Raw genomic sequence first — 115,343 nt, forward strand, 5'->3', positions numbered from 1 at the left:
TTGTCGTTCACGCCGCCATCGACTTCGAGGTCGATCGCGCGGCCGGTCGCGTCGATGCGCTTGCGCAGCCGCGCGAGCTTGTCGAGGGCGGTCTCGATGAAGCTTTGCCCGCCGAAGCCGGGATTGACCGACATGACGAGCACGAGATCGACATCGCCCAGCACGGGATCGACCGCTTCGATCAGCGTGCCGGGATTGATCGACACGCCGGCTTTTTTGCCGAGGCTCTTGATCAATTGAACTGTGCGATGGATATGCGGCCCCGCTTCCGGATGCACCGTCAGGATATCGGCCCCCGCATCGGCGAATTCCTTGATGAAGGGATCGACCGGTGAAATCATCAGATGCACGTCGAGCGGCAATTTGGTGTGCGGGCGGATGGCGCGCACGATCATCGGCCCCAGCGTGATATTGGGCACGAAATGCCCGTCCATCACATCGACATGGATGTAATCCGCACCCGCCGCTTCCATGGCGCGGATTTCCTCGCCCAGTTTCGCGAAATCGGCCGACAGGATCGACGGTGCCAGACGGATTTTCTGCTGCACGAGGGCACCTCTTGTATCTACCAGCCCATGTATCAGCGTGGGCCCACCGGGGCAAGGGATGGTAGGTCGCGGGATTGGCGGGAATGCCGTGGATTTATCGCATGTCAGCGTCGGGGACGATGGCTATAATCCGCCGCCTTCGGACGACCTGGTTTCCGTTAGCGCCTTGTAACGATTGTCGATTTGCCCCCTATGCGTCGTCTTGCGGCCCCTTCTTTGACCGTTCTCGCCCTGGCCTTCGGGCTCTGGGCCGGGACGCCCGACGCCGCGACGGCGCAAGGACGAGCGTCCACCGACAATCTGCCGGTGCTGCTGACTTCCGACGAAATGACGTCCGACGAGGAGCTGGGTGTCGTCACCGCGTCGGGCAATGTCGAGATCGCGCATGGCGGCCGCATCCTGCGTGCCGACACGCTGACCTATAATCGTCGCACGGGCGTGGTCACGGCGTCCGGCAACGTATCGGTCGTCGAGGCGTCGGGCGAAGTCGCGTTCGCCGAATACGTGGAACTGACCAGCGACCTGCGCGACGGCGTGATGCGCAATATCCGCACCATGTTGGCCGATCAAAGCCGCTTCGCGGCCGTCACCGCGCGCCGTGCCGACGGCTCGCGCACCGTGATGCGCCGCGCGACCTACAGTCCGTGCGAGCCTTGCGAGAAGGATCCGACGCGCGCACCGATCTGGCAGCTGCGCGCGAGCCGCATCACCCACGACGCCGCGCAGAAGGAAATCGTCTACGACGACGCGTGGATGGAAATCGCCGGCGTGCCGGTGTTCTACACGCCCTATCTTTCGCATCCCGACGGCACCGAGAAGCGCAAATCGGGCTTTCTGCCGCCGGACGTGTCGACCTCGTCGCGCAACGGCTCGATGCTGGCCACGCCCTATTATTGGACGCTGGGCCCGTCGGCGGATTTGACCGTCACGCCGGTGTTCATCTCCAACGACAATCCGCTGATGGCGGCCGAATATCGCGAGCGGATGCGCAACGGCGAGTTCAGCATGGACGGCTCGTTCCTGCGCACGAAGCGCGAGGGCGAAGGGTTCCCGGATTGGCGCGGCCATATCCGCGCGCAAAGCAAAGTCGATCTCGACGACAATTGGCGCACCGGGTTCGATCTGGCACGCGCATCCGATAAAACCTATATCGAGCGCTATCGCATCCGGCAGCGTTTCCGCTTCCTGGAACAGGATGCGCTAACCAGCCGCGCCTATGTCGAGGGGTTCCGGGATCGCGGCTACGCTGTCGTCGATGCCTTCTCGTTCCAAGGTTTGCGCCCCGAAGACGATCCCGGCCGCACGCCGGTCGTGCTGCCGCAAATGCGCTACAGCTGGTACGGCGAGCCCGGCACGATGGGCGGGCGCTACACGTTCGACGCATCGGCCGCATCGATCTACCGCGACGACGATGTGCGCGCCCAGCGCGGCACGATGCTGGGCGGCTGGGCCTTGCCTTATACGACGCGCACGGGCGAGATCTACACTCTCGCCGCCAATGTGCAGACCGATGTCTTCCACTCGTCGAACGCCTATTACGGCGAGCGTACGTTCCAGCCTAGCGAAACCGGGTTCGCCGCGCGCGCTGTGCCGCAATTGGCTTTGTCGTGGCGGTTGCCGTTGATACGGCGGTTCGAGAACGCGAATCTGATCGTCGAGCCGATCTCGGCGTTGTACGTGGCGCCCAATGCCGGCAGCCAGCGTAATTTGCCCAACGAAGACAGCCGCGGCTTGACGTTCGACGACACCAGCCTGTTCCGTTTGAACCGTTTCTCGGGCTACGACCGATTGGAAACAGGCCAGCGTTTGGTGACCGGCGTCAACACCGAATGGTCCAATAGGCATAGTCAGCGTTTCGGCGTGTTCCTCGGCCAGCAGTATCGGATGAACGATGAAGCCGCGCTGCAAAAGGGCTCGGGCGCCGATACGCGGTTCTCCGATTTCGTCGGCCGGGTATTGGCATCGCCGCATGAATGGGTGAGTTCCAGCTATCGCTTCCAGATCGATAATAAGAACCGTGAGCTACTGCGCTCGATCACCAGCGTTTCGCTGGGACCGCAAGCCCTACGCTACGGGCTATCGCATACGCGCGTCGATCGCTCGATCCAGCCGACAGCGCTGGTGTCGATCAACCAGCTGTCTCATTCGCTGACCACGCGCTTCAATGAGGTGTGGCGCCTGACCGGCCGCGTCGTGCAGTCGCTCGGCCAGGACGACGGCATCCTGCTGGCCGGCGCCACGCTGATCTACGACGACGATTGCTTCTTGTGGGGCGTGGATCTGCAGCGCCGGAATATCGGCCGCGCCGAAATTCCGCCCGATACGGCGATCCTGTTCCGCTTTGGGTTCCGCAATCTGGGCGAGCTCGCCCTGCGCGGGCTCTGACGGGTGGCGTTACGGCTGGGTTCGCCGTGGCGCGCGGAATTCGATGGCGATCTGATTGCGGATGTCGTCGGCGACAAGCTCGAGCACCCGATCACGCGCGTTTTGTTGCGCCGCCAGCGTCGCAAATTCCGAATTCGTGATTTCGTAGTCGGTCGAATAGCTCGAGTTGCCGACGACGACTCGCTTGCCCGCCGCGTCGATCAATTCGTATGAAGCGACGGCGCTGTAGCCCATACGGCTGATCACGTCGTCGCGGCGCAGCGCCAAAACCTGACGCGGCTCGAAAAGACGGATCACCAGCGTATGGGCCTGAGCGCCGCCTTCGCCGCGCGGCGATACGCGATCAAGCAAATAGTTACGCAAGATCTGACCCGAACGCTCGGGGATCGGTTCGATTCGGATCGGCGGTAATGCCGCTGCGGCACCGCGTTGCGCATGCAGCGGCTCAAAACCGCATCCGGCAAGCAGCAAGCCGGCGGCCAGCAGGATCAACGTCGCACGACGATTAAATTCCCGCATCATTCATTCCCGTGGGATTGAGCAATCGAATCAGACGATGAGATTAGCAATTCTCGATAGGCGCTGGTCCGCCCGACGATCAGTCATGATTCGTCAAGTTCGTGCGTTGAACCGAAATCGCCATTAGTGACCGAAACGGTTTGCGCGCCGAAAAGCTTGCGGTATAGCGCGTTCGAACGCAACAGCTCTTCATGCATTCCTTGCCCGGCCAGCGTTCCGGCGTCAAGCACCGTAATCCAATCGGCCCCCTGAATGGTCGACAGCCGGTGCGCGACGACGATCACCGTCACCTCCCCGCGCAACGCCAACAACGTCCGCCCGATCGCCGCCTCGGTCTCCGAATCCAGCGCCGCCGTCGGCTCGTCGAGGATCAGGATCCGCGGACGGGAAAGAAGTGCGCGGGCAAGCGATAATCGCTGGCGCTGCCCGCCCGACAGGCGGGCCCCTCGATCGCCGACATCTTCGTACAGCTTTTTTGGCAGGGCGCGCACAAACGCGTCGGCGCTCGCCGCTTCCAAGGCGGCCCAAATTTCAGCGTCCGACGGCTCGGGCACGAGACCGTAACCAAGATTGTCGCGCACCGTGCCGTGGAAAAGCACCGTCTCCTGCGACACGACGGAGATCGCGCGTTGCCAGGAATCCAGATCGAACTCGCGAAGATCGACGTCGTCCACGAGAATACGGCCGCGCGTCGGATCGTAGAGCCGCGACAGCAGATCGACGGCCGTGGACTTTCCCGCCCCCGATGGGCCGACCAGCGCGTTGATCCGCCCGGCCCGCAGGTCGAACGAAGCCGCCGTCAGCGCGGCCGAGCGTCCGCCGGACCCGCGATAGACGAAATCGACGTCATCGAAGCGCAACCGACGGTCAAGCGCTGCGAACTTTCGCGGACCACTGGGCAACGGCGGGAACGCGCGGGCTTCGCCGATCATCCGTTCGACGGCCATGGCGCCGGGCACGTTGTTCCGCAGCGCGCCGAACGCCTGACCGAAAACGCCGAACTGCGGCAAAATCCGCATCACCACGAGAGAGAAAACAGCGGTTTCGCCAAGCGACAATTGAAAATTGGCGAGACCCAGATACAGCGCGAGGCCGGCGAAGGCGAGACCCAGCGGCATCACTGTCGCGGCCGACAAGGCCTCGGCGCGAGCGGAAAGCACCCGGTTGTCGGCGAGCGATCCGAGCAGCTGGTCGATCCTGCGGATCGCTGTCTCCTCCTGCCGGCGCAGCTTCACCAATCGCGTCGCCGAAAGGATTTCCCCCGATTCGATCGTCGAACGCGATTGGATCGCCGATAGATCGCGGCCCAAGCGGGACATGCGTTTGCCGATCGCGAAATGCACGATCGCCAAGGCACCCGCAATCGGTATCGACAGCACAGCCAGGATCGGCGCGAACGAGGCGAGCAGCACGGCGCCCATAAAGATGATCGACAGACTCGTCGTCATCGTGATGATCGAGGGGGCGAGTTGCGCCGCACGTTTGGATTCGATCACGAGCGTATTGAACAGATCGCCATGATGATGGCGCAGATGGAATCCCATTTGCGCACGGATCATCGCTTCGAGCAGCCCGCCCCGCACCTCCGCGAGCGCGGCAGCCGCGACCTTCGCTTGATGGACTTGGCGGGCATAGTCGATGAACTGGCGCAGAATCATCGGGACGAACACGAAGCTCATCAGAATACCGAGGCCGACCTCGATCCCTAAAGCCTCGAAGCGCGCGATGACTCCGCCGAAGACGGAGCCGGGCGCCCGCAACGCATCCATTCCGTCGGTGAAATAGACGACGATCGGATAGAAAGCGCTGACGCCCGCTCCCTCCAAAAGGGCCGCGACGAATCCTAGGCCGGCACCCAGCGCGAAATTTCGCCGCGACAAGCGCGTACGCTGGATCGCCCCGATAACGTCGCGGATCTTGTCTTTCAATGACGGCCCGGTGCCGCTCATATTTCTCTCTCCCGCGACAAAAACCGCGCGAAGTCCAGATCGAGCGGCGTGTCGATATTGACCGCCGACAGCCAATCGCCCTCGACGTATCCGATTGGCTCCGCCATCAATTCGCCCGCGTCGACGGCGTCCGCCGCGCAGACGTAAACTGCGCTGTCGATTCGTCGGAGGTCGGCCATGTCCTGTCGGCGCGCATGCCGCCGGACGGGATCGCGGATATAGCGCTCGAGATGCCGTCCGGCGACGAAAATATTCTCCGGCTTGCGCTCGAGCGGCACGACGGATACGACGCTTCGACAATCTCCGGCCGCGAAACGCTCCACTGCGGCGGCGACGAGCGCCGTCGTCCGGAACGGGCTTGTCGGCTCCAGCAACACGATCGCGGGCGGGCGCATGCCGTTCGAGCGGGCCCAATCGAGCGCGTGACGCACGACGGGCAAAGTAGGCGCCACGTCGCCGGCAAGCGCGGCCGGCCGCAGAAACGGCACCGAAGCGCCCGCGGCGCGGGCAGCGTCGGCGATCTCGGCGTCGTCGGTGGATACGAGCACGGTCCCGATGCCAGGGACGCCGCGCGCCGAATCGATCGCCCGAACGAGCAGGCTGCGGTCGCCGACGACGCGAAGGTTCTTCCGCGGTACGCCCTTGGAACCGCCGCGGGCCGGAATGATGGCGAGAAGAGGTTCCACGCGGATCAATAAACGATGGGTTTGTCGAGATCGAGCGGCATCGTGGCGAGCGCTTCGGTGATCTTCTCGCCCGCGTTGCCGTCGCCGTAAAGCGTATCGCGCGGATAGCGGCCATGCGCGACTTGGCGGCGCGCCGCCGCAAGGATCGCGCCGCGTTCGGGCGGGGCGTCGGCGACGTTGGCCGCGCGCGCGCGGCCGGTTTGCCGCGATCCGACATTGACGGCCGGGACGCCGAGAAACGCGCCCTCCCGCAAGCCGCTCGACGTGTTTCCGATCAGACAGGCGGCGCCCGTCAACAATGTGGCGTAGGCCTCCATCGGCATGCTTGGCCACACGCGCGCGGGAACCTTCGCCGCCGGGCGCCAGCGGCCGATCTCCGCGACGATCGCGGCGCCGCCCGCGTCCATGTTCGGCAACAGGATCGCGACGGGCAAGCCCAACGCATCGACGGCGGCCAACGTCTCGGCGATTTGCGCCGCCGCCGCATCGTGTTCGCCCACGACGGGATGCTGGGAGACAACAGCATAAGGCGCGCGGAAGTCGATCGCGTCCCCTTCGCCCGGACCCGCGGCGGCGATCGCGCGCGTATCCGACAGGTCGATATCCGCGATGAGGTCGAGACTCGGCGAGCCGACCACCGCGATCCGATCGGCGGGCTCGCCCATCCGACGGATACGCTCGGCCGCGTCGGCGTTCGCGGGCAAATGGAAATGAGCGAGTTTCGTGGTCGCGTGCCGGATCCGCTCATCGATCGAGCCGGAAACCTCGCCGCCCTCCAAATGCGCTATCGGCAACGCAAGGCAGGTGGCGGCGGTCGCGAAAGCGAGTGTCTCGTAACGATCGGCGATCAGAAGAACGGCGTCCGGCTTCGTCGCGGCGCTAAGTGCCGCGAAAGCGCCGATGGCGGCGGCCGAGGAGCGCGCCTGCGCGACCGGCGTGGCACCGTCGTCGACGAGGAAATCCAGCGTGGCCGCGATCGCGAAACCGTCGGCGGTCAAACGCGCGCGGAAATCGCCGAATCGCTCGCGCACGATACCGCCGCCGACGACGATCGACACGTCGAGGTCGGTTCGCCGCGCCGCCGCGCGGAACGTCGACTTCATCTTCGCGTAGTTGCCCCGCGTCGTCAGCGGGATCAGGATGCGGCGCGGGGCGCTCATGCGGCTGCCAATTCTCGCGCGAGCGCGGCGACGCGCGTGCCGTAGCGTGGGCCGTCGAGAACGACGAACTTTGCCGCGTGCCGCTTCAGCGCCGTCGCCGTCGCCGGATCGCGCGCGAAGGCCAACAAGTCGGATGCCATCGCCGGCAACTCGGCTGAGTCGAACGAGGCACGCAGCAGCGGCGGCAGCCAGAATTCCGCGAAATGGGGCAGGTTCCGCCACAGTTGGCCTTGGGCTTCGCCCAGATCGGCGACGTCGCTGGGCAGGAAGGCGAGTCCGGGCTTGCCGCAGATCGCCGCCTCGAGAAGTATGGTGGAGAGCGGCGAGATCACGCCATCGCAAAGCGTCAGCAGCCGCACGGTGACGCGGTAATCCGCCGGCTCGAAACCGATCGCTTCCCCACCGACGGCCCTGGCGTAGAATTCGGCCATATGCGGATCCAGCGTCGTATGGCGCAAATTCAATTGCCGGAAATCCGTTTCCCCGGCGATCAGCGCGCCGCGCCACGGATGCGGCCGATAGATCACGTGGCAGCGCGGCACGCGCCCGTCTGCAATCGCCGCATCCAGCGCGGCAAGATGCGCCGATTCGTTGATGCTCTTGGAAACGCCCGCGTAAAGCAAAATCGGCCGATCCGCCGGCACGCCGAACTCGCGCGCTAGTTCCTCGCGGTTCGCGCGTAGCGGCTCGCGATATACGTCGAACTGCGCCGCGCCGAACTCAAGCACTCGTTCGGGCGGCATGCGCATATAGCGGATCGCATGGTCGCGCGTCTGCGGACCCCAAACGACAAGCCGATCGGGCGTGCCGGTTCCCGTGGCCTTGGTGCTGGGGTTGTCCCAAGAGTTCATCAACAGCACGATTGGAATTCCGAGCCGCGGGCAAATCTGCAACAGCTCGTTGATGAAATAGCCCGTCAGGATCGACGGGTGTATGACGATGTCGGGCGCTTCCTCGCGCACGAAACGTTCGAGTGGCGCGTAGGCGCCCAAACGTCGGAGGTGGCGCCACCGCACGAAGGGATAGACGAAGGGCAGCGACAGCCGCGCGTAACGGCGCACGTTTTTGGGATCGTTGACCGTCGCCATCAGATCGAGCCGGTGCTTGAAGTTCCCGGTACCGCGCTGATTGCGCAGCGCGGTGATCGAGAACATGTCGTGCCAAAGCCCGTAGCGCGCGCGCGGGATCTCGAAGCCGACCGCATCGCGCAGACCCAAGGCCCGCCAGTCGAGATAGATGCCCTTCTTAGACGAGGTCGAATCCTCGTGGAAGACGTAGCGCACGTCGAACGACTCTTCGAGTTCCCGGAACGTCCCCGAGAGCACGAAGTGCCGGACGATCATGTCGAAGTCGACGAAGACGAGCGCCTTCTTCCGGCGCCCGGATCCTCCGCCTTCGTTCACTGCGCCCACTTGATGGTCGGCTGGATGATCTGCCGGTCGACCTTCTCGACGTGACGCCGCACCGATTCGAACATGGCGTCGATGGATTCGTCGGTCAAAAGATGCGGCTTCAGGCCGAGATCGAGAAGCTTCGAATGCTTGGCTTCGTAGAAGTGCGATTCCAGCTCGACGCGGGGATTCGGCAGGTTGCGCACCGTTACGTCGACGCTCGCGCGGCGCGCCGCCGCGACGACCTTGCCGGCCAGATCGTTGACCGAGAATTGCTCCGTAAACTGGTTGAGGACGCGGAACTCGCCGGGCTTGGCGGGATTGTCACAAGCCAGCGTCACGCACTGAATCGTGTCGCGAATGTCGAGGAAGCCGCGCGTCTGGCCGCCTTTGCCGTAGACCGTCAGCGGTTCGCCGATGGCGGCCTGCACGAGGAAGCGGTTGAGCACCGTGCCGAAGATGTGGTCGTAGTGGAACGACGTGCGCAAGACCGGCGCCATCTCGGTTTCCGGCGTACGGATGCCGTACACGACGCCCTGGTTGAGATCGGTCGCCGCGACGCCCCAGATCCGGCAAGCGAACTCAATATTCGCCGAATCATGAACTTTGGAGAGGTGATAGAAGCTGCCGGGCTTCTTGGGATAGAGCACGGTATCCTTGCGGCCCTCGTGCTCGATTGTGATCCAGCCTTCCTCGATGGCGATGTTGGGCGTGCCGTATTCGCCCATCGTGCCGAGCTTAACCAAATGCGCCTTGGGAACGTGCCGGCGCATCGCGAAAAGCAGATTGAGCGTGCCAACGACGTTGTTCACCTGGGTGTAAACGGCCGTTTCGCGGCTGTGCATCGAGTAGGGCGCGGAAGGCTGCTCCCCGTAATGCACGATCGCGTCGGGCTGGAACGTCTCCAGCACCTTGTAAATGAATCGCTGATTGCAGATGTCGCCCACGCGCAGATCGATGTCGCGGCCCGTAAGGCGCTTCCACTCGCGCACGCGGTTCTGGAGCGTCGGGATCGCGAGCAGCGGCTCCACGCCTTCCTCGAGTTCCCAGCGCCGCTTGTCGAAACTGTCCACCACGCAGACCGCGTCGCCGCGATTGGAGAAATGCATGGCCGTCGGCCATCCGAGATAGCCGTCGCCGCCGATGATTAGAACTCGCATGATTATGTCGTCCGTCGTTGACTGGGGTTGATGCGCGAAATCCGGCTGTCAGCCGAACTGGTTGAGGCCGGTCAGCGCCGCTTGGCCGAAGCGCAGTTCGTCGTCGGCCGCCACCGTGGGCGGCACGCCGGCGACCTCGACGGCGCTGCGGAAAAGCCGCCGGATATAAATTTTGGCGAGAATGCGGCTCAGTCCCGCCAACGAGCTGCCGTACACGCCGAGATAGGAGCGGATGATGCCGAGCTGGTCGGGCGTATGCTCGAACCGCAGCAGCACGGGGGCCGGCCGGCGATAGGAGTCGACCGGACCGGGGGTCTTGTCCGCGATGTAGGCGGGGACATCGAACTCGAATACGCGCTCGATGGCGATGTCGCGGTTGTCGAAAATGCCGGCGGCGCGCGCTTCTGCGAAGACGATGAGCTCGCGGCCGAGACGGGACGCGGCGGCCACGCCGGCGGCCGCGAGCGTCGCTTCCAGAGCGCGGGCCGCGACGACGGCCAGATCGCCGATGTTCTCGAGAAGCGCGCGCGAGCGATACTTGAAGATGAGGTTGGAGCCGAACTCGCCCGAGATGAATCTTTCGATGTGCGATTTATCGCGCGTGAAGGCGCGGAAGGCGTCGCGGTCGTCCCACAATTCGCGCCGGGTCTCCTCCAGGAAATCCTCAAACAGCGCGTTCAGCGCCGGATTGGAGCGGTCCTCGTAAATCCGCTCGAGCCAATCGTAAACGCGCACGCCGGAGCTCTTCAGAAGGCGGAGAACCTCCTTGAAGATGCCGTCATTGTAGAAAAGGTTCACGATCAGGTGCATGCGCCGGCATTCGAGATACTGCGCGAAAGTCAGGCTTTCGTTCGATACGCAGATCCGCTCGATCTCGCACGCCACGATCCGCTCGCCGAACAGCTCAAAATGGCCGTAGCAGCGCGGGATCGCGCGGTAGCGCGTCGTCATACCCCAGCGCGCCACGCTTTCCTCGGAGGCGAGATCCGTTCCCGGCAGAAGCATCAACTGATAGAGACAGACGATATTGAAGTCGGCCTCGACGATGCTCTGGATGCTCGCCAAATGCCGCTCAAGCGTGTCGCCGGGCAATCCGAGAATGATCTCCGAATAGCTGTTCGCACCGATCTCGCTGGCGCTCAAGGCCAAATCCATGATCTGCGGCAAGCTGATATTGGCGCGTTTGATATTCTTGAGGACGACATCGTCCATGCTCTGCACGGTGCCCGACAGTCGGATGGCGCCGTTGACCGTCCGCGCCACTTCTAGGACGCGGTCCTTGTTGTTCTTTCCGGTCGCCACCATGATGTACTCGGGATACCGGTAGCGGCTCTGAAGCCCGGCGATGGACCGCGCGATCTCGACGTCCTCCTTGAACATGCCGAAATTCGAATCGGCGATGTGCAGGTCGCTGCGGCCGTTGCGCTCGTCGCGCAGTCGCGCCATGCGCTCGGCAATGTACTCGAGCTCGCGCTCGATCTTCTCCAGCGCCTGCGTCTTGGCGACTTTGTTGTAATAGTCGGTACCCTCGACGCAGAAGGTGCATTGGAACGGACAACCGCGGTTCGTCTGGACGATCGGCAGCATCACGCCGTCGAAGAATTCGTCCATGCGGCCGGCGAGATAGGGCGAAGGAATCTCCGTGAGGTCGCGGATGCGCTGAACGGTCGGCGACGCCTTGAACGTTCCGTCCGGCGCGATCCGGTGTACCGAAGGAACGTCGTCGCGCACGCGCGCGCAATCGAAATCGACCTCCATCAACGCCCGCACGAGTTCGACGAATCCGATTTCGCCTTCCTTGACCACGTAGAAATCGATCTGCGGGTACTTGCGCAGAAAATCGGCCTGCTCGACCGCCGTCGTCGGATAATTCGGCCCGCCGAAAATCGTGACGATGCTGGGCCGATGAAGCTTGATCACACGCGCGAATTCCGCGCTCAGATCCTCATTCCATGCGTAGTTCGAAAAGCCGATCGCGCGCGGCGCCTCGTCGGACTCCAGCGCTGCGATGAGCTTCTCAGGAAATTTGAAGATCCGCGTTTCGATGGCGTCGCCGAGGATCTTTTCCGCGTAGGTCGCGACGCAACCCACCGCCGCGGGCATGATGTCCGAAGCGATCGTCTGCTGGGTATACGTCAGATCGCAAATCCAGATCTTCACCGGAGTGGCGGTCATAGGCGCATCCGCAGGATCGGGGTTTCGGGACATGTCATCCCCACAAAAAACGCCGCCCCGCCGGAGCGCGTCGCCGGGCGAGATCGCGACACGCCCTTCGACGATCGCGGCGCGGCAGGGTTGGACCGGGAGAGACGGGGGCCAGCATGACGCTATGCGCCCGCCTTTTCGAAGAGCCACCAATTCATACTGTCGGCGGCGCCCGCGTGCCGCCAGAAAAATCCGTGGCCCCGCAGGACGAGGTCGGGACACGCCGTCATCCACATATGGCCGAAATCGCGCAAGAACAGCGCGCCGGTAAAGCCATGATATGGAATCTCGCGCGGCCGGTCCGCGAAATACTCGATGCACCCGATGTAGCGCCGCGAGACCCGGTACATCTCCTTACAGACTTTTTCGTGATCGCTGGGATGGATGTGGATCAAAACGCCCGACGTGAACGCAAGGTCCACGCTCGCGTCGGCGAACGGAATGTTCGAGCCGTCGGCCACCTTGACGTTGGCGGCGGGCAGGACGCCGTCGCCGACCATCTGATCGGCCGCCCGTTGGTTCGGCTCGACGGCGTAGAATTCGGCGTCGGTCAATGCGCGCAGTGCGCGCAGATTGAGTCCGATATTGGCGCCGACTTCGAGGATCGATCGCGGAGGGGCGCCCGCGACCGGCGCGAGGAATTGCGACCACTGGCCGCGCAGCGCACGCAGCATCGATTCGGTCGCCCCGTTGCGTTCCCGATAGGCGTCGCCGAATTCGCCGCGCCAAAGATCGAGACGCTTTTCCAGCGAGTCGAGAGCGATTTCAGTCATCCAATAACTCCATCGGCCGGGTGCCGGCTGGTCCATCGGCCGCCGCCGCGACCGCGTCCGGCGCCTTCGCATGCGAAAGGGCAGTCCGAAGCCGCCGCGAGCCTCGATCTCTTGCCACAACTATAGCCAATTTTCACTCCCGATCCATGAGGATGTCGCCAACGATCGGATCGTCCGCGGCGACGGCGCGGCGCAGAGCGCGGCCTAGGATTTCGCCGATCCGCGACGGCGGAATCCCGTCGCCGGGGCGCTTGGCCGCCAGGTCGGCTTGCGTCAGCACGTACCCCGCGGGCAGGTCGCGCACCGCGACCAGCGATTTCGTCGCCCAAGCGGGACCGGCGGCCTCGGATGGCGCCGCCTCTTTTCGGCCGTGGCCCAGCATCGCCGCCATCCGGCGCAAATCGGCGACGAGCGTCGCCAGATTTTCCGGGCCGGCCGACACCTTCCAATCCTGCGCGTTAGGAACGTCGCGCAGGATCGTGATGTGCTTTTCGACGATCGCCGCACCGCGCGCGACCGCGCCGTAGCAGGCGAGCAGATCTTCCGTGTGATCGGAATAGCCGACCGGCCCCGGGAATACTTCGCGCAACCGGTCCATGGCACGCAGATTGATGTCGGCGGCCGGCGCCGGATAACTCGTGACGCAATGCAAGAGCGCCAGCCGATCGCAGCCGCCGCGCGCGCAAGCGGCGACGGCCTCGTTGACATCGGCCTCGCCGTACATCCCGGTCGACACGATCATCGGCTTGCCGAGTTCGGCAAGCCGGGTCAGGAACGCGGGGTTGTTGCGCTCGCCCGAACCGACCTTGATCGCCGGCACGTCGAGCCGGCGCAGCCAATCGATGCGGCTCTCGTCATGCGCTGTCGACATGAACAAGATGCCCTTGGCGCGGCACCGCTCGGCGATCTCCGCCGCTTGGTCGAAGGTCAGATTGCGCGGCCGCAACCGATCGCGCCAAGCCTGGGCGCGTTTGGCATAGAGTTGCTCGACGTCGAAAAACTGCGTCTTGAAGACGTCGGCGCCGGCGGCGACGGACATATCGACGAGTTCGCGCGCGAGCCCCATATCGCCGAAATGCGACACGCCGGCTTCGGCGATGAACAGCGGCGGATGGCCGGCCCCGACGGGCCGCCCGGCGATTTCGAACGCGGCGGGAAAACGGGTCATCGGCTTTGCGCTCCTGGAGCCGCCAATCGCGCGGCGATCGCCGCCGCGACGAAAGCGTGGCCTTCGGGGGAGTAATGGGAACCGGGGTAGTAGAAAAGGCGCGCGGGATCGGGATGCGCGGTGAACGCGCCGTGCAGATCGAGCGCGGCGATACCCGCGCGCGTCAAGGCCGCCATGACCTCGGCGTGGGGCCAATGCCAAGCGCCATCGACGACGTTGAGCGCGTCGCAACTGCGATCCCATGCCGGCAGATAGACAACGAGGAGTTCTCCGCCCCAGGATTCGACTTTCGTGCGCGCCGCGCGCATCACGCGTTCGAAATCGGGGAAGAACATTTGCGCGCGCGTCGGGCAGACAGAAAAGCCCGCGCGCGCCATGATCTGGCGCAGCCGCACGATCTCGCCGAACGGCGGGAAACGGGATTCCGGTCTCGTCTCGGGCTGGGCGAGGGCGGCATCGATCAAGCGATCGGCCGTGGCGCGCAGGAAGGCGGCGATCTCGGGCGCCGCGCCGATCTGGCCGTCGTCCGGCGCGCCAGGTTCCGTCCGCCGGCGCAACGCTTCGAACTCGATCTCGCGCGCCAGATTCGTATGCAGATCGTTACCCTCGAAAAACAGCCAAACCACCTTGCGCGGCGCGAAACGCGCCCCGAATTCCGAGAGCGTCGCGAGCTGATAGAGCGGACCCGTGCCGCCCATGCCGAGATTGACGAGGGACGGATGGGTCGCGCGCAGACGATCGGTCATCCCCTGCCCCTGGGGCACGCACGCGCCTTGCGCGAAACTATCGCCGACCACGACGATATCGGCATCGCTTCGCGACCAGGTTCCGGCGGGATTGTTGAAACCCATTTCGTCCGACCGGAAGATCAGGAAACGCCCGCCTTCGTTGCAATAAACCGTGGTGACGTCCGGGATCGAAGCGAACGGCAGAATCTTCCGGCCGTCGGACAGCGTGAGCGGTCCATTCGCGCGGTCCGCGGCCGCAGGCCCTTCGGCGTAAAGGAAATTCGAGATCGAAAACATCGGCCAAGCGTCGACGCCCGCCTGCCGGAGTTCGGTGACGACATCCATATCCGCGCGGCCATCGAAGCGTTCGCCGCGTGCGTCGGCCGCCGCGCGGCCCGCCTGATAGACGGCCCAGCGCTTCGGCGCGTCGTCGCGGCCGACGACGAAGGCCAGTTCGCTGGCGAGAAGCCCCGCCCCCGCCGAAATCAATGTCGCCACGATCGCGTCGCGCGCGCCGCCGCGGCAAATCGCGGCCAGGCCGAATCCAAGGCCGAACAGCGCGGGCACGCCCACGATGAAGGCGATCTGCACCGCGCTGACGTAAGCGGCCGTCGGCCGGAGCGGCACGCCGATCGCCTGGCGCAGAAACGCCGCGCACATCAAAGCCAGAATCGCGGTTACGAGCGTCTCGGCCCGGCCGCCCGCCGGCCGCACGATGGCCGCCCGCGCGCCAAGGACGACGACGGCGGCGCCGGCGAAGGCGAAAGGTCCGGGGATCGCCGCCGTCAGGCACGCGGCGAGCAAGGCTGCCGGCGAAGCGGCGGCGGCGAGCGCGCGGACGGGCAAGCTGTTCAACCTATCCTCAAAGCTCGACCGGATCGAAGGGCGTTTCGCCCAACGCAGGTTTGCGCGCGCCGAAAAGATGGCTCGTCTGCGGACGGCCCGCCGAATTGATCTTGTCGGACGGGGAGTAGAAATAGATCTTCAGGCCGGACTCGCGCAAAGCCGCGAGAATGTCGCGTCCCGGAACGCGGTCGCCGCCGCCGAAGCGTTCCATCTTCGGGTCGTGAACATGGTTGAACACGAAACGGCCGCCGGGCCGCAGCACGCGCGCGATGCCCTTGACGACCGAGACCGGATCGCCGGAATAGCCGAGCGTGTTGATCATCGTCACCGCGTCGAAGGTCGCGTCGGGATATTCGAGCGCCTCCATGTTCATCACGCGAATTTTCGGATTGGTCGAGAACAGGTCGATCGCGTCGATATTGTCCCATTTGTAGCCGTAGAGTTCGGCGATCCACAATTCGTGGATATTTCGTCCGCCGATCACCAGAAGCTTTTCGTTCGACAGGTCGCGCCACGGCGCGGTCAGCACTTGGTAGAAAGGCTCGACGCGCCGCGTGCGCACCACCAGCTTGCGCTGCACCTGTCCCAGGTTGTGGGTGACCGTCTCATCGACGGCGTCGCGGTTCTTGGCGCCGCCCAAGGCGGGCGCGCCGGTCTGCGCGAGGGCGAGGGTTCGGCGCGCGTCGCGCAGCTGGATGAACGCCGAGACCAAGTCGTGCACGCGCGGCTTCAGCAGCAGCCGCCGGAACAACCCGGTATCCGACGGACACGGGGCCGGGTCGAGCAACGCGCGTTTCGCGTAGCGCAAATAGTTTGCAATCATTCGCTGGGTTCGCTTTAGAAATCGGGGCCGGCGGGATTGCCGGCGACTTTTTCCACGCCCCGGGCCGCGTAGGTTTCGAAGGGGGTCGGCGTCATCGACGGATAGGCGTGCAACAATGCGACCTCGCGGATCTGTCCCGGCTCGGGGTAGCCGCCGCGGTGGATCACGTTATTCGAGAAGCACAGCAGAGTGCCCGGCGGACCGCTCGCCCGCACGACCCGGCTCGTATACTCGGCCGCGATCGTCCGCTCGTAGAAACGGCATTTGACGTCGCGCAGCGCCATACGGTCGGGGTTCGGGCCCAGCGCCTTGGCTTCGGCGTCCAGCGCCTTGGCGGCGCGGCGCTCGGCGCGCATCACCTCAACCGATTGGGGCCACGGCAGCATTTCCGTGCCGCCGTTGTGCGCGCCGATATCGGACAGCGCGAAGATCGCGATGACGCAGGTTCCCGGGCCGCCATCGGCGTGCCAAAGCTGGGAATAGATCGGCGTATCCGCATCGCGGATCGATCGAAAGATCATGCCGTAGAAGATTTTGAAATGCGCCCGGTAGATCGCCCGATACAGCTTGCCCAGATCGCCCGCGAGAAGCTCCCGGACCTCGGGAAAATCGCGATAGGTGTCGCCGCCGTAGAACCGGTCGTCGCGCCACGCCTGGGTGCCGACGGACTCGGCCAGCGTGGCGACGCGCGCGCGCATCGATTGCGCAAGCTCGGTTCCGCGCGCGGGCATGAAGGTGCAGTAACCGTTGGCCCAGTAATCGCGGGCGAGTGCGGCGAATCGCGGCTCGTCGGGTTCGGCCGCCTTGTAGGCTTTGCGGCACGCCTCGAGATAATCCATGTAGCGCTGGCCTTGCTCGTAAGGCAGGCGCGAGCGCGTCCGTTGGATCATGCGCTCCCAACGCCAATTCCGAGCCAATTGTTTCGCGGCGCTCAACATGACCGAGTTCCTTGGTACGGACGGCGGATCGCCGAAGTTTTCGCCTTCGCCATCGACACTTCCGACGGGGACGGTCTACTGCGTTCACGGCGTGAACGTCAAGAGCGGGGACGGGAATCGGCCTTAGGTCAGCCCCGCCGCACGACCAGCGCCCAAAACGCCGGTGCTTCCGACAAACGTTCGGCGTCCGCCGCTACCGCTGCCCGAAACGCGGCCCGGTAACCTTCGGGATCCGCCGCACGCCGATCCGGCCGGCCACGCAAGGCGGGCCAGGTGATCCAGCGCCAATGCAAGGCGATCGCCGCCGGGCCGCCCAAGGCGACCGCCGAAACCCGCGCGTCGCCCGGTTGCAAATCGGCCAAACGGGCAAGGACGCCCGCAGGGTATTGCCGGTAGCCGTGGAAAAGATAAAGCCGCAAGCACGCCGCCGACGGCAAGTAATGGATCTGAAGCGTGGGCCCGGGCGCCGCCGCGCAAGCCCGCGCGACAGCGGTGAAATAGTCGAGATCGGCCGGGATATGCTCGGCCGCCGACTGCGAGAAAAAGAAATTGTCGCCGGGCGCGATCGTGCCTGCGAAATCCTTGCCGTCGAACGCGGCGAAGCTCGCTTGCGGCGCGGGCCGCGCCCAGGATTCCCGTGCGGCGATATCGAAGCCGCGATAACGGATCGCCTGGCCCGACGCCGCCGTCACGAGGGCGCCGGCGCGGCCCGAGCCGCAGCCCATTTCATGCATCCTTATGCCGCCCGCCGCGCGTGCGAATTCGTCCCAATCGAATGCGGCGAGATGGGCTTCGCACAACGCGCGCGACGGCGACGGCGTTCCGGCGACGGCGCCGAGGCCGGCCGGCGCGAAGCGTTCGACCGTCAGCGCGCCGGGCCGATCCAGAATCGCGTTGCGCAGCGCGTTGCCCGCCAAGTAACCAAGCTTGCCCGCGAAGCCGAGGGCCGCGTCGCCGTTCAAGCGCAAGCGTGCGGTCGATCCGGCGCTCATCGCGCGGCCCCCGCGATCTCGGACGGAAGGACTGTCGTGGCCACGCGCGTCAGACGTTGTGCCGCGCGCGATGCCAGCGCCAAGCCGTGCGCACCACCGTGTCGATATCCGAATGCGCGGGCGCGAAGTCGAGTTCGGCGCGCGCGCGCGCGGGATCGGCGACCAAGGCGGGCGGATCGCCGGACCGGCGCGGACCTTTGCGCAGCGGCAGTTTCTTGCCCGTGATCCGCTCGACCGCGTCGACGATCTGCCGGACCGAAAGTCCGCTCCCCGTGCCGAGATTGAACGCGTCGGAAGCGCCGCCGTTTTCCAGCCGCCGCAAGGCCGCGACATGGGCTTGGGCGAGATCGGCGACGTGGATGTAGTCGCGCACGCAGGTGCCGTCGGGCGTGGGCCAGTCCTCGCCGAACACATCCAGATGCGGAATTTGGCCGCTTGCGGCCATCAACGCGCGGGGAATCAAATGCGGTTCGGGATCGTGCAACTCGCCCGTCTCGCCCTCGGGATCGGCGCCGCACGCGTTGAAGTAACGCAACGCCGTCCACGCGAGGCCGTAGGCGCGGCCCGCGTCGGCCAGCACGCGTTCGATCATCAACTTGGAATCGCCGTAAGCGTTGACGGGCGCCGTGGGCGTCGCTTCGGGGATCGGCGTGCGCGCGACGGCGCCGTAGACCGCGCAGGTCGACGAGAATACGAATCGCCCGACCCCGGCCGCGCGCATGGCCTCGAGCAGCGTGAGCGTGCCCGCCACGTTGTTGCGATAGTAGAGATAGGGATCGGCGACGGATTCCGGCACGAACGCATAGGCCGCGAAATGCATCACGGCCGCCGGCTTGTGCTCGGCGAAAGCGGCGTCCAGCGCTTGGCGATCGGCGAGATCGGCGCGCACGAACGGGCCCCATTTCACGAGCTCGGCGTGCCCGCGCGACAGATTGTCGAACGTCACAGGCAGATAACCCGCGCGCGCCAACGCTTTGCACGCATGGCTACCGACATAGCCGGCGCCGCCGGTAACGAGGACGGATTTCATCGATCTACGCTCCGGCCGATCAAATGTGGGTCAACTCCGTGGCGCGGCGAATCTTGAACGGATGGTAAAGGATTTCGCCGGACGCGTACCAATCCCGGATCGTCGCCAGTTCAAGGCGAACCGCCGGCGCGCACGCGGCCAGGCGCGCCGGGATCGCGTGCAGAATCCGGTCACGCGAACATGCGACGTCGTCATCGAGCCGCCAATCGCCTTGCCAGGCCGGATAGCCGAACCGATAGGCCTGCACGATCGCCGCGCGTTCGGGATCGGGGCGCCAATCGCCGTCGCGCCACCAGACGCGCCGGATTCGATCCGCGTAATCCTCGCGCGAGTGGGCGAGGCGCACGAAGGCGTGACGGTGGTACCAGCCGATATCGGGCACGAGCACCGGCTTGCCGAACATCGCGTATTCGAGCGCCGCGCTGCCGTAGAAGGTCACGAGCGCGTCGGCGGCCTGCATGACGCTGCGGCCGTTTTTGCCGTAAGGGCATACGCCGATATTCGGCGCGCGTTGGCCGCCGATCATATCGGACACATAGACGCCGTCGTACCAGCGATCGGCGGGGTGACCCCGGACGATGAAATTGACGTCGGCGGCGCCCGCTGCGGCGCGCAAGGTGACGCCGACCCAGTCGGCGAAATCGCGGAAACGGCTCGAGCCGTAAAGATGCGGGAAGTCGAACCATGTCGACGTGAGGATCGCGACGATCGGTTTCGCGGGGTCCCAGCCGAAATCGCGGCACATCTCCTCGCGCGACCAATCGGTTTGCCCGGGTCCGAAGGCCAGCTGCCCCGCGAACTCGCGCGAATTGCCGCCCAGCCGGGCCATCACCGCCTGCCGGCCCAACACGGCGAGGGATTCGCGCCGCGCGGACGGCATGGCGTCGATTTCCTCCGGTTCGACGGGATCGAAGAACCGGTAAAGATCGGGTTCCGCCTCGACGCGGTGCAGATGCAGGTTTTCGAAGAATCCGTTGGGCACGACCATCGGCACGCCATGCCGGATCAAGGCGCGCGCCAAAACGCCGTAACCGTCCCGCCCCGATTGGGTGTGGCTGAGGACCGCGAAACCCGGGCGCAAGCGGCGGACCAGATCGTCGGCCGAATACGCGGCGGCAAGCCACGTGGCGACGAAGTCCGCGATATCGGGATGGCCGAGATCCACGCGCGCGGTCCGCTGCGCGCGCAGCAGCCCGTCGTAAAGGTCGAAAGCCGGGATACCGAAGGGAAGCTCCGCCCGGAACAAACCGTCGGCGTCGCCCGCGCGCGTCAGAATTTCGCGCGCCTCGACACGCCGGGCGGCGACGGCGGCCGCGTCGGTCAACGGCGCCAACCTGTGCCGGATACCCATCCGGCGCAACGTTCCCGCGAGCCCGAGGGTCGAGAAGCGGCCCGGCAGCGCGTATTGCTCGAGATTCTCGAATCCGAGTGCGGCCCGCAGCAAGCCGAAACGCTGCCAGTAATTCGGGTGCTGGAACGCGGCGTCGACCAAGACGGGACCATCGACCAGCGACGGCCCCATCGTCGGCAGCGCGGCGATCGCGCGCTCGGCGGCGCGCCGCGCGGGCGCGATGCGCAGTTCGCGGGCCGTCGTTTGCAGGCGTCCGTAAGCGGCGAAGGCACCGCGGACGGCGGATTTGACCGCTTCCTTCATCGCGGACCCGACAATAGCGCCAAGGCGGCCTCGGGCGCGTAAGCGGGCCGCCCCAGCAAGCGGGCTTCGTTGCGAACCGCCTCGGACAGGCTGACGACCACGTCCGACGCGGCGAAGGCTTCGGCGGGTGTGCCCGAGCGATCCACCACCGCGCGGGTTCCAATGGCTTCGCATGCCGACTCGTACTTGCCGTCGGGATCGCGCGGGTGCGGACGCACGGCCAAGGCCGATGCTGGCTCTGTAACAGACAGCGCGAGCGCCAGCGCGCGCAGGCAATCCACCTCGTCCTCCGCCTCGACCGCGCGCAACGCCGCAAGCTCCCGGCGCACGACGCCCGCGTACAGCCAAACTCGCGCCTCCGCCGATACACCCCAGCGCCGCCGTTGACGCGCGCGCGCCTCCGGATCGGGCGCGGCGCGCGCCAAGCGCGCCAGATGAAGATCGGGAACGAGTTCGACGCGCAGTCCCGGCAAGCGGCAGGATTCGATTTCCCGCCGGCCGCGCTCGGAAACGGCGAACACCAGATCGGGGCAGCCTTGCGCGTCGCCCAATCGCACGGCGAGGTTGACGTCGTTGTCGCAGATCGCCGCGCACGGCTTTCGTGCCGCGCGCGCCGCGCGCCAAAGCGCGCGCGGAACCGGATCGTCGACGTCGTCGAGCCCGGTGAGCACGGCGGCCGCTTGCGCGAGCGCGGCATCGGCCGGCGCGCCTTCGGTCACGGCGAAGCCCGCGCGCGCGAACGTGTCCAGCGCCGGACCGCGGGCATGAATCCGCGGCGCCGGCGCCCAGTCCGGACCGGCGCCGAACGACCGGCGCAACGGCGCCATTCGCGGATCGGCCGGATCGCGCGTCAGGATTTCGCACGCCGCGACCATCTGATTGGCGGCACCCGGATCGCGGGCGTAGACGAGGATCGGCGTCATTCCTTCTCGTTTCGGCGTTCGTGCGAACGCAACTCCGGCATCGCGTCCCACACCTTGGCGAAGGCGTCGGCGACGTCGTCGAGGTCGCGCCGGGTCATGCCCGGCCGCATCAACTCGTGCGAGATCAAGGTTTCGTAATGCGCGCGTTCGGCGTTCGGACAAAGGCCGCGCGCGTAATCGGGCTCGCCGCCGTAATGCGGGCATTTGAACGGGCACTGGACCGAGCCGTAACCGATCATCTTCTGATAGATCGGCTGCAGATAAAGCGGACGGATATAGCCCTGCCCGATCAATGTGCCTTCGGTCTCGCGCAAGGTCGTGTGCGGAAGCTCCGCCTTCAACGCCCGCACGACCAGATCGCGCGACACGCCCGTGACCGCGCGGTCGTAACCGAGGGCGTGGACGTAATAGGCGTGCGTGGCGCCCTCGGCCACTTTGGGCAGGGAAAGTCCCGGCAGCCCGGCCAGACGGCCTTCGAGATAGGCCACGTTCTCGCGCCGGATGCGCACGAGCTCGGCCGCTTTGGCGAGTTGCAGCCGGCCGATCGCCGCCTCGATCTCGCCGAGCCGGAAGTTGAACCCGATCATGTTGACGAGATCGACGGTGCCCTTCGCTTCGACGACGGCCTCGGCGTGATTGCGGATCAGCGCCACCCGCTCGGCGAATCGCGGATCGTTGGTCGTGACCACGCCGCCTTCGCCGGTATGGACGTGCTTGTGATAGTTGAGGCTGAAGACGCCCATATCGCCGAGGGTTCCCACCGGCCGGCCGCGATACGTGCATTCCGGCGACTGCGCGCAATCCTCGATCACGACCAGCCCGTGATTGCGCGCCAGCGCCATGATCGGGTCCATGTCGGCCGTCTGACCGAAAATATGGACCACGATGATCGCCTTGGTCCGCTTCGTGATCCGCTTTTCGATCGTCGCGGCGCTGATGCAATAGGTCTCGGGATCGATGTCGGCGAAGATGGGAACGGCGTTGAACACCAGCGCCGCGGCGGCGGATGCGCTCATAGTGTAGGGCGATACGATCACCTCGTCGCCGGGCCCCACGCCAGCGGCGCCGACCGCCGCGTAAAGCCCGCTGGTGGCGGAGTTGACCGCGTATGCGTGTTGCGCCGCGTAGCGTTCGGCCCAGGCGGCTTCGAAAGCGCGCACTTCGGGGCCGCCCCAGAAATCGGGATGCCAAGTGCCCAAGAATTTCGACAACACGCCGCTTTCAACCACTTTGGCGGCCGCGCGCGCTTCCTCCGCGCCCATCACGATATAGGGCGGGAACGGCTCCGTGCGCAGCTTGGAGCCGCCGAACTCGGCGAGTTTGGACATCGTTTCAGTTCCTCGAAAGTCCCGCGGCGAGCGCCGCGCAAATGGAGAGCGTCCGTAAGGCGGTCGCGCCGTCGCACGCCACCGGCGCGCCACGCACCGCCGCGTCGATCGTCGCGTCGATCATGCGCGCGAAGGCTTCGTCCTGGCGCGAAGGCCAAGAAACGCCGGCGCCGGGCCGACGATGGCCCGCGAAACCCGGCGTCGGGACCGGTTCGCGTACCGTCACGCGCGAAGCGCCTTCGCGCAGTTCGACGACGGCCGCGTCGAAGACGAGGAGGAGTTCGAACAGATCGAACCGGGTATGGTCGGTCGCGATCAGCCGAAACGGCGCGCCGCACGGCGCGCGCAAAACGCAGTCGGGCGTCGGGTCGCCGGCGTTCGGACCCGCGAATCGGCCCTCCGCCGAAAGCGGCTCGGGCCATCCCACGAGCGCGGCGAACAGATCGATCAAGTGGCTGCCGTTGTTGAACAGGCCCTTGCCGTAAAAGCCGGCGCAAGATTGGAGCGCGCCATACGCGCCCGCGCGGATAAGCGTGGCGAGTTCGACAATGTTGGGATCCCAGCGGCGGAAATGGGCGACCGCCAGCGGCCGCCCCTTGGCGTGATAGTCCGCAACGACCGCGCGCGCTTGTGCGAGATCGGGCGCCAGCGGCTTTTCGCAAAGCACGGCGCGAACGTCCATCGCCAACAAAGCTTGGAGATCGGCGGCGTGCCGTTCGCCGGGCGTGCACACCGATACGACGTCCGCGCGCATACCGGCCGCCGCCATGTCCACAAGGCTGGCGAAGTCCCGGCCGACACCCCAGTGCCGCCGGAACGCCGCGCGCCGTTCGGAATCCGGATCGACGCATGCCACCAGCCGCACGTCGCCGCGCGCCCGGTACGCGCCCGCGTGGGTCCGCGGCGGCCCCGACGAGGCCGTTTCGTCGTAGCCGCCGGCGATCCGGCCACATCCGACGATGACGGCGTCGATCATCGTTTCAGCCATCGATGCTCGACACCGGAGTTGATGGCAAGCCATTCGGGATGGCGGTCGAGCAGCGCCAGGATATCGTCGAGCCCGAAATCCGGTTTGCCGGGATAGAGCGAGTCGTAGATCCGCGCGATCAACTCGAGATCTTCGGGCGTGTCTAGCGTCAGGCGGAGTTTGGGCCGGTGGCGGAACGGCGAAGCGGGAACGTGACGCAACGAATAGATTTGAGGATTCCGATAGATGAAGACGCTGACATGCTCGTGGTCTTCGGGATCGTCGGTCCGGCGCGCGACGTCCGCGAGAACGCGCGTGGAAAAAACCTGGGTATCCATGCCGATCGGATAGCACCGCTCCAATACGTTCGAGCAGTAGTCGATCGGATTTTCGCGGTATGCCGCGATCACCGATTCGATGATGCCCGGATCGATCAGCGGACAATCGCCCGTCGTTTCGACGATCGTTTCGACCGAATTGCGCTGGGCAGCCTCCAGCACGCGGGACAGAACGTCGTTTTCGCTGCCGCGATAGCACGCGATGCCCAGGCGCGCGGCGAGCGCGGCGAGCACGTCGTCGGAATCGTTGACCGTCGTGCACAGGATGATGCCGTCGACGCCGCGCACGCGGCGCAACCGCTCGACCATCAATTCGAGGGTCGGCTTGCCTTGGATCGGCAGCATGACCTTGCCCGGCAACCGGGTGGAGGTCATGCGCGCTTGAATCGTGATGGCGGTTTTCATCGCTCGAACTCCCGGTCGTTCAGCTTCCGGCACGGCCCAGGACGTCCACAAGGGCGGCGACGACCCGATCGACGTCCGAATCGGCCATGCCGACGAACAACGGCAGGCTGAGGCAGCGCGCGTAGAACGCCTCGGCGCCGGGCAGCGACACATCGCCGTAGCGCGCGCGGTAATAAGGTTGCCGGTGCACCGGAATGTAATGGACTTGCGTGCCCACGCCGCGCGCTTTGAGCTCGGCCATCGCGCGGGCGCGATCCAAGTCTACGGCCAGGAAATCGATCGACACGGCATAGAGATGCAGGACCGGCGCGCAGCCTGCCACGTTCGCAAGCGGCCGTACGACGTTGCTCAGCGGCGCGAGCAGCGCGTCATAGCGCGCGGCCAGCGCCCGACGCCGCGCCGAGAAGAAGGGTAGCTTGCGCAACTGGCTTTCGGCGAGCGCGCAATTCAGATCGCTGGCGCGGTAGTTGAACCCCAGCTCCGACAACTCGTGATACCAGGGATTGGCGGTACCGTCGGCGGCGAACCCGGCCGTACGATCGACGAACCGCGCCGGATCGCGTTCGATCCCGTGGCTGCGCAATCTTGCCATGCGCGCGGCCAGATCGGCATCGCGCGTCGTCACCGCGCCGCCTTCGCCCATCGCGATCGTCTTGACCGGATGGAACGAAAACGCGCACAGGCGCGCATGCGCGCCGGAACCGACCGCGAAGGAATGGCCGCCGACATCGTAGACCGTGCCGAGGGCGTGGCACGCATCCTCGACGACGTCGACGCGATGGCGCGCGGCGAAATCCGCCAGACCGGCGGGATCGGCGCACCGGCCGGCATAATGGACCGGGAACGCGGCCTTGACGGCACCCGGCGCACGGGCGAGGGCCGCTTCGAAATGCGCCGGAAACGACAGACCCGTGGCCGGATCGACATCGACGAAAGCGACTTCCGCGCCGACATAGCGCGCGGCGTTGGCCGAAGCCATGAACGTGATGGCCGGCACGAGCGCCGTGTCGCCGGCGCCGAGCCCCAGCGCCAAGGCGGCCAGATGCAACGCGGCCGTGCCGCTGTTGCAGGCGACGGCGTGGGGCGCTTGCACCGCCGCGGCCAAAGCGGCTTCCATTTTTTCGACCGCCGGGCCCGTCGTCAGCCAATCGCCCTTCAACACGGCGGCCACGGCCGCCACGTCGGCGTCGTCGATATACTGCCGGCCGTAGGGAAGAAAGCCCGTCATCACACGGCCGCGATCAGACGCGCCAGCGCCTCGCGATCCAGTCTTTGGGGATTGCCGTCGCTGGCGTAGCGGAACCGATCGACCACGGGACGCGCGCCCGCCTTTTCGTATTCCGCGCGCGCGGGAAAATCGCCCTCCGGCAGGATGACGTAGCGATCGTCGAATTCGAGCGTGTGGCGCGCGTCGTCCTCGGTCACCATGACTTCGTGCAGCTTCTCGCCGGGACGGATCCCGACGTTGCGCGCGCCGACGGACCCGGGCATCGCGCGAACGATCTCGTCGAGCGATGCGCTGGGAATCTTGGGTACGAAAATCTCGCCGCCATGCATCTGTTCGAGCGACTGGATGACGAAGCGCACGCCCTCTTCGAGCGTGATGAGGAACCGCGTCATGCGCGCGTCGGTCACGGGAAGTTCGCGAGCGCCGCCGGCGAGAAGACGCTTGAATAGCGGGATGACCGAACCGCGCGAGCCGACGACGTTGCCGTACCGGACGATCGAGAAAGCCGTGCGTCCGGCAGACAGATGGTTCGCGGCAACGAAGATTTTATCGGAAGCAAGCTTCGAAGCGCCGTATAGGTTGACGGGATTGACCGCCTTGTCGGTCGACAACGCCACGACGCGCTTCACGCCGGTGCGCAGCGCGGCGCGGACCACGTTCTCCGCGCCGTGAATGTTCGTGCGCACGCATTCGAAGGGATTGTATTCGGCCGCCGGAACCTGTTTCAAAGCCGCCGCATGGATCACGTAGTCCACGCCGTGGAACGCCATTTCCAGGCGATCGGCGTCGCGCACGTCGCCGATGAAATAGCGCATACGCGGGTCTTTGCCGATTTCCGCCTGCATCTCGGACTGCTTGAGCTCGTCGCGCGAGAAGACGATCAACCGGGCCGGATCGGCGTGGGCCAGCATATGGGCCACGAAGGCGCGCCCGAACGAGCCGGTGCCCCCCGTAATCAACACGGAGGTTCCGTTGAGTCGGCTCATCGCGGTTTTCATGGTTGATATCCGGCTTCCCGCGTCGACGCTGCGGGTGTTCGAGGAACGGGCATAGGGGTCGCGCAACGCTACCGCCGTTCGGGTGCCGGCGGCGCGCAACGCTCGCTATCGACATCCGAATCCGTAACGCCAACGGATAGTGTTCACGCCATGAACAATTACGTTGGCAGTAAAAGGGGTGTCAAGTAGTATCCCCAAGTTCGGCGGCACGAAGCCACCCTCCCGGTATCATCACAAGTATTTGTGAATCATGGGTAAAGCGTATATCTTGGCGATCGCCGATACCGCCATCGGGCACCCGGCGGCCATTCGGCTGCCGTCCCGTCGGGGCATGTTTCGGCGACTCGCGAGCCGCCGATCGGCATGACCGACCGTCTTCGACTTGCGCTGTTGTTCACCGACGGCAATTTCATCGGCCCGGAGTATTTCGCGGTACTTTCGCGCGCGGGATGGCGCCCGGACATGGTCGTGGCCGTGGGCGCGATGTCCGAGCATTCCCGCACCATCGAGCGCGCCCGCACCGGCGGACTTTGGCGGCCGCCGCCGATTCCCGAGGACGCGGTCGCCGGACGCTTCGCATCGCTCGACGATCCGGAATTCCGGGCGTTTTTGACCGCGGCGCGAATCGACGTCGCCATCCAAGGCGGAATCGGTATTCTGCGTCCCGAAACCATCGCGATCCCGCGCCTGGGCATTCTCAACGCCCATCCGGGGCGCTTGCCCGGCTATCGCGGCCGCAACTGCCCGGAATGGGCGCTCGACAACGGCGAACCGATTTGGATCACCGCCCATTGGATCGATTCCGGCATCGACACAGGTCCGGTGGTTTGCGAAAGCCGCTACGAATTTCCCGCAACATGGACCTACGAACGGATCCGGGCGTCGCTCTACGCCCATTGCGCTCAAACGCTCGCCACGGCGCTGGATCAAATCGCCGGCGCGCTGCGCGAAGGACGGCCGGTCCCCGCCGTCGCGCAACCGCAAATCGGCGCGCGCGCTTGGCCCAAGATGGACGATGAACGGCTCGCGGCGCTGCGTGCGCGCTTGGAACGCGGAGCGGCACGATGAGCCCCCCACGCGTTTTGCTCGTCTGCCGCGATCCTGGCGGCGCCAACCAAACCATCGCCTGCCGGGCGCTTTTGTCGGACAGCGCCCGAAACCCGGCGCAGCGCGAATTGGCGGGCCGTTTGCGCGCGGCGATCGGCCTGCCGGAGAACGCGCGGCCCGACTTCGCCGTCGCCGCCCGCGATCACGCGGCCGCGCGATGGGCTTCGATCGGGGTCCGGACGACGGATGTGGGCGACGGCGGCGCGGCGGCGGCGATCGCCGCGGCGGCGCCCGACGTGGTCGTAACGGGCACGTCGGGCGCGGATAGCGATTTCGAGAAACGCTTTTGGATCGCCGCAACGACCGCGCGCGTGCCGTGCTACGCGCTGTCCACGCATCCGGCCAATCTCGCCGAACGCTTTCGCTTGGCGGACGGCACGCCGGCGTGGCCCACCGCGATCCTCGCCGACACGCCCGCCGCCGTGCGCGAACTCGGCGCGTCGGGCATCCCGGCGGAACGGTTGACGGTGCTGGGCGATCCGCATCTGACGATGCTCGAAACGGCCGCGCCGCCGGACGCCGGCGCGCGCGCGCGGCTGCGCGAAGCCTGGGGCGCGGGACCCCGGGACAGGGTCGTTCTGTTCGTGAGCGAATGCGTCAGCGAGATGGCACGCGCCGCCGGACGGACCGCTCCTTTCGACGAGAACGCTTGCCTTGCGGGATTGCTCGCCGCAATCGCGGCCGGTGCGATCCCCGGCTACGGCGCGGTCGATTCCGGCACCACGATCGTCGTCGTGCGGCCCCATCCGAAGGATTCGCCGGACAAGTACGCGCACCAAGCGGCGCGGCCTGATGCGCGCGTGACGGTTTCGCGCGCGGGTGATGCGCTCGACGCCCTGGGTGCCGCCGATCTGATCGCGGGCATGGAGTCGACGATGTTGTACGAGGCGACGCTGCTGGGCTATTCCGTTGTTTCGCTTTTCCCCGAGGGCGCGTTCTCGCGCTGGCGTTCGCGGAATGCGGTGGTTGGGGCGCAATGATCGACGGCGGCGTATTTCTCGGTAAGGATCCCGCGATCGAGTACGGCTACGATCTCGCCGGCACGCTGGCGCGGCTCGACGCATTCGGCGCGGCGCGCGCCCTGGCGGCCGATTTTTCGGCCGTCTACTACCAATCCGCATTCGGCAACGCGCGGACGCTCGAACTATGCGCCGCGTCGAACGGCCGCTTGATCCCACTGGCCGCGGCTTGTCTGGCCGGGTGGAGCGTTTCGCGCGCCGAGCTCGAGGAACTGCGCGCCGCCGGATTCAAGGCGGTGGGACTTTTTCCGCATATGCAGTCCTGGCGGTGGAGCGACTACGGCGTCGCGAAATTCGCCGAGAAGGCGGCGGAGGCCGGTTTGCCGATTCAAACGGGGGCGATGGACGTCACCGATCTCGGGCATATCGCGCGCGCCGCCGGCCCGACGGGCGCGCGGGTTCTCGTGCGCTGGATGCAAGGCCGGGGCTACAACAACCTTCCGGAGATCGCGGCCGTTGCCGAGGATTTCCCCGAGTTCCTGTTCGATGTGGGCTGCGTGACGCAGACCGGCGGGATCCGCTGGCTTTGCGAGCGTGTCGGTTCTAAGCGCCTTTATATGGCGTCGAACTCGCCGACCTGCCTCGAGGGGGCGACCTATTTCTCGCTTTACACCGCAGATCTCGACGACGCGGACCGCGCGAATATCGAGGGCGCGTCGCTGGCCGCAGCGCTCGGCGTTCAAGCGCCGCCGCGGCGCGCGAGCGCGCATCCGTTCTGGACCGCCCATCGCCGGGCCCCGAAAATCGACACGCATTGGCACACCGGCGCCTGGAACATCATCGAACCGGCGATTTCCCATGCGGCGATCCGCGCCGAGCTCGACGCCTACGGCATCGAGAAGATGGTCACGTCGTCGATTCTCGCGCTCAACCACGACCTTGCAGCCGGCAACGCGGACACGGAACGGCTGGTCGCCGCCGACAAGCGGGTTTACGGGTTGATCGTCGTCAATCCCTGGCGTCCCGCGCAAAGCATCGCCGAGATCGAGCGCCTCGCCGCCAATCCGCGCTTCGTGGCCGTGAAGACGATCCAGGATTTCTACTACGCCGACGGACCGATGCGGATCGACCATCCCGCCTATCGCCCGATACTGGAGGCGGCGCGCCGCTTCGATCTTCCGGTCATGTGCCATCTGCCGGGTCTGGAGAACGTCGCCGACGCGTTCCCCGAAATCCACTTCGTCGCCGCGCACTCGACCTGGCGGTACCGCGAACTCGCCAAGCGGCCGAACATCTATTTCGACATCGCGACCAGCTCGGCGCTGCGGCGCAATTGCGACCTGCGCGATCTGGTCGCGCATGCCGGCCCGGATCGGGTGATCTTCTCGACCGATTCGCAGCTCATGAATCCGGCATGGACGCTCGGCAAGATGGCGAGCGCCGATCTGGATACGGCGCTTCTCGACGGCATTTTCCGGCGCAACGCGCTGCGCGCGTTTCCGCGCCTTTCGAACTAGGTGGAACCGATGTCCGACAGCGCCCCGTTCCTCGAAGGACACGCCGTCTTTTTGCGTCCCTTAACGCCGGAGGACGCGACGCCCGCCTATCTCGGCTGGCTCAACGATCCCGAAGTGCTCCGATTCCGGACGTCGAAATCCTTCCCGACAACGGCCGACTCGATGCGCGCCTATATCGCCTCGATTCCGACGCGCGGCGACCTCGTCCTTGCGATCTGCGCGCGCGAAGGCGGCAAGCATGTAGGAAATATCGCGCTCAACACGATCTTGTGGAGCCACCGCAGCGCCGAGTGTTCGATCATGCTCGGCGATCGGGCATTTTGGGGACGCGGCTTCGGACGCGAGGCGGTCTCGCTGGTGGTCCGACACGGCTTCCGGACGATGGGGTTGCATCGGATCTGGGCCGAATCGCCCAATCCGCGTTTCAACCGCCTCGTCGAGAGCTTGGGCTGGACAAGGGAAGGCCGCAAGCGCGACGCGTTCTTCGTCGACGGCCGATTCGTCGATTTCGAATGCTGGTCGATCCTGTCCGGCGAGGACGCCGCGGAGCGCGAATGATCGGCATCGTCAATTACGGCGTCGGCAATCTCCAATCGGTCCTCAACGCGCTCGATCATCTGGGCGTTCCGGGCCGTATCGTCGGCGATCCGGCGGAGCTGGCCGCCTGCGACAAGGCGATCCTGCCGGGCGTTGGCGCGTTCCGGCGCGCGATGGGCATGCTCGAATCGGCGGGGTTCCGGGCGCCCCTCGACGCGCATGTTTCCGCCGGCAAGCCGCTGCTCGGCATCTGCGTCGGCATGCAGCTACTCGCGGAATTGGGCACCGAGTTCGAGCCTTGCGCGGGTTTGGGCTATATCCGCGGAACGGTCGTGCAGATTCCCGTCGAGCGGACGGATAACCGGCGCCATCTTCGTCTGCCGCATATCGGCTGGAACGACGTGCGCGTCCTGCGCGAGACGCCGCTGAGCGCCGGACTGCCGGTCGAGCGATCGGCCTATTTCGTTCACAGTTTCCACGTCGAAACCGTCGATCCCGAATCCTGCGTCGCGGATACCGATTACGGCGGTCCGGTGACCGCGATGATCGCGCGCGGATCCGTCTTCGGCGTCCAGTTCCATCCCGAGAAAAGCCAGGAACTGGGCTTGCGGATCCTCGGGAATTTCGCGGCGCTGTGACATGCTGAAAACCCGCGTGATCCCGGTTCTGTTTCTGATGAACGGCCTTATCGTGCGCAGCGAGCGCTTCGAGGAGTTCAAGGTCATCGGCAATCCGGTCAACGAATTGGCGCGCTATTCGGAATGGCTCGTCGACGAGCTCGTCTACATCGACATCTCGCGCGAGGACGGGCTGGACATGCGCCGCGACGACCACAAGGTGAAAGGTCAGGGCGACGCCTTGTCGCTGCTGCGCGAAATATCCAAGCACGCGTTTATGCCGCTGACCTTCGGCGGGCGCCTGCGTTCGCTGGCCGATGTCGATCGCACCCTCGCCAACGGCGCGGACAAGGTGGCGATCAATTCGGCGTTGTGGCGCGACCCGGGGCTAACGACGGAGGTCGCCACGAAGTACGGAAGCCAAGCCATGGTCGCGGGCATCGACTTCCGGCGCGGTGCCGACGGCCGCATGATCCTAGCCTTCGATCAAGGCCGCACGCCGGTCGCGCGCGATCCGGTCGATTGGGCGCGCGAGCTCGAATCGCGCGGCGCAGGTGAAATTTTTCTGAACGCCGTCGATCGCGACGGCACGGCCGACGGCTACGACGTGGACGCGATCGCCGCCGTGTCCGCCGCCGTGAACATTCCCGTCATCGCGTGCGGCGGCGTCGGCGCGTTCGAGGATTTCCGCGACGCGATCGACGCGGGCGGCGCCAGCGCGGTCGCCGCCGGCAACATCTTCCATTTCACCGAACACTCCTACAAGCGCGCCAAGCAGACGCTGCGCCGGAGCGGCCACACCGTGCGCTATCCCTACGAGAGCTGACCGCAACCGAGGTTTTCCGACATGAACCAGTCCCTTGAACCCCGCGTCCGCCCCCCGCGGATGCTGTTCTGCAAACGCTGCTGCTATCCGCTCGTGGCGGCGACGCCGCTGACGCTGGACGCCGAGCAGGTGTGCAGCGGCTGCCGGACGCACGAAGAGCAGAAGACGATCGATTGGAGCCGGCGCGAGCGCCTGTTCCGCCAATTGTGCGACGACTATCGCAACAAATCCGGCAAGAACTACGACTGCGTCATTCCGGTCAGCGGCGGAAAGGACAGCTTCTATCAGGTCCACCTGATGAAGAAGTACGGCATGAATCCGCTGCTCGTGACCTACAACGAGAACAACGAAACCGAAGTCGGCAAGAAGAACATCCAGCTGATGAAGGATGTCTTCGCCTGCGACTATTTCAACTTCACGCCCTCGGTCGCCGCGCTCAAGAAGATGAACCGCGTCGGCATGTTCAAGATGGGCGACCCGGACATGCACGTCCATATGGGGATCAATTCGGTCGCGATCCAAGTCGCCGTCCGCTGGAACATCCCGCTGATCATCTGGGGCGAGCACGGGTTCATGAACATGGGCGGCATGCACTCGTACAAGGACATGGTCGAGTACACGGCGCGCTACCGCAAGGAGCACCTGCTGCGCGGCTACGACTGGGACGATTTCGTCGGCCTGGAAGGGCTCGAGGAGAAAGAACTCCTATGGGCGAAATATCCCGAGGATTCCGAAATCGAACGGGTCGGCATCCGCGGCATTTTCATTTCGAATTTCTTTGGATGGAACCAGGCCGAACATACCCGTTTGATGGTCGAGCTCTACGGCTTCAACCTCAATCCCATCCCATTCGACCGGACCTACGCGCGCGATTCGAATCTCAACAACATTCACGACAACGGCGTCCACGACTACATGAAGTACGTGAAGTTCGGCTACGGGCGCGTCGCCGACCATGTCAGCCGAGATATCCGAAACGGCTTGATGACACGCGAGGAAGGCGTCCAGCTCGTGCGCCAGTACGAAGGCGTGATCCCGGGGGACATCGCCCGATGGCTCAACTATGTCGGGATGACGCGCACCGAATTCGAGCTCGTCGCCGACACCTTCCGGGACCCGCGCGTGTGGGTGAAAAACGAATACGGCCAGTGGATCAAGGACAACATCTGGGACCAGAATTGAGCGCGACGCTCATTCCAAATGCTCCCATTTGAGCGCGGTGCCGCGCGCCAGCGGCGCGCGCGCCACCCGGCCGAGCACCGCGGGCAAATGCTTGGGCGCAAGCCCGAAGCCCGGCCGGATCGAGCGCACGTTCTCGGCCGTCAGCGTTTCGCCCGCGGCGACGTCGCGCACGATATAGAGCGAACGGCGGAAAATCGCGTTCCCGCGCTCGCTTTGCTTGCGCCCGTAATCGATCCGGCCCAATGCCTGCCACGCTTCGCGCGCGCTTTTGCACAGCTCGGCCAGTTCGGCCGGCTCGAGCGAGAATCCCGCGTCGGGTCCGCCGTCGGCGCGCGCCAGCGTGAAATGCTTCTCGATGACGCACGCGCCCATCGCCACGGCCGCGACCGACGTCGCCACGCCCAATGTGTGATCCGACAGCCCGATCGGACAGTCGAAAGTCTGCGCCATATGGGGGATGGTGCGCAGATTCGCTTCCTCCGGCGACGACGGGTAGCCGCTCACGCAATGCAGCAGCGTCAGCTCGCCGTTTCCGGCCGCCCGGCACGCATCGACGGCTTGGGAAATCTCGACGAGATCCGCCATTCCGGTCGACATGATCACCGGCTTGCCGGCGCCGGCGATCTTGGCGAGCAGCGGCAGATCGGTGGCCTCGAACGAGGCGATCTTCATCGCGGGCGCGCCCAAAGAAACCAGGAGTTCGACCGCCGTGGGATCGAACGGCGTCGAGAAAACGGTCAAGCCCAGACGCTTGCCCTCCTCGAACAGCCGGGGATGCCAGTCCCACGGCGTGGCAGCCTCGCGGTAGAGCTCGTGGAGACGCCGACCGGACCATGGGCCGCCGCGGATCTCGAACTCCGGTCCGGGCGCGTCGATCGTCATCGTGTCGGCGGTGTAGGTCTGCAGTTTGACCGCGTCGGCGCCCGCGCGCTTGGCGATGCGCACGAGTTCGACGGCGCGATCGAGGCTGCCGTTATGGTTGCCCGACAATTCGGCAATAACGTAAGGCGGATGCGCCGGACCGATCGGACGGCCGGCGATTTCGAAACTCCGGCTCATACGCGGACCTCCCTGAGGATCGAGAATGCTTCCGCCGCCGGATGGCCGCATTGCGCGCCGCGCAGCGCGGCGAGTGCGCGCACCGCTTCGATCGAGCGCGCGTGAGGAAACGGGCGCATCTCCGATTCGTAGGCGGCCAGGGCGGCAAATTTGGCGTCGAGATAAGGGGCCACCGAAACCCAGCGCGCGGGCGCGAAGGGCTCGGCGAGCGCGGTGGGCGACCATTCGGTGCTCGACGGCGTTTCGTAGGCGTAGATCGCGCGCACCGATTGGCCGGGCAGCGGACGGCAAGCGGTCAGCACGGCGACGGCGGCGACGCGGTGATCGACGTTGAGATCGCCCGGATGATGCGTATAGACGACGGCCGGCCGGCACGCCGCGACCGTCCGTTCGACGCATTTCACGACATCGATCAACGGAACGGAATCCATCCGATTGTCCGGAAATCCGCCGAATTCCGGCGGCCGCACACCCAGCGCCGCGGCCGCGTTTTGCGCCACCGCGCGCAAGGCTTCGATATCCGCCGCGCGCGCGCGCGCGTCGCGCGACGGATCGCGCGACGTGATCCCTTCCGCCAGAATGAGGACGTGCACGTCGTCCCCTTCGGCGGCATGGCGCGCCAGCGTGGCACCGCAGCCGAGAACTTCGTCGTCCGGATGCGCGGCGACGACGAGAACGCTGTCCTTCATTCCTTTTCTCCCCGCATGCGCCGGAACACGACGCGCGCCGTCACGCGATCTGCCGCCGTTTCGGCTTCGGAAAATTCCAGCCGCCAGCCGTCGAAATCCAAAAACGCGGGCGGATAGCCTTCCGCGTCGAGCATTCGGATATGGTCGTATAAACCTTCCGCCGTCGCCGCCGCCGGCAGGGCGCTCTGTTGGGGCGTCCGGCGGCGGAACACGACCGGCTCACCGCTTTGCGGTACCGGCGCAGGCTCGCGCGCGACCATCTCCTCGGCCAAATCGTAGACCATTTCAGCCGCGCGCTCGAATATCTCCTGCGCCCGGCCCGAAAGATCGAGCGGCCGTTTCAAATAGACGGGGCCCGCGTCCAGCTCGCGCTCCATGCGCAACGCCGTCAGCATCGTCGAACGATGGCCGCGCGCGATCAGGTTCTGCAGCGGGCTTCCGCCGCGGCCATAGGGCACGTCGGCCATGTGGAAGCAAACGCATTCCCAGTTCCGCCAGATCGCTTCCGGAACCTCCCAGCTCCAATGCGGAAAAAAGACGTAGCGCGGCCGGATGTCGCGCAATAACGCCTCGGTCAGATCCTCGCGCCGCTCGATCAGATGCCAGGCGCCCGGCAGGCGCGGCGTGCGGCGTTCGAAGGCGGACCGGTTCCACGGGTGCCGGGCGGCGACGACGTAACTTTTCATGCGTGCGCTCCCCGCGGCTCGCGAACATAAGATTCCGGACCAACGGGCCGGTAGCCGGCGGCGCTGAACATGCGATGGGACGCTTCGTTCGCCGCCAGAACATGCGCGCGGAGGCGGGCGTTCGGCATCAACTCGTCGAGCAACGCCAGCGCCGTCCGGCCGATTCCCCGGCCCGCACGCGCGGGGTCGATCAGGATCGAGACTTCCCATCCGTCGTCGCGGCGATCGGCGCGCACGATACCGGCCGGCCGCGCATCCGACTCGACGACGTAAAAAACGCCGTCGGGACGCCGCAGGCGGTCCGCGAACCACGCCACATGTTCGTCGCGCGCGGGCGGATTCGGATTGCGGAAATGGCGGCGCACCCGCGGATCGCTCTGCCATCCGAACACGATGTCGCAATCAGCCGGCGTGGCGGGACGCAGATGGACCGGCGCGCCCGCCCGATCCACGGGCGGATCGATCGCGCGGGCCACGCGCATGGCGCCACGGCCGTCGCACAGCGCCCACGCCTTGCCGGCCATCGCGGCATAGCCGGCGGAGTCGTCCAAAAGATCGCCAACCGCGCGCGCGATCCGATCGGGTGCCGCCGTATCCAAATCCCCCGCGACGCGGGCGGCGCCCGCGGCGGCAAGGGCGGCGGCGTTGCGCCGCTGGTTCTCCGCCGTCACGACGACGACGCCGGGAACGCCGAGGCAGCACATCTCCCAGACAGTGCCGCCGCCGGCCGTGACCACGAGGTCGGCGCGCGCGATCGCGGCGGCGAGATCGCTCCACCCGCGCCGCAACTCGACGCCGGGCGGGGCGGGAAAATCGGCGGCGTCCGGGCCGCCGATCGCTTCGACCGTCACGGAGCCGAGCGCGGCGATTTTCGCGGCCACTTCGGCGATTCGCGCGACGGGCGTGGAGGCGCCCAACGTCACCAGCACGCGGCGCCCGGCGCCAGGCGCCCGGCGCGGATCGCGCCGCGCGGCGGCGAAGGCCGGGCGCAGCAAGGCGTAAACCGGGCCGGTCAGCGCGCGCACCGGACCGTAACCGGCCGCATCGATTCCGGGCGCGGGATTGACGATGATATCGCCGCGCAACGGCGCGCCGGGTCCATCGTCGATCCGCACGAGGCGCCCCGCGTCAGGGGCGATCGCCGCGGCGAAAGCATCGCCGAGCTCGTAGTGATCGACGATCGCGGCGTCCGGCGCGCGGCCGCAAGCCGCCAGGGCGGATGCGGCGTGCGTCTCCGGCGGACCTTGGAGTTCGACGATCTCGCGCGCGCCGTCGCCGCCGGGCAGCGCGAAGCCGCCCGCCGCACGCGCGTGAACGCAACGCCAGCCCAATGCCGCGAGGGCGTCGCCCAGTGCGGCGCAGCGCACCAAATGGCCCGCGCCGATGCGCGCGTTCCCGTCAGCGCGGATCAGTGCGACTCGTTCGGTCAAAGGATTCCTTCATGCGGCATACTCGCGCGAGGGGCCGGCCGGCGGAAATTGGGCCATAGCGATTACATAGGCTTTGCGCGTTTCCGCGCCGTTCCGTCCGACGGGCGCCGCGGCGCCACAAAGCCCGGCAAGCCCCGGGCGAGGCAGGGACATTTCTCGGATCGGCTGGACGTTCACGACGTGAACATATAGATTTTCATGCGCCCCGATGTCAAGAAATGTCTGTTTTCCTTTAAGTATTCGCGAGGTTGACGGTGGGTCTCGGCGGAAATTTGATGTGGAACGGCGTGATCGCCGCGCTGGCCCGAAAAGGGCGTCCGCTCGTGCTCGCCAAGCAGCCGAAATTTTCCGACATTCTGGCGCTGCGCGGCCACGATGCGGACGCCGCCCTCGGCGACGACCCTGTTTTTAGAGGTAATCCGCACGTCGCCTTCACCGTCCGGCGGCCCAAATCCGCCTTCGCGAAGCGCCTCGACACTTGGTTTCTGACGGCGCTGGAGAAGTTCGGCGCACGACGCGCGTGGGAACACGCGCTCCATCGCATCGCCCTCTCGCGGCGGGGGCCTTTGGTTCTCTACGTGGATATGGAGATCCACTCCTACGCCGCCGGCCAATCCGGCCCGCCCGGCCGGCGGCGCTTCGACTGGAAACCCGGCGGACACGCGATCGCGACGATGCTGGCGGGATTCGCGCCCGACGAGGAAGCGGCACCGCCGCAAATCTATCTCGACGAGAGCGATCGGACGCGCGCCGAAGCCATGCTGCGCCAAGCGGGCGTCGAAGCGCCTTTTGTCGCCATCGAGCCGGAAACCAACCCGGAGTTTTTCGGGGAACTGCGCGCCTGGCCGTTCGAGCGTTGGCAAACGGTCGCCGACGCGCTGACCGCGGCCGGCGTTCGCGTCGTCCAGCTGGGCCTCGCGGATTCACGGCCGCTGGCCGGCACCGTCGATCTGCGGGGTCGCACCGATTTCCGGACCGCTTGCGCGGTGCTCGCGCGGGCGCGTCTGTTCCTCGGCACCGAAAGCGGGCTCATGCACGCCGCGCGTGCCGTCGGAACCGATGCGACGATCGTTTGGGGCGGCGTGACTTCCCCAGAATTCGCCGCTTATCCGGATTTCCACGATATCGTCTGCCGGCGCGTCGCGTGCGCGCCGTGCGGCAATCAAGGTTGGTGCGACAACGGGCGCATCTGCACGCTGGACATTTCAACCGAAGAGGTCGTCGGCAGGGTCCGCGCGCGGCTTGAACGGAGCATTGCCGCTTGATTCGCCCGGCGCGCGACGCTACACACCCCACACTTGCCGCCGTTACCGGCCGCCCCGGCGCGACGATACCGCATGTTGGACCGGGCGGGTCCTCCGGGCGCTTGCCCCCCGCGAAAGCTGCGCCATGACAGACGATCCGAACCCGACCGGCCGATACTCGACCGCCTCGGGCAAGACATTCGACTTCGTCCCGGGTTTCTACGATTTCCACGTTCGCCATTACGGCCATCGGAAATCGGTTTCCAATGTCGTCGAAACCAGCGTGAACGCCGCCGGCGATCCCGGAGCGATCGACTATGCGACGATCCGCGCCAAATTCAGCCGGGAACGCACGAGCGTGAAGACGCTCGTCGACTACGTTTCACGGGTCGTCCCGACATACCAGTTGCTCGAGGCTTTCGCCGATACGCGGTTCGCGCGGCCGGGCGGACGAGCGCTGGATATCGGCTGCGGCCGCGGCGTGCATTTGCGCCTTCTAAAAGGCTGGGGCTATATCGACGAAGCGGTCGGCATCGACGTTTACGACCATTGCACCGGCTTCGACGAGTCGAGTCTCGATCGAATGCATCGCCGGTTCAAATGGCTGCGCCACGCCGAGGCGATGCAAGATCGAATCGCCGCGAAGCCGCCGTCCGAATGGTCGGAGATCGAATACCTGATCATGAACCGCGTGCCGACGGTGCGTAAGTTTGCGGCCGACTACGGGCACCGGCCGGGTTCCGACATCTATCGCCTGAAGATGCGCCGCCGCCCGTCGATGGACCGGTTCGTCGCCGGAAACGTCTTCGAGTTCGAGGGTCAGTTCGACCTCGTCACCTCCTTCGCTTCGCTCGACTGGTTTCCGGCGGAACGGATATTCGGGAAGGTCGCGGACCTGCTGGCCGACGGCGGGTTTTTCTACGTGTGGGTGACGAATTGGTGGCATGCGATGAACACGACGAACGTGTTCGGGCATTTCCCCTTCGCCGCGCAGCGGATGTCCAAATCCGATTTCGACGCCTACGTTCGCGCGACGATGCCGGAGCACCACGAAACCATCATGAATTCGTATTCCTACTTCGATCCCGGTCACCCCACGCTTGCCGATCTCGTGGATACGGCGGGCGCGCACGGGCTGGTTCCGTTGACGTGGAGACAGAACGTCCTGCCGGATGCCGCCCGGCCGCGCGGCGGCTTATCATCCCTTGGGGTAGCCCAATTCGACCCGGCCGGCTTCTCGTCCGCTTGCGAGGATGCGAAGGCGGTGAAAGCCGGTTTGCGCTCGGTTGATATGCTTCCCTATAGCTATTCGATTTTGTTCCAGAAGACGCGCCGGGATTCGAAACTGGATGCGGGCAAGCTTGCCGCGATATCGGAGTCGATGCATCAGAGGCCGCGTGCGGATTCCGCCGCGGCGAGCATCGTCCGGCGTCTCGGCAGCGCGATCTACAATCGTTTCGGGTAAGCTCCGCCCCGGACGGCGCCTTGCGTCAGCCGCCGTCCGGCTTGCGCGCGACGGCAAGCAACATGTGCGCGACCGCCCGCGCGGGGACGAGCGGCGCCAACACCCGCGCGAGCGGCGGCGCGAATCGGCCCGCACGCCCCAAAGCACGCTGTAGACCGCTGATTTTGCCGATCGGCACGATGCGTTCGACCGCGAAACCCGCGATCGCCAATTCGCGCGCCAGTTCGCGGCGGGTCAGGCGCCATTGATAGAAGCGCATCGGCGCGCCGGGCGGTTCGGTGATGACGGCGCCCGCACCGGCCAGCGCGTGACGCAGATTGTCGAAAGGCACCGAGATCGCGAGCCGCGCGCCGGGCTTCAGCAGCCGATACGCCTCGCGCAAGCAGCCCTGCTGCCCATCCTCGAAATGCTCGAAAACGCCCCACGAGAAATAAAAGTCGAAACTCGCGCCGGGCAGGCCGGTCGCGCGGATGTCGGCGACCCGGAACGAACCCCCGCCGAACAGGCCGTTGAGCTGCGCCACAGTCTCTTCGGCGATGTCGAGTCCGACCGCATCGAACCCGCGCGTGCGCATATGCTGGGTCCACGCGCCGAGACCGCAACCGCCGTCGAGCACGCGCGCGCCCGCGGGCAGCGCATCGAGGACCGGCGCGATCGCCCGATATTCTTCGGCGCGCGTCACGTCCGCGATCGCTTTGGCCGGACCGCCTTCCTCCCGCCAGATCGCCGCCCAATGATCGGCGATAAAGCGGGTCTCGTCCCGCGCTTCGCCGGAGCGGACGGCCATATGGTCCTTGCGCATCGTTCAACTCCTTCCGCGGAACCGCCAGCGCGCACGCCACGCGGCGAAAGCGCCCAACCGTTTGGGCGTCAGATGCCCCGCAGCGCTGGCGGCCACGAGTTCGCGCGCGAATGCGACATAGGCGCCCGCGATGTCGGCGATCGTCGGCACGCGAATCGCGGCGCGGAAGGCGTCATACTCGGCCGCAACGCGCGCGATCAGCGCGGGAATTTCGGTCGCCGTCCGGAACAGAACGCCGCCAGTACCGACCAGTTCGGGATGGCCGCCGTCGGCGCGCGCGATGGCCGGCAAGCCCACCGTCAGCGCCTCGATCAGACTGTTCGAACATGGATCCTTGCGCGAAGCGGTAACGAAAACGTCGTGCGCGGCGAGTTCAACGGCAAGTCCCGAGCTGGGCAGCGGCGGCAATACGCGGATATTCGCGAAGGACACCGGCGCGTTGCCGACGAATGTCATTTCGATTCGCGAGAAATCGAGATTGGTATCGAGCCAAGCGTAGTCGTCGAACCCTTTGTTCGGATTCGCGGACCAGCTGGTCGCGATCAAACGCAGACGCGGTCCGCAAGCGCGCGCGGGGCGCGGCTTGAAAATGGCCGGGTCGGCGGCGTTGCCGATGACAGCTTCGGGCCCGTCCGTCGGCCAGCCGAGTTCGCGGTTCGCGCTACGGCACCATTGTGATTGGAACACCGTCGCGTCGGCGATCAGGGCATTGGCGTCGATCGCCAAGGCGTCGCGCGGATCGTCCGGCTTGTTGTAAAGCCGCATCGGACCATCGACCCGGTGGACGAAAATGGCTTTCGGATTGTCGCGACGCAAAGCGATCGCGGCGCGCGCATTCTGATAGCTGTTGAAGAGAATGACGTCCGCGCTCGTCCCGGTCGGATCGTGGAGCCCGCGGGTTTCGAAGGCGCCTTTGAGCGCGCGCAGGAATTGGTTGCCGCCGCCGGTCGGCGCATCGATGGTCGGGAAAGCGACATGGAAGACGGGATCCGTCATTCCGGCGATCCGCCGAAACGTTCGCGATGGGAAAGGCTTGCGAGCGGCCGGCGCGGAACCATGCAAACGGCGTTCGACTTGCGGCCGATCGCGATGGCCGCGCCGATCACCATGTAGGGCGGCAATCCGAGTGCGCGATAGATTTCGTCCTGACGCGCCATATGCGCGTCCGAGATCAGCGAGACCCAGCACGCGGCAAGGTTGGCGGCTTCGGCCGCCAGCAAGCAATTCTGCGCCGCCGCCGCGACGTCTTGGAACATCACGAGATGCTGCTCGAACGGCTTGTAATGGCGCCGGTCGGTGGCGATCACGATGCCGGTCGGCACCGCACCGGCCCATTGCGCGGCGCCGGCGGCGGCGCCGAAAACCAGATCGAGCGTTTCGCGCCGGCGGATCGTGATGAAGGCGAGCGGTTGGGCGTTGCAGGAAGTCGGCGCATAGGCGCCCGCCTCGACGATCGGTTCGAGCGTCGCGTCGTCCAACGCCTCGGGCGCGAAGCGCCGCGTGGAGCGACGCTGCACCACTATTTTGCGCAACGTCGCCGCGTAGGAGTCCGGCCAAGGTTTGGCTTGCGCCGCGTGCATGAAGCAAACGAAGCCGTCGGGATAGCGCTCGTATTCGTGGGCGAGCTTGCGCAGATAGAAATGGCAGTCGTCTTCCATGCCTTCGGGCGAATCGAGATAGCGCATCAGCGCTGCGTAGCACGCGTCGAGTTCGGGCGTGCGCGCGTATCCGCAGAGCATCGCCTTTTCGAGATAATGCGCGTTCTTGAAATTGATGTGCGAAATTCGCGATACGGGCCCTTCGCCGCGGCGCGCGGCGTGGCGATGTTGGATCCAGGCGTAGCGAAGAAACAAGCGCAATACGACCGTCTTCTCCCAAGTCGAACGCTTGAGATGGCCCAAGGCACGGCGGATCGCTACGAGCGGGTTGAATGACATGTCGGCGTCTCAACGATCCTTGAATAAATCCATCCGGGCGGTGTCGCCGTAGATCGGCATGTCGATCGTCTCGGCGAGCAATATCCCCTTCAGCAGTAGCGCGTTGTATTTCGGATCGACTTCGTTGCGCCGGCCCGACAGGACCGGCTTGCCGTCGCGGCCGACATGGGTCGCGAAACCGGTCGGCGTCGCGTGCCGCTCGACGATCGCGGCGATCAAAGCGTAGGCCGCGCGCGCGAAATCCGCGCGGCCGGCGAGCTGCGCCACCCGCGCGAGGGATACCGCGAAATCCACCTGATGGTCGATATGCGCGGTGTCGCCGTCCGGCACGGAGGGGATGAGTCCGTCCGGGCGGCGCCAGCCGAGCGCGAACGCGGCGATCCGCAAGGCCGCGTCCAGCCAGCGCGGTTCGGGCGCAAGCCGCCAATACGCGTCGCACAGGGCATCGACGAGGATGAACGCGTCGAGCAGCGTCGGCGGCCCCTCGGGTCCGGCCGGCGTCCAAACGCCGCGGACGGCGCCCGCCGATTCCAAACGCGCGCAGGCCGCGTCAAGCCATCGTCCGGCGGCGGCGTGCCAATCCGCCGACCGATCGACGTCCGCCAGCGCGAGCAACGCGAAAAAAGGCGAGGTGTTCGACTTCATCAGACGGGCAAAGGATCCGCTGCGCGTCCAGTCGTAGCGCCAGCGCGCGACGCGGCGCGACAGACCGCGTGCGGGTCCGTGCGGATGACCGGCCGCGCGCCGGCCGGCGAGAAAAGCGAGCCGATCGGCCACCGCGCGCGCCGCGCCGAAGGCGCCGCGATGCGGAAAAAGTCCGTGCCGGCGTACGAAAGGATGCGCCAGCCAAAGCGTCATCGTTCGCGCGCCGGCGGCGATCCATGCCGGATCGGGCCGGTCGCCTTCAAGTGCCGCTTCGATCAACGCGGCCGACCACGGCGCGAAATTCGGCGAGCGGCGCCCATCGGTCAGGTCGACGCATTCGCTCAATCCCAGCCGATCGTCGGCGAAAAGTTCGCGCGCCTTGACGAAAGCGGCGGCGGCGCGGGCGCCCGCCGCGGGATCGCCGGTGGCGCGGTGCACGGCGGCGAGTCCGCCGGCGAACTCGTCGACGCCATACGCGTAGACGACGCCGCCTTCGGCAAGGAGATCGGCGAATGGGTCGGCCGGCAACCGCGCGATCTGATCCAGCAGGAACGGCGCGCCGCCCGCCGCGAGCACGAAAGGTGCGGTATCGTCGAAGTTGTCGAACAAAGAACGGGCGTCGGGCGGATTGTTGCGCGCCATGAGGCCGTCGGAGGTCAGAAATCGGCGGGTCAAACCGTCGAGAACGATCCGCCGCGCTTCAATCAGTCTGAGCTGATCGGGCGGGCCGTTCACGCCGCCACCGGTATATCGAGAACTTGCGCGAACGCCCGCGCCATATGCGTGGAGGTGAATCGCTCCTCCACAAGACGACGCGCGCGCAGCCCCAGCGCTTGGGTCCGCGCGGGATCCATCAGCGCTCCGCGAACGGCCGCCGCGAGTTTGCCCGCATCGCCGGACGGCGCGAGGAAACAGGTTTCACCGTCGCGCAGGCGTTCGACATCCCAAAGTCCGGGGAAATCCGAGATGACCACCGGCCGGGCGCATGCCATCGCCTGCAAACACGCGCTTTGCCCGGAGGGCTGAATGGTCGACTTGATCGGCAACACGACCAGCGAAGCGCCCCGATAGAGTTCGCGGATGGATTCGTCGCTAAGCCCGCCTTTGTGCCAGTTGCCGCGAATGGCTTCGACATTGGCCGGCAAGGGTGGAAGAGGCATCCCGGTCACGATCTTCAATTTCGGCAGATCGTGCGTCCAGGCGTCGATCAGCGTCGCCCAATCGCGCTGCAGATCGTTGCCGATCGCGAAAACATAGGGCTCGCCGGGCCCGGACGGCACGGCGCCCGGCGTCCAAAATCCGATGTCGACGCCGAAAGGAATGCTGCTGATCCGCGTGTGACCGGGCAACCGCGCGCGTAAGAAGGCCGCTTCGGCCGGCGACAACGCGATCAACTCGATCTGCCGGAGGAGATGGCCGAACAACGCTTTCTGGCGAGCGGGCTGCGTATCGGCGAAGATCCCCATCGCCAACGCGACGACCCGCGCGCGCAGCTTGCCCGTCGCTTTCAGAAGGGCGAGCGCATAGGCGAATCCGGTCGTGGTCGCCACGATCGTGTCCGCGACGGCAAGCCGGGCGCGCACGGCCGGATGGAATACGTGCGATGCGATAACGCTCGGAAATCCGGGCAGAGCCGCGGCCAGCGGCCGGCGCGCAAGCCGCCAGAAGGCGCCGACCGGGCGCGTCGCGTCCGCCGCGCCGGCCAACGCGGCGATTTCGTCCGAATCGAGCGTCGCGACGTCAAGGCCGGCGCGCGCCAGACCCGTCGCGCCGTAGAAGAATTCGTCCGGCCCATTCGTCGATTCCAGAATGCCGCGGCGTCCGGCCTTGTAGAGAAAGAGAATCATCCGTCCGCCAGCCGCGCGGCCAGACGTCGGTCGAGTAACGCGAGAGCCACCGGATCGTCGATCGCCTTCTGTTTGCAGGTATCGCAGGGCGATTTTTTGGCGCCCGCGCGCGCGAGCGAGGCGCGCCATTCCGACATCGCTTTGGAGGCGTAGACGTCGAAAATGGAGCGATTGCCCGACACGACATCGACCACGAAGTCCTTATGTTCGGGCACGTCGCTGCGTAAATTGCAGCACGGCATTACGGCGCCGTTGAAATCGATCGTAAGATTCGTGAACACCATCGTGCACGGCGACTTGCGGACATAGCTCCGGTCGATCAGCTTTTCGAGCGTCTGGCCGCGATCGTAGCCGACGCGGTTGAGGTCGGCCGCCTCGGCGTAGACTTCGACGCGCGGATGGGCGATGCGCCAATAGAGCCGGTCGGACGCTTCGACGAGGGGCTTGGCCGTCGTCTTCGCGCGTTTGAGGAGCTTGTCGAGCTGATCGCGCGCGGCCGCGACGTTCCAATCGTAGCCCTTCGGATAGATCGAAATTCGCAGGATCGACAATCCCGCATCCGCAAGGCGATCGAGCAGATCGGCGTCGAGATAGTCGCCGTTGCTGACGATATCGATCTCGGCATTCGGCAAACCCGCGCGGGCGACCGAGACGTAGTCGCAGATCGTCTTGCAGGCCAGCGGCTCGGAATAGCGCGCGAAACGCACGATCCCGTCGTAGCCGATCGCGGCGAGATCGCCGATGGTCCGCCGGTAGACGGCGAAATCCATCGGCGAATGGTCCTTGATCCGCTTGCCGTCGATATTCGGGCAGAACGGGCACAGACGGTTGCAGTAGGCGTGCGGCTCGAACTCGACAAGGCGGACCATGTCTTTGAACAGACGCCGCTTCTCCGCATCGTCGAAGGCGGAGGCATCGGTCGCGTAGCGCGCCTCGACCCGCGCGGCGAAATGGCCCCAAGCGCCGTCGGGATCGGCCATACGGTCGAGTTCCGAACGCATCGTGTTGAGCCGGGTGCGCATCTTCTCGCCAAGCGGCAGCCGCGCGCCGGCGCGGGCAGCGAGGCTCGCGAGCTTTTCGATCGGATTTGATGCGTCGTCTGCCATAGCCTTGGAGCCTTTAGACCCTATGCGCCAGGCGCCGCGACTCGAGGATTGCGGCCCAATAACGCGAATGTAAGGAGGGGCTGCCGATCCGTACCGCTCGGCGTCGACATTCTTAGCTTGTTCACGGCGTGAACGTCAAGGTTTGACGAAGCCAAGTTTCGTAAGCAGTTCGCGTATTTACAGCTATTTCGAGGTGCGACGGCCCCGAATTTCGACTCGGCGTCATTGGCCGCACGGGACTATGCGCCCGGCCACACCCACGGCGGCGGCCGGACCAATAGACAGACCGGGATCGGAGTCGATCGTCGGTGCTCAGCGGACGATCAGCGCCACCTGCTGGTCGCAGAAGCCGACATACTCGTAATCGAAACCGCGCGTGGCGACCGTTTCTTGCCACGCTTTGTGTTCGCCCTGACGCCAGCCGCGATAGCCGAAATATTCGTCGAACACGATGATTGTACCCGGACGGATCCGCTCGGCGATCAGGTTCAGCGCGACGCTGGCGGCGGGGTAAGTGTCGCAATCGATATGCACAAATGCCATCGGCCCGGGAGTGGCGGCGAGAAATCCGGGGATCGTCTTGTCGAACCAGCCTTTCACCAAGGTGACGTTCGATTCGACTTGCGGCAATACGCCGCCGCGATCGAACGTGCCTTGCGGGCAGCCCGCCCCGGCCCAATCCTCCTGTAAACCTTCGAAACTGTCGAAGCCGAAGATCGCGCGGCCGCGCAGACGCCGCGCGAAATGGTTGATCGACGCGCCGTTCCAAACGCCGAACTCCGCGCATAATCCTTCACGGGGCGCTTTCGACAGCGCGAAATCCCAAAGCGCTTCGCGGGTCTTGAAGGTCAGCGCCGACGCCATGCGCGCGGCCGCGTAATCCGCGCTATCCGCGATCGAACGCCAATGCAACTCGGCGATGACGGACGGACCCAATGCCGTGCGCATGTTGACGAACGCGACGAGCGGCACGAGCGTACGATCGAGAATTCTGATCAAGAAAGATTTCATGTCGTTGGCAGGTCTCCGCTTGCGGCTATTGCGTTCTCGTTTGTCACGATCGGCCGGCGCTTGCAATCGTCAGGGGGCGCCCCGCGCCCCTCAGGTTTCGTTCGATCGGTCGCGCCGGTCGAACCAGCGAATGCCGCGAAAGATCGCCGTCGGAAGATTGGCGGCAAGAAATCCGATTGGTGCGTTCGCCGAAAGCCTCAATGCCCGCACGACGAATCCGGCGCGGCCGCGCGAAACAGCGCGGAGCACCAAGGCGCGCAACGTAGCACTCGCCGCCCAGCGCTTCGCGGCGGCATCGCGCGCATATGTCTCCGCCAGCCGCAGGAAAGTGTCGATCGCGCGTGCCGCGTCCGCAATTCGAGGACTGCCGACGATTCGTGATCCGTGAAGCGCATCGAATATTTGGTACAGGATTTCGGGCGTCAATTCCGGCACGCCTTCGTCGCGCTGCCGCTTCCGGCAGAAATCGATCGACATGCGCTGCTGTTCGGCCAGACGCTGAACCGAAATATTCGATCCGTGAACGCGATAGCGCAGCAAGGCCTGCGGCAGATTTGCGGCTTGCGTCACCGGCAAGAGCCGCGTCCATAGCTCGAAATCCTGGTTGGCCTGGAAGCGTTCGTCGAACTCGAGCGCATGTTCGACGAGCACGCTCCGGCGGATCATCGCCGTTGGATGATGGAAGGGATTTCGCGTCAGGCTGACGAACCGGATCGTCGCGTCAGATTCGGGTTGTGGCGAAAAGTCCAATGTCCGGCCGCGGCCGTCCACGATCCAAACGGCGCTGCCCACGATGCCGAGTGCCGGATCCGCGTCGAGGGCGGCGGCCTGACGCGCGAAACGATCCGGCCGGCAGACGTCGTCGCCATCCATGCGCGCGACATACTCGCCTTCGCAGAGCCGCAAACCGACATTGAGCGCGGTCGTCTGCCCCATATTCTGAGGCGCTACGTGCAGCTTGATTCGTGGATCGGCATAGGAACGGACGATCCGCACGCTTTCGTCGCTCGACCCGTCGTCGACGATGACGAACTCGAAGTCGCCATAGGTTTGCGCGAGCACGCTGTCGATCGCTTCGCGCAGATATACCGCACCGTTGTAGACGGCCATCAGGACCGAGATTTTCGGCGGCTTTGACATATCAGCGCGCGATCGCCACGGCCCAGATTTCGCCCCAGCGCAGAATCGTCTCGTCGCGCGTCAAACCCGCCGCCGCGAGTTCGGCGTCGAACTCGATCAACGTGTACTCCGTCTCATGCGTCGAATCCGAGCGCCAGTCGAGACCAAGTTCCTTGCGCAACGGCACGAGCCAATCGCGATCGAAGCAGGGAATACGGATCAAAAATCGCTTGGCGCCGGTTTGCGCCGCGAGACGGCGGAGCAAGGCCGGCCGATCCGGCAGATGTTCGAGAACATTGGACATCGCGACGGTGTCGAAGCCGGCCGGCAACGTGTCCTTCGTCACGTCGCCGACGCGATAGACGACGTTCGGATGCGCATGGCGCGCGCGCGCGATTTCGACGTTCGCGGGAACGATTTCGACGCCTTCGACCGCAGCACCCGCTTGCGCCATCGACAGCGCGAGAAAACCATTGCCCGAGCCCACGTCGAGCACACGTTCGCCCGGCCGCACGCGCGACGCGAAGAACTCGTGATAGGCCATGATGCGATGCTTCGGATTGACGCCGTCGCCGTAGCGCACCGCCGTCGTCGCCGCCATCGTTTCGATCTTCGAATGCGCGTCGAGCAATGCGGACAACGCGGATTTCGCGTCGTCACGCTTCGCGATCGCTTGGGCGAATCCCACCGTCAGATCGCGCAGGATACGGGTCGGCAGAAACCGCGTGGGCCATAGCAACGTCGCCGCGATCGCGTGTCGAAGATTCATGTCGGCCTCGCGGCGAAGGAGAGTACGCGCAGTTCGCGCTCGATCGTCCGGTCGAGCGACACGGTGCGCAGGATTTCATCGCGCGCGTTGCGCCCAAGACGCGCCGCGAGTTCCCGGTCGCCCAAGATGCGATCGATCGCATCCCGGATCGACAAAGCGTCGGTCGCCGTCAACAATCCGGTATCGCCATCGCGCAGAACTTCGCGAATGCCGGGCGCGTCGGCGCCGATGACGGCCAGACCGCAGGACATCGCCTCCAGCAGCGCTTTGGGATGCCCCTCGAACAAGGACGGCAGAACGAAAAGGTCGAGGCCGCGGAAGAATTCCGGCAGGTCGCGATGCGGCATATTGCCCGGCAGCTTCAGATCGGCGCCGAGCCGCGCGCCGAGAGCGGCCATTTCATGGCGCAAACTCCCTTCGCCGATCATCACGAGCTCGACGTCGCGTCCGGCGACGGCCTCGATCAATGCCAACGGGTTTTTTTGCTCCTCGAAGCGGCCGAGAAAGCCGATCCGCTGTTTGGCGCGCGGCGCGGAAGGCCCGGGCGATAGCAGATCGGTGTCAACGTAATTCGGCACGATGTTGACTTGGCTTTGGGGAACGCCGTCGCGTTCGATCGCCAGCTTCGCAATCTCCTCGGTCGAGCCGACGACATGCGCGGCGCCCCGGAATACGGCGCGTTCGGTCGCTATCGCCTCGCGCGTCACCGGATCGTCGGGCCCGCGTTCGCGCGTCGCGAAAAGCGACCACGGATAACCGCAACGCGCGACGAGCTTCGTACGCCAGAATTTCGCGACGCGCAGAATATGGCGCGCACCGCTCATCTGATTGGTTTTGACCAAGCGCGGACCGGGAAAGCGCAAGCCGAATGTCGCCAGCAGGATCGCCATCCAGACGGGCCAGGTCCATTCATGCTTGTTATGCGCGAGGCCGATATCGCCAAGCCGCTCGATATAGGCGGCATCCTCGCCGCGCGACCAAGTGATCAACGTCAGCGCACGCAAATGCGGCAGCAGGCGGCGATAGATCGCGAGCTCGCGATCCAGCATCCCCACGCGATCGAAGATCGCGAGTGTCGACGCGTATTCGAACCACACGATCAAATGCAGCGTTTTCAGACGCGCGAAGTCGGGCGGCGGCAGCGAGTCTTCGGGCAGCATGCTCAAGTGCGGGCCCGGGTCTTGAGCGCGTCGGACATGCCGCGATCGCAATGCTGGCCGGTATGAACCAGGATCTCGCCAAGCACCGCCTTCGCCAAGGCGCGCGACAAGGGTGCGGCCTTGATGAATTGCGGGCGCGCACCCACGACGGTGAGAATCCGCTTCACGCTTATCGGCGCGCGGCGGGGATGGCGCGGCGCAGCGCCGCGACGATGCGGTCTTGCGTGGCTTCGTCCAGATAGGCGTGCATCGGCAGGCTGAGCACTTCGCCCGCCAGACGGTCGGATACCGGCAGACCGTTTCCGGCTACCGGATACTTCGCATAGGCCGTTTGGCGGTGCATCGGCTTGACGTAATAGATCATCGTCGGAATGCCTTCGGCCTTCAATGCGGCGGCGACCTTGTCGCGATCGGCGTTCGGCAAACGAATCGTGTATTGCGCCCAGACCGAGACGAGATCCTTCGGCACGCGCGGGACGATGCACAAATCTTCCAGCGCGGCCGAATAACGCGCGGCTACCTTGTTGCGCGCGTCGATTTCGGCCGGGAACACGGCGAGCTTCTCGAGCAGCACCGCGGCCTGCATCGTATCAAGGCGCGCGTTCAACCCGATACGCACATTGTCGTATTTGTCGCTGCCTTGGCCATGCACGCGCAGCGAACGCAGCACGTCCATCAGCTTGGCGTCGTTGGTGAACACCGCCCCGCCATCGCCGTAGCAACCCAACGGCTTCGCGGGAAAGAACGACGTCGCCGCGAAATCGCCGATGCCGCCGGTCGTGCGGCCCTTATAAGTGCCGCCGAAACCTTGCGCCGTATCGGCGAAGACCCACAGATCGTTCGCCCGCGCGATTTTCTCGATCGCGTCGTAATCGGCCGGCAGGCCGAACAGATCGACGGGAATCACGCCCTTGGGCTTCAAGCCCAAACGCCGCGCCGTGTCGATCCCCGCTTCGAGACTGGCGGGATCCATGTTGAACGTGTCAGGCAGGCAATCGACGAAGATCGGCGTGGCGCCGACCCACGCGACGACCTCGCCGGTCGCGGCGAAGGTGAAGGACGGCACCAGGATCGCGTCGCCCGGGCCCACTTCCTTGGCCATCAGCACGATGCCGAGAGCGTCGGTGCCGTTGGCGCAGCTGAGCACGTATTTGGAACCGCAGAACGCGCCGAGCTCGGCTTCGAGCTCCGCCACTTCCGGGCCCATGATGTATTTTCCGTGGCGGACGACTTTGAGGATCGCCTCTTCCATCCGCGCGCCGATATGCTTGCGCTGGGCTTTGAGATCGATGAAGTCGATGGCGGGCGCGTTGCTCATTTCTCGATTTCCAATTTGTCGGTTCCAACTTCGCGATGTTTTTCGCCGGTGCGGACGATCCAGCCGACGCGCTTGGCGTGTGCCACGACTTCGTTCGCGTCGTTTGGCGAAAAGGCCAGCGGCTTTTCGACCAGCACATGCTTGCCGGCATCCAACGCGGCGCGCGCCAGTGCGGCACGCGGGCCGGCAGGTGTCGCGAGGATCACGCCGTCGATCGATTTGCCGGCGAGGATCGCCTGCCAGCCCGGCGCCTTGGCGCCGGTGTCGGCCGCGAAACGCGCGGCGAGATCGGCATTGGCGTCGTGCACGGCGGCGCGTGCGCCGTGCGGACGTTATTCTTGCCCGAATTTCCTCGGCCGAGCATGGCGATCTTGGGCCGGGTGCCGGGGTTTTTTCCATGCTACCGCAATCCGGGTGAAGCGGGGTTCCGCCACCCCAGTGGCAAGGCGCTTCAACCGCGAAGCGCCGGATTGTGACGGCCGATCAAGCCGCCGCGATCGCGCGCGCAGGCAATTGCGCCCGCACTTCCCGACCCAGAAGATCGAGCAGAACGACGACACGGTCCGCCTCGCCGAGCGCTTGGAATTTTCCGACCAGATCGGCGAATGGGCCCGCCAGCACGCGCACCGCATCGCCCGCGCGCAAGCCCGTCAAAGGATCGGATTCGTCGTGCAGATGGGCGGCCGTTTCGTTCTGCAAGGCTTCGACGATGCCTTCGGGCATCGGCGTGGGGCTGTCGCCGTTTCGCAAAAGATCGGTCACGCCGAACGTGCCCAAGATCGAACGCCACGGTTCGGTCATCATATCGAGCGCGACGAACATGTAGCGGGGGAACAGCGGCCGTTCGACGATCTCCACCTTGCGCGCATGCGCACGTCTGCGCTTATGGCGCGGCAAGAACGTCTCGAAACCTTGGCGGCGCAAATTGTCGGACGCGCGGGTTTCGTCGTTCGGGCGCGTATGGACGACATACCAGCGTTTCATCCAACGGCCTCCACTTTTTGCTGTCGCGCGCGGCGCAGATTGAGGCGCAGCAGACTCGGCGCCAGAACGCGGCCGCGATCGATGTTGAGTGTGGGTGCGGCTTTCTGCGCAGCTTCATAGATGGCGAGCGGATCGCGCAGATCGCAGACCAACAGCGCATCGACTGCGCCGGGAATGGCGTCGAACCCGGCCACCGCCGGCAGACCAAGATACTGGGGCAGCTTATGGGCGGGATCGATGACGCACACGACCTCGACGCTCGATTCGCGCGCCGAGAGCAGCGCCGCCTCGGTCAATTCCGACACGCCGATTAGCGCCACGCGGGTGGCGCCGCGCGCGGCGAGGCCGTTCATGATGTCGCTGAACTGGCGTCGCGCATCGCGGAACAGGTCGAACGAGACCCGCAAATACTCGACCGTCAGCCGGCCTTTTTCGGCCATACCCTGGGGCGTCAGGTAATAGGCGTAGCGGTTGAGCGGCGCATTCGCGATCTTAATCAAGCCTTTACGAACGCAGCGCTTGAGCACCGCGTTCGCGAGGCCCAACGCGATACCAAGATCGCTCGACAGGCCGCGCTGCGTGACGGCTGAATCCTGTTCGACAGCCGACAGCACGCCCAAAACCAGGGCGGCTTCGTCGCGGGTCGGTTTGGTGGCCGGGGTATCCGTCATCGGTCCCTGAAAGTTCGCCCGGAGGCGAAATCATTTGCCATCCGATGGCCCCATCTATACCTTGTTCACGAGATGAACGTCAAGTTTGTTCAAGGCATGAACATTACGATGAATCATCGTATTAGCGGTCGTGCGAGGGTCAGTCTATGTGCGGAATTGTGGGGCTTGTCGATCGCCGGGCGCAGCTTGGCGAAACGGCGCTGACCCACACCGTGCGCATGATGAACAATACGCTGCTGCATCGCGGACCCGATGGCGGCGAGGTATGGGTAGCGCCCGAATCCGGCGTGGGGTTTGGCCATCGCCGCTTGGCGATCGTCGATCTTTCGCCCACCGGCGTCCAGCCGATGGCGTCGGGCGACGGGCGTTTCGTCGTCACTTATAACGGCGAGATCTTCAATTACCTCGAGCTGCGCGCCGAACTGCTCGCGATGGGCGTCAAGTTCCGCGGCGAATCGGATACCGAAGTTCTGCTCGAAGGCTTCGTGCGTTGGGGCATCGCCGAAACGATCGCCAAGGCCGTGGGCATGTTCGCGATCGCGCTTTGGGACAAACGCGAGAAGTCGCTCTGGCTCATCCGCGACCGGCTGGGCGTGAAGCCGCTTTACTACGCGCATTACGGCCAGAGACTCATCTTCGGCTCCGAACTTAAAGCTTTGTGCGCCGTTTCCGATTGGCAGCCTGGCCTCGATCGCGACGCGCTGACCGGTTTCATGCGCCACGGCTACGTCGCCGGTCCGCGCACGATTTACAAAGAAGCGCGCAAGCTGATGCCCGGCCAAATGCTGGAATGGCACGACGGCCAAGAACCGAAGCTAAGCATCTATTGGGATGCGCGGGCCAAGGCGATCGAAGGCCGGGCGCAATGGGACAAGCATATCGATCCGCGCGAAGCGGTGGATCGGCTTGACGCGTTGCTGCGCGAGGCGATCCGCCAGCGCATGATCGCCGACGTGCCGCTGGGCGCGTTCCTGTCGGGCGGTATCGATAGCTCGACCGTCGTCGCGTTGATGCAGCAGCAGAGTTCGCGGCCGGTGCGCAGCTTCTCGATCGGTTTCGCCGAAGACGGCTACGACGAGGCGGGCCATGCGCGCGCGGTCGCCAAACATCTCGGCACCGATCACACCGAGCTCTACGTCGAGCCATCGCATGCGCTGGGCGTCGTGCCGAAACTCGCCGAATGGTACGACGAGCCTTTCGCCGATTCCTCCCAGATACCGACCTATCTCGTGTCGGAAATGACGCGCAAGCACGTGACCGTCGCGCTGTCGGGCGACGGCGGCGATGAGAATTTCGCAGGCTATAGCCGCTACATCTATGCCGGCACGATCTGGAAACAGACCTCGCGCTTGCCCGGGCCGCTGCGCGCCTTGGGGGCGGCGATGCTGCGAAACGCGGGCGCGCCGCTCTTGGCCGCCGCATCGTTCCTGTTGCCCGGCCGTGTACGCGCCGTGCGACCTGCGGAAAAAGCCGCAAAGCTCGCGCAGGTCTTACGCCTCGATTCGATCGACAACGTCTATCGCCACTTGATCAGCCAGTGGCATGAGCCCGAAGCGATCGTGGCGGGCGGCACGGAGCCGCGCGGCCCGCTCTGGGACGAAACGCTCGCGCGCGACATGCCCGAGCCGGTGGCGCGCATGCAATTGCTCGACACGATGACCTATTTGCCCGAGGACATCCTTACCAAGGTCGATCGCGCGACGATGGCCGTGGCGCTGGAAGGACGCGAGCCGTTGCTCGACCATCGCGTGGTCGAATTCGCCTGGGCGCTGCCGATGGATCTGAAACTCAAGGGCGGCGAAGGCAAATGGATCCTGCGCGAAGTGCTGGCGCGCTACATGCCGCGATCGCTGACCGACCGGCCGAAAATGGGCTTCGGCGTGCCGATCGATTCCTGGCTGCGCGGCCCGTTGCGCGACTGGGCCGAAGACCTGCTCGACGAGAAAGCCATGAAGGCCGACGGCTTACTCGACCCAGCCCCCATCCGCGAAGCCTGGAACACCCATATTTCCGGCACGGCGAACATGCATTATCCTATCTGGACGGTGCTGATGTTCCGCGCCTGGCAGCGGCGGTGGCTTTAAATCAGTCCGCGTAATTTACACTTCGCTTGGTGTGAACCTACGATAAAACGCCGCGTACGCCGCCGCGCAGGCATCGAGCGAGAATTCGGCTTCGATTCGCGCGCGGCCCGCATCGCCCATCGCGGCGCGTAAAGGCGCATCGGCGATCAGGCGCGCGAGCGCTTCGGCCAACGCGGCAGGACCGCGCGGCTTGACGATCAGGCCGGTCTTGCCATCCGCGATCGCTTCGGGAATCCCGCCCGCTTGTGTGCCGATCACCGCGCGGCGCGACGCCATCGCTTCCAGCACCGCGTTGGGGAAGCCTTCTTCGTGGCTCGCCAGCACGGCCAGATCGGCGGCGGCGAGCAGATCGGGCACGTCGTTGCGCGCGCCCAATAGCTTCACGCGATCGCCGATCCCCGCCGCGTGCGCTTGTGCCGTGAGTTTGGCGCCGATCCCGTCGTCACGGCCCGCACACCAGAGTTCCCACGCGGGTTCGCGCGGCACTTGCGCCAGCGCGTCGATCAGATCGGCATGGCCCTTATAGGGAATAAGATTCGCCACGCACGCGATCACAACGTTGTCCGTTGGGCGCGGCACTGGCTTGGGGGTCGCGAAGCGCGCGAGATCGATCCCGTTGCGGATGAGATGTACGCGATCGCGCGCAGCACCTTCGTCGATCAATTGCGCGGTCACCGCCGCACTATTGCCGAGCAACGCATCCATGCGCTTGTGCAAGACGCGCTCGAGCTTGGCGAGCAACGGATGTTTCGTTTGGTAATCGTTCAGCGAGCGGCGCGACATCACGCGCTTGGCGTTCGACGTCAGCAACGCGATCGGCGCGCCGACCAGATAGGATTCGGGCAGGAAGAAATGCACGACATCCGGGCGCCACTCGCGCATGAAGCGCGCAAGCGACAACCCGGCGCGCAACGCCCGCAAGCCGCGCCCGACGAATCCGCCGGCTTTGGCGCCGGCTTCGCTGCCCGGCGGCGCCACCACGCGCACCCCCGCGGCTTCCAACGGTGACGCCAACGCCCCGCGCCCGGTCAGCGTATGAACGGCGATCTCGAACCCGTCGGCCACAAGGCGCGGCAAGACTTGGGCGAGATGGGTTTCCGCCCCGCCCACATCCAGCGCGCCGATGACGATCAATACGCGGATGACCCACCCCTTCCCTCGCCAAGACCGATATTCGGGGGTATATCGGGATTCGCGATGAAAATCTGCCAACTCTGCGCCGTCGACTTCACGCTGCATCATTTCCTGATGCCGTTGATGCGCGCCCAGCGTGCGGCGGGCCACGAAGTCGTCGGGGCTTGCGCGCGCGGGAAACTGACCCCGAAGATCGAGGCGGAAGGCTTCCGCGTGATCGACGTGCCGATCCAGCGTTCGTCCAATCCGGTAGCACTGCTGCGCGCTTATCGCGCCTTGAAAGCGATCTTCGCCGCCGAGCGTTTCGACATGGTGCATGTCCACACGCCGGTCGCGGCCCTGGCCGGGCGGCCCGCCGCCAAAGCGGCGGGCGTTGGGCGCGTCGTCTACACCGCGCACGGGTTCTATTTCCACGAACACATGCCCGCGCCGAAGCGCGCGCTGCACGTGACGCTGGAATGGTTCGGCGGGCGCTTCACCGATGTGATGTTCACGCAAGCCGAAGAAGATGCTGCCACCGCGCGCCGTTTGGGCTTGTGCAAGGGTGGGGTGATCGAAGCGATCGGCAACGGCTCCGATCCTGCCAAATTCCGCCCCGCCTTGCCGGGCGAGGACACGCGCACGCGATTGCGCGCCGCACTCGGTACGCCAAACGACACGCCGGTGATCGCGATGATCGGCCGTTTGGTCGCCGAGAAGGGCTATCCCGAATTGTTCCGGGCGATGAAGATCGCGACCAATGCCGAGCTATGGGTCGTCGGCGAGCGCTTGGCGTCGGATCACGCCCAATCGATCGACGCCGATATCAAGGCCGTCGAAGCCGATCCCGATCTGTCGAAGCGCATCCGCTTCTTGGGCTATCGCGCCGATGTGCCCGAGATTTTGCGCGCGGTCGATGCGTTCACCTTGCCGTCGCATCGCGAAGGCATGCCGCGTTCGATCGTCGAGGCGATGCTGTCCGGCCTGCCGGTGATCGCCACCGATATTCGCGGCAGTCGCGAGGAAGTGATCGACGGCGAGACCGGCTTGCTCGTGCCGTTGCGCGACGAAACGGCGTTGGGCGAAGCGTTGAAGAAGATCGCGGGCGACCCTCAATTGCGCAAACGGATGGGCGAAGCCGGGCTTGCCCGCGCCCGCACGCTTTACGACGAAGCGAAAGTGGTCGAGAAGCAAATGCGCTTGCTGGGGCTCGCACCATGAAGATCGCGGTCGTCGGCGCCACGGGCATGACCGGGCGGCGCGTCGTCGCGGCGTTGCATGCGCGCGGTCACGAGGTGATCGCGACGGGCCGCAATCCCGCCAAGCTCGCCGAATTGGGCGACGGCATCGAATGGCGCATCGGCGATTTCGACCGGCCCGAGACCTTGCCCAAAGCGGTCGCGAATGTGGATGCGGTCGCCTATGTGGCACACGCCAAGCACACGAAACTGGTGATCGACGCGATGGCGCCAGGCGCCAGACTGGTCGTCACCGGATCGACGCGCGTGTTTTCGCGCCTCGACGATCCGGCGGCCGATGCGGTGCGCGACGGGTTGGCCGCGTTCAAAGCCACCGGCCGGCCGGGGCAAGTATTGCTGCCCGCGATGATCTATGGCGACAAGGCGGATCGCAATGTCGGGCGCATCCTGCGCTTCCTGGCGCGTTTCCCGAAATTCGTGCCGATCCCCGTGCCGTTGCCCGATGGCGGCAAGCATACGGTCCAGCCCGTTCATATCGACGATGTCGTCGCTTGCGTCGTCGCGGCATTGGAACGGACCGATTTGAACGACGAACCGATCGTGTTGGCCGGGCCAATGCCAATCCCTTACGCGCAAATGGTGCGCGAGAGTGCGGCCGCGTTGAAACGCTGGATCGTGATCGTGCCGGTCCCCGTCGCGACGCTGGCGGCGGTAGCGCGTTTCGTCGCGCGCATCGGCATCAAGCTGCCGTTCGATGCGACGGAATTGACCCGCGCGGCCGAAGACAAAATCTTCGACGTGGCGCCGATGCGCGACAAGCTTGGCGTCGTACCGCGCCCCTTCGCCGAGGGCGTGGCCGACAAAGTCCGGCGCGGCGACTTTTAGTTATTCGCCGCCGGCCACGGTCAGCACCGTGCCGGTCGTGTAGCTGCTCATCGGGCCCGCCAAGAACACGATCGCGGCGGCAATTTCCTCGGCCGTCGCGGCGCGCCCCACCGGCACGCGCGCCGCCCGCACGGCGAAGGCGCTGCGGTCCGGGTCGTCCGCCCAGCGATTGAGATCGGTATCGACGAAACCGGGGCGCACCGCATTGACGCGAATGCCGAGTGGCGCGCCGAGCTTGGCGAAGTTGCGCGTCGCCTGTTCCAAGCCCGCCTTGGCGACGGCGTAATCCGCCAAGCGCGGCGACGCGGCATGGGCGGTCACATAGCTCGAAACGTTGACGATCGAGCCCGTCTTCGCCGCCGCCATCGCGGGCCAAGCGGCCCGGATCAAAGCGATCGGCGATTCGAGATTGAGCGCCATCGTCTTGGCGGTGCTGTCGGGCGCGAAGACACCGCCCGCGTTGTTGATCAGCACATCGATGCCGCCGGCCCAATCGAGGAAACGCGCCATCAAAACGCCTGGACCTTGCGCCAGATCGGCTTGGAACAGATCTGCATCGCCGCATTCGGCCGCAAGGCGCCGCGCGGCCGCTTCATCCGATGCGTAATGGATGCCGATTTTGGCACCCTGCTTTGCGAACGCACGCGCGGTCGCGGCACCAATACCGCGTGAGGCGCCGGTGATGAGGATGCGCGCGGTCATGGCATCAGCCGGACGGTGCCGCCCTTGCGGAAGATCGGCAGCGTCGCTTCGATCAAAGCCTCATGCCGCCACAAAATGCCCGCCTTCGCCTGACGATAGGCGTAATGCGCGAGGCTGAAGGTCCCCACGCCGAACAGCTTGCGCCCGCGCTTCCACGCGCGATCCGCGCAACGCAAGAACGCGGCGCGGCGCGGGGCGTCGCCGAGATCGGGATGGTCGCGCAAAAAATTGAGCGCGGTCAATGTCTCGTCGTGCAGGATCTGCGCTTGGTTCTTCATGAGCCGCGCCGCGTCTTCCGCCGGACCCAAGCAAACCACGTGATCGAACACGCCGATGCGTGCACCGGGCACCGCCGCCACGCGCGGGCAGATTCCCTGATCCTGGATGAACACACGTTCGTCGCAACCGCCGGCGGCAAGGAACAGATCGCGCCGCACGAGCAAATTCGAAGCCCCCGATTGGCAGGTTCGCAGCGCATCCAGCACCGGATCGGCGAAAACGCGCGTCTTCAAATCGGCGGGCGGCGGCGAAATGCGCGGACCTTCTTTGCCGTACCAATCCATGCCGCCATAGATCAGGCCGAGGTCGTGACGCTGCGCTTCTTCGCGCAAAAGCCGCACGGCGAAGGGGGCGAGTGTGTCGTCGGCATCGACGATTTTAATCCAGGACGCGGTCGACTCGCGCACGCCGCGATTGGTGGCGCAGCCGGGCCCGGCATTTTTCTGCGACACGACCCGCGCTTGGGCAACACCGCGCTTGGCGATCAAATCGCGCAGTAAATCGCCGGAGCCGTCGGTCGAACCGTCGTCGACGAACACGATTTCGGCGGGCGGCCCGTCGTCCTGGGCGAGAATTGAATCGAGGCAGCCGGCCAGCCACTTCGCCTTGTTATAGACGGTGACGACGTAGCCGACCGCGTCGTTCATGCACCGATCCGGGGCTGATCGGGGGCGAGGTCGCGGCGCACATAGGCGATTTGGCCGGTATGGCCGCGTTCGACCGTGCCGGACCACAGAAGATGCGTGGGCGCGAACATCGCGTCGATGGCACGCCGGTCGCTTTCGCTATGGAATTCGAGATGTGCGATCCGCACGCCGGCCAAAAACGGCGCCAGCGAGCGCAGGATCGGCATTTCGGCGCCCTCGGTATCGATCTTCAACAGATCGATCGCCGAGACGCCGAGCCCCGCCAGCGCGGGGCCGGCGGCGCGGATGACGACGTCGCCCAGCGGCTTCGCCTCGGTCATGTGATGCGCCGTCAGCGATGCGGTCACGGTCGAATGCGCGCCTTGATAAAGCGGCAGCGTCGCATCCGCTTCGCCCAGGCCGTAATCCAGTATTTCGGCGCGCGCGCGTTCGGCATTGATGCGCAGGAACGGCAAAGCGGCCGGATTGGGCTCGAAACACAAAATGCGGGAATCGGGATAGGCCAAGCGCAATCGCGCGGCCGCGATCCCGACATTGGCCCCGATATCCACGATGGTGGCGATCCCGCCGACGCCCGGCACGACCGGGTAGCAATCGCGGGCCAAAACCTCGTCCAACACGTAGCGAATGCCCGGATCGGCGGGCAAATCGAGCGCAATTCGCCCGGCCGGGCCCGTCACGGCGGCTTTTCCGGCGAATCGCGGCCCGGTCAGCTTGCGCCATTTGCGGTCCAGACGTTCGGTCCAGGTCCGGGGCCGTTTGGCGCCGTCGATCCAGAATTCCAGGGATGTGCCAGTCATAACCGGTTCTTAAGCGGCCCCCGCACCCCCGGCAAGCCCTGCCTGTTCTAGACGCGGGACGCCGGGCGGATTAGATAGGGGCCGTAAGACGTTGCTTGCGGGACCGTCCCTCTGTTCCGGACCCCCAGGAACATGCCCTTCGACCCGCCGCCGACCGCCTCTCGAAAGCCCCAATCCTTGTCCAACGCTACTCCCATCGCCGACCTTCTCGTAAAGGACAGCGATTCGCTGGCCGACGCCGTCGCCAAGCTCGATGCCAATTCCGCCCCGCTGCTGCTCGTCGTGGATTCCGACGGCAAGCTGGCCGGCCGGATCGGCATCGCCGAAATCGAAGCGGCCATGGCACGCGGCACGGGGATCGAATTGCGCGTGGGTGCGGCGATGATCGCCGATGCCGGCGGCCTGCCCGCCGATACCGACGCCGCGCAGCTCGCGAAATTCGCCGGCAATTCGGCGCGGCCCTTGGCGTTGCTGGACGGCGAGCGCCGCCCGGCCGGCCTCTATACCCAGGCCACCCCGCGCCGCGTGCCGATCGCCGAGCCGCAATTGGGCGGCAACGAGCTCAAATACGTCACCGAATGCGTCGAGACGAATTGGATTTCGAGCCAGGGCACGTTCGTGCGCCGGTTCGAGAAGGAATTCGCCGAATTGCTGGGCGTGCCGCATGCGCTGGCCGTGTCCAACGGCACCGTTGCGCTGCACCTATCGCTGGCCGCGTTCGGTATCGGGCCGGGCGACGAGGTGATCGTTCCCGACCTCACCTTCGCCGCGACGCTCAACGCCGTGCTCTATACCGGGGCGACGCCTGTGCTGGTCGATGTGGCACCGGATACGTGGAACATGGATCCGGCGGCCTTGTCCGACGCGATCACGCCGCGCACCAAGGCGATTATGCCCGTCCATCTCTACGGCCAGCCGACCGAGATGGACCCGATCCTGGCCTTGGCGCGCAAGCACAAGCTGATCGTCATCGAAGACGCCGCCGAAGCGGTGGGGGCGGCGCATAAGGGCGTGCAATGCGGCGCCATCGGCGATTCGGGCACGTTCAGCTTCTTCTCCAACAAGATGATCACGACCGGCGAAGGCGGCATGGTCACCTTCAAGGACGATGCGGTCGCCGCGCGCGCGCGCATGCTGCGCGACCACGGCATGAACCCGAACAAGCGTTACTGGCACGAGGAAGTCGGGTTCAATTATCGCCTGACCAATCTGCAAGCCGCGATCGGCTGCGCGCAGCTGGAGCAGTTCCAAGGCTTCCGCGTGCGCAAGAAGGAAATCGCCGCCTATTACGAAAGCCGCTTCGCCGGTATTTCGGAAATCGAAACGCCGGCGATCCTGCCGGGCTTCGACAATTCCTATTGGGTGTTCTCGATCGTCGTCGATTGCGCGGGGCTTGGCCTGACGCGAGACGAGTTGATGGCCAAACTCGCCAAGGCGGGCGTGGATACGCGGCCCCTGTTCTACTGCATGCACGAGATGCCGCCTTACAAAGCCTATGCCGGCAATCGCGCCTTCCCGGTGTCGAGCCGCTTGTCGGAGAACGGCTTGTCGCTGCCCTCCTCCACCTCGATCACCGAGGGCCAGTTGGCGCATGTCGCCGATGCGCTGACCAATCTCGTGCGTACGCGCCGTTTGGCGCGCGCGATAGCGGCGTGAACGGCAAGCGGATCGGAGATTTCTCGATCGCGATCGCGGCGGGTTTCGCCGCGCCGCTTGCCGTTATCGCACCCAACGCGCTGGCGCCGCTGATGATCGTCGCCGGGCTCGGCGCGCTGTTCGCGAAGCGTTGGCCGGCACGGCCTTGGCTGATCGGCGTCGGCGCGTTTTTGGCCTTCGCGCTGCTGTCGCTGCTCTGGACGATCGACGCGGCCGAAGGTTTCGACGGCTGGGTGCGGATCACGTTCGGCGCCGTTCTCGGTCTCGCACTTGTCGGTACGGCCGCATCGCTCGACGAAGCGGCGCGATCGCGCATCGCGCGCTGGCTGGCGATCGGCATGTTTAGCGCGATCGTCTTGCTGGCGATGCAGTTCGTGAGCCAGCGCCTGGTCGACTACGAAGGCTCCATCGCCGGTCTGTGGTACGGGCCGGACACGAATTTCTGGGCGCTGTTCAACCGCTCGGTCGCCACGCTGGCGATCCTGCTGCCGCTGGCGGCCATGGCGGCGTACCGAACCTTCGGGCGCGCGGCCGCACTGGGTCTGCTCGCGGCCGGCATTTTCATCGTCCTCAATTTCAATAGCCAAGGCGCCGAATACGCGCTCGTCGCCGCGACGCTCGCGGCGATATTCGTCGCCTTGCTACCCAAACGCGGCGCCTTTCTGCTGTCGGCCCTTCTGGCCGTCGGCGTGCTCGCAGCACCCCTGATCGCTTCCGCACCGCAATTCGACGCGTTGGCCCAGCGCCGCGACATCAGCCCATCGGTCTTTCACCGCGCCGCGATCTGGAGTTTCGCGGCCGAGCGGATTTTCGAGAAACCCGCCTTCGGCTGGGGCATGCATGCCTCGCGCGCCATTCCCGGCGCCAAGCGCCAATTCGCGCCGGGCGCCGAGCTGATGCCGTTGCACCCGCATAACGCGGCGTTGCAGCTCTGGCTCGAATTGGGTTTGTCCGGGGCCTTCGCCGGGGCCGCGCTGATGCTGGCGCTGGGCCGGCGCATTCGCGGCGACGCGCCAACGCGCGCGGCCTTGGCCGCGACGCTGGGCGCGGCCGTCGTCATCGCCGGCGTCGGTTACGGGCTTTGGCAGGGCTGGTGGATGGCCGCCCTGTGGATAATCGTCGCGCTTGCGGCCGCGCTGGCATCGAAACGCGACGGGTGCTAGACGCGTTCCCGAAGGGGAGTTCGCGCATGAGCACCGTCAAAATCCGCCGCGCTATTCTTTCGGTCTCCGACAAGACCGGGTTGATCGATTTCGCCAAGTCGCTCGCTCGCCACGGGGTGGAGCTGCTGTCGACCGGCGGCACCGCCAAGGCGCTTTCCGATGCCGGCCTGACGGTGAAGGAAGTCGGTGCGCATACCGGCTTCCCGGAAATGATGGATGGCCGCGTCAAGACGCTACACCCGACCATTCATGGCGGCATCCTGGCGCGCCGTTCCGTCGCCGATCACGTCGCCGCGATGGACACGCACAAGATCGCGCCGATCGATCTGGTGGTCGTCAATCTCTACCCGTTCGAAGCGACGGTCGCGAAGGGTGCCGATTACGACGATTGCGTCGAGAATATCGATATCGGCGGACCGGCGATGATCCGCTCGGCGGCGAAGAATCACGAATCGGTCGTCGTCGTCGTCGAAGCCTCCCAATACGCCGATCTGGTCGCCGCGATGGACGCGACCGGCGGTGCGACGGACCTCGATCTTCGCAAGCGCTACGCCGCCGCCGCCTATGCGCGCACCGCCGCGTATGATTCCGCGATCTCCGGCTGGTTCGCCGGCCAACTCGGCCAGGAATTCCCGTCGCGCGTGAGCCTCGCCGGCAGCTTGAAGCAAGCGCTGCGCTATGGCGAGAACCCGCATCAAGCGGCCGCGTTCTATACCGACGGCAGCAACCGACCCGGCATCGCGACCGCGCGCCAAATCCAGGGCAAGGAACTCTCCTACAACAATCTCAACGACACCGACGCCGCGTTCGAGGCGGTGGCCGAGCTCGACACGCCGGCCTGCGTGATCGTCAAGCACGCCAATCCCTGCGGCGTCGCACTGGGCGCGAACCCGCATGCGGCGTATTTGAAGGCGCTGGCCTGCGATCCCGTCTCCGCCTTCGGCGGTATCGTGGCGTTCAACCGCACGCTCGACGCCGCGTCGGCCGCCGAGATCGCCAAGATTTTCGTCGAAGTGATCGTCGCCCCCGACGCCGATGCCAAGGCGCTGGAGATTCTGTCGGCGAAGAAGAATCTCCGTCTGCTGCTGACCGGCGGCCTGCCCGACCCGGCGGCGAAGGGCACGACGATCAAAACGCTATCGGGCGGGTTCCTGGCGCAAAGCCGCGATTCGGGCCGCATCGCCAAGGCCGATCTGAAAATCGTCACCAAGCGCGCGCCGACCCCGGCCGAGCTCGACGATTTGCTGTTCGCCTTCCGCGTGGCCAAGCACGTGAAGTCCAACGCCATCGTCTATGTGAAGGACGGCGCCACGGTCGGTGTGGGGGCGGGCCAGATGAGCCGCGTCGATTCCTCGCGCATCGCGGCCTGGAAAGCCGCCGAAGCCGCCAAGGCGGCGGGCGAAGCGCAAAGCCGCTGCGTGGGCTCGGTCGTCGCCTCCGACGCGTTCTTCCCCTTCGCCGACGGCCTGCTCGCCGCCGCCGATGCGGGCGCCACGGCCGTGATCCAGCCCGGCGGCTCGATGCGCGACAACGAAGTGATCGCCGCGGCCGACGAGAAGAACCTCGCCATGGTGTTCACCGGCATGCGGCATTTCCGGCACTAAAACGTGGTCGGCAACGCCGTCCTCGTCGTCGTTTCGCTGATCTTCGCGCTTGGCCTGGGCGAAGGGGCGGCGCGGATTCTGGGTTACACGCCTTACGCGCCCGCCGCCCCCAGCGCCGAGGAATTTCGCTGGTCCGGACCCGATCTGGATTTCGGCTGGGTCAACAAGCCGGGCCGCTTCCTGTCGGCCGAGCCCGGCAACGTGCCGATGAATTTCGACGCGAACGGCTTGCGCGCGATGCCGCCGCTGAAAACGGCCACCCCGCGCATCGACGTCGTCGGCGATTCGATCACCCAAGGCTACGCGGTCGCCGACGACGAGACTTTCGCTTGGCGTTTGGCCGAGATGCGGCCCGATCTTGCGATCGTCAATCTCGGTGTCGGCGGTTACGGCACCTATCAAGCGCTGCTGCGCATGGAAGCGCGCCGCGACGATCCGCCCGCTTTGTTCGTTTACGGCTTCTACGGCGATCACCAGTATCGCAACGTCGCGCATTTGGGCTGGGTGCGATCGTTACGTGACGGCGATGGGCACAACATGGTGCCGCCGCATGCGACGATCGAGAATGGCGCGCTGCGCTTCCATCGCGGCGGATCGATTCTGCCCTGGCCGTTCGAATCAGCGTCGGTCGTGGTGACCGAAGCGCATCGCGCGTGGCTGCGGCTCCAATTCCGCGCACGCCAGGATCAACGCCAAGCGGTTCTGGAAGCCTTGCTCGCGCGGATGAAAACCACGGCGGAAGCGCAGCGCGCGAAATTCGTCGTGCTGCTGCTGGCCGATGCGCCCAATTTCCTGCCGCCCTATTTGGCGCGGGAAAACGTCGTCGTCGCGGATTGCCGCAAGCCGGAATTCGAGACCGATCCGAAGCTGCGCGTCGGCGGTTGGGGCCATCCGACGGCCGCGCGCCACGCGTTGTGGGCGGAATGCTTGGCGCCGGTCATCGACGCCGCGCTCAAGAACTAATCGAGCTCGAACGCGTCCTTGTAGTCGAGCTTCAGCGCCGGATCCTGGCGGTCTTTGACCAGATAGCAATTGCCGACGGCCAGGCGCTCGATCTCCGAGCCCATGAAGCAGCGGAACGCGTCTTCGGGGCTGCCGACGATGGGCTCGCCGCGCACATTGAAGCTGGTGTTGACGATCACCGGGCAGCCGGTGCGCGTTTTGAACGCCGAAATCAGCGCGTGATAGCGCGGATTTGTGTCGGCGTGGACCGTCTGGATACGCGCCGAATAGTCGACATGCGTGACGGCGGGAATGTCGGAACGCGGCACGTTCAGCTTGTCGATGCCGAACAGCGCGTTCTCCGCTTCCGTCATCGCGCGGCGGCGTTCCTTCTTCACGTCGGCGACGAGCAGCATGTAAGGCGAATCGCCGTCGATCTCGAACCACTCGGCGACGTCTTCGCGCAACACCGACGGCGCGAAGGGCCGGAAGCTTTCGCGATATTTGACCTTGAGATTGAGCTGCTTCTGCATCGCGGGGCTGCGCGCATCGCCCAGGATCGAGCGCCCGCCGAGCGCGCGTGGCCCGAATTCCATCCGGCCCTGGAACCAGCCCAGCGCAAGACCGGAGGCGAGATCCTCCGACGCGCGCGCGATCAGTTGATCGTCGCTCAGCACTTCGAATTTGGCGCCCGCCTCGGTCAGGCGCTTTTCGATATCGGCCTGTTCGAATGCGGGACCGAGATACGAACCCGCCATGCGATCGCCCGATTTGGTCATCGCCCCGCGCGGGCCGTTCTTGAACAGATGATAGCCCGCGAGGGCCGCCCCCAAAGCGCCGCCCGCATCGCCGGCGGCGGGCTGGATCCAGATATTCTTCCAATGGCCGTCGCGCAGGATTTTGCCGTTGGCGACGCAATTGAGGGCCACGCCGCCCGCGAGGCAGAGATTTGCAACGCCATGCTCGCGCCGCAGCGAGCGCGTGAGCTTCAGCACGACTTCTTCCAGCACGGCCTGCACCGAGGCGGCGAGGTCCATATGCTTCTGTTCGAGGCGCTGCTCGGGCTTGCGCGGCGGGCCGCCGAACAACGCGTCGAATTTCGCGTTGGTCATCGTGAGGCCGGTGCAATAGTCGAAATAGTCGAGATCGAGGCGGAACGAGCCGTCGTCCTTCACGTCGATCAGATGATCGAACATCGTCTTGGCGTATTTCGGCTCGCCGTAGGGCGCCAGACCCATGACCTTGTATTCGCCCGAGTTCACTTTGAACCCGGTGTAATAGGTCATCGCCGAATAGAGCAGCCCCAGCGAATGCGGGAAATGGATTTCCTTGACCATTTCCAGCGTATTGCCGCGTCCGATACCAACCGACGTCGTCGCCCATTCGCCAACACCGTCCATCGTGAGGACCAGCGCTTCATCGAAGGGCGACGGATAGAAAGCCGAGGCCGCGTGGCTTTGATGGTGCTCGGCGAACAACAGGCGTTGTTCCCAATCGAAGCCGAGTTCGACCGCCTTCAGCTCGTCGGTCAGCAGCTTTTTCTGGAACAGCTTTTCCTTCAGCCACAGCGGAATGGCCATCCGGAACGATGTGAAGCCGCGGGGTGCAAAGGCGAGATAGGTTTCGAGCAAGCGTTCGAACTTCAGGAACGGCTTGTCATAGAACACGACATGGTCGATGTCGCCGAGCCCGATCCCCGCTTCGGCCAAGCAGTATTTGATCGCGTTAATCGGATAACGCGAATCGTGCTTCTTGCGGGTGAAGCGTTCCTCCTGCGCGGCCGCGACGATGCGCCCGTCCTCGACGAGGGCGGCGGCGCTGTCGTGGTAGAACGCGGAGAGGCCGAGAATGCGCATCAAAACAGCGTGTAGATGAAGGGCGCGATCGCACTACCCTTGGTCAGCACGATCAGGCCGCCGAACAGACCCATCATCACGATGATGGGCAGCAGCCAGAATTTCTTGCGAACCTTCATGAACTGCCAGAGTTCGCGGGCGAGAGAGAGCATCGAACGAATCCTAAAACTGGTTTTTCATCGAGTCGGGGGCGGGGCCCGGCGGTTCGCGCGCGATCCAATAGCTCGCGGCACCGGGCTCGCGCTTGCGGCGCAGGAAATCCTTGCCGAAGGCGCGCATGACGACGCCCATCGGCGTCATCACCAGGAAGAACAACAAACCCATCGTCAGTGGGTTCATGATTTTGTAGAGCATCAGCGCCAGCTTCATCCAGGCGCGATTGAACGGCGCCAAAGCGCGCGGCACGGCCAGCGCCACGGCCAGCACGATCGCGGCGGCGGCGAACCACCACACATAAAGCGGGTTGTCGATCCACCACTTGATCGCGCCGACGATGGAGAAAAAGCCGGTGAACACGAATCCGAAGCTCCGGTCGCTGGACCCGAGATTCTCTTCTTCGCGCTCGAAGCTTTCGTGCAGGCCGGATTGGGGCGCCATTGTCCGTAGATTTCGCGTTGCGAAAGCGCGCATCGTAGTCGCGTGTGGCGATTCGCACCACACCTGAAAAATACAATGCAATCAAATGGTTGATGGCTAAACGATCGGTGCGAAGACGATGCGAAACTGGCCGCCGCGATCCTCGTCGTTGAGTTTGCGTGCTAGTGTTTCGAACTCGACCAGTTCCGCAAGCTTGAAAATCGGGGTCTTCTTTGACTGGTCGCGCGGCAGCGAGGGCTCTGTCCTTCTTGAGCTGCCAATCATTCTTTGAGGATACGCTTTTTCATTCGTATTCCCGGTCCCGCATCGGCGGTCGCCGGCAAAAACTCGACACCAAGTTCTTCGAATAATCTTTGGAGCTTTTCCACAGTTGAATGCCGCGGATCCGTTTTGCCGGTCTCAAGTGCGGACAAGGCGCCTTTCGATATCCCGGTGCGCTGGGTCACGTCATTCAGCGTCAGTTCGAGCATCGCCCGCGCCGCACGGATTTGTGGAAGGGATATCGTCATAGTGGTTCGGATATAATTTTTTCGTCTTACCTGCAAATAGTTCTTGTTTTGAGGCAATAACAAGCATATATTACTTGTATAACGAACTTTGGAGCACTCAAATGAACATTCGTAACTTCCCTCTCGCGGGCCAAATCTTCCAAAGCAAGTCCAGCCTCCGAAAGACCCTCACAGCGATCGTCGAGTCGCGAGAGGCCGGCAGTCGCTTGAGCGGGACGGATGATGCTCTCGTCCGTGAGGTTCTCGACTGGCATCCCGATGCTACGACGAAAATCGGACCGGGTATTCGGTCATTTCGCGTAGAGCGGCATTCCACCTTTCGGAGCCCGATGCTGGTACTCGAACGGACTGATGGAACGGAGACAGATTTCTCATATCTTTCCGCTATCGCTCAGATCGGCAAACCAGCAAATGATAACGCCCACATGCCGTCGAGCGTCACCCGCGCCAGCTTTATCCGCGCGGCCAGGGAAGCGATCCGGCCTCAAATCGAAGCCTTTCGCCGCGCGGCACAGACCGCAGCAGCTGACCCGCTCGGCCGTATGCGTTGCGAAGCTACCAATGTGCTTCTGTCCCCGAATGCCGTCGACATCGATCACGATCTGCCCTGGGATTTTGCGTCGATCGTCGAAGCTTTCGTCACGGAACATGAGCTCGTTGTCGCGAAGGTCAACATCCTGGGATTCGAGGACGGATCAACACGTCGCTACTTCGCTGACCCGATTCTAGCCGAAGGCTTCGCGGAGTTTCACTTGAAGCGAGCGCGTTTGCGAGTAATCGATCGCGCAGTCCATCGTCGAATATCCGCCGAAGCCAGTAGCCGCGCCGCGCGCAAGGGAACGTGAAGTGCTGGAGCTTCTCCATTCCATACGTGTCGGACGCAGCTGTTGGCTGTCTTTGACCCACGCCACAAACGTCTTCACTCAATCATAGCGGCAGGCCATAGGCCGCCGCAGAACGCGGTGTGCCATGACTGAACTCATGAATCTCGATTCTCTCTGGAAGCGTCTTCGGCCATGGCGGCTCGACCGCGACCGCCATGAAGAACTTGTAGCCAAGCTGGAAAGCCAGCTGGTCTCGCCGCGTCACCAATTGGTCGTCGGAGACATGCCCAATAAGGCTAGGTTCTATTGGCTGGATGCCGAACGTCGGCAAAATGCTCACCATGCGTCGGCTTGGCTTCCGCTTGCCGCAAAAGAAAGCGATCTTGCGGTAGCGACGTTGGCCGTTCGCTTGATCGCCGAGGCCGGCAATGCGCCCTCGCGCAAAAAAATTCTATTGCATCGGGCGTTTCGGGTCAGTGACATGGGCGTGCGTCTCAACACGATGCTTCGCGAGGTCGAGATCTATCGGAAGATCATGGAGATCATCGGGGACAAGCTTGTCGATGCTAAACCTCTCGGCCAGGAGCAGCACCGGCCGAACATCGAAAAGAGCTTGCCGGACTCGGATAGGGACGATGTGCCGATTGATCTTCCTCGGCCGAACTCCGCCATCACGGTTCTCGCGACCCCTCTTATCATTGCCGGCGACAGAGAAACGGTTGAGCGCCTGAAAGCCTTCCGGGACCTCGAGAAGCCTATTGCGCGAGCTCCGATCCCTTCCAACTGGCGCGAGCGGATGCCGAGCGCGCGGTGGTTCGACCCTGTACTCAGACTGATTGAGCGGCGTCTTGCCGTCTGGCGCAACACACCATTTCGGATGGCACCACTGCTGATCGAGGGCGCACCGGGGATCGGTAAAAGTCGGTTTGTTGCCGATCTGGCGGCCGCCCTCGAGGTTCCGATTCTGCCCATTTCGTTCGCGGGCCAGAGCGATTCCCGCGCGCTGCTCGGGACCGCGCGTGGCTGGTCTTCCGCCAATCCATCGTCGATCGTCGACCTGATCTTTCGGTGTAAACGAGCAAATCCGATTGTTTTCATCGACGAAATCGAGAAATCAACGTCGAGCCAGAATGGTGATCCGCTTGCTGCTGTTCTGACGCTTCTCGAGCCGGAAACGGCGAAGCGCTTCCACGATCCATTTTTGAGCACGGAGGTCGATCTCTCGCATGTCACCTGGATCGCCGGCGCAAATTCGTTAAGAGGCCTGCCTTCGCCGATCCTTTCCAGGTTCCATGTGATCAAAGTCGAGGCGCCAGATGGCAGAGACTGGCCTGAAGTCCGCTCGGCACTCACGAAGGACTTCGCGCGCTCGAGTCAGGTCTCGATCGATGCATTGCCGGTGCTTGAGCCGTCGGTCGACGAAATGATGCGAATGCTTCTAGACAAACGTCGCGACTTGCGTGTCGTCCGGCGAGTCTTCGAGGAAGTACTTTTGGCGGGAATGGAAGGGGAGATCGAGTTGATCAACTAACGGCGTCCCGGGAATGTGAGTGGGCGAAACAAACCCTTTTCGGCCGAACGATCCAATCGGAAGGATCGTGCGGGCTAATCGGAAGCCGAACGAGGTTGGCCAATAAGAGGTATGGCCGTAAAATGGCGATAATCACTTGATGTAACTGTTAATCCGATTGGAAGATTTTTAAAGATCTTCTAATCGGCGACTAGTCTCTTCGGTTCGCTTGGCCGCATGGCGATAAAATCTCGCGGCTTATCGACTATACGGGGCGCACGTTCGGATCCAACCCGCAATGGTAACCCGCCGCGAGCTGCACCGTTCCAACTTCCATATGTCGAAAGTTGTTTAGTCGACGAGTGGCCGAGGGCCTGGGCGATTTTGACCGGTGGCCATTTGGCCTTTTTGAGAATAGTTGCAAATCGATGCCGCAGGACATAGCCCGAGATCGTCTCCTTGGCATCGGGTATCGCTGACCGCCCGATAGCGGCGACCGCATCGAAAGATTTTTTTGCTGATGGCCAATTGATAACCATCTCGGTTCGTCCACCCAGTTCATCCGCCAGAGCTTTTACCCAAAGTTCCTCGGGCGCCAACACCAGCGACCGCTCGCCAATCCCCTCGTGTTCCTCGGAGCTTTTCGCTGTCTGAATTAAAAGCTCGAGATTTACACCCTCGCGCCGAACCCGGACGCCCCGTTCAAGTTCAATTGGCCGGACTCCGCTTGCGAGTGAAATACAAACTCCGTAGAACCAGCGCGGATGTTTTCGAGCTGCTTGGAACAACCTAAGCTCCCACCCGTCGGGCAACGCCCGCAGTTTGCGTCGAGCAGGCCGGCGCGACATTTTATTGCCAGCCTCGTCATCTTGGCCGATGGGTTCCTCTAGGGCCCGGATTCGCGCAACCCAGCGATGGCCGTCTGCAAGTGCGGCAGCCCGCGCGTCCGGCGCAAGCGGGTGTCGACTTTCCAAAAGTTTCGCGAGCGACTCCCTAATCTTCGCAATCGCTACAAGTACGACGGCTGCCCGGACTTTTGCCTGCGCGCGACGGGAATAGTGCGTGAGTTTTGGCGGATCGGCACGGTTGATCGCCCGTTGCGCTACCTTTCGGTACTCAGCCTCCGTCGCGGGAAGGCGCTTTTGACGGATAAACTCTCCATAATCTTGCGTCAACTTTTCGTATGCCTGTTGAAGCTGTTGCAGGCTCTCATCGAAAGAAACATGGTCGTTCGCCGTGGATCGTTCTTCCCCGAGTTTGTTTGGCGCCAACCTGGCCGGCTGTAGCGGCAGCTTCGCCTCGGCATCCGGTTCGTGTGCCGAGCCATCGCTCCCGGGGACAATTCCGCCCACAGCCCCACTTCTTCCCTGTGGAAGAACAGTCGAGGGTTGGGTGGTGGGTTGGTGGGAAGAAGCACTGTTTGCCAGAGGGGAGGAAGCGACCGCTCTCGATAGATTTGGGCGTTCGGCAGGAGGCAGGGAAGAAGAGTTCGCAGCCGTGTGGGAAGAAGCACTATCTCTCTCCAACGACATATCGTCCGAAGTTCTCTGCGCTATTGACCCCGACGCTCTTTGCAGCACGGACGCAGACGCTTCAATGGAACGGCGATCAACCACCCCGGTCATGACGTGCGGAACGCTACGACGCATGCCGCTCTGTATCTGCTCCCGCGCTCGTTTCTGATCAGTAGCGCTCAGGCGGTGATCGACGCTTTTCGTGATGACGCGGCCGTCCAGCGCAGCAAGGGATTTTGGACTTTGGTGCGCCCGAGAGGCTTGGCGCATTCCAGAAGACAGCACGCCGCGCGATTGCCGCGAACCTTGCGATAGAGGCTTTGGGGAACCGAACCCGATTATCGCCAAGAGTTTTTGAAACATATTGTCCATACGACTATTCCTTTCTTCAAAATTTTTGCTGGTATCGTTGATCGACCGACAGTCTCAGGCATTAGAATGGCCGACTACCCGACCGCTTTGTGTTCGATGGCACAGCTCACCGATTTAGACTTGCGCGTTAGGTCCAAAGCAGGAAGCTGGATCGGGTCCAGCACTTCAGAACGCATGTACTCTGGCGGCCGCGAGTAGCAAACGTCAGACAAAAGATAGGTTGCATAGGTCATCTAGCGAACTGTGAGCTTCGGGTTCATTCCCGAAACGGGAAAAGCAGAAGGGAAATGATGACGGCAGGAATAGGGGACGGTTTTCGAGTCCGTGACTCCAAAATCCCTGATGATGAGCTGAGCGGCTTCTTCGCTCCCCGTCGACCGCTTCAAACTCTCCGCCGATAAATTCTCACGGTCGATCATGTTGGACACCTGCGCTGTCATCTCAATGTTCCTGTTCCGATCGGGTAGTGTGATGGGCGAATAGAAGGCCCAGCAGAGATGAATATGCGAACCAAGGGGAGGAAAAGCAAATTTCTTGTTCCCGTAGCTGATAATGCTTACGGATCGAGTCCCGGGTCGTTGTGTAAGCGGGAGCCAGCGGCGGCGATGGCAGCGTAGGCAGGCATTGGCGATTCACGGGCGTTACGGTTGGTTTGCAGGCGTAACCACCATCGCCCGAAGACCACAGATGACCGACGAGATCACGAAATCTCTTGCGCTCTTGGAGTGGATTCCCGACGCGGATTTACTGCGTGAGAAGATTGGCTTTGCTGCTCAGCAGATCATGGAGCTGGAGGTGTGTGCGGCAACCGGGATCAGGTGTTCGAGAGGCGTGCGAGCACCGTAGATTTCGATTTGCGAAAGCACGCACCGAATCGGATTCAAGGATTTATGCCACTCAAATAAATAATATATATCAATACGATATATGAAATTCGATAATCAAACGATCGGCGCGAACACGGCGCGGAACTGATCGCCCCGGCCCTCGGCGTTGAGTTTGCGCGCGCGCGTCTCGAATTCGACGAGCTCGGCCAATTTGAACATCGGGCTCTTTTTGGAGTGGCTGCGCTTGTCGTTGGCGGGGATGCCGCGCTTGTACTGCTCCGATCCCCAGAACTGAAACCCGTCGGAATCGTCCGCGATCGACACAAGGCGCAAGCCGTTCGCCTCGGCCAATCGCCGGATCGAGTCGCGGCTGTGGAGATAGAGATGGCGCGGCGGGTCGAGCTGGACCCAGTCCGTCCCATAGATCTCCCACGCCGCCGAGTCGCAAGTCGGGATGCGCAGCATCACGAATCCATCATCGCGCACCAGACGGCGTGCATCGCGCATCGCGGCGTGTTGATCGGGCAGATGCTCGAAACTGTGATGGAACATCACCAGCCGGTATTTACCATCGATCGCATCGAGCGTGGCGCGGCGCGCAATCACGCGACCGCCCAGTTCGACCGCATCGTCGAGATGCGCATCGATCCCCTCGACCGCCGTGAACCCGAGTTGCGAAAGCCTGGCGACGCGCGCGCCGTTGCCGCAGCCGACATCGAGAATCGGATCGGCTTTGAGAATGCCGAGTTCGCCCAGCGCGCGGATTTCCGGATTGGGCTTGAGCTTGTGCATCGCCCAGCCGAGCAAGCCGCCCGAGCGGTCGTATTCCCACGCGGCGGCGAAGCGTCGTTTCCAGGACGGCGCCTTGGGCAGGCCCGACACGAGGCTGTAATAGGCTTTCGGGTAATGGCGCGCGAGATCGGCGGGGACTTCGTCGATCTGCAAACAGCCGCAATCGGCGCAGACGAAATACCCGAATTTCTCGCGCGAGCCGTACATCATTTCGCGCGCGACATGATGCGATTTCGGCGCACCGCCGCAGATTCGACAGGTTTGAGTCATGGAACGCGGCGCCACAATAGAAGCAAGCCCAGCAGGAAGAAAGGCAGGATCGTCGCCATGCCGGCGCGCTGGGAATCGAACGCAAGCGTCACGAAACCCAGGATCGCCGGGCCCATGAAGGCGGTGATGCGGCCGGACAGCGCGAACAGGCCGAAGACCTGCGCGCGATGTTCAGGCGGGGCGAGCCGTGCGGCCAGCGAGCGGCTTGCGGCCTGCACGGGACCGAAGAACGGCCCGATCAGCACGCCCAGAATCCAGAACAGCGTTTTCGATTCGATCAGCAGCAAAGCCGCACCGATCGCGGTCAGGCAGACGAGGCCGATGGCGATGGTGCGCTTGGAACCGATCTTGTCGTCGATCCAAGCGAAGGCGAAAGCACCGAGCCCCGCACTGAGATTGAGCGCGATGCCGAACACGATGACTTCCGATAATTCCATGCCAAACGTGCCCGCCGCGTAGATCGCACCGAAGGCGAACAACGTGGTCAGACCGTCGGTGTAGATCATGTTCGCGGCGAGGAACCAGCCGATATCCGGCCGTGCGCGCAAGAAGCCGAGCGTGGCTTTCAGATCGGCGAGGCCCTTGGTGAATGCTTTGCCGAACGAGATCATGGCTTGGTCTTCGCGCACGAGTAGGAAGATCGGGATCGCGAAGACGAACCACCACAAGGCGGTGAACGGCCCGACGATGCGCACATGCTCGGCTCCGTCGCGCGACAGGCCGAACCACGGCGTTTGGTTTTGCACGAAGCCCACGAGCAGCACGGCCAAGCACACGATACCGCCGAGATAGCCGAGCCCCCAGCCCCAGCCGGAGACGCGGCCGAGCTTGTCCGGCGTCGCGACCTTCGGCAGCAGCGCGTTATAGAAGACGGCCGCGACTTCGAACGCCGCCGTGGCGATCGCGAAGGCGATCAACGCCAGCGGAATCGAGTCGGGCGACGGGCGCACGAACCACAACGCGGCGCACGCGACGATGGCGATGCCGGAGAATGCGGCGAGGAACGGCTTCTGCCGGCCGGTGTGATCGGCAACGGGCCCGAGCAACGGGGCCAGCAGCGCGATGCACAGACCCGCGATCGAGGTCGCATGGCCCCACATCGCCGTGCCCGTCACCGGATCGGATGCGACACCTTGCGTGAAATAGGTCGCGAAAACGAACGTGGTGATCACGGCCGGGAAGGCCGAGTTCGCCCAATCGTAGACGCACCATGCGGCAACGGCTTTACGATCCAGCGCGCTCACCCTTGCACGAGGGCGCGCAACTCGCGGCCCGCGACCGTCAAGGCGGCGAGGCTCGCCGCCCCGCTCGCGCGCAACTCGCCCGCCAGCGCTTCCCAGCGCGTCAACGCACCTTGGCGCGCCGCAAGCCACGCTTCGGCGCCGCCTTCGGCCAGCGACCAGGTCGCGATCTCGGCCTGCAACGCATAAAGATCGTCGATCGCCGCCGCGACCGCGCGCTTGGCCAAAGGATCGGCCGCGGGCACACGTGCCGCGACATCCTGCAGCCAATCGAAACCAAGCCTGGCACCGGCGGCGAAATACTCCATCGCCACATGGACGATGTCGGATTTCGCCCCTTGCGCGATGCGCACGAGATCGAGCCCCGATTGCAGATCGTCGAGGGCGGCCGCCCGGCGCGCCAACTCGTCCGGCACGCCCTTATCGGTAAACGCCTTAGCGCGTGCGACGAACGCCGCTTGGCGGGCGGGGTCGAGTACCGGTTCGAGATCGTGGCCGAGTGCGGAAATACCCGGTGCAAAAGCCGCCACTCCGGCCGCGATATCGATGGGGGCCGGCAGATGGCGCAACAGCCACAAGGTCGCACGTTCCAGCAACGCGACCGAGCCGCGCAGCATGGCGAGCTGCACCTCGGCCGGCACTTGGTTGTCGAGCGTTTCGACCGCACCCCAGAATTCGCGCAAGCCGAAGACTTGGCGCGCGACGAGATAGGCGCGCGACACTTCCGCGACGTTGAGCCCCGTGCGCTCGGCAAGATCAGGCACGAAAGCGAAGCCCGCGCGATTGACGATCGAATTCGTCGCCACTGTGGCGATGATCTCGCGCCGCAATTGATGGCGCAGAATCGCGGGGTGATGGTTCTTGCGCAAAAGCCGGGGGAAATACTTGACCAGATCCTCGGCGAGATAGGGATCGTCGGGCAGATCGCTCGCCAGCAATTCGTCGTACAACGCCATCTTGGCATAGGCCATGACGACGGCGAGTTCGGGCCGGGTCAACCCCTTGCCGCCCGCCGCGCGCGCGATCAAGGCTTCGTCCTCGGGCAGGAATTCGATGCCGCGATGAAGGCGCCCGGTTTTTTCCAGCGCGCGCATCATCCGCATCGCGCGATCGATGCCGCCGATCCCTTCGAGTTCGGCGACGCTCAACGCCTGCGTTTGCAGATAATTGTTCCGCAGCACCGCGTCGCCGACATCGTCGGTCATTTCGGCGAGCAGCGTGTCGCGCTGTTTCAAGGTCATGTCGCCGCGCGCGATCACGTCGCCCAGCAGCACCTTGATATTGACCTCGTGGTCGGAGGTATCGACGCCAGCGGAGTTATCGATCGCGTCGGTGTTGATGCGCCCGCCGGCCAGCGCATATTCGATGCGCCCGCGTTGCGTGCAGCCGAGATTGGCGCCCTCGCCCACCACGCGCGCGCGGATATCGGCGCCGTCGATGCGGATGGCGTCGTTGGCGCGGTCGCCCGCGTCGGCGTTGGTTTCGTCCTTCGCCTTGACGTAATTGCCGATGCCGCCGAACCACAGCAGATCGACCGGCGCCTTCAAGATCGTCTTCATCAGCTCGAACGGCGTGACGGAATCGGCGAGCATGCCGAACAACGCCTTGATCTGCGGCGAGAGCTTGATCGACTTCGCCTTGCGATCGAACACGCCGCCGCCGGCCGAAATGAGCTTCGTGTCGTAATCGGCCCAGGACGAGCGCGGCAGTTTGAAGATCCGCTCGCGTTCGGCGAAGGACTTGGCCGCATCGGGTTCGGGATCGATGAAGATATGGCGATGGTCGAACGCGGCGACGAGTTTAATATGCGGCGAGCGCAGCATGCCGTTGCCGAACACGTCGCCCGACATATCGCCCACGCCGACGACCGTGAAATCCTGCGTTTGCGTATCGTGGCCGAGTTCGCGGAAATGGCGCTTGACCGCTTCCCACGCCCCGCGCGCCGTGATGCCCATGCCCTTGTGGTCGTAACCGGCCGAACCGCCGGAAGCGAACGCATCGCCCAGCCAATGCCCGTATTCGATCGAGATCGCGTTGGCGATGTCGGAGAACGTGGCCGTGCCCTTGTCGGCCGCGACGACGAGATAGGGATCGTCGCCGTCGTGGCGCACGACATTCTTGGGCGGCACCACGCCCGTCGGCGTCAGATTGTCGGTAATGTCGAGCAGACCGCGCATCATGATCTGGTAGCAGGCGATGCCTTCGGCCTGGAACGCCTCGCGCCCCGCTTCGGGGGCGGGCGGGCGCTTGACGAAGAACCCGCCTTTCGAGCCGACCGGCACGATCACGGTGTTCTTGACCATTTGCGCTTTGATCAGGCCGAGAATCTCGGTGCGGAAATCTTCGCGCCGGTCGGACCAGCGAATGCCGCCGCGCGCGACCTTGCCGCCGCGCAAATGCACGGCTTCGACGCGCGTCGAATAGACCCAGATTTCGACCAGCGGCCGGGGCAGCGGCAATTCGTCGACGCGCTGGCTGTCGAGCTTCAGCGACAGATACGCCTTGCCCTGGAAAAAATTGGTGCGCAGCGTGCAATCGATCAGATTGAGGAAGCGGCGCAAAATACGGTCTTCGTCGAGACTTTCGACGCCGTCGAGCAGATGGCCGATCTCGACGGCGATTCCGCGAATCGTCACGTCGCGATCCTTGTCGCGCGCGGGATCGTGCGCGGCGAGGAACAGATCGACGAGCTTGCGCGCGATCTTGGAATTGCGCGCCAGCGCATCTTCCATATAGGCCTGGCTGAACGTCGCGCCCGCCTGGCGCAGATAGGCGGCATAGGCGCGCAAGACCGTCACCTCGCGCGACGACATCGCCGCGCCGATGACCAGGCGGTTGAACCCGTCCGACGCCGCATCGCCCGCCCACACGGCGGAGAAGGCGCCCTCGAACAGCGGCTTCACCCGCGCGATATCGATCTCGCGCGTTTCGCGCGCGACCATTGCGATATCGTGCATGTAAACGTCGCCCGCCGGCGCATTGGCCGAAAAGTCGAGCGGATGGATGCGGAAGGGATCTTCCGTCATCACCTTGAGGCCCATCGATTCGAGCATGGGCATGACGTCGGACAAAGGTACGGGCGCGCCTTTGTGGAAGATGCGCAAACGCAGCTCGTTCTCCGCCGCTTCGACCGGGCGATAGAGATTGAGGGCGAGCGACGTTCCGCCCGCCAGCACGGTTTCCACCGCCGCGATATCGGCGACGGCTTGATCCGGCGTGAAATGCTCGCGATAGGCGGCCGGGAACGCGGCTTGGTAGCGGCGCAATTTGGCCAGCCCCGCCCCCTCGCCCTCCGCCGCGATCAAAGCGTCCTTCAGGCGATCGGCGAAGCCGCGCCCGGCTTCGACCAGCCGCGCTTCCAGATCGTCGATACGCACATCGGGCACGTCGCCCGGCGTCAGACCGACGATGAAATGGCAGCGCACCAACGCCGAATCGTCGGCGAGCAGCACGTAGAACGCGGATTTCCGCCCGCGATACGCCTTGGCGAGAATGTCGTGGAAACGTTCGCGCAATTCGGTGTTGAAACGGTCGCGCGGCGCGTAAACCAGCGCCGAAATGAACCGATCGAACGGATCGCGGCGCAGGAACAGCGCGATGCGCTGGCGTTCCTGCAACCGCACGACACCGACGGCGGTATCGTAAAGCTCGTCGACCGTCGCTTGGAACAGTTCCTCGCGCGGATGGGTTTCCAGCACATGCTGCAACGCCTTGGCGGCGTGGCCCTTGGTGCCGAAGCCCGCGCGCTTGGTCACGGCACTGACCTTATCGCGTAGCAGCGGAATGTCGCGCGGGCGCTGCATATAGGCGGTCGAGGTGAACAAGCCGAGGAAGACTTTCTCCCCCGTCACCGTGCCGTCGGGCCCGTAGACCTTGACGCCGATCGCGTCGAGATAGACGGCGCGATGCACGGTCGAACGGCGATTGGCTTTGGCCACGCGCAGCAATTCCGGTGCGCGGACGAATTGCTGCAAGGACGGCAATTCGGCGATGCGGCGCAACACGTCGAACACGACGAAGCTTTCGTCGCGCGCCAAGCCCAAGCCGCTGCCCGCGCGCACGCCCGCGCGGAAATTGGCGCCTTCGCCCTGATAGGCGTATTCGCGATAGCCGAGGAACGTGAAGTTATCGGCGACGAGCCAGTTGAGGAAATCGCGCGCGGTGGCGATTTCTTCGGCCCCGCGCGGCGGCTTGCCGGCATCGAATTCGGCGATGACATCTTTCGCCTGGGCCAGCATCGCCTGCCAATCCTCGACGCAAGCGCGCACATCGGCGAGTACCGCTTCCAGCCCCGCGCGGATCGCGTCGAGCTGGGCTTGATCGCCTTGCGCGTCGATCTCGACATGCATGCAGCTTTCGCGGCCGCCGGCTTCGTCGATGGCGAGGGCCGCCCCGCTCGCGTCGCGCTTCATCGGCACGACCGGGTGGATGACGAGATGGACCGACAAATCACGCCGGTTGATCTCGGATGTGACCGAATCGACCAGGAACGGCATGTCGTCGTTGACGATCTCGATCACCGTATGGGTCGAGGCCCAGCCATGTTCCGAAAGGCGTGGATTGTACACACGGACCTTGGCCTTATTCGGCGGGCGCGTGCGGCCGAAGGCAAAAAGCGCAATCGCGGCGCCGTAGAGGTCGTCCGGCGTGTGGTCTTCGAGGTCCTCGACGGCCACATTGCCATAGAATCGTTGAATAAATGCCTCCCCGGCATCGGCGGCGGCGATCCCCGATCCGGCGGGCAGGCGCTGGCGCGCCATCGCGCAAAGCCTGTCCAGAATTTCGGTCTTACGACTTTCGGTATGGGACGGCATTGGGGATCTCCGGGGGCGTACGATCATTCTCGCAGCCCGCCGGTGGACTGCGCGCCGCCATATTATTACCGGATATTACAGCAAATTGTTGCGACCGGCCAAAAGCTGGGGCAAAACAAGATTAACAGGGGGATTTGGGGAATAGGGGTTCTGGCGGTTCGTTTAATGGGAACCGTCTTTAAATCGAGCCCCACCCGATGACCGGAACCAGTTCGTCCGCTCCAGCTTTGAGCAAAAATTTGCGAGCCGCCATGACCGACACGCCTGCTTCGGCCGAGTCCTACAAGGCCCTCCCGCCCGATCTCGGCCCCGATCATCCGGCTTGGGTCCCGGCCCTCGCTTGGCTCACCCGCCGCTTCCACCCGAAGGGGACCGACAAGCTGGTGCGCGCCCTGCACCCGCCGGGCAATGCGCGGCCGGTGAAGGCGGTCATCGATTACGACGAAGGCATGCTGATCAATGTCGACACGCATTCCTTCCTCGAATGGTACATCTACTTCTACGGCGCGTTCCGGCCGCAAATCTCCAAGCTGCTGAACCGCATGCTGCGCCCTGGCCAGGTGGCGTTCGACATCGGCTCGAATATCGGCATGCACGCGATGATCATGGCCAACCGCGTGGGGCCCAGCGGCCGCGTGCATGTGTTCGAGCCCGATCCGCATCCGATGGGCCGCTTGAAGGCCAATCTGCATTTGAACGGCCTCGACAACGTGACGCTCAACCAGGCGGCCGTGTCGAGCCACACCGAAACGCGCCAGCTTTTCCTGCACGACGATTCGATCGGCAATTTCGCCAACGCGTCGCTGCAATCGTCGAACGTGGGCAAGTCGACCAAGTCGATCGACATGAAGGTGTGGAGCCTCGACGATTATATCGCGGCGAACCCGATCGAACGGCTCGACGTGATCAAGCTGCTCGCCCAGGGCGAGGAATGGAACGCGCTGCAAGGGGCGACCAAGACGATCGAGCGTTTCCGCCCGAAGATCTTCTTCCTGTGGGAGCCGAGCTATTGGGCGCGCCAATCGCTGTGCCTGATGGACGCGGTGCGCTTCTTCAAGGAACGCGACTACATGACCTATCGCGTCGAATTCGGCGCGCGCCGCCCGGTGACCGAGGAAATCCCGATGGGCCAGGTGCTGCTGGCCACGCCGGACCGGATGTAAGCGGCCGCCGACATGGCGATAAAGAAAAGGCCCGTTCTCGCGAACGGGCCTTTTTCATTCGAACCGGAACCCTTTCCAAAGGCTGGAGCGGGAGAAGGGATTCGAACCCTCGACCCTCACGTTGGCAACGTGATGCTCTACCACTGAGCTACTCCCGCGTTATCGCCGGCGGGCGCTTCAGCCTTGGAAACGGGCCGGGATAATAGGCGGGGAGCGTCGAATTGCAAGGGATATCTGGGGCGCTTTTCCCGGGCCCCGCAGGGGGTTGCCTTGGGCGCCCGAAATCGCCATTTTCCCCGCTGGAAAGCGGAGTTGACCCCATGGACCAGTTGATCGGCGCCGGCAAGCCGGGCGCCAACGCGGCCGACCTAATCAAGGACGCGACGGACGAATCGTTCGAGCAGGACGTTCTGCTCGCCTCGCGCGATACCCCCGTCATCGTCGATTTCTGGGCGCCGTGGTGCGGGCCGTGCAAACAGCTCGGGCCCGCGATCGAAAAGGTCGTCAAGGAAGCCAAGGGGGCGGTCAAGCTCGTCAAAATCAATATCGACGAGAACCCGCATTTCGCCTCGCAATTGCGCGTGCAGTCGATCCCGGCGGTCTTCGCCTTCAAGGGCGGGCGCCCGGTCGACGCGTTCCTGGGGGCAGTCCCCGAAAGCCAGATCCGCGCCTTCGTGAAGAAGCTGGGCGGGGCCGCCGGCCCGTCGCCGATCGACCAGGCGCTGGAACAGGCCAACGCGGCGCTGGCCGCCAACGACCTTCCGACCGCGCAGGATATTTTCGGCCAGATCCTGGCGCACGAGCCCGGCAATGCGAAAGCCGCCGCGGGCCTCGCCAAGATTTTCGTGGCCCTCGGCCAGCTCGACGAGGCGAAAGCGCTGCTCGATTCGCTGCCGCCCGAAGCCAAGCGCGATCCCGAAGTCGAAGCCGCGCAAGCGGCCCTCGACCTCGCCCACCAAGCGCCCAAGGGCGTGGACGTGGCACCGATGCTGGAAAAGCTCGCGCATAACCCGAAGGACCATCAAACGCGCCTCGACCTCGCGACCGCCTTGTTCGCCGGCGGCCAGCAGGAAGCCGCGATCGACCAGTTGCTGGAGCTCTACAAGCTTGACCGCAATTGGAACGACGGGGCCGCGCGCGCCCAGCTGGTGAAGTTCTTCGAAGCTTTGGGCAACACCAATCCGTTGACCGTGCAGGGGCGCCGGCGCTTGTCGTCGCTGATGTTCGCGTAACGCCATCATGGGCGCCCGCCCGCCCGGCAGGCTCGGCTTCGCGGATTTGCCCGCCACGGTGCCGATTTTTCCGCTGCAAGGCGCGTTGCTGCTGCCGCGCGGCAAGTTGCCGCTGAACATCTTCGAGCCGCGCTATCTCGCGATGATCGACGACGCGCTGGCGAGCCAAGACAAGCTCATCGGCATGGTCCAGCCGCTGACCAAGGAAACGCGCGCGTCGACGCAAGCCGTCTATCCGATCGGTTGTGCGGGGCGCATCGCGTCGTGGTCGGAAACCGAAGACGGGCGCTACCTCATCTCGCTGAATGGGATCGTGCGCTTCAAAATCGCCGACGAGATCGCGACGATGCGCGGCTATCGCCGGGTGCGCGCCGATTTCGCCGGCTACGAAGGCGATTTCGTCGAGCCCGGCGAAAAGCTGTTCGACCGCAAACGGTTGATCGCGGGTCTCAAAGCCTATTTCGCCGCCGAGGGTTTGCAAGGCGATTGGGGCACGATCGAATCGGCCCCCGACGAGCGGCTGGTGAACACCATCGCCATGCTGTGCCCGTTCACGCCGGAAGAAAAACAGACGCTGCTGGAAAGTGCGGGCCTGGCCGAACGCGCCAAGGCGATGATCGGCATCGTCGAGGCGCGAACCTCCGGCACCGAGCCCGGCGGCTTGAAGCATTGACGCGCAAGCAGGGGCGCGCCACAACAGGCGGGAAAGGAACGCGATCATGAGCGATGCGACCGCCGTCGATCCCAAGCTGCTCGAAATTCTGGTCTGCCCGGTGACCAAGGGTCCGCTGCGCTACGACCGCGACCGCGCCGAACTGATCAGCGAAGGGGCGGGCCTCGCCTTCCCGATCCGCGACGGCATTCCGATCATGCTGGTGGACGAGGCGCGCCGTCTCGACGCCGCTTAAGCCCCGCGCGCGATGTCCTTCGGCCTCAAGCATCACCCGGTCGAGATCCGCCTGAAGAAGGCGGAGAAGGTCCTGGAAATCGACTACGACGACGGCAAAAGCTTCGCGCTGCCCGCCGAATTGCTGCGCGTCGAATCGCCGTCGGCCGAAGTGATGGGCCACGGGCCCAACCAGAAACAGATCGTTCCCGGCCGCATGCATGTTGGCATCATGGAGCTTGAGGCCGTCGGCAATTACGCGATCCGCATCGTGTTCGACGATCTGCACGATTCGGGAATCTATTCTTGGGATTATCTGCGCGAGCTGGGCGAAAACTTCGATGCGTTGATGGCGGCCTATCTCGCCGCCCTCGACGCCAAGGGTCTGAGCCGCGATCCCAAAGCGGCCAAGAAGTGACGCGATGACCGAAATCACCTTTAGCGATATCGGTGTCGGCGATATCGAGGAATTGCTGCCGCTGTTCCTGGGCTATCGCGTTTTCTACAAGCGCGAGCCGTTGCCCGAGGAAAGCCGCGCCTATATGACCGCGCGCTTCCAGGCGGGCGACTACACCGGCTTTTTCGCGCGCATCGACGGCAAGGCGGTCGGCTTCGCGATTATGTCGCGCACGTTTTCGTCGGGCGTGATGAAGCCGCTCTGGCTGCTCAACGATATTTTCGTCGATCCGTCGGCGCGCAAAGCGGGCGTGGGCGCGGCGTTGATGGCGAAGGTCGATGAACACGCGCGCGCAACCGGCGCGGCGCGCGTCGATCTGTTCACAGCACGGACCAACACGACCGCGCAATCGGTCTATGAGCGCGCGGGCTGGAAACGCGACGAAGTCTTCTATCGCTATCAGAAGAATCTTTAGGCGTTTGTTCCGCCGGGACTTCGTCCGTATCGCGTTAGGGCTTAAGTGTCGCGATACCTTGCGAGAAGCCGCGGAGCGAAGCCGACAAAAGCAAAGACTTGCCGTTGGGTTCCGACAGGAAACCAAAATGGATCGCCGGAGCCGCGCGCAAGGCGCGCATCGCCGTGTCATCGATCAGGAAGGCGGCGCGGCAGCCTTCCGGAATACAGCTTTCGATCTGAATTGCCACTTGAGGGCCTTGATCGATGCGATACGCGGCACCGGCTGGCAGATAAATCCCAAGCGGCAGAAATACGACGCCCGCCAGCTCTCTATTCGGTCCGATATAGCCGATATTGAGCTGAATGATGCGTTGCCCTTCCTGCGTCGTTTGGGTCTGGGAGAGGTAGCAGCGCTCCTGCGCGCGCCCTTGTAATTCGATCCGCTCGCAGCGTGTAATCCAATCTTGGAATACCGCCCCATCGCGCGGTTGCGCGGCGGGCGGTGGCGGCGGAATCGGCGCCGTACGTTGGTTTTGGGCGAGTGCACCGAAGACCGGCATCGCGACGGCGATCGCTATCGTCGCAAACTTGAGCAGACGCGATTTTAGGGGGTGAGTCGTGCCTTGGCGATCGATGAAGGTCTGGCGAAATGGCATCGGTGTTTCCCCTTTAGATCGCGCGATTTGATACCGGCGACTCGCGCTGCGCAGGCTCTCGAAATATTGGGCTATTGGGTCGGGGATCGCCAGCGTCGTTCGCGCAGAGACTTTTCGACGTCTTTTAGCAGCCCGCGCCAATCGTTTAGCTGTTCTTGGCGGAACAGCCTTGTGGCGGGATACCAAGGCGTGTCGGTTCGGTCGACGAACCAACGCCACGCCGGTACGCGTTCGAGAAGGAGCCATGTCTCCTTGCCGAGCAGACCGGCGAGATGCGCGACGCTTGTATCGACGGAAATTACGAGGTCGATATTCGCGCTGAGCGCGGCGGTTTCGTCGAAATCCGTCAGAAATTGGTCGTACAACTCGATTCGGGACGTTTCAGCGATTTGGAGGCGGTCGGCCGACGAAATCTCGGTCTGGAGCGCCACAACGCGTAGCCCGGGCGGGATTGCGGCCAAGATGCCTTCCAGCGGCACGGATCTGCGCGTATTCGCGTCGCGGTTCGGGTTTCCGCTCCAAGCGATCCCAATGACGGGCTGATTTCGCACATTCAAGCGCGATCGCCAAATCTCCACTTTCTCCGGCCGGGGACGGTATGGCGTGCGGAGCGCCGGGATATCTTCGATATCGTGATTAAGCGCAGCTGGCAGGCTCATTAACGGAATATGGAAGTCCGCCACCCCGAAATCGGCGGCGTCGTCCAAAACCGCATCGGCGGAAAGATTGGCGGCCAAAAAATCCCGCAACGACTTTTGGACCAGCATCACAACGCGTGCGCCAGCCTGCTTCAACAGGTCGATATAGAGAGAAAATTGGAGCGTGTCGCCGAGACCCTGTTCCCACCAGACGATTATGGTTTTACCCACAATATCTTGTTGCCCCGTCCAACGAGGGACATTGAATTTCGGATTTCGGATTCGCGGATCCGCCAGATCCCATCGCGATTCATAGGCCTGCCATCCCTCACGGTGGCGTCCGAGTGTCATGAGGACGATCGCGCGATTGAGCTGTCCCTGGACGAATGTGGGCTGAATTTCGAGGGCGCGCGTATACGCCGAGAGCGCCTCTTCAAACCGTCCTTGATCCTTCAACGCATTACCGAGGTTCGAATAGGCTTCCGCGTAGTCCGGTTTTGCCGCGATCGCGCGATTGGCGTGCGCGACGGATTCGGCGGGTCGGCCCAGATCGTTCAAGAGGACGGAGAGATTGGAATGTGCGAGGGGCAGGTCAGGTTGGAGCGCAATCGCCTGGTTATAGGCATCGAGCGCGGCCTGCAAATCGCCTAGGCGATGCAAGACGACCCCGCGGGCCGCATGGGCTTCGGCATGCCCAGGGGCCGCGACGAGGGCCGCGTCGAAACGTGCGAGCGCCAGTTCCAAATTGCTCGTTTCTAGATACCGTAGAGCGAGTCGATAATTCAGGATGGCGTTAACGGGGCAACGCCGAACGCCTTGGGTGAGAATGATGTCGGCTTCCGCCGAATTTTTTGCGGATAACGCAACATCCGCCAGATTGATATAGGCTTCCGCAAGGGTTGGGTTCGCGTCGATCGCCCGTTTTAGGGCCGTAGCGGCATTGATATACAGGCCCAATTTGCCGGTCGCGTAACCCAGGGCGTTCCAGGCATCCGCGTAGTTGGGTGACAGATCGACGGCTCGCGCGAACTGGTCGGCGGCGGCCGAATAACTGTCGCGTTTCAAAAAGGCTTGCCCAAGGTTGTAGCGTAAGGTCGGATCATCGGGCTGCGCTTCGACCGCAATCGCGAAATAACGGTCAGATTCGGCATAATCGCCGAGCTGACTTAACGCGACCGCATAGAGGTGGATCGCATCGAAACTTTGCGGCTGTCGCGCCAATACCGTGCGATACCCGGCGACGGCGGCCGCGATATTACCCGCCCGATGGGCCGCGATGGCATTGGTCAGATCTTGTTCCGCAAGGCCGGCCATTTAGGACGTCATATCGCAGCGGCGAAAAAGGAAAGTGGGGCCTTTCGGCCCCACTTCATTTCGTCCTTACGTATAGCGCTTAGAAGGGCAAGCGCACCCGACCGGTGAACGTGTGACCAACATACTGGTCGCGCAGCGTTAAATCGTAACCGGCGCCAACCGAAAGATCCTTGGAGTTCGCCAAGCTCAGGCTCCCACCAACCGTCGTCTCACCACGAGCCGGCTTCACGCCCGGCGCGGTGTAAGTCGTCGCACCCTGGAAGGGGCTGACTGCTTGATCAATCGCCGTGTTGTTCAAGCGATAAGTGTAACCAGCGCGCAACTCGCTCAACAGACGCATATCCGAGCTGTAGGCGTATGAGTGGTTCAACCGCGCCGACGGACCAACTCGGAACACGTTGCCGGAGGTCGAACCGAAGGTGCCGCGGGCGCCCGTCGACTCCGTATAGCTTTCCGTCGTAATACGCACCGCATCGGCGCCCAAGCTCGGCGTGAACGAGAAGTTGGAGGCCAACGGCAGAAGATAACCGACCGCCGCACGTCCGAAGAAAACATTACCGTCGTACTCGCCACGGCTGGCGCCCGCGCCGGCCACGTTACGGTCAGCCGTAAAGTTCATCCGGGCATAACCGAGGTTGCCCTCAACAAACGGCGCACCGAACGAGTACGACCCATACAACATGCCGGTGTAAGTGTCAGACTTAGTCCGGTTGCCGGTCGTCGCCAAACCCTTCTGGTCGGTCGTCGCACGGCCATAGGCGAACGAAGCGCCGACAATAGCCGCCGTTCCAACCCGCATATCGGCGCCCACGGCGGAACCATAGAAGTCCGACTTGTAACCAAGCGAGTTGGCTCGAGCGTCCTGATCGCCGGTACCACCGAGCGCTTGAATCCACACATAACGACCGCGCGCTGCATCACCGGATGTGGCCATACCCGCCGCCGACTCGCCGGCGGACGCCATGTTGGTAGCGTCCCCAAGGCGAATTGCCGCCAAGCGGGTCTGAACCGGTGTGGCCACGACATTGACGACATTGGTCGCCGTCGACGTCGAAGATTCAGCCGAACGCGCGGTCGACGGGGCAACAGTTTCGAGCAGAGGCGTATTGATCGAGCCGTTGCTAACGACCGCAGAGCGGATCGAGTCAGCCGTGCTGTTCTGCACCGCGCCGGTACCCAGCAAGCTAGTCACCGTAGATTGCTGCGTCGTCGATATGGAACCGCCGGTCGTAGTCACCGCCGATACGTTAAATGCGCCGACGGTAATGCTGATATTGCCGCCGGCCAAGGCCGTCGCCGTCACCGAGTAGCCCGAAACCGAACTGGTGACCGTCGGCGTTCCGGTGCCCGCGTTGGCGTTGGTGACGATGTTCGTATACGTGCCCACCGCCGCCGCCGGATTGTTGGTCGGCAGAACGACACGGATCGTGCCCATCGCCGAGGCGTTGGTCGTCACGTTGTTGAAATTGACCTGACCGAACGTCGTACCGGCCGTCGTCGGCGAGGCGACCGAGATCGCCAAAGTGCCGTTCGCCCCGGACAACGTACCCGCGACCGTCAAGACCGACCCCGAGCCAACGCTGATCGTGCCGGTATTGGTGATGGTCTGGCCCGTCGTACCGAAGGTTGCAGCCGCACCAGTCAACGCGACGGTGCCCGCGTTCGTGATGCCCGCACCCGCTGGCGAGAACGTCGCACCGTTTGCCAGCGTCAGCGTACCCGCGCTGGAAATCGACGTGGTGTAGGAACCACCCCATTGCGTTCCGGTCGCCGTAACGGCGCCGGTGATATTGACGGTATTGGTACCGCCACCGCTGGTGATACCGTTCGTCAGTGTACCGCCCGACCAGTTCAACACGTTCGTGCCGCTGGCGAAGTTGATGGCGCCCGCCGTACCGGTACCGGTCACCGTGCCGCCCGCCACATTGATCGTACCGCCGGCGCCGCTGATACCGGCTTTGTTGGTACCAGCCGCCGTCACCGAACCGCCGGAAATGCTGACCGTACCTCCGGTATTCAAAATCGCAATACCGTCAGTCGCCGAAATCGTACCACCGGACATGCTCAAACGCACTCCGGCGCCGCCGAGAACGACAGTCGCCGCAGTCGGAGCTGCAGCGGTAATCGTGCCGCCGGAGATGGAAATCGCCAAACTCGAACCGGCCGCCGTATTGATCGCCGCACCGGTGCCGGTGTTGGAAATCACGCCACCCGACAGCGCGATCGACGAGCCCGAAGCCGTGTTCGACGCCACATCGATCGTAGCGCCGGCGCCCGTATTCGTGATCGTGCCGCTCGATTGCGACAGCGTGAAGGTGCCGGTCGTGTTGACGAGGATCGCGTTGGTCGCGGAACCGTTCGTCGCCGACGAAATCGTTCCGGTATTGGCGATTGCCACGTTACCGGTGCCCTGTACGCTTACCGCAGTGCCAGAAGCCTGGATCGTACCGGCATTGCTCAGCGAGCCACTGCCGCCGAAATAAACGGCCGCGTCGGTGCCGCCTTGTGCAGACGAACCACGGATCACGCCGCCCGAGGCGTTCGTGATTGCCACCGTGGTGCCGCTGACCGTCGTTACAGCCGAACCAGATGCGATGATCGAACCAGAGTTAATCAAGGCGCCCGACGTCGCAAAGTGGACGACGCCGCCGGTCGTCGAAGTCGTGATCACCGTCGCGGCCGAAGTCGGCGTCGACAAGGTGCCTGTATTCACGATGCTGGTCGTCGAAGCCGCTCCGGTCGAGGTGGTCACGGCCGTACCCGACGCATAGACCGCGCCAGAATTGGTGAACACCGTGTTGGCGCTGTTCAGGTTAAATGCCGGGGCAGCGACGCCGCCGCTTACGGTTCCAAGATTGGACGAGTTCGATGTTGTCGTCTGCGCACCCGCGACGGACACCGTCGCAGCCATAATCGCGAGAACCGACGCTCCGACTCTCAGACTCCGCATTTGCATTTTTTTATCCCTATTCAGGAATTTCGACCGTTTATGGCTGGATCACGTACGCGTCGAACGAACGCGTATCACGAAACTATGAGATGTATAGAAGAGACGTTATGTCAGTCGCAACAGAAATTTCGCGGCCAGATTGGAGAACGCGAGAATCGTCGCCGTCGTGGCAGATGTGCAACATCTAATAAAATATAACAGGATCAATTGTTTGATCTAGAAAAGTGCCTAAATCCTCAGCACTATGAAGATTGAAGAAGTCATATCGTATCGCGTCTCACTCCGCATGCACCGCTTTTCAACGACATACTGATAGTTGATTTTCAATTAACGTCTAGTTTCGTTACAAAATGTACAAATCGCAATAATAATAGTTAGTTATCAGGAGGCGGTGCGGATTAAATCTGACCTCTGGTCCTCTCTCGTGTCTTATCGCAAACTCGATAGACTAAGGTTAGGCCGCAAATCCGCCGGTAAGAAATGGCAATGGAAAATTATCTAGACATCAGCAGGTTTTGGCGGCTTTGCTGCATTTTGTGCATATTTTCGGTATCTGGATGCGCAACGCCCACGCCGGTCGAAAGAATTGAATCGGCCGATACCCAATCGCGGAGTGCCGGGTTCACGCGTTTACCGCCCGAAGGGCGTTTGCCGACTGTCGCATTCGTAAAGTCAGGCGCTGGCGCGGAGCTTGCCGTCTATTTTGAAGGCGATGGCTATGCATTCGCCACGCCTTATCTTGCGTCGGACGATCCGACGCCACTTAATCCCCTGGGGCTGAAGTTGGCGCTCGCCGATCGACGCACGCGTGTTCTTTACATCGGGCGGCCTTGCCAATTCAGCCCCAACATCGCGCGCACGCCGTGCGCGACACGCTACTGGACGACAGCGCGTTATGCCGACGAGATCATCCAGTCCGTCGAATCAGTGCTCGACGCCGAACTTCGTCGACGCCCCGCGCGGACAATTCACCTCGTCGGATATTCCGGCGGTGGCGCGGTCGCGATTCTCCTCGCCGCGCGCCGCCGCGACATCACGACGATCGTGACGGTCGCGGGCAATCTTGACCATCGCCTGCATACATCGACGTTCAATCTTCAACCTCTGACTGGCTCGCTCAATCCGCGCGACGTCGCGCGTGAAATCGCGGCGATCCCGCAGATTCATTACGCCGGCGCGCGCGATCCTATCGTGCCGCCGACGATCGCACGCAGTTTCATGTCGGCACTGCCCAATCAGGCATGCGCGACGATGCAGATCGTCGACGGCGCCACCCATGTCGAGCCTTGGGTCGATATTTGGCCGAGCCTGACCGCGCGTCGGCCGCAATGCCGCAACTGAACGCGACCGCGGTCTTCGGCACGATCGCACTCGTATTCGCGTTGCTTGCGATCGATCCTGTCGCCTACGAGCCTCATCATGTCCGTTGGATCGCCTGCGGGGTTTTCGCCGCGTGTCTCGTTGCCGCAACCGGCGGGCGCGGCCTTGATCCGCGCCGCGACGGCCTAACGCTCGCGACATACGCGCTGATCTGCGGCGCGGCACTTTCGCTGGCATGGTCCGCCGAGCCGGTCGCCGGTATCGCGTCGCTCGGGCACGCAATCGTCGCGACGCTTGTCTTTTTGTGCGCGCGCGCGCTGACGTCGCGCGCACGCGCGGCGCTCGCCCGGATCGTGGCGCTTTGCGTCGCGGCGGTGCTGACCGCGTGGAGTTTCGGCGTCGGCGCGTGGGGCGGTATCGGCAATCCGAATTTTCTTTCCGAAACGCTCGTTCTCAGCGCCCCGTTCGTAGCGCTCGCCGCAGGGCGCGAACAGCGGCGCGGCGCGCGATACGTATTCGTGGCTGTGACGATCGTCGCCCTTGCGGCAACGATCATATGGCTTCCGAGCCGCGCGGGCGCGGTGGCGGCGGGAATGATCGTCTGCGTATTCGCCTTCGCTTTTGCGCCCGTGGCGTTACGTAAAGGCCTTCCGATCGCGGCGATTATCGGCGCCCTCGCAATCGGATTGATCGTCGTCGACGGACGTCATTTGCACCAATCCTTCGACAGCCGCATGCAACTTTGGACCAACGGCGCCGCGATGCTCGCCGACCGCCCGATATTGGGGATCGGCCTCGGCGCGTTCGACGCGCTTTATCCGCTTTACCAGGAACGGCATTTGCGGAACCTGCCGCCGGATGCGGCGCCGGTCGTCTTGCTCGACCGCAAAAGCATCCGGGCGGGCGCGCTCCACAACGAAGCGCTGCAGTTCGTTCTGACGCTGGGCGCGCTCGGCGTCGTCCTGCTCGTCGCATTTGCAAGCATGTTCATCCGGCAGATGCAACGATCTTTCGCACCCGAGAACAGGCTCGAATTCGCCGCCGCCGCTGCAGGCGTGGCGGGCTGCGCCATCCTCGCGATGACGGGATTTCCGCTGCAGCTGCCGCACTCCCAAATTCTAACGGCGCTGTTGCTGGCGTTTCTCGTGCCGATGGCGCCGGACGCACCGCCCAAAGGACTCGCGAGCGCCGCACCGATCTTGCTCGTCCCGCTCGTCGTTTGGTTCGCCGTCCTCGCCTATGGCCAACATCTGTTGGGTCGGAGTTTGGCCACGATCGCCACCGATCCGGCCGGGGGGATGGCGCTCGCCCAGCGCGCGCGCCTTTTCGCGTTCGGCGATCCGGCCGCGAAAGCGTGGTCTTTCGTCGCGATCGTGCGACGCGCCGAACTAGAGCCGGGCTTCGTCCCGGAACGCGCGGCGCTCGATGCCGAATATCGAGCTTCCGATCGGCCACGGAACTCGAGCCTGTTGGTCTTGAGCGCGCGGCTTCAATACCTCGTCAATTTCGGCGCCGATCCTGCCGACGACGTCGAGGCCGAGCATCTTGCCGACTGGCTGACTGCAAACGCGTCCCGCATCCAGGACTTTTGGATTCTCGCGGCGGCGCTGAAACTAAAACGCGGCGATCCGCAAGAGGCCGCGCGGCGGATCGAAATCGCGCGCGGTTTGACGCGCCAGAACGGCGTCGAAGCGTTCCAAGCGCTGCTGGCCGGCATGGCGGATGCTGCGTCTGCGGAAATCGCGGCCGGCCATCGCCGTCGCTTGCCGGTGCAAATTCAACTTGGCTTCGATCGTGTTTGATTGCGCGCGCAAGCTCCTGCGCGGATCGATGCTTTGTTTGGCGTTATCGAGCTGCGCCGCGCCGCCGATCCCGATCGATCTCGAACTCGATGTCGATGCGCGCGCCATAAAGCGCGAAGCCGGCTGGCTGTTGGGCGTCCCCTACGACGCGTTCGTGACGGCGCGCGACGAATCGCCGGCGGCGGTACGGTCCGACATTGTCACGACCTTGCGCGACCCACTGACGGCGATCGCGCGGCCGCGCGCGCTGGCGCAAACCACGCTCGAATCGCACGGGCTTTCGGTCGTTTTTTGGTCGGGATTCGCGACGATGCGGTCGGATGCCGACCCGGCACGCTGCACGACGGCCGCGATCGTCGCCGCGATTGAAGCCTGGCTCGACATTGCCATCCCGCTGGCATCGACCTTCGGCGCGCGGCTGCCGTCCGACTTCGTCCGGGTCGCGGGCGACTACTTGGCCCGTGACGTGGAAGCCGACGCGCTGTTCGACGCGGCCCGCGACACGCCAGCACCATCGACAGCGGAGATCCGGCGATTGGGCGAAGCCGACGCGACATTGGCGCGACACTTCCGGGCGGTCCGCGACTGCGACTTTTCGGCCGAATTCGCCCGACCGCGAAGCATCGTCACACGCCAAGGGACGATATTGCTCGGGTCTTTCGGCAACGACATCCACGTGCCCGAGGACGACATAAGCTTCGTCTTCGACCCGGCGGGCGACGATCGATATCAGCTGACGTCGGTGTTGCCGGGGCGCGTGCGTGGGATCGCCGATTTGGCCGGCAACGACCGATACGACGAGCGCGGCGCAACGGTTGGCGGCGTTTCGCTGATGCTCGATTTCGGCGGCGACGATCGATACGACGCGACCGCCGGCGGCCAAGCCGCGGCGATTTTCGGTCGGGCGATGTTGTTCGATTCGGGAGGTAACAATCGATTCGCCGCCGGGTTCTTCGGCCAGGCCGCCGCATTCGCCGGCGCCGCGTTCCTGGTCGGCGGTTTGGGCGACGACGCCTATGCGGCCGGCGATTTCGCACAAGCCGCCGCGACGGCCGGCGGCATCGCGGCGCTGATCGAGTTGGGCGGAAATGATCGCTACACCGCCGGCGGCGTCGCCGACGCCTATGGGCGCGGCGGCGGAATCAGCATGGCGCAAGGGGCCGGCTTCGGCATAAGGGGCCGGGCCGGCGGCGGATTGGCGATCCTCAACGATTTGGCCGGCGACGACATCTACGTCGCCGAGCAGTTCGCCCAAGGGATGGGCTACGCGCTCGGCTTTGGCGTTTTGATCGACGAATCGGGCGCCGACGCCTACACCGCTGCGCGCTACGCGCAAGGTGCGGGGATCCACGGCGGAATCGGGCTGCTGGTCGATCGCGCGGGAAATGACACGTATCGGGTGGAGACCGCCGTCGCGCAGGGCGTGGCGATCGACAACGGTATCGGTGTGTTGGCCGATCTTGGCGGTGTCGACGAATTCGGCGCCGATCAACTGGCACAGGCCGGGACCAATGGCGGCGGGATCGCGGCGCTGATCGTCAAAGGCGCTGCCAGCTACAATCTGCGCACGTCCTATGCCGGCGGCAATTGGGGCGGATTGGCTCCCACCGCGTCGTTTCCCGGCTTCGCCTACGCCGATCTTGGGCCGGACGCGAAATTTGCGCGACCGCGCCCGAACAACGATCTCGACCTTGGCGAAGCGTTGACGCGCGCCAGGCCGGCACCGCAACTCGATTGTCCAACCGGCGTTGCGGATACCGGTGCTGCGTTGCGCGCGCGCGATTTCGCGATCGCGGCGCCGCTCGGGGGATCGGGCGCTTCCGAACGCGCGCGCTATCGCGCCATCGCGACGGCGCTCGTCGCCGATCCGGCGGCGTTGGCGCGGTTTTTGACGCCGCGCGACACCGCCGCGGCGATCGGCTTGCGCGAAGCGATCCGATGCCATCTGCGCGCGGACGCCGACGGCGCCCTGGCGAACGCCACGCGCAAGTTCTTCGAATATCTGTTGGCGAGCGGTCATCCCGCCGCGCCGATTTTCGCGAGCGTCTACGAAACGGCCGCGGCGGGGACCGTCGCGTCCGCCGTGACCGCGACCTTGGCGGATTCGCCGTCGTGCGGTCTGCGTATCCTGGCGGTGCGCCGGGGCGCCGCGGCAAAAGCCGCCGATCCGTGTTGGCGCGCGCAGTTCGTTTTCCATTTGCGCGCGGGCCTTCCGGCGCGGAGCTTTGCGCCATTGACGGACCGTCCGCCCGCAAGATAGAGGACAAAGTGATCCGCATCGTGAATCGTATGCGTCGGCGTGCAATCCAATGATCAGATTCTCGATCTCTGACGCGATTCTCGTTCTCGGCGTGCTGGTGCTCGGCGGTCTTGGTTTCGCTTGGTCCTACGCAAGCGACGGCATCTACACCGACGAGCTTCGCGCGATCGCCGTGCGCGAGACGAGCCGTCCCGCGATCGATCGCGCCGTGTTCGGCGCGTGGCGCGTGACATGCGAAGCGGAGGTGTGCCGCGCGGAAACCGCCGTGGAAGAGCCGAGCGGCGCGGCGACGATGATCGTCCAGGTCGCCGTCAACGGCGAGCGGCGCGGCGTGTTGATTTCGATCGCGGTGCCGATCGGCATCGACATCGCGCCGGGCGTGCTGCTGCGCACGTCGACCGCCGTCGAGGCGGCGGCGGCGATCCTCGAATGCGCGCCGGCCGGATGCGTCGCGCGCTTCTTCCCCGAAACCTTTCTGATGACGGCTTTGCGCCAGTCCGACGCGCTGACGATCCGCTATCGCCGCGCTTCCGGCGGGCTCGGGCTCGATCCGGTGCCCGACGCGCTGGTCAGTCTCCACGTTCCCATGGCCGGTTTCGTCCAAGCGATCGCGGCGCTGTGATGAAGGCGCGCCCGGCCGTCGATGTCGCGTTGGCACTGGCGGCGTTCGTCGCGGTCGGCGGGCACACGCATCAAACTTTCGATCTCAACGTCGTCCAATGGAGCGGCGCGGCATTGCTTCTGATCGCCGCGCTCGCCGCATCGAGCCGATCGAGGGGCGCGGGGATCTCGCGCGCGGATTTACCTCTCTGGATGTTAATCGGATACGCGGCGATTTCCCTCTTCTGGTCGCCGGTGCCGCACGTCGGCGCGGCCTTCGTGGTCAAGGCCGCTTTCGTCGGCGGCTTGATTTGGAGTTTGCGCCTGGTCTTCGAAGCGGGCCGGGAAACCCCGATCTTGATCGGCATCGCCGGCGCTGTGTTGCAGACGTTGCTGCTGAACTATTTTCCGCCGACGGCGATCACGATCGGCGGATTTGGCAATCCCAATTTCGTCGTCGAGATGATGGCGATGGTGCTACCGTGGATCGCGGGTTTTGCCTTGCGTCGCGGTCGAAGCGTGGGCGGGTTCGCGCTGTGGGGATTGTTTTGCATCGCGCTGTGGTTCGCGATCGTCGACACGCCGAGCAAAGTGCCGATCCTGGTACTCGGTGGGTTGGGCGTTCTAGCGGTCCCGTTCGCGTTGTTGCGCTTGGGCAAGGTCGGAGTCGCCGTTGGCATCGCGGCGTTGACGGCGGTCGCGTGGGCGGCGTCGTTGCGCGGTTTGGCGTCGTTCACGCGCTCGCTGGGCGAACGCGGCGAGATCTTCCTCAACACCTTGGCGATCGCGCGCGACACCTTTCCGTGGGGCGGCGGCGCGGGATCGTTCGGCGCGCTTTATCCGCTCTATCAGGAACGCCACCTCGCCAATCTGCCCGAACATTATTTAATTCTACGCCGCGTCCTGATCGGCGCTGCGCACAACGATTTTTTGCAGGCGGTGGTCGACTATGGCGCGCCGGCGATCGTCGCGCTTTTCGCGGCCGCCGCATTGGCGGCTGCGGCGTTCGTCGCGAAGCGGTCGGCATGGCGTGGGCCGGCGTTGGTGTCACTCGCGGCCGGGGCTCTGGCGAGCCTCGTCGGTTTTCCGTTTCAGAATCCCGCGACCCTCGTTCTCGCCGCCCTCGCCGTCGCAGGATTGACCGCGCGGACCGAGCCGAACGCGTGCGTCGCCGCAGGACCTGGATTCGCGGTCGCGCGGTGGGTGGCGGGCTGTGGCGCAGCGGTCTTCTTCGCTATCTCGGTCTTTAATTTCATGGCGTATTACGATCTGCGGCGTATGGTGATGATGCGCCATCCCGCGCCGGACAGCGCCTACGCGGCTCATGCGCGCGCCAACCGTCTGGCGCCCTGGGATCCGTTCATCGGCCAGACGCTGTTCGTTACCTATATGTCTTGGGCGACGGCAATCGACCGCCGCTATTCGGACTATCCCAACGATCGCGTGTCCCGTCTCGCAGATCCGCTGGCGACGGGTCCCGACAATGCGACGATCTACGCGTTGTCGCGCCGCTACGCGCCAAACAACTTCAATCTCGGCTACGGACGACTGCAGTATCTATTGAATGCGCGTCTACATCGGACGCACGCGGCGGAAATCGACGCTATTCTCGCCGAAATCCGCCGCTCGGTTCCGCATCTACCGGAAACGATCGTTCTGTCCGCCTACGCGGCGGGCCTGCGCAACGACCCGGATGCGATGGCGGTCGTGGCACGCGACGCGGCGCTTCCCGGCGTGCGCTGGCGACCGGAGATGCGCGCGGCGTACGAAGCACTCGCAGCAGCCCACGCCAGGATCGAGAGTTCCGGCAATCCCGGCGCCTACGACATTGTCATCCATTTGGAATGGTAAATTGATCGATCGGCGCGCCCCGCGCGACCGCGCTCAATAATGCCGCGATACGATCGTAAACGTCCCGCCAATCGCGATGTCGCGTCTGGCGCAACAGGCGGACGGATCCGTACCAATGCGTCGTTTCGCCCGTCATCGACCAGCGCCAATCCGGAACAATCGGCAGGATAAGCCGCGCCGGACGGCCGAGGGCGCCGGCGAGATGCGCGACGCTGGTATCGACGGTAACGACGAGATCGACCAGTTCGCACAATGCGGCCGTATCCGCGAAATCGTCGATTTTGGCGGCGAAGTCGCGGATGTTCAATGCTTGGCCGAGAAATGCCCGATCGACCTCGCGCACTTCCTTCTGTAACGAGATATAATCGATGCCGTCGGACAACACCGTCGTCAACGTCGCCAAGCGATGGCTGCGATTGGCGTCGTCGGGATGGTCGGTGCTTCCCGACCAGACGAGACCGACGCGCGGCCGAATTTTCGGGCCCAGAATGCGCGACCACTTCGCGACGAAAACCGGGTCGGCGCGCAAATAGCCGTCGCGCGCGGGCACGGCGTCGATCCCTTTCCAGAACATGCGGCCGAGATCGAAGATGGAGACGACATAGTCGAACCGTTCGGCGTTCGCGAGTTCCGCCGTCAACAGCTCCACGCCTTCGATCTGCTCGAACAGCGAGACCAAAGCCTTCTGCACCAGCAACGTGACCCGTGCGCCGGTCGCCGCAAGGTCCCGGATGTAGCGGACAAATTGTATCGAGTCCCCGAGCCCCTGCTCGCACGTCACCAACACGGATCGGGCGGCCGCATCCCGCAGATTCGCGGGCGGGCGTGGGCGCAAGGCGCCGACGCCGACCTTGCGCTGCAGACGCAGCGTCCGCCAGCGCCAATCATATTCCGGCCAACCACCTTCGTAGTCGCCGCGCAACATCCGGATGACGCCGAGATTGACGTGCGCCAAGGCGTATTCCGGATCCGCATCGATCGCGTTCTCGTTGCACGTCGCCGCCTCGTCGAAGCGGCCGAGCGCGAACAGCGCGTTCCCTTTGGACGTATGCGCGGCGGCGGATCGCGGATTGATCTTCAGCGCGACGTCGAAGCTTCGCAAAGCCGCGTCGGTGTCGCCGACGCCGTGCAGCGCCGCTCCGAGATTGATATGCGGCTCTTCGCGCTGCGGGCCGAGTTCGATCGCGCGACGGCAATGGGCGACGGCCGCGTCGTAGCGCCGCAGCTGGCAATAGGCGTGGCCGAGATTGCTGTGAAGGTCGGCGTGATCGGGCCGCAAGCGCAACGCTTCTTCATAGAGGACGGCCCCGTGTTCGGAATAACCTGCTTCCGTCAGAAGATTCGCCAACTCGAACTTCGCGTCGAAACTGTCGGGATGCGCCGCCAACGCCGCGCGGAATGCCGTTTCCGCGGCGACGGCGTCGCCGGCCCGGCGCGCAGCGCGCCCCATCTCGATTTTAATGGTGGCAAGATTTTCGATGGCGCTGCGTGCCGCCGGATCGATCGCGAGCGCACGCTCGAAACAAGTTTGGGCGGCGTCCAAACGCCCGGCGAGAAAATGCGTGCCGCCGAGATTGAGTTGGGCGTCGAAATGTCCCGGGCGAAGCGTCGCGGCGCGCGCGAAATACCCGTGCGCTTCGTCGCCTTTGCCGAGCTGCAAAGCGGTGTTTCCAGCTTGAAAGGCCAGGTCCGCGTCGCCGGGGTCGATCGCCAGCGCGTCGGTCAGAATACGCAAAGCGTCTTCGGGCCGACCCAACGCCAATGCCGCATTGGCGCGATTGCGCAACAGAAACGTCGAACGCGGAAAAATCGTCAGCGCGCGGTCTAGAAACGCCGCCGCTTCGTCGTTGCGTCCGCGGGCGACGGCAAGAGACGCGAGATTGTTCAACGCGTCCGCGACATGATCGCCGTCCGAGACGGCACGCATATAATGCGCCGCCGCCGCCTCGAGCAGCCCCGCTTGATGCGCGGCAAGTCCGGATTCGAAAGGCGACACTTGGCGCGTTGGTTTTTCGTCGGTCACCGCACCGGCCGTTTCGCATGCAATGGCGTGCGCCTTTCCAAATCGCATGACTTCGCGAATTGGGCGTTTCGGTGACGGAACCGTTTGATTCCGTACTTGGTGCCTTCGCGATCGCCTAATTTGCAATGCCAAAAGCCGGCATATCGGCCGATCCGCTTCGACATCATGGATCCCCCAGCGTTTCCAAATTCGCGTCGACGATGCGGCGCGCAAGTTCGGGCTCGAACCCGGCGCGCGCCAGGGCCGCGATATCGCGCATGCGGCGCGCTTCGCGCTTGGCCGGATCGCCATAGGCGCCCAAGCGCTTCTTCTTCGCCCAGCGGATCGCGCGCGCGCGATCGGTGTCGCCTGTTTCGTCCACGGCATCGAGGGCGTGGCCGATTTCGTCCCGGCCGACGCCTTTGATTTGCAGCCGCTGGGCGATGCGCCCGCGCGCGAGGCCGCGTCTTGCGAGGCTTGCGGCCAAAGCTTCGGCGTAGAGCTTGTCGTTGAGCAGGCCTTTGGCGGCGAGCTTTTCAAGCACTTTTTCGACCGCCGCCGCGCCCGCGTCGCGCTCGACGATGCCCGCGCGCGCCGCGCGTTCGACTTTGCGCATCAACACACGGCGCACGCCTTCGCGGCTGGCAGCGTAGCGCTCGAGATAGGCAAGCGCGCCTTTCTCCAGGCGTTCTTGCGTCGGTGGTTTGGGGATTTTGCGCATGGCAGACCGCTCTCCGGAACCTATACAAACTTACGCATTTTTTTCATGCGGCATGTCTGTTGTCCGATTCCTGCTTCATCGAGGCTCGTTTCACGCGCGGCTTGCGCCGTGCGCCAGAGCGATCCTCTCCACAGGCTGTCACCGCGAAGCTCGCGGCCAGTTTCTCCAAATTCCGGGCCGCATTGACGTCCCGGTTCGCTTCGTATCCGCAGCTCTCGCAGCTATAGACGCGTTGCGAGAGTTCCAGTTCGGCTTTCACCGAGCCGCAGCAAGAACAGGTCTTGCTCGAAGGGTAAAATCTGGCGGCGACGACGATCGTCGCACCGCGCAGGCGTGCCTTGTACTCGAGCTGCCTCCGAAACTCGAAGAATGACGCGTCCATGATCGACCTGGCAAGATACCGGTTGCGAGTCATGCCGCGCACGTTCAAATCCTCGATTCCGATGCGTCGATACGTCGCGACAAGTCGCGTCGTGAGCTTGTGTAGCGCATCCTTCCGGATATTCCCGATCCGCGCGTGTAAACGCGCGAGACGCCGCTTCGCCTTGAGCGCGTTGCACGAACCACGTTTCTTGCGTGCCAAGGCTTTGTTCGCCCGCCGGAGATGGCCGAGTAGATTTTTGTGCGGTTTCGGCCCCTCGATTTTGGTCCCGTCACTCAACGCTGCAAGATTCGTCACGCCTAGATCGAGGCCAATAGCCGCGATCGGTTGGACTATCGCGGGCACGTCCGGCGCCTCGAACAGGATCGAAGCGAACCATCGGTCCGCCGTTCTCGAGACGGTAACGCGTTTGGCGACACCTTCGAAGCGCGGAGTCTCGCGCGTACGCACCCAGCCGATGACAGGGAGCTTTATCCGCTTGCCGTCGATGCGGAACGTCCCAACCTCGTTCGCAGCACAGAAGCTGTCGCTGACGCCTTTTTTCTTGAACCGCGGATAGTGCCCACGTTTCTCGAAGAACGACCGAAACGCCGTACCGAGGTCAATAATCGCCTCCTGGGCGGCACATTTGGTGACGTCGAACATCCATGGAAACGTGGCGCGTTTCACTTCGTTGAGCCGCCGGCGCAGCAGTGCGTCCGTCGGCTGCGGCGAACTCGGGTCGGATTTGCGCGCCTCATACATGCGCCGCCATTCGCCAAGCGACCAGTTATAGGCGAAGCGAGCCGTGCCAGCTCCTTTGGCAAAATAGGTCCGTTGCTTGTTCGTCGGATCGAGTGCGATACGATGAGCGATCAGCATCAAGCCTCCTCGACGACTTTCTTGATGCCATCGATGATCAACTTGTTCTTACGCGAACGGCTGCCGTAGAGCCTCGCGCTGAAGACGGTAATGATCTCCAAGACGTCTTTCGCGAGATCTTCCTCGAAAGTTGCGTCCTCGCCTCGATTCAAGATAACGACTTCAATGTTCCGCGCTTCGCACAGCGCGAAGATAAGCTCAGCGCCAAAACGCAGCAGACGATCTTTGTGCGTCAAGACGAGACGCCCGACGCTCTCGTCGAGAATGCCGTCGATGAGTCGCTTCAGCCCCCTCTTTCGATAGTTCATGCCCGAGCCGAGATCGGCGACAATTTCGTAAGTCCAACCTGCTGCCGCGCAATACATCTCGAGGACTTTCTTTTGCCTTTCAAGATCCTCTTTCTGGTCGAGTGATGAGACGCGCGCGTAAGCGACAGTCTTGCGATCGGCGACGGCCTCCGCCCGAAAAAGATCGGGACGCAGCTTCGCTAGATCGTAACGACGACGACCGCCGGCCGTCTTCTCCGTCGGTACGGCCTTGCCTTCGCGTTCCCAGCGACGAAGCGTCTGCGGCGAGACGCCAAGGGCTTTGGCAGCCTCTGCGATGGAGACGAACCTGCTCATGATGGCAATATATGCGCAAATATGCGCAATTCAAGTATCAATTTTTGAAACTCTGTTTGAATTAGGGCTTTACGGATCGGAAGAGGGGTAGCGCGCGCCTCGCGTCCCGGCCTATTTTCCGCGCCCCGATGACCGAACCTCGCCCCATTCCGCCCGCCCCCCGCGCCTATGGCGCCGTCAATTGGCTGGGCCTGAAAACGCTCGCCTGGCGCGAGATCCGCCGCTTCATCAAGGTGCATACCCAGACGATCTGGGCGCCCGTGATCACCACGCTGCTGTTCCTGGCGGTGTTCGCGCTCGCCTTGGGCGGGGCGGTTCAGGAAAAGGGCGGCGTGCCCTTCGTCGAATTTCTGGTGCCGGGCCTGATCATCATGGCGATGGCGCAAAACGCCTTCGCGAATACCAGCTCGTCGATCATCATTTCGAAGGTCCAAGGCAATATCGTCGACACGCTGATGCCGCCCTTGTCGCCGATCGAATTGGTCGTCGGCTTCGCGGCCGGCGGCATCGTGCGCGGCATGGTGGTCGGCGGCGTGGTCGCGATCTGCCTGATCCCGTTAGTGACGATCCATGTGTCGTCGCCGTTCTGGATCGTGTTTCACGGGCTGATGGCGTCGACGATGCTGGCCCTGCTGGGTATCGCGGGCGGCGTGTGGTCGGAGAAATTCGACCATATCGCGGCGGTGACGAATTTCATCGTCACACCGCTTTCGTTCCTGTCGGGCACGTTCTACACGATCGACCGCCTGCCCGAGGCGTGGCGCATAGCCGCGCATTTCAACCCGTTTTTCTACATGATCGACGGGTTCCGCTACGGCTTCATCGGCCATACCGACACGAACCCGCTGCTGGGGGCCGCCGTCATGCTCGGCGTGAACGCGGCGCTGGCATTGTTGTGCTGGCGGATGTTCGCGCGCGGGTACAAGCTGCGCGCGTGATGCGCGCGGCCACACTCGACGAATTGCCGCAATGGCTGCGCGACCTGCATGCGTTGTGGGTCGCGAAAAAGGGCGCTGCGGCGTTCCCGTCGCGCGCGGCCTTCGTCGTCGAAGATTTCATGCCCTGGATCGGCCGGCTGCATCTGGTCGAGGTGCTGCCCGGCGGCGATTTCCGCTTCGTCATCTACGGGGCCAGCACCAACGTGCAGATGCGCCGCGAGTATTCGGGCCTGAAATTGTCCGAAATCGCCGAGCCGGTCGCCCGGCTATGGGAAGCCGGCTATCGCGACGCGGTCGCCCGGCGCCGGCCGCTTTTCCTGCACCATCCGCTGGCCCAATACGCCGAGCGCGACGGCAAAACCCAAATGTGGCGTACCATCCTGCCGATGGCCGAGAACGGCGAAATCACCCATTTGCTGGTCGGGTTTCAGGTCATCGCCGAGGACGGGCGGTATCTATAAACCGCGTTTAAGCGGCTGCTCCGGCTAATTCTCGCGCGCGGATACAAACCACGCGCCTGACACAGTCAGGGTATTCATCGACTGCATCGATTGCCCAAAAATAGACTTAACGCGTTGTCCTGGAACAAATATCCGGCGATTTTCCGAGTCCGCCGTATTTGACAAGCCCGGCACCCCCTTGGATACTGGGTGTTTCCGGTGCTTTCAGCCATTCCCGCACCGATAATCCGTTATGGAGGAAGGAGTTCCGTTGTGACCGCCGCTTTTCCCGCCGTGATGCCGACCTATGCGCGCGCCGAAATCGGCTTCGAGCGCGGCGAAGGCCCGTATCTGTGGGGAACCGACGGCCGACGTTACTTGGACTTCACCTGCGGCATCGCGGTCACGGCCTTGGGTCATGCGCATCCGCACCTCATCAAAGAGGTGACGGCGCAGATGAACAAGGTTTGGCACACGTCGAACGTTTTCCCGATCGCGCAGCAGGAAAAACTCGCCGAGCGCCTGGTCGCCGCGACTTTCGCCGACACGGTGTTCTTCGGCAATTCCGGCGCCGAGGCGAACGAATGCGGCATCAAGGTCGTGCGCAAATATCACGCGCATCACGGCCACCCGGAACGCTATCGCATCATCACCTTCGAAGGCGCCTTCCATGGCCGCACGCTCGCCACGTTGGCGGCGGGCGGGCAGAAGAAATATCTCGAAGGCTTCGGCCCCGTCGTGCCGGGCTTCGATCAAGTCGCGTTCGGCGATCTTAAGCTCGTCGAAGCGGCGATCGGCCCCGAAACCGCCGGCATTCTGATCGAGCCGGTGCAGGGCGAAGGCGGCGTGCGCGTCGTGCCGAACGAATTCCTGCAAGGCTTGCGCGATCTTTGCGACAAGCACGGTTTGCTGCTGTTCTTCGACGAAATCCAAACCGGCATGGGCCGTTCGGGCAAGCTGTTCGCCTATGAATGGACCGGTGTGGCGCCCGACGTGATGACGGTCGCGAAGGCGCTGGGCAACGGCTTCCCCGTGGGTGCATGCCTTGCCACCGCCAAGGCGGCGGTCGGCATGGTCGCGGGCACGCATGGCTCGACCTATGGCGGCAATCCGCTCGCCACGGCCGCGGGTAACGCCGTGCTCGATGTGATGCTCGAACCCGGCTTCTTCGATCACGTCGAAAAACTCGCTTCGCATATGAAGCAGCAGCTGCACGGCCTCGTGCAGCGCCATCCCGATATTTTCGAGGATGCGCGCGGGCTTGGCCTGCTGCTCGGCCTCAAATGCAAAGTGCCGAATACCGATGTGGTGAAGGCGCTGCGCAAGGAAGGTCTGCTGACCGTCGCGGCGGGCGACAATGTCGTGCGCGTGCTGGCGCCGCTGATCGCGGAAGCCAAGCATGTCAGCGAAGCGATCGACGCGATCGATAAAGGTTGTGCGGCGTTGCGCGCCGAACTGCCCGCGCGCAAAGCCGGTTGAGGATTTCCACGATGGCCAAGACTCCCAAGCATTTCCTGGATCTCGACGCGTTGGAATCGGGCACGTTGCGCTCGATCCTCGATCTCGGCGCCAAGTACAAGGCCCAGCGCATCGCCGGCAATCCGGAACGTCCGCTCGCCGGCAAGACGCTGGCGATGGTGTTCGAGAAGCCGTCGACGCGCACGCGGGTCTCGTTCGAAGTGGGTATCCGTCAGCTCGGCGGCGAGGCGGTGATCCTGACGCATCACGACACGCAGCTCGGCCGCGGCGAGACGATCGCCGACACGGCGCGCGTGTTGTCGCGCTATTGCGACGCGATCATGCTGCGCACCAACAAGACCGCGCATCTCGACGAAATGGTCCGTCACGCCTCGGTGCCCGTGATCAACGGCCTGACCGAGCGTTCGCATCCCTGCCAGGTGATGGCCGACGTGATGACCTTCGAAGAAGCGAAGGGCAATATCGCCGGCAAGGTCGTCGCGTGGACGGGCGACGGCAACAACGTCGCGGCGTCTTGGATTCACGCGGCGCAGCGTTTCGCGTTCGAACTGCGCCTCGCCTGCCCCGAACCCTTGCGCCCGTCGACCGATGTGCTGGCGTGGGCGAAACGGGAAGGCGCGCGCATTCAGCTTCTGACCGATCCCGAAGCCGCCGTGCGCGGGGCCGATGCCGTCGTCACCGATACCTGGGTGTCGATGGATCAGGAAGGCAACGCGCGCGAGCGCGAGAACCGCGAGAAGCGCCACAACATGCTCGTCCCCTATCGCGTGGACGAACGCTTGATGGGCCTCGCTAAGCCGGATGCGATGTTCCTGCATTGCCTGCCCGCCCATCGCGGCGAGGAAGTGACCGAAGGCGTGATCGACGGGCCGCAATCGGCCGTGTGGGACGAGGCGGAAAATCGCCTCCACGCGCAAAAAGGCATCCTCGCCTGGTGCATGGCGTGATTTGGGGCTTGGCGTGAACCGGGCCGGTATTCCCGAAGACGACGTCGTCCTGCCGTTTCAGATCGAGTCCTCGGCCCTGCGCGGCCGGGCGGTGCGTTTGGGCGCCGCGTTGGACACGATCCTGCACCGGCATGCCTATCCGCGCGCGGTCGGCGAAGCGCTGGCCGAAGCCTTGGCGATTTCGGCGTTGCTCGCCGCGACGCTGAAATTCGACGGCGTGTTCACGCTGCAAACCAAGGGCGACGGGCCGGTGCGCATGCTTGTTGCCGACGTGACCTCGGCCGGACATCTGCGCGGCTACGCGCAATTCGATAAAGATGCCGTCGCCGCGTTGGGGCCGGGCCCGCATTCGGTGCCCAAGCTGTTCGGCGCGGGGTATCTTGCCTTCACGGTCGATCAGGGCGACGCGGCCGAACGCTATCAAGGCATCGTCGAGCTCGACGGCACGACCTTGGCCGAATGCGCGCATCATTATTTCCGCCAGTCGGAGCAGTTCGAAGCCGGGATCAAGGTCGCGGTCGCCGCCACGCCGAAGCCCGGCGACGGCGCGGTGCTGAATTGGCGCGCGGGTGCGATGATGATCCAGCGCCTGCCGCCCGAAGATGCGCAAGGCTCGTCCGAAGGTCAGGACAGGGCGATCGACGCCGCCAAGCGCGAGGCCGAGGAAGAAGGCTGGCGGCGCGCGATGATCCTGATGGGATCGTCCACGCAAGCGGAACTCGTCGATCCCGAATTGCCGCCCTGGAAGCTGATCGACCGGCTGTATCTCGCCGAAGGGGTCGCGATCTATCGCCCGCTGGTGTTGACCCATCAATGTCGGTGCAGCCCCGAACGCATGCGCGGCGCGCTACGGGCCATCTCGCGCGAAGAGGTGGAAACTTTGCGGGATCCCGACGGAGCGGTGCGCCTCACCTGCGAATTCTGCAACACCACGCACGCCTTCTCGGATCTCGACGCCGTCTACGCAGAGTCCTGATTTCGCCATGATTCCGGGCGAGGCTTACGCCCACAAACACAAGTTCGGAGATTTTCCCATGAAACCGGACCGCCGTATTTTCCTGAAAAAAGCCGCCGCCCTGCCGCTGCTGGCGTCGCCGTTCCTTGTCACGGCCTGCGCCGATGCGCCGCCGCTGCCCAGCTTCCCGCCCATCAGCTTCGCCCCGCGCGGCACGTTCCGCTTCGACGCGACGCGCCTGGAAGTGGCGATGGAATACCAGCCGCCTTTCGCGCCCCCGAATGTCGAGCATCTGTTCGCGCAAACGCCGGAATCGGCCTTGCGGCGCTGGGCGTCGGAGCGCGTCGCCGTGTCGGGGACGGGCGAGCGTTTCGTGCGCTTCGTCATCATGGATGCGCGCGTGACCGAAACCAATCTGCCCAAGCCCACCGGCATTCGCGCGACCTTCACCAACGAAGTGGCGCAGCAATATGACGGGCGTATCGAAGTGGCCGTCGAAGTGCGCCAGCAACGCGCCAATTATCGCGACGGTATCGCGGCGGCGATCGCCGTGCGCCAGCGCTCGGTGCTGGAGAACATCTCGCTGAATGACCGCGAGCGCGTCTGGTACGACCTGACCTTCGAGATGATGCGCGATATCGACAACGAGTTGGATCGCCAGATCAACGCCAACCTGACGCGCTTCCTGGCGTAACGCTCAGCGCGAAGACGTCGCGGGCGCTTGCGTTTCGCCCGCGACGGCGCGCGCGCGCGGTTCGTTGGCGATGGCGCGCGCGAGCAAACGGGCGAGGCAATAATAGGCCGCGTCGGTCATATGCAGGCCGTCCTCGCGGATCAGCTCGTCCTGCTTGAACGCGCCCGACGCCATCCAATGCGTCATCACGCGAAAACGCGGAAAGATCGGCGCGTGATATTTGCGCGCGAGCTCGGTCAACGCTTCGGTGTATTCGCGCCGGTGCGGCGCGTTCACGTAGCGCGGCGCGTTTTGCGGGCCCATCAGCATCACGTCGATGCCGCGCGCGCGCGCCAGCTCGATGCCGCGGCTCATCTTCTCGGTGACGCCCGATAGCGGCAGGCCCTTGATTGCCGCGTTGACGCCCGCCTGCCAGATCACGAGATCGGGCTCCGGCGCGAGCACGTCGCGCTCGAAGCGCGCCATCATCTGGTCCGCATCCTCGCCGCTGATGCCCTTGTTCAGCACCGTGATTTCCATATGCGGCAACAGCGCGTGCAGCTCGGTTTCGAGCCGGGCGGGATAGGCATGGGCGGGCGTGGTCGCACCGATGCCCTCGGTCGAGGACGAGCCAAGCGCCACGATGGTGAGTTGCTTGCCTTCCGCCAGGCGTTGCGCGACCTGGGGCATGGGCGCCTTCAGCGCCAACAGATCGGCCGGGGCTTCGCAGCGCGCGGCGACCGCCTCGACCTTGCCGCGCATCGACGGCACGGCGGCCTGCTTTTCTGCCGCCCCGGCGGGCGCGGCGAGCAGCATCAAAACAGCGGAAATCCGGACTCCAAGGCGCGGCATATCGACGCGATTGTATGCGCGGACGCGGTTTTTCGTCGAGTCCGGCGGATTAGGCGGCGCGGGCCAGGACTCGCTCGACCAGCCTTGCCCAATACGACGCCCCCACCGGCAGCGCCTCGTCGTTGAAGTCGTAGCGCGGATTGTGGAGTGAGGCGGATTGTCCATTGCCCATAAAGACATAGGCCCCGGGCCGGGCTTCCAACATATAGGCGAAATCCTCCGCCCCCATGGTCGCCGCGCCGTCGGTCGCGACGTTTTCCGCCCCCACGACCTCGGCCATGGCCCCGGCCGCAACCTCGACATGCGTCGCGTCGTTGACCAGCGGCGGGTACTTCCGGCGGTAATCAAGCGTCGCTTCGCAGCCCATCGCGGCGGCGATGCCGGCCGCCACCCGGCGCATCGCGGGCTCCAGCGAATCGCGGACCTTGGGCTCGAACGCCCGCGTCGTGCCGCGCAGCACGCATTCGTTGGGGATAACGTTATAGGCGTCGCCCGCATGGATCTGCGTGACCGAGATCACGGCGGCGTCGAGGGGGTTGGTCTCGCGGCTGACGATGGTTTGCAGCGCCGACACGATCTGGCAGGCGCAGGTGACGGGGTCGACGCCGCGATGGGGCATGGCGCCGTGCGTGCCCATGCCGCGCACCAGGATTTCGAAATTGTCGGCCGAGGCCATCATCGGCCCGGGCCGGACCGAGAATTTGCCGACCTCGAGCTGCGGCCAATTATGCAGCCCGTAGACCGCTTCGACCGGGAATTTCTCGAACAGACCTTCCTCGACCATCACGCGCCCGCCGGCTTCGTTTTCCTCCGCCGGCTGGAAGATGAAATGGATCGTGCCGTCGAAATTCTTGGTTTCGGCAAGATACTTCGCCGCCCCCAGCAGCATCGTCGTATGGCCGTCATGGCCGCAGGCGTGCATCCGGCCCGCGTTCAGCGAGCGATGGCCGAACTCGTTCGCCTCGGGCATCGGCAGCGCGTCCATATCCGCGCGCAGGCCGATCGCGCGCGACGAGTTGCCCGCTTTCAGCGTGCCGACCACGCCGGTTTTGGCGAGACCGCGATGGACGGCGAGGCCGAAACTCGCCAGCTTGTCCGCCACGACCTGCGAGGTGCGGTTTTCCTGAAACGCGATTTCGGGATTGGCGTGCAGATCCCGGCGCCAGGCGCGCATTTCGTCGTGGAAGGCGGCGATACGGTTGACGATCGGCATTGCATGCTCCCCGGCTGGACGCGCTAGATTAGCGGCTGAAAAATGGAACCGCATCCGAATTGCGCGCGAACCGGGGATACGCCATGACCGCCGAAGATTTCGGGACCTACGATTACATCGTCGTGGGGGCGGGCTCGGCGGGTTGCGTGCTCGCCAACCGTTTGTCGGCCGATCCCAAAAATCGCGTTCTGCTGCTCGAAGCGGGCGGCCAGGACGATTACATCTGGATCCATATTCCGATCGGCTATCTCTACACCCACGGCAACAAGCGCGTGGATTGGTGTTTCAAAACCGAAGCCGAAGCGGGGCTGGGCAACCGGGCGCTCAACTATCCGCGCGGCAAGGTGCTGGGCGGCTGCACCGCGATCAACGGCATGCTGTATGTGCGCGGCCAAGCCGCCGATTACGACCATTGGCGCCAGCTCGGCAATCCCGGCTGGGGCTGGGGCGACGTGCTGCCGCATTTCATCCGCGCGGAGGACAATGCGCGCGGGGCCGACGCGCATCATGGGCGCGGCGGCGAATTTCGCGTGGAGGAGATGCGCCTGTCCTGGGACATCCTCGACGCGTTCCGCGACGCGGCCGAGCAAGCCGGCATTCCCAAGACCGACGATTTCAACCGCGGCGACAATGAAGGCTGCGGCTATTTCCAGGTGAACCAAAATCGCGGCGTGCGCTGGACGGCGGCGAAAGGATTCCTGCGTCCCGCGATGGGCCGCGCGAATTTGCGCATCGTCACGCACGCGCAAGCCACCGCGATCGAATTCGACGGGCGGCGTGCGACGGGCCTCGCCTTCCGTCACGGCGACAGACCGGCGCGCGCGTCGGCGCGCGAGATCGTGCTCGCCGCCGGGGCCATCGGGTCGCCGCATCTGTTGCAATTGTCCGGCATCGGCGCCCCCGAACATCTGCGCGGCATCGGTGTGGATGTGCGCCACGCGCTGACGGGCGTGGGAAGCAATTTGCAGGACCATCTGCAAATCCGCTGCGCTTATAAGGTTCACGGCGTGAAGACGCTGAACGAGCGCGCCAACTCCCTATTCGGCAAGATCGGCATGGGGCTGGAATACGCGATGTTCCGGCGCGGGCCGTTGACGATGGCGCCGTCGCAGCTCGGCGCCTTCGCGAAATCCGATCCCGCGCGCGCCACCGCCGATCTCGAATATCACGTGCAGCCTTTGACGCTCGACAAGTTCGGCGAGCCGTTGCACCCCTTCCCCGCCTTCACCGCGTCGGTCTGCCATTTGCGCCCGGCGAGCCGGGGCAGCGTGATGGCGAAATCCGCGGATCCTTTCGCGGCACCGTCGATCAAACCCAATTACCTGTCGGCCGAGGAAGACAGACTGGTCGCAGCCGAAGCGATCCGGCTGACGCGGCGCATCGTGGCGCAGCCCGCGTTGCAGAAATTCAAGCCCGAGGAATTCCGCCCGGGGCCGGAGATCGTCGATACGGCCGCGTTGGCCGAAGCGGCGGGGCGCATCGGCACGACGATCTTCCATCCCGTGGGGACGTGCAAAATGGGCGGCGACAACGATCCCGGCGCCGTGGTCGATGCGCGGTTGCGCGTGCGCGGGATCGACGGTTTGCGCGTCGCCGACGCGTCGATCATGCCGACGATCACGTCGGGCAATACGAACGCGCCCGCGTTGATGATCGGCGAAAAAGCCGCCGCGATGATGCTGGAAGACGCCCGCTGATTACTGGCCGGAGGCGATACGCTCGACTAGTTCCTTGACCGTCGGCACATAGCCGTTGGAGTAGAACGGGTCGCTGGCGAAGCGATAGGCGTTGTGGCCCGCGAACATCAGCTGGCTTTCGACGTCGGCGCCGTGGCTGATGTCCTGCAACGTCTTCTGGATGCAGAAGCTGCGCGGATCGGCCTTGTGGCCGGTGGTGCCTTGCTCGTTCTGCGCCCAGTTCGAGAACGCGCAGGCCGAGAGACACCCCATGCAATCGACCTGATCCTTCAGGATTTCGGCGGCCTTCGCAGGCGTCACGAAAATCAGCGTCGAATCGGGCGTGCGCAACGCTTCGGTATAGCCTTGGCGCACCCAATCTTCGGCATGCAGCTTGTCGCGCGCGGCGAGATAGACCGTGCGCCCGCGCGCGCCGATCGGGAAGGGAATATCGTGCTCGCCCACCACATGGGTCTGATAGGCGATCTGGCGCTGCGAGCGCGCTTCGAGTTCCAGCAGGAACGGATTCTTGACCGCCGAGGAATAGAAGCCGGTCGGCGAGAAACGATGCAGCAGCACGTCGCCGGGCTTCAGCGTCAGCAGGCGCTGCTTCCACGCGTCGGAGATCGGGCTTTCCTTGGTGAGCAGCGGCCGCGTGCCGAATTGGAAGGCGCAAGGACCGACATCGGGATTGCCGATGAAATCCTTCCATTCGTCGAGGCGCCACACGCCGCCCGCCATGACGATCGGCACGTTGTTGAGGCCGAATTCGTTCATCTGGCGGCGCAGCTCGATCACGCGCGGCAGCGGCGGCTCGGGCTTCTTCGGGTCTTCGGCGTTCGACAGACCGTTATGCCCGCCGGCGAGCCACGGATCTTCGTAGACCACGCCGCCGAGCAGCGTGCTGAATTTGTGATAGGCGCGCTTCCACAACGCGCGGAAGGCGCGCGCGGAGGAGATGATCGGATAATAGTAGACGTTGTGCTTGGCGCAGATCTCGGCGATGCGATAGGGCATGCCCGCGCCGCAGGTCACACCGTCGATCAGGCCCTTGGCCTGTTCGAGCACGGCTTCGAGGATCGGCTCGGCCGCCCCCATCTCCCACAGAATGTTGATATGGATGCGCGCTTTCGGCCCGCCGATTTCGCGCGCCACGCGCGCTTGATGCACGGCACCCTTGATCGCGTAGGCGATCAATTCGTCGTGACGCTCGCGCCGCGTTTTGCCGTGATAGATCTGGCGAACGACATTGCCGTTCGCGTCCGTGTGGTCCGCGTTGACGCCCGAAAACGTGCCCACGCCGCCGGCCTTCGCCCAAGACCCCGAGCTTTCGCCATTCGATACGGCGACACCTTTGCCGCCTTCGATCAGCGGCAGAACTTCACGACCCGAAATCATCAACGGCTGCAGCGAAAACACCGGCGAATCCCTGTGGTTGGCGGAGTTTAGGGGCTGATATATAGCCCGCCCCCGCCGGGGTCACCACGGATTATTGCGACTTGCTTCGGCCGCAGTTTTACCGCGCCGCAGCGGCAATATCCGGCCAATCGGCCAAAGCGATTTCGGCGTGTACGACGTCGGGCGCGTCGGGGTCCGCCTTCACCGCGAAGCCCAGATTTTTGCAAACTTCCAGCATCGGCCGGTTCTCGCGCAGGATTTCGCCGTAGATCACGCCGATGCCGCGCGCCTTGGCGTAGTCGAGAATCTTTCGCATCAAGAACAGGCCGATTCCCATGCCCTTCAGATCGCTGCGCAAGGCGATGGCGTATTCGGCCCGGCCGCGATCGGGGTCGGCGGTCAATCGCACCGTGCCCCAGATTCCATCCGGGCCTTCGCAGACCAGCCCCATCTCGCGGTCGTAATCGATCTGGGTCAGGCGCGCGAGTTGTTCGCGCGTCAGCTTTTCGATCGTCGCGAAGAAGCGCATGCGACGATCCTCCGGCGTCATGCGCGCGATCATCGCTTCGATACCGGGCGCGTCTTCCGGGCGGATCGGGCGCAGATGCGCGGTCTTGCCCGTGGGCAAA

At 64.4% G+C, this 115,343-nt stretch carries 102 protein-coding genes, 1 tRNA gene and 1 pseudogene (2 of these 104 running past the window's edge); 38 read left to right on the forward strand and 66 right to left on the reverse strand.

The genetic code is table 11. The features are described from left to right. Positions 1-548 carry the 5' portion of a ribulose-phosphate 3-epimerase gene (locus J0H39_01645; GenBank protein ID MBN9495431.1) on the reverse strand. It extends 115 nt beyond the left edge of the window, so the window shows 548 of its 663 coding nt (coding positions 1-548); the start codon lies at positions 546-548; its stop codon lies off the left edge, out of view. Between the two features lie 216 nt (positions 549-764). Here J0H39_01645 and J0H39_01650 point away from each other — a divergent pair, with 216 nt between their 5' ends. Continuing rightward, a complete protein-coding gene (locus J0H39_01650) occupies positions 765-2,933 on the forward strand; it encodes an LPS-assembly protein LptD (protein ID MBN9495432.1) in 2,169 nt (722 codons plus the stop codon). Positions 2,934-2,942: 9 nt separating this feature from the next. Here the strand turns inward: J0H39_01650 and J0H39_01655 are convergent, their stop codons facing one another. The 21 genes from J0H39_01655 to pseB all read right to left on the reverse strand — a co-directional run bounded on the left by J0H39_01655 (position 2,943) and on the right by pseB (position 27,142). Then, positions 2,943-3,425 (reverse strand): hypothetical protein, encoded by a 483-nt coding sequence (locus J0H39_01655; protein ID MBN9495433.1) that lies wholly within the window; start codon positions 3,423-3,425, stop codon positions 2,943-2,945. Between the two features lie 110 nt (positions 3,426-3,535). Further along, the gene (locus J0H39_01660) at positions 3,536-5,401 is read right to left on the reverse strand and encodes an ABC transporter ATP-binding protein (protein ID MBN9495434.1); all 1,866 of its coding nucleotides are present in this window, start codon (positions 5,399-5,401) and stop codon (positions 3,536-3,538) included. Beyond that, complete coding sequence (locus tag J0H39_01665; protein ID MBN9495435.1) at positions 5,398-6,087, reverse strand: acylneuraminate cytidylyltransferase family protein; 690 nt, start codon at positions 6,085-6,087, stop codon at positions 5,398-5,400. The genes J0H39_01660 and J0H39_01665 overlap by 4 nt, the downstream gene beginning before the upstream one ends. A 5-nt stretch (positions 6,088-6,092) precedes the next feature. Continuing rightward, entirely contained in the window at positions 6,093-7,247 is a 1,155-nt protein-coding gene (gene neuC, locus J0H39_01670) for a UDP-N-acetylglucosamine 2-epimerase (hydrolyzing) (GenBank protein MBN9495436.1), read from the reverse strand. Continuing rightward, positions 7,244-8,590: a hypothetical protein gene (locus J0H39_01675; protein MBN9495437.1), complete on the reverse strand. Its 1,347-nt coding sequence runs from the start codon at positions 8,588-8,590 to the stop codon at positions 7,244-7,246. The genes neuC and J0H39_01675 overlap by 4 nt, the downstream gene beginning before the upstream one ends. Before the next feature lie 56 nt (positions 8,591-8,646). Continuing rightward, on the reverse strand, positions 8,647-9,798 hold the full coding sequence (locus J0H39_01680) for an NAD-dependent epimerase/dehydratase family protein (protein MBN9495438.1): 1,152 nt from the start codon (positions 9,796-9,798) through the stop codon (positions 8,647-8,649). Positions 9,799-9,846: 48 nt separating this feature from the next. Further along, a complete protein-coding gene (locus J0H39_01685; GenBank protein ID MBN9495439.1) occupies positions 9,847-12,237 on the reverse strand; it encodes a radical SAM protein in 2,391 nt (796 codons plus the stop codon). After that, entirely contained in the window at positions 12,126-12,776 is a 651-nt protein-coding gene (locus J0H39_01690; protein ID MBN9495440.1) for a methyltransferase domain-containing protein, read from the reverse strand. The genes J0H39_01685 and J0H39_01690 overlap by 112 nt, the downstream gene beginning before the upstream one ends. Before the next feature lie 133 nt (positions 12,777-12,909). After that, positions 12,910-13,944, reverse strand: a complete 1,035-nt coding sequence (locus J0H39_01695) for an N-acetylneuraminate synthase family protein (protein ID MBN9495441.1) — start codon at positions 13,942-13,944, stop codon at positions 12,910-12,912. Further along, positions 13,941-15,527 (reverse strand): hypothetical protein, encoded by a 1,587-nt coding sequence (locus J0H39_01700; protein MBN9495442.1) that lies wholly within the window; start codon positions 15,525-15,527, stop codon positions 13,941-13,943. The genes J0H39_01695 and J0H39_01700 overlap by 4 nt, the downstream gene beginning before the upstream one ends. Before the next feature lie 7 nt (positions 15,528-15,534). After that, positions 15,535-16,341, reverse strand: a complete 807-nt coding sequence (locus J0H39_01705) for a class I SAM-dependent methyltransferase (protein ID MBN9495443.1) — start codon at positions 16,339-16,341, stop codon at positions 15,535-15,537. 14 nt (positions 16,342-16,355) lie between these two features. Then, entirely contained in the window at positions 16,356-17,231 is an 876-nt protein-coding gene (locus tag J0H39_01710) for a hypothetical protein (protein ID MBN9495444.1), read from the reverse strand. Positions 17,232-17,407: 176 nt separating this feature from the next. Beyond that, positions 17,408-18,271: a hypothetical protein gene (locus tag J0H39_01715; GenBank protein MBN9495445.1), complete on the reverse strand. Its 864-nt coding sequence runs from the start codon at positions 18,269-18,271 to the stop codon at positions 17,408-17,410. A 49-nt stretch (positions 18,272-18,320) separates the two neighbouring features. After that, positions 18,321-19,301, reverse strand: coding sequence for a UDP-glucose 4-epimerase GalE (gene galE / locus J0H39_01720; GenBank protein MBN9495446.1), 981 nt, complete (start codon positions 19,299-19,301; stop codon positions 18,321-18,323). A 19-nt stretch (positions 19,302-19,320) separates the two neighbouring features. After that, positions 19,321-20,955 (reverse strand): glycosyltransferase, encoded by a 1,635-nt coding sequence (locus J0H39_01725; protein ID MBN9495447.1) that lies wholly within the window; start codon positions 20,953-20,955, stop codon positions 19,321-19,323. Then, positions 20,952-21,878, reverse strand: coding sequence for a hypothetical protein (locus J0H39_01730; GenBank protein MBN9495448.1), 927 nt, complete (start codon positions 21,876-21,878; stop codon positions 20,952-20,954). Before J0H39_01730 ends, J0H39_01725 begins: the two co-directional genes overlap by 4 nt. Continuing rightward, complete coding sequence (locus J0H39_01735; GenBank protein ID MBN9495449.1) at positions 21,875-23,206, reverse strand: DegT/DnrJ/EryC1/StrS family aminotransferase; 1,332 nt, start codon at positions 23,204-23,206, stop codon at positions 21,875-21,877. Before J0H39_01735 ends, J0H39_01730 begins: the two co-directional genes overlap by 4 nt. A 4-nt stretch (positions 23,207-23,210) precedes the next feature. After that, on the reverse strand, positions 23,211-24,194 hold the full coding sequence (locus J0H39_01740; GenBank protein MBN9495450.1) for a Gfo/Idh/MocA family oxidoreductase: 984 nt from the start codon (positions 24,192-24,194) through the stop codon (positions 23,211-23,213). Continuing rightward, entirely contained in the window at positions 24,179-24,916 is a 738-nt protein-coding gene (locus J0H39_01745) for a glycosyltransferase family protein (protein MBN9495451.1), read from the reverse strand. The genes J0H39_01740 and J0H39_01745 overlap by 16 nt, the downstream gene beginning before the upstream one ends. Before the next feature lie 19 nt (positions 24,917-24,935). Then, the gene (pseC, locus tag J0H39_01750; GenBank protein ID MBN9495452.1) at positions 24,936-26,144 is read right to left on the reverse strand and encodes a UDP-4-amino-4,6-dideoxy-N-acetyl-beta-L-altrosamine transaminase; all 1,209 of its coding nucleotides are present in this window, start codon (positions 26,142-26,144) and stop codon (positions 24,936-24,938) included. After that, the gene (gene pseB, locus J0H39_01755) at positions 26,144-27,142 is read right to left on the reverse strand and encodes a UDP-N-acetylglucosamine 4,6-dehydratase (inverting) (protein ID MBN9495453.1); all 999 of its coding nucleotides are present in this window, start codon (positions 27,140-27,142) and stop codon (positions 26,144-26,146) included. The genes pseC and pseB overlap by 1 nt, the downstream gene beginning before the upstream one ends. Positions 27,143-27,505: 363 nt before the next feature. On the opposite strand from pseB, the gene J0H39_01760 reads away from it, so the two are divergent. Genes J0H39_01760 through J0H39_01790 form a run of 7 tightly spaced genes read left to right on the forward strand, consistent with a single transcriptional unit; the run spans position 27,506 to position 33,887 of the window. Continuing rightward, positions 27,506-28,210 (forward strand): hypothetical protein, encoded by a 705-nt coding sequence (locus J0H39_01760; protein ID MBN9495454.1) that lies wholly within the window; start codon positions 27,506-27,508, stop codon positions 28,208-28,210. After that, positions 28,207-29,229, forward strand: coding sequence for a hypothetical protein (locus tag J0H39_01765; protein ID MBN9495455.1), 1,023 nt, complete (start codon positions 28,207-28,209; stop codon positions 29,227-29,229). Before J0H39_01760 ends, J0H39_01765 begins: the two co-directional genes overlap by 4 nt. Next, on the forward strand, positions 29,226-30,725 hold the full coding sequence (locus J0H39_01770; protein MBN9495456.1) for an amidohydrolase family protein: 1,500 nt from the start codon (positions 29,226-29,228) through the stop codon (positions 30,723-30,725). The genes J0H39_01765 and J0H39_01770 overlap by 4 nt, the downstream gene beginning before the upstream one ends. A gap of 9 nt (positions 30,726-30,734) precedes the next feature. Further along, positions 30,735-31,283 (forward strand): GNAT family N-acetyltransferase, encoded by a 549-nt coding sequence (locus tag J0H39_01775; GenBank protein MBN9495457.1) that lies wholly within the window; start codon positions 30,735-30,737, stop codon positions 31,281-31,283. Continuing rightward, the gene (gene hisH, locus J0H39_01780; protein MBN9495458.1) at positions 31,280-31,900 is read left to right on the forward strand and encodes an imidazole glycerol phosphate synthase subunit HisH; all 621 of its coding nucleotides are present in this window, start codon (positions 31,280-31,282) and stop codon (positions 31,898-31,900) included. The genes J0H39_01775 and hisH overlap by 4 nt, the downstream gene beginning before the upstream one ends. Position 31,901: 1 nt before the next feature. Then, positions 31,902-32,705: an imidazole glycerol phosphate synthase subunit HisF gene (gene hisF / locus J0H39_01785; protein MBN9495459.1), complete on the forward strand. Its 804-nt coding sequence runs from the start codon at positions 31,902-31,904 to the stop codon at positions 32,703-32,705. A gap of 21 nt (positions 32,706-32,726) precedes the next feature. Beyond that, entirely contained in the window at positions 32,727-33,887 is a 1,161-nt protein-coding gene (locus J0H39_01790) for an N-acetyl sugar amidotransferase (GenBank protein MBN9495460.1), read from the forward strand. A gap of 9 nt (positions 33,888-33,896) precedes the next feature. Here the strand turns inward: J0H39_01790 and pseI are convergent, their stop codons facing one another. The 4 genes from pseI to J0H39_01810 are packed head-to-tail and all read right to left on the reverse strand — an operon-like array spanning position 33,897 to position 37,751. Beyond that, on the reverse strand, positions 33,897-34,946 hold the full coding sequence (pseI, locus tag J0H39_01795; protein MBN9495461.1) for a pseudaminic acid synthase: 1,050 nt from the start codon (positions 34,944-34,946) through the stop codon (positions 33,897-33,899). Beyond that, a complete protein-coding gene (locus J0H39_01800) occupies positions 34,943-35,635 on the reverse strand; it encodes a PIG-L family deacetylase (GenBank protein MBN9495462.1) in 693 nt (230 codons plus the stop codon). Before J0H39_01800 ends, pseI begins: the two co-directional genes overlap by 4 nt. Further along, a complete protein-coding gene (locus J0H39_01805; protein ID MBN9495463.1) occupies positions 35,632-36,321 on the reverse strand; it encodes a methionyl-tRNA formyltransferase in 690 nt (229 codons plus the stop codon). The genes J0H39_01800 and J0H39_01805 overlap by 4 nt, the downstream gene beginning before the upstream one ends. Further along, the gene (locus tag J0H39_01810) at positions 36,318-37,751 is read right to left on the reverse strand and encodes a GNAT family N-acetyltransferase (GenBank protein ID MBN9495464.1); all 1,434 of its coding nucleotides are present in this window, start codon (positions 37,749-37,751) and stop codon (positions 36,318-36,320) included. Before J0H39_01810 ends, J0H39_01805 begins: the two co-directional genes overlap by 4 nt. A 275-nt stretch (positions 37,752-38,026) precedes the next feature. On the opposite strand from J0H39_01810, the gene J0H39_01815 reads away from it, so the two are divergent. Together J0H39_01815 and J0H39_01820 are read left to right on the forward strand one after the other, a co-directional pair. Beyond that, on the forward strand, positions 38,027-39,016 hold the full coding sequence (locus tag J0H39_01815; protein ID MBN9495465.1) for a hypothetical protein: 990 nt from the start codon (positions 38,027-38,029) through the stop codon (positions 39,014-39,016). 124 nt (positions 39,017-39,140) lie between these two features. Beyond that, a complete protein-coding gene (locus J0H39_01820; GenBank protein ID MBN9495466.1) occupies positions 39,141-40,460 on the forward strand; it encodes a class I SAM-dependent methyltransferase in 1,320 nt (439 codons plus the stop codon). A 25-nt stretch (positions 40,461-40,485) separates the two neighbouring features. On the opposite strand, the gene J0H39_01825 is transcribed toward J0H39_01820, so the two are convergent. The 15 genes and pseudogenes from J0H39_01825 to J0H39_01895 all read right to left on the reverse strand — a co-directional run bounded on the left by J0H39_01825 (position 40,486) and on the right by J0H39_01895 (position 53,829). Next, entirely contained in the window at positions 40,486-41,262 is a 777-nt protein-coding gene (locus J0H39_01825; protein MBN9495467.1) for a methyltransferase domain-containing protein, read from the reverse strand. Between the two features lie 3 nt (positions 41,263-41,265). After that, positions 41,266-42,258 carry a glycosyltransferase family 4 protein gene (locus J0H39_01830; GenBank protein MBN9495468.1) on the reverse strand — a complete coding sequence of 331 codons (993 nt, stop codon included), beginning with the start codon at positions 42,256-42,258 and terminating at the stop codon, positions 41,266-41,268. Beyond that, positions 42,255-43,199 (reverse strand): nitroreductase family protein, encoded by a 945-nt coding sequence (locus J0H39_01835; GenBank protein MBN9495469.1) that lies wholly within the window; start codon positions 43,197-43,199, stop codon positions 42,255-42,257. Before J0H39_01835 ends, J0H39_01830 begins: the two co-directional genes overlap by 4 nt. Before the next feature lie 9 nt (positions 43,200-43,208). Next, the gene (locus J0H39_01840) at positions 43,209-44,579 is read right to left on the reverse strand and encodes a hypothetical protein (protein MBN9495470.1); all 1,371 of its coding nucleotides are present in this window, start codon (positions 44,577-44,579) and stop codon (positions 43,209-43,211) included. Beyond that, positions 44,576-45,691 carry a glycosyltransferase family 4 protein gene (locus tag J0H39_01845; protein ID MBN9495471.1) on the reverse strand — a complete coding sequence of 372 codons (1,116 nt, stop codon included), beginning with the start codon at positions 45,689-45,691 and terminating at the stop codon, positions 44,576-44,578. Before J0H39_01845 ends, J0H39_01840 begins: the two co-directional genes overlap by 4 nt. Then, positions 45,688-46,797 (reverse strand): radical SAM/SPASM domain-containing protein, encoded by a 1,110-nt coding sequence (locus J0H39_01850; GenBank protein MBN9495472.1) that lies wholly within the window; start codon positions 46,795-46,797, stop codon positions 45,688-45,690. The genes J0H39_01845 and J0H39_01850 overlap by 4 nt, the downstream gene beginning before the upstream one ends. Positions 46,798-47,109: 312 nt before the next feature. Beyond that, positions 47,110-47,808, reverse strand: a complete 699-nt coding sequence (locus tag J0H39_01855) for a class I SAM-dependent methyltransferase (GenBank protein MBN9495473.1) — start codon at positions 47,806-47,808, stop codon at positions 47,110-47,112. A gap of 90 nt (positions 47,809-47,898) precedes the next feature. Further along, complete coding sequence (locus tag J0H39_01860) at positions 47,899-48,918, reverse strand: glycosyltransferase (protein ID MBN9495474.1); 1,020 nt, start codon at positions 48,916-48,918, stop codon at positions 47,899-47,901. Between the two features lie 31 nt (positions 48,919-48,949). Beyond that, on the reverse strand, positions 48,950-49,696 hold the full coding sequence (locus J0H39_01865) for a class I SAM-dependent methyltransferase (protein MBN9495475.1): 747 nt from the start codon (positions 49,694-49,696) through the stop codon (positions 48,950-48,952). Continuing rightward, positions 49,693-50,856 carry a glycosyltransferase family 4 protein gene (locus J0H39_01870; GenBank protein MBN9495476.1) on the reverse strand — a complete coding sequence of 388 codons (1,164 nt, stop codon included), beginning with the start codon at positions 50,854-50,856 and terminating at the stop codon, positions 49,693-49,695. The genes J0H39_01865 and J0H39_01870 overlap by 4 nt, the downstream gene beginning before the upstream one ends. 29 nt (positions 50,857-50,885) lie before the next feature. Continuing rightward, a pseudogene (locus tag J0H39_01875) lies at positions 50,886-51,023 on the reverse strand (UDP-N-acetylglucosamine 2-epimerase (non-hydrolyzing)). 2 nt (positions 51,024-51,025) lie between these two features. Next, positions 51,026-52,174: a DegT/DnrJ/EryC1/StrS aminotransferase family protein gene (locus tag J0H39_01880; GenBank protein MBN9495477.1), complete on the reverse strand. Its 1,149-nt coding sequence runs from the start codon at positions 52,172-52,174 to the stop codon at positions 51,026-51,028. Continuing rightward, positions 52,171-52,482, reverse strand: a complete 312-nt coding sequence (locus tag J0H39_01885) for a Gfo/Idh/MocA family oxidoreductase (protein ID MBN9495478.1) — start codon at positions 52,480-52,482, stop codon at positions 52,171-52,173. The genes J0H39_01880 and J0H39_01885 overlap by 4 nt, the downstream gene beginning before the upstream one ends. Before the next feature lie 175 nt (positions 52,483-52,657). Then, entirely contained in the window at positions 52,658-53,158 is a 501-nt protein-coding gene (locus tag J0H39_01890; GenBank protein ID MBN9495479.1) for a transcriptional activator RfaH, read from the reverse strand. Then, positions 53,155-53,829, reverse strand: coding sequence for a winged helix-turn-helix transcriptional regulator (locus J0H39_01895; protein MBN9495480.1), 675 nt, complete (start codon positions 53,827-53,829; stop codon positions 53,155-53,157). The genes J0H39_01890 and J0H39_01895 overlap by 4 nt, the downstream gene beginning before the upstream one ends. A gap of 146 nt (positions 53,830-53,975) precedes the next feature. On the opposite strand from J0H39_01895, the gene asnB reads away from it, so the two are divergent. Then, positions 53,976-55,913 (forward strand): asparagine synthase (glutamine-hydrolyzing), encoded by a 1,938-nt coding sequence (gene asnB, locus J0H39_01900; GenBank protein ID MBN9495481.1) that lies wholly within the window; start codon positions 53,976-53,978, stop codon positions 55,911-55,913. Positions 55,914-55,928: 15 nt separating this feature from the next. On the opposite strand, the gene J0H39_01905 is transcribed toward asnB, so the two are convergent. Continuing rightward, complete coding sequence (locus tag J0H39_01905) at positions 55,929-57,047, reverse strand: glycosyltransferase (protein ID MBN9495482.1); 1,119 nt, start codon at positions 57,045-57,047, stop codon at positions 55,929-55,931. Positions 57,048-57,110: 63 nt separating this feature from the next. On the opposite strand from J0H39_01905, the gene J0H39_01910 reads away from it, so the two are divergent. Continuing rightward, positions 57,111-58,247, forward strand: coding sequence for a glycosyltransferase family 4 protein (locus J0H39_01910; GenBank protein ID MBN9495483.1), 1,137 nt, complete (start codon positions 57,111-57,113; stop codon positions 58,245-58,247). Further along, positions 58,244-59,110, forward strand: coding sequence for an NAD(P)H-binding protein (locus J0H39_01915; protein MBN9495484.1), 867 nt, complete (start codon positions 58,244-58,246; stop codon positions 59,108-59,110). The genes J0H39_01910 and J0H39_01915 overlap by 4 nt, the downstream gene beginning before the upstream one ends. Here J0H39_01915 and J0H39_01920 read toward each other — a convergent pair whose 3' ends face one another. From J0H39_01920 to J0H39_01930, 3 genes are read right to left on the reverse strand one after another with little or no spacing between them, the layout of a single operon-like run. After that, positions 59,111-59,812, reverse strand: coding sequence for an SDR family oxidoreductase (locus J0H39_01920; GenBank protein MBN9495485.1), 702 nt, complete (start codon positions 59,810-59,812; stop codon positions 59,111-59,113). Further along, positions 59,809-60,738: a glycosyltransferase family 2 protein gene (locus J0H39_01925; GenBank protein MBN9495486.1), complete on the reverse strand. Its 930-nt coding sequence runs from the start codon at positions 60,736-60,738 to the stop codon at positions 59,809-59,811. Before J0H39_01925 ends, J0H39_01920 begins: the two co-directional genes overlap by 4 nt. Continuing rightward, complete coding sequence (locus J0H39_01930) at positions 60,735-61,538, reverse strand: FkbM family methyltransferase (GenBank protein ID MBN9495487.1); 804 nt, start codon at positions 61,536-61,538, stop codon at positions 60,735-60,737. Before J0H39_01930 ends, J0H39_01925 begins: the two co-directional genes overlap by 4 nt. Before the next feature lie 381 nt (positions 61,539-61,919). Here J0H39_01930 and J0H39_01935 point away from each other — a divergent pair, with 381 nt between their 5' ends. From J0H39_01935 to J0H39_01950, 4 genes are read left to right on the forward strand one after another with little or no spacing between them, the layout of a single operon-like run. Further along, on the forward strand, positions 61,920-63,194 hold the full coding sequence (locus J0H39_01935; protein ID MBN9495488.1) for a DegT/DnrJ/EryC1/StrS family aminotransferase: 1,275 nt from the start codon (positions 61,920-61,922) through the stop codon (positions 63,192-63,194). Continuing rightward, entirely contained in the window at positions 63,191-64,357 is a 1,167-nt protein-coding gene (locus tag J0H39_01940) for an O-antigen ligase family protein (protein ID MBN9495489.1), read from the forward strand. The genes J0H39_01935 and J0H39_01940 overlap by 4 nt, the downstream gene beginning before the upstream one ends. 26 nt (positions 64,358-64,383) lie before the next feature. Continuing rightward, positions 64,384-65,961, forward strand: coding sequence for a bifunctional phosphoribosylaminoimidazolecarboxamide formyltransferase/IMP cyclohydrolase (gene purH / locus J0H39_01945; protein MBN9495490.1), 1,578 nt, complete (start codon positions 64,384-64,386; stop codon positions 65,959-65,961). 3 nt (positions 65,962-65,964) lie between these two features. Then, complete coding sequence (locus J0H39_01950; GenBank protein MBN9495491.1) at positions 65,965-66,924, forward strand: hypothetical protein; 960 nt, start codon at positions 65,965-65,967, stop codon at positions 66,922-66,924. On the opposite strand, the gene J0H39_01955 is transcribed toward J0H39_01950, so the two are convergent. The 4 genes from J0H39_01955 to J0H39_01970 all read right to left on the reverse strand — a co-directional run bounded on the left by J0H39_01955 (position 66,921) and on the right by J0H39_01970 (position 69,826). Further along, on the reverse strand, positions 66,921-68,759 hold the full coding sequence (locus tag J0H39_01955; protein ID MBN9495492.1) for a carbamoyltransferase: 1,839 nt from the start codon (positions 68,757-68,759) through the stop codon (positions 66,921-66,923). The two genes, J0H39_01950 and J0H39_01955, sit on opposite strands and share 4 nt — an antisense overlap. Further along, positions 68,759-68,911, reverse strand: coding sequence for a hypothetical protein (locus J0H39_01960; protein MBN9495493.1), 153 nt, complete (start codon positions 68,909-68,911; stop codon positions 68,759-68,761). The genes J0H39_01955 and J0H39_01960 overlap by 1 nt, the downstream gene beginning before the upstream one ends. 10 nt (positions 68,912-68,921) lie before the next feature. Further along, entirely contained in the window at positions 68,922-69,356 is a 435-nt protein-coding gene (locus J0H39_01965) for a hypothetical protein (protein MBN9495494.1), read from the reverse strand. 260 nt (positions 69,357-69,616) lie between these two features. Continuing rightward, positions 69,617-69,826, reverse strand: coding sequence for a helix-turn-helix transcriptional regulator (locus J0H39_01970; protein ID MBN9495495.1), 210 nt, complete (start codon positions 69,824-69,826; stop codon positions 69,617-69,619). A 140-nt stretch (positions 69,827-69,966) separates the two neighbouring features. Between J0H39_01970 and J0H39_01975 the strand changes: the two genes are divergently transcribed. Beyond that, the gene (locus J0H39_01975; GenBank protein ID MBN9495496.1) at positions 69,967-70,710 is read left to right on the forward strand and encodes a DCL family protein; all 744 of its coding nucleotides are present in this window, start codon (positions 69,967-69,969) and stop codon (positions 70,708-70,710) included. A gap of 124 nt (positions 70,711-70,834) precedes the next feature. Beyond that, positions 70,835-72,220, forward strand: a complete 1,386-nt coding sequence (locus J0H39_01980) for an AAA family ATPase (protein ID MBN9495497.1) — start codon at positions 70,835-70,837, stop codon at positions 72,218-72,220. A 179-nt stretch (positions 72,221-72,399) separates the two neighbouring features. Here the strand turns inward: J0H39_01980 and J0H39_01985 are convergent, their stop codons facing one another. After that, positions 72,400-74,085: a site-specific integrase gene (locus J0H39_01985; GenBank protein ID MBN9495498.1), complete on the reverse strand. Its 1,686-nt coding sequence runs from the start codon at positions 74,083-74,085 to the stop codon at positions 72,400-72,402. A 233-nt stretch (positions 74,086-74,318) separates the two neighbouring features. Continuing rightward, positions 74,319-74,525 carry a hypothetical protein gene (locus J0H39_01990; GenBank protein ID MBN9495499.1) on the reverse strand — a complete coding sequence of 69 codons (207 nt, stop codon included), beginning with the start codon at positions 74,523-74,525 and terminating at the stop codon, positions 74,319-74,321. A 247-nt stretch (positions 74,526-74,772) separates the two neighbouring features. Here J0H39_01990 and J0H39_01995 point away from each other — a divergent pair, with 247 nt between their 5' ends. Continuing rightward, positions 74,773-74,931: a hypothetical protein gene (locus J0H39_01995; protein ID MBN9495500.1), complete on the forward strand. Its 159-nt coding sequence runs from the start codon at positions 74,773-74,775 to the stop codon at positions 74,929-74,931. Positions 74,932-75,026: 95 nt separating this feature from the next. Here J0H39_01995 and J0H39_02000 read toward each other — a convergent pair whose 3' ends face one another. From J0H39_02000 to J0H39_02010, 3 genes are read right to left on the reverse strand one after another with little or no spacing between them, the layout of a single operon-like run. Continuing rightward, complete coding sequence (locus J0H39_02000; GenBank protein ID MBN9495501.1) at positions 75,027-75,974, reverse strand: class I SAM-dependent methyltransferase; 948 nt, start codon at positions 75,972-75,974, stop codon at positions 75,027-75,029. Next, on the reverse strand, positions 75,971-77,314 hold the full coding sequence (locus J0H39_02005) for an MFS transporter (protein MBN9495502.1): 1,344 nt from the start codon (positions 77,312-77,314) through the stop codon (positions 75,971-75,973). Before J0H39_02005 ends, J0H39_02000 begins: the two co-directional genes overlap by 4 nt. Next, positions 77,215-82,029: an NAD-glutamate dehydrogenase gene (locus tag J0H39_02010; GenBank protein ID MBN9495503.1), complete on the reverse strand. Its 4,815-nt coding sequence runs from the start codon at positions 82,027-82,029 to the stop codon at positions 77,215-77,217. Before J0H39_02010 ends, J0H39_02005 begins: the two co-directional genes overlap by 100 nt. A 251-nt stretch (positions 82,030-82,280) precedes the next feature. On the opposite strand from J0H39_02010, the gene J0H39_02015 reads away from it, so the two are divergent. Then, the gene (locus J0H39_02015) at positions 82,281-83,192 is read left to right on the forward strand and encodes an FkbM family methyltransferase (GenBank protein MBN9495504.1); all 912 of its coding nucleotides are present in this window, start codon (positions 82,281-82,283) and stop codon (positions 83,190-83,192) included. A gap of 83 nt (positions 83,193-83,275) precedes the next feature. On the opposite strand, the gene J0H39_02020 is transcribed toward J0H39_02015, so the two are convergent. Further along, a tRNA-Gly gene (locus tag J0H39_02020) sits at positions 83,276-83,350 on the reverse strand. Between the two features lie 162 nt (positions 83,351-83,512). On the opposite strand from J0H39_02020, the gene trxA reads away from it, so the two are divergent. Genes trxA through J0H39_02045 form a run of 5 tightly spaced genes read left to right on the forward strand, consistent with a single transcriptional unit; the run spans position 83,513 to position 86,182 of the window. Then, positions 83,513-84,424 carry a thioredoxin gene (gene trxA / locus J0H39_02025; GenBank protein MBN9495505.1) on the forward strand — a complete coding sequence of 304 codons (912 nt, stop codon included), beginning with the start codon at positions 83,513-83,515 and terminating at the stop codon, positions 84,422-84,424. A 7-nt stretch (positions 84,425-84,431) separates the two neighbouring features. Continuing rightward, positions 84,432-85,097 (forward strand): LON peptidase substrate-binding domain-containing protein, encoded by a 666-nt coding sequence (locus J0H39_02030; protein MBN9495506.1) that lies wholly within the window; start codon positions 84,432-84,434, stop codon positions 85,095-85,097. A 46-nt stretch (positions 85,098-85,143) separates the two neighbouring features. Next, positions 85,144-85,332, forward strand: coding sequence for a Trm112 family protein (locus J0H39_02035; protein ID MBN9495507.1), 189 nt, complete (start codon positions 85,144-85,146; stop codon positions 85,330-85,332). A 12-nt stretch (positions 85,333-85,344) separates the two neighbouring features. After that, complete coding sequence (locus tag J0H39_02040) at positions 85,345-85,728, forward strand: DUF971 domain-containing protein (protein ID MBN9495508.1); 384 nt, start codon at positions 85,345-85,347, stop codon at positions 85,726-85,728. A 4-nt stretch (positions 85,729-85,732) separates the two neighbouring features. Next, positions 85,733-86,182 (forward strand): GNAT family N-acetyltransferase, encoded by a 450-nt coding sequence (locus J0H39_02045; GenBank protein ID MBN9495509.1) that lies wholly within the window; start codon positions 85,733-85,735, stop codon positions 86,180-86,182. A gap of 34 nt (positions 86,183-86,216) precedes the next feature. On the opposite strand, the gene J0H39_02050 is transcribed toward J0H39_02045, so the two are convergent. The 3 genes from J0H39_02050 to J0H39_02060 all read right to left on the reverse strand — a co-directional run bounded on the left by J0H39_02050 (position 86,217) and on the right by J0H39_02060 (position 91,727). Beyond that, a complete protein-coding gene (locus J0H39_02050) occupies positions 86,217-86,819 on the reverse strand; it encodes an invasion associated locus B family protein (protein MBN9495510.1) in 603 nt (200 codons plus the stop codon). A 71-nt stretch (positions 86,820-86,890) separates the two neighbouring features. Continuing rightward, entirely contained in the window at positions 86,891-88,771 is a 1,881-nt protein-coding gene (locus tag J0H39_02055) for a tetratricopeptide repeat protein (protein MBN9495511.1), read from the reverse strand. 79 nt (positions 88,772-88,850) lie between these two features. Then, positions 88,851-91,727 carry an autotransporter domain-containing protein gene (locus tag J0H39_02060; GenBank protein ID MBN9495512.1) on the reverse strand — a complete coding sequence of 959 codons (2,877 nt, stop codon included), beginning with the start codon at positions 91,725-91,727 and terminating at the stop codon, positions 88,851-88,853. A gap of 642 nt (positions 91,728-92,369) precedes the next feature. Between J0H39_02060 and J0H39_02065 the strand changes: the two genes are divergently transcribed. The 5 genes from J0H39_02065 to J0H39_02085 are packed head-to-tail and all read left to right on the forward strand — an operon-like array spanning position 92,370 to position 99,554. Then, a complete protein-coding gene (locus J0H39_02065; protein ID MBN9495513.1) occupies positions 92,370-93,062 on the forward strand; it encodes an alpha/beta hydrolase in 693 nt (230 codons plus the stop codon). After that, positions 93,050-94,843 carry an O-antigen ligase family protein gene (locus J0H39_02070; GenBank protein MBN9495514.1) on the forward strand — a complete coding sequence of 598 codons (1,794 nt, stop codon included), beginning with the start codon at positions 93,050-93,052 and terminating at the stop codon, positions 94,841-94,843. Before J0H39_02065 ends, J0H39_02070 begins: the two co-directional genes overlap by 13 nt. Positions 94,844-94,880: 37 nt before the next feature. Next, on the forward strand, positions 94,881-97,103 hold the full coding sequence (locus J0H39_02075) for a hypothetical protein (GenBank protein ID MBN9495515.1): 2,223 nt from the start codon (positions 94,881-94,883) through the stop codon (positions 97,101-97,103). Positions 97,104-97,152: 49 nt separating this feature from the next. Continuing rightward, complete coding sequence (locus J0H39_02080) at positions 97,153-97,725, forward strand: invasion associated locus B family protein (protein MBN9495516.1); 573 nt, start codon at positions 97,153-97,155, stop codon at positions 97,723-97,725. Further along, on the forward strand, positions 97,725-99,554 hold the full coding sequence (locus J0H39_02085; protein MBN9495517.1) for a hypothetical protein: 1,830 nt from the start codon (positions 97,725-97,727) through the stop codon (positions 99,552-99,554). The genes J0H39_02080 and J0H39_02085 overlap by 1 nt, the downstream gene beginning before the upstream one ends. Here the strand turns inward: J0H39_02085 and J0H39_02090 are convergent. The 4 genes from J0H39_02090 to J0H39_02105 form a co-directional block, all read right to left on the reverse strand. Continuing rightward, entirely contained in the window at positions 99,535-101,577 is a 2,043-nt protein-coding gene (locus tag J0H39_02090; GenBank protein ID MBN9495518.1) for a tetratricopeptide repeat protein, read from the reverse strand. The two genes, J0H39_02085 and J0H39_02090, sit on opposite strands and share 20 nt — an antisense overlap. 163 nt (positions 101,578-101,740) lie before the next feature. Further along, positions 101,741-102,277, reverse strand: coding sequence for a RecX family transcriptional regulator (locus J0H39_02095; GenBank protein ID MBN9495519.1), 537 nt, complete (start codon positions 102,275-102,277; stop codon positions 101,741-101,743). Positions 102,278-102,320: 43 nt separating this feature from the next. After that, positions 102,321-103,520 (reverse strand): transposase, encoded by a 1,200-nt coding sequence (locus tag J0H39_02100; protein ID MBN9495520.1) that lies wholly within the window; start codon positions 103,518-103,520, stop codon positions 102,321-102,323. Next, positions 103,520-104,143 carry an IS607 family transposase gene (locus J0H39_02105; GenBank protein ID MBN9495521.1) on the reverse strand — a complete coding sequence of 208 codons (624 nt, stop codon included), beginning with the start codon at positions 104,141-104,143 and terminating at the stop codon, positions 103,520-103,522. Before J0H39_02105 ends, J0H39_02100 begins: the two co-directional genes overlap by 1 nt. A 128-nt stretch (positions 104,144-104,271) precedes the next feature. Between J0H39_02105 and J0H39_02110 the strand changes: the two genes are divergently transcribed. From J0H39_02110 to J0H39_02135, 6 genes are all read left to right on the forward strand, one after another. Continuing rightward, the gene (locus J0H39_02110; GenBank protein ID MBN9495522.1) at positions 104,272-105,081 is read left to right on the forward strand and encodes an ABC transporter permease; all 810 of its coding nucleotides are present in this window, start codon (positions 104,272-104,274) and stop codon (positions 105,079-105,081) included. Then, positions 105,081-105,542 (forward strand): hypothetical protein, encoded by a 462-nt coding sequence (locus J0H39_02115; protein ID MBN9495523.1) that lies wholly within the window; start codon positions 105,081-105,083, stop codon positions 105,540-105,542. Before J0H39_02110 ends, J0H39_02115 begins: the two co-directional genes overlap by 1 nt. Positions 105,543-105,818: 276 nt before the next feature. Continuing rightward, positions 105,819-107,000: an aspartate aminotransferase family protein gene (locus tag J0H39_02120; protein MBN9495524.1), complete on the forward strand. Its 1,182-nt coding sequence runs from the start codon at positions 105,819-105,821 to the stop codon at positions 106,998-107,000. 11 nt (positions 107,001-107,011) lie between these two features. After that, positions 107,012-107,947, forward strand: a complete 936-nt coding sequence (gene argF, locus J0H39_02125) for an ornithine carbamoyltransferase (GenBank protein MBN9495525.1) — start codon at positions 107,012-107,014, stop codon at positions 107,945-107,947. A 13-nt stretch (positions 107,948-107,960) separates the two neighbouring features. After that, positions 107,961-108,923, forward strand: a complete 963-nt coding sequence (locus J0H39_02130; protein ID MBN9495526.1) for an Hsp33 family molecular chaperone HslO — start codon at positions 107,961-107,963, stop codon at positions 108,921-108,923. A 58-nt stretch (positions 108,924-108,981) separates the two neighbouring features. Then, positions 108,982-109,596, forward strand: coding sequence for a hypothetical protein (locus J0H39_02135; protein ID MBN9495527.1), 615 nt, complete (start codon positions 108,982-108,984; stop codon positions 109,594-109,596). Positions 109,597-109,599: 3 nt separating this feature from the next. Here J0H39_02135 and J0H39_02140 read toward each other — a convergent pair whose 3' ends face one another. Both J0H39_02140 and J0H39_02145 read right to left on the reverse strand, forming a co-directional pair. Continuing rightward, the gene (locus J0H39_02140; GenBank protein ID MBN9495528.1) at positions 109,600-110,391 is read right to left on the reverse strand and encodes an SGNH/GDSL hydrolase family protein; all 792 of its coding nucleotides are present in this window, start codon (positions 110,389-110,391) and stop codon (positions 109,600-109,602) included. 85 nt (positions 110,392-110,476) lie between these two features. Next, complete coding sequence (locus tag J0H39_02145) at positions 110,477-111,640, reverse strand: amidohydrolase (protein MBN9495529.1); 1,164 nt, start codon at positions 111,638-111,640, stop codon at positions 110,477-110,479. Between the two features lie 83 nt (positions 111,641-111,723). Between J0H39_02145 and J0H39_02150 the strand changes: the two genes are divergently transcribed. Further along, positions 111,724-113,337, forward strand: coding sequence for a GMC family oxidoreductase N-terminal domain-containing protein (locus tag J0H39_02150; protein MBN9495530.1), 1,614 nt, complete (start codon positions 111,724-111,726; stop codon positions 113,335-113,337). Here J0H39_02150 and J0H39_02155 read toward each other — a convergent pair whose 3' ends face one another. Together J0H39_02155 and J0H39_02160 are read right to left on the reverse strand one after the other, a co-directional pair. Beyond that, complete coding sequence (locus J0H39_02155; protein ID MBN9495531.1) at positions 113,338-114,714, reverse strand: nitronate monooxygenase; 1,377 nt, start codon at positions 114,712-114,714, stop codon at positions 113,338-113,340. Between the two features lie 118 nt (positions 114,715-114,832). Continuing rightward, on the reverse strand, positions 114,833-115,343 hold the end of the coding sequence (locus J0H39_02160) for a bifunctional acetate--CoA ligase family protein/GNAT family N-acetyltransferase (protein MBN9495532.1). The gene runs 2,204 nt beyond the window's last position; only the last 511 of its 2,715 coding nucleotides appear in the window; the start codon falls outside the window, past its right edge — the gene reads right to left on this strand; it ends in the stop codon at positions 114,833-114,835.

This window comes from Alphaproteobacteria bacterium, from assembly GCA_017308135.1.
Taxonomy (GTDB): Bacteria; Pseudomonadota; Alphaproteobacteria; order CACIAM-22H2; family CACIAM-22H2; genus Tagaea.

Excerpts from the sequence above, each read along its gene's own strand:
- J0H39_01660 (MBN9495434.1), bottom strand. The coding sequence starts at position 5,401 with ATGAGCGGCACCGGGCCGTCATTGAAAGACAAGATCCGCGACGTTATC.
- neuC (MBN9495436.1), bottom strand. The coding sequence starts at position 7,247 with ATGAGCGCCCCGCGCCGCATCCTGATCCCGCTGACGACGCGGGGCAAC.
- J0H39_01675 (MBN9495437.1), bottom strand. The coding sequence starts at position 8,590 with ATGATCGTCCGGCACTTCGTGCTCTCGGGGACGTTCCGGGAACTCGAA.
- J0H39_01680 (MBN9495438.1), bottom strand. The coding sequence starts at position 9,798 with ATGCGAGTTCTAATCATCGGCGGCGACGGCTATCTCGGATGGCCGACG.
- J0H39_01690 (MBN9495440.1), bottom strand. The coding sequence starts at position 12,776 with ATGACTGAAATCGCTCTCGACTCGCTGGAAAAGCGTCTCGATCTTTGG.
- J0H39_01695 (MBN9495441.1), bottom strand. The coding sequence starts at position 13,944 with ATGACCCGTTTTCCCGCCGCGTTCGAAATCGCCGGGCGGCCCGTCGGG.
- J0H39_01705 (MBN9495443.1), bottom strand. The coding sequence starts at position 16,341 with ATGATTGCAAACTATTTGCGCTACGCGAAACGCGCGTTGCTCGACCCG.
- J0H39_01710 (MBN9495444.1), bottom strand. The coding sequence starts at position 17,231 with ATGATCCAACGGACGCGCTCGCGCCTGCCTTACGAGCAAGGCCAGCGC.
- J0H39_01715 (MBN9495445.1), bottom strand. The coding sequence starts at position 18,271 with ATGAGCGCCGGATCGACCGCACGCTTGCGCTTGAACGGCGACGCGGCC.
- galE (MBN9495446.1), bottom strand. The coding sequence starts at position 19,301 with ATGAAATCCGTCCTCGTTACCGGCGGCGCCGGCTATGTCGGTAGCCAT.
- J0H39_01725 (MBN9495447.1), bottom strand. The coding sequence starts at position 20,955 with ATGAAGGAAGCGGTCAAATCCGCCGTCCGCGGTGCCTTCGCCGCTTAC.
- J0H39_01730 (MBN9495448.1), bottom strand. The coding sequence starts at position 21,878 with ATGACGCCGATCCTCGTCTACGCCCGCGATCCGGGTGCCGCCAATCAG.
- J0H39_01735 (MBN9495449.1), bottom strand. The coding sequence starts at position 23,206 with ATGTCCAAACTCGCCGAGTTCGGCGGCTCCAAGCTGCGCACGGAGCCG.
- J0H39_01740 (MBN9495450.1), bottom strand. The coding sequence starts at position 24,194 with ATGGCTGAAACGATGATCGACGCCGTCATCGTCGGATGTGGCCGGATC.
- J0H39_01745 (MBN9495451.1), bottom strand. The coding sequence starts at position 24,916 with ATGAAAACCGCCATCACGATTCAAGCGCGCATGACCTCCACCCGGTTG.
- pseC (MBN9495452.1), bottom strand. The coding sequence starts at position 26,144 with ATGACGGGCTTTCTTCCCTACGGCCGGCAGTATATCGACGACGCCGAC.
- pseB (MBN9495453.1), bottom strand. The coding sequence starts at position 27,142 with ATGAAAACCGCGATGAGCCGACTCAACGGAACCTCCGTGTTGATTACG.
- J0H39_01760 (MBN9495454.1), top strand. The coding sequence starts at position 27,506 with ATGACCGACCGTCTTCGACTTGCGCTGTTGTTCACCGACGGCAATTTC.
- J0H39_01765 (MBN9495455.1), top strand. The coding sequence starts at position 28,207 with ATGAGCCCCCCACGCGTTTTGCTCGTCTGCCGCGATCCTGGCGGCGCC.
- J0H39_01770 (MBN9495456.1), top strand. The coding sequence starts at position 29,226 with ATGATCGACGGCGGCGTATTTCTCGGTAAGGATCCCGCGATCGAGTAC.
- J0H39_01775 (MBN9495457.1), top strand. The coding sequence starts at position 30,735 with ATGTCCGACAGCGCCCCGTTCCTCGAAGGACACGCCGTCTTTTTGCGT.
- hisH (MBN9495458.1), top strand. The coding sequence starts at position 31,280 with ATGATCGGCATCGTCAATTACGGCGTCGGCAATCTCCAATCGGTCCTC.
- hisF (MBN9495459.1), top strand. The coding sequence starts at position 31,902 with ATGCTGAAAACCCGCGTGATCCCGGTTCTGTTTCTGATGAACGGCCTT.
- J0H39_01790 (MBN9495460.1), top strand. The coding sequence starts at position 32,727 with ATGAACCAGTCCCTTGAACCCCGCGTCCGCCCCCCGCGGATGCTGTTC.
- pseI (MBN9495461.1), bottom strand. The coding sequence starts at position 34,946 with ATGAGCCGGAGTTTCGAAATCGCCGGCCGTCCGATCGGTCCGGCGCAT.
- J0H39_01800 (MBN9495462.1), bottom strand. The coding sequence starts at position 35,635 with ATGAAGGACAGCGTTCTCGTCGTCGCCGCGCATCCGGACGACGAAGTT.
- J0H39_01805 (MBN9495463.1), bottom strand. The coding sequence starts at position 36,321 with ATGAAAAGTTACGTCGTCGCCGCCCGGCACCCGTGGAACCGGTCCGCC.
- J0H39_01815 (MBN9495465.1), top strand. The coding sequence starts at position 38,027 with ATGTGGAACGGCGTGATCGCCGCGCTGGCCCGAAAAGGGCGTCCGCTC.
- J0H39_01820 (MBN9495466.1), top strand. The coding sequence starts at position 39,141 with ATGACAGACGATCCGAACCCGACCGGCCGATACTCGACCGCCTCGGGC.
- J0H39_01825 (MBN9495467.1), bottom strand. The coding sequence starts at position 41,262 with ATGCGCAAGGACCATATGGCCGTCCGCTCCGGCGAAGCGCGGGACGAG.
- J0H39_01830 (MBN9495468.1), bottom strand. The coding sequence starts at position 42,258 with ATGACGGATCCCGTCTTCCATGTCGCTTTCCCGACCATCGATGCGCCG.
- J0H39_01835 (MBN9495469.1), bottom strand. The coding sequence starts at position 43,199 with ATGTCATTCAACCCGCTCGTAGCGATCCGCCGTGCCTTGGGCCATCTC.
- J0H39_01845 (MBN9495471.1), bottom strand. The coding sequence starts at position 45,691 with ATGATTCTCTTTCTCTACAAGGCCGGACGCCGCGGCATTCTGGAATCG.
- J0H39_01850 (MBN9495472.1), bottom strand. The coding sequence starts at position 46,797 with ATGGCAGACGACGCATCAAATCCGATCGAAAAGCTCGCGAGCCTCGCT.
- J0H39_01855 (MBN9495473.1), bottom strand. The coding sequence starts at position 47,808 with ATGAAATCTTTCTTGATCAGAATTCTCGATCGTACGCTCGTGCCGCTC.
- J0H39_01860 (MBN9495474.1), bottom strand. The coding sequence starts at position 48,918 with ATGGCCGTCTACAACGGTGCGGTATATCTGCGCGAAGCGATCGACAGC.
- J0H39_01865 (MBN9495475.1), bottom strand. The coding sequence starts at position 49,696 with ATGAATCTTCGACACGCGATCGCGGCGACGTTGCTATGGCCCACGCGG.
- J0H39_01870 (MBN9495476.1), bottom strand. The coding sequence starts at position 50,856 with ATGCTGCCCGAAGACTCGCTGCCGCCGCCCGACTTCGCGCGTCTGAAA.
- J0H39_01880 (MBN9495477.1), bottom strand. The coding sequence starts at position 52,174 with ATGAGCAACGCGCCCGCCATCGACTTCATCGATCTCAAAGCCCAGCGC.
- J0H39_01890 (MBN9495479.1), bottom strand. The coding sequence starts at position 53,158 with ATGAAACGCTGGTATGTCGTCCATACGCGCCCGAACGACGAAACCCGC.
- J0H39_01895 (MBN9495480.1), bottom strand. The coding sequence starts at position 53,829 with ATGACGGATACCCCGGCCACCAAACCGACCCGCGACGAAGCCGCCCTG.
- asnB (MBN9495481.1), top strand. The coding sequence starts at position 53,976 with ATGTGCGGAATTGTGGGGCTTGTCGATCGCCGGGCGCAGCTTGGCGAA.
- J0H39_01910 (MBN9495483.1), top strand. The coding sequence starts at position 57,111 with ATGAAAATCTGCCAACTCTGCGCCGTCGACTTCACGCTGCATCATTTC.
- J0H39_01915 (MBN9495484.1), top strand. The coding sequence starts at position 58,244 with ATGAAGATCGCGGTCGTCGGCGCCACGGGCATGACCGGGCGGCGCGTC.
- J0H39_01920 (MBN9495485.1), bottom strand. The coding sequence starts at position 59,812 with ATGACCGCGCGCATCCTCATCACCGGCGCCTCACGCGGTATTGGTGCC.
- J0H39_01925 (MBN9495486.1), bottom strand. The coding sequence starts at position 60,738 with ATGAACGACGCGGTCGGCTACGTCGTCACCGTCTATAACAAGGCGAAG.
- J0H39_01930 (MBN9495487.1), bottom strand. The coding sequence starts at position 61,538 with ATGACTGGCACATCCCTGGAATTCTGGATCGACGGCGCCAAACGGCCC.
- J0H39_01935 (MBN9495488.1), top strand. The coding sequence starts at position 61,920 with ATGATCGCCGATGCCGGCGGCCTGCCCGCCGATACCGACGCCGCGCAG.
- purH (MBN9495490.1), top strand. The coding sequence starts at position 64,384 with ATGAGCACCGTCAAAATCCGCCGCGCTATTCTTTCGGTCTCCGACAAG.
- J0H39_01955 (MBN9495492.1), bottom strand. The coding sequence starts at position 68,759 with ATGCGCATTCTCGGCCTCTCCGCGTTCTACCACGACAGCGCCGCCGCC.
- J0H39_01960 (MBN9495493.1), bottom strand. The coding sequence starts at position 68,911 with ATGCTCTCTCTCGCCCGCGAACTCTGGCAGTTCATGAAGGTTCGCAAG.
- J0H39_01965 (MBN9495494.1), bottom strand. The coding sequence starts at position 69,356 with ATGGCGCCCCAATCCGGCCTGCACGAAAGCTTCGAGCGCGAAGAAGAG.
- J0H39_01970 (MBN9495495.1), bottom strand. The coding sequence starts at position 69,826 with ATGCTCGAACTGACGCTGAATGACGTGACCCAGCGCACCGGGATATCG.
- J0H39_01975 (MBN9495496.1), top strand. The coding sequence starts at position 69,967 with ATGAACATTCGTAACTTCCCTCTCGCGGGCCAAATCTTCCAAAGCAAG.
- J0H39_01980 (MBN9495497.1), top strand. The coding sequence starts at position 70,835 with ATGACTGAACTCATGAATCTCGATTCTCTCTGGAAGCGTCTTCGGCCA.
- J0H39_01985 (MBN9495498.1), bottom strand. The coding sequence starts at position 74,085 with ATGGACAATATGTTTCAAAAACTCTTGGCGATAATCGGGTTCGGTTCC.
- J0H39_01990 (MBN9495499.1), bottom strand. The coding sequence starts at position 74,525 with ATGACAGCGCAGGTGTCCAACATGATCGACCGTGAGAATTTATCGGCG.
- J0H39_01995 (MBN9495500.1), top strand. The coding sequence starts at position 74,773 with ATGACCGACGAGATCACGAAATCTCTTGCGCTCTTGGAGTGGATTCCC.
- J0H39_02000 (MBN9495501.1), bottom strand. The coding sequence starts at position 75,974 with ATGACTCAAACCTGTCGAATCTGCGGCGGTGCGCCGAAATCGCATCAT.
- J0H39_02010 (MBN9495503.1), bottom strand. The coding sequence starts at position 82,029 with ATGCCGTCCCATACCGAAAGTCGTAAGACCGAAATTCTGGACAGGCTT.
- J0H39_02015 (MBN9495504.1), top strand. The coding sequence starts at position 82,281 with ATGACCGACACGCCTGCTTCGGCCGAGTCCTACAAGGCCCTCCCGCCC.
- trxA (MBN9495505.1), top strand. The coding sequence starts at position 83,513 with ATGGACCAGTTGATCGGCGCCGGCAAGCCGGGCGCCAACGCGGCCGAC.
- J0H39_02030 (MBN9495506.1), top strand. The coding sequence starts at position 84,432 with ATGGGCGCCCGCCCGCCCGGCAGGCTCGGCTTCGCGGATTTGCCCGCC.
- J0H39_02035 (MBN9495507.1), top strand. The coding sequence starts at position 85,144 with ATGAGCGATGCGACCGCCGTCGATCCCAAGCTGCTCGAAATTCTGGTC.
- J0H39_02040 (MBN9495508.1), top strand. The coding sequence starts at position 85,345 with ATGTCCTTCGGCCTCAAGCATCACCCGGTCGAGATCCGCCTGAAGAAG.
- J0H39_02045 (MBN9495509.1), top strand. The coding sequence starts at position 85,733 with ATGACCGAAATCACCTTTAGCGATATCGGTGTCGGCGATATCGAGGAA.
- J0H39_02050 (MBN9495510.1), bottom strand. The coding sequence starts at position 86,819 with ATGCCATTTCGCCAGACCTTCATCGATCGCCAAGGCACGACTCACCCC.
- J0H39_02055 (MBN9495511.1), bottom strand. The coding sequence starts at position 88,771 with ATGGCCGGCCTTGCGGAACAAGATCTGACCAATGCCATCGCGGCCCAT.
- J0H39_02060 (MBN9495512.1), bottom strand. The coding sequence starts at position 91,727 with ATGCAAATGCGGAGTCTGAGAGTCGGAGCGTCGGTTCTCGCGATTATG.
- J0H39_02070 (MBN9495514.1), top strand. The coding sequence starts at position 93,050 with ATGCCGCAACTGAACGCGACCGCGGTCTTCGGCACGATCGCACTCGTA.
- J0H39_02080 (MBN9495516.1), top strand. The coding sequence starts at position 97,153 with ATGATCAGATTCTCGATCTCTGACGCGATTCTCGTTCTCGGCGTGCTG.
- J0H39_02085 (MBN9495517.1), top strand. The coding sequence starts at position 97,725 with ATGAAGGCGCGCCCGGCCGTCGATGTCGCGTTGGCACTGGCGGCGTTC.
- J0H39_02095 (MBN9495519.1), bottom strand. The coding sequence starts at position 102,277 with ATGCGCAAAATCCCCAAACCACCGACGCAAGAACGCCTGGAGAAAGGC.
- J0H39_02100 (MBN9495520.1), bottom strand. The coding sequence starts at position 103,520 with ATGCTGATCGCTCATCGTATCGCACTCGATCCGACGAACAAGCAACGG.
- J0H39_02105 (MBN9495521.1), bottom strand. The coding sequence starts at position 104,143 with ATGAGCAGGTTCGTCTCCATCGCAGAGGCTGCCAAAGCCCTTGGCGTC.
- J0H39_02110 (MBN9495522.1), top strand. The coding sequence starts at position 104,272 with ATGACCGAACCTCGCCCCATTCCGCCCGCCCCCCGCGCCTATGGCGCC.
- J0H39_02115 (MBN9495523.1), top strand. The coding sequence starts at position 105,081 with ATGCGCGCGGCCACACTCGACGAATTGCCGCAATGGCTGCGCGACCTG.
- J0H39_02120 (MBN9495524.1), top strand. The coding sequence starts at position 105,819 with ATGCCGACCTATGCGCGCGCCGAAATCGGCTTCGAGCGCGGCGAAGGC.
- argF (MBN9495525.1), top strand. The coding sequence starts at position 107,012 with ATGGCCAAGACTCCCAAGCATTTCCTGGATCTCGACGCGTTGGAATCG.
- J0H39_02135 (MBN9495527.1), top strand. The coding sequence starts at position 108,982 with ATGAAACCGGACCGCCGTATTTTCCTGAAAAAAGCCGCCGCCCTGCCG.
- J0H39_02140 (MBN9495528.1), bottom strand. The coding sequence starts at position 110,391 with ATGCTGCTCGCCGCGCCCGCCGGGGCGGCAGAAAAGCAGGCCGCCGTG.
- J0H39_02145 (MBN9495529.1), bottom strand. The coding sequence starts at position 111,640 with ATGCCGATCGTCAACCGTATCGCCGCCTTCCACGACGAAATGCGCGCC.
- J0H39_02150 (MBN9495530.1), top strand. The coding sequence starts at position 111,724 with ATGACCGCCGAAGATTTCGGGACCTACGATTACATCGTCGTGGGGGCG.
- J0H39_02155 (MBN9495531.1), bottom strand. The coding sequence starts at position 114,714 with ATGATTTCGGGTCGTGAAGTTCTGCCGCTGATCGAAGGCGGCAAAGGT.